Below are 115,057 nucleotides of genomic sequence, written 5' to 3'. Positions count from 1 at the left end.
GCTTAAACTGCGGATAATTCCACCCAACCTGACGGCATCATGTATTCTTTGTTTATTCGTGCCATGAGCAAGCAATGTTTTTTCATGCGAAGTAACACAGAGTTCACATCCGTTAACGGCGCTCACAACCAGGCTTGTTAACTCAAAAAACTCCTTCCCAAGTACCGGGTTAGACATAATATTCATCCTGATCCCTGCCTGCGCATTGTTATAATAATCGTCGTTCATAAAATGTTTGAACCGGTAGTAAACATTGTTAGCACTCAACAGGCTGGTGCAACTTAAGATTTCAGCCAGCTCCTCGTCTGTTGCGCCTTCACTTCGGGCACTGGCGGAAAACAATTTCTCCAAGGCAACGTTTTTTTCATTTATCGCTACTGCAAGGGCAAGAAGATATGCTTCCTTTTTTACTAGCGTCACGGCCTGCAACGCGTTGTTAACATTGATTTTCAAATCTCTCAGATACCGGCTATTCGTCTGGGACAATAGGCGGACATTGTCATTAAGATGTTCTTCTGCTAATCCTATCTCTTTCAAAAAATCCACAGCGCTGTCGGCTGATTTTGCTATTCCTAACATGATTGATCTTATAAATTATCGACTAAATGTATTAAAACATAATAATTAAAAAACACAATTATAAAAATCTATGCCATTAATGTTGTCACAACATTTGGCCCATAGCGATCCGGCATTATACTTTTAATTGCGTCTTCAGCACGCAATCTTGTCGCCTCAAAGAGCGATGGGGCCAGCTTCCAAAAGCCATCTGCACGTCCCAGTTTTGGATGATTAATACAAAGCCGGGGACGATAATGTTTATTAAAAAGAACTTGTTGAAGTGATGGAATTGTTAATTCGGACGGGCTTATGGAACCAATTCGAGCTCACTTTCATTGTTATTAATATCCAGGGTGCTTACCGCCAGTATCTTGTTTTTATTGGATGCGGAAGATAACATAACTGATGTGCTTGCACTGGTATATGAAATCTGCAGGATGTTACGTGGATCCTCAGTATCACGAACCTGGTCATCGTCATTAAAGCTGTAGATGATGTATCCTTTAATTGGTTTGCTTTTAGTATGTTTTTTTATATCAAGTACAAAGACAGTAGAGAGCGATTGTTCTTTCACTTTTACCACAATTGGTTTCATTGGCTTTATTGTATCAAGCCATGACATTGCGGGAACTACTGCCGGGTATTTGTAATAATTATTTTGAAGTGAGTCATTCCATCCGTTGGGATTTCTCTCAAATGTCTTGCTGCTGAAGTAAATGGCCCCCTGTATTTCCGGGTAACTTCTCAGCGCATTGATCATTTTCGGTAGTTGATTTTTATCCTTCCAGGCCGTGTTGCTGCCGGCACGGTAAATACCAATTCCTATATAACAATGTTTTCCATAAGTGTGCTTGCTCCACCAGTCAATTAGTACTTCATACGGAGCCGCACTGTGTCCGAACTCCCAGTATAACTGAGGTGCCACATAATCAATCCAACCTTCTCTCAGCCATAACAGTATATCGGCATACAGGTCATCATAGTTCGTGACACCTGCGGTTGTTTCGCTTCCTTCTTCATCCTTGTCACTGTTCCGCCACACACCAAAGGGGCTGATGCCGAAGCGGCAATTGGGATTTTCTTCTTTTATGGCAGCATTCAGGTGGACAATGATCGAATCAACGTTACTTCTTCTCCATTGGTCACGATCCATTCCATTACCATATTTTTTAAAGGACTCATCATCTGGAAATAGCTTTCCCGGCACCTTATAGGGATAGAAATAATCGTCAAAATGGATGGCGTCCACATCATAACGGCTCACAATATCACGAATAACCGCCACCGTGAATTGCTGTGCTTCTTTATTACCCGGATCAAAATATCTTTTACCTCCGTAGCTGAGGAACCATTCGGGATGTGTTTTAGTTACATGATCGGGCGCTATGGAAGATTTGCCTATATTGAATTCTGCACGATAGGGATTACACCATGCATGAAACTCCATTCCTCTCTTGTGTGCCTCTTCGATCATGAACTGCATTGGATCATAATACGGATAAGGAGGTTTTCCCTGTTTTCCGGTCAACCATTCGCTCCAAGGCTCATAAGGGGAGGGATAAAATGCATCGGTACAGGGTCTTACCTGCACAACCACAGCATTCATACCATTACGCTGATGCATATCAAGCAACTTGATATATTCCTGCTTCTGACTTTCGGTATTATAATTACCACGGGTGGGCCAGTCTATATTGTCGACAGTAGCTATCCAGGCTGCTCTTAGTTCATATTTCGGCTGGGCATAAGTACAAACCTGTAACAATAAAATAGCGGACAGGGTCAGACAAACTTGTTTCATAAGTAAACGAATCATGCGCTAAAATTAACGCTTGTAAGAGAAAGAGATTGTTAAACACCCTTCCTCAAACACTCATTTAATTTCGTGACGTTGAAAATGGGAAAGATTTAATCAGAGCTTCTGATCTTGTCAAGTAATTCATTCAGCTTTTCTGCTTCTTCTTTCGAGAGTTTGTTGATGACGGAATCCATTTCATCACTTGTCTGATCGAGTTTTTCGAGGAGTTCAAGGCCGGTTTCAGAAATAGAGACATCAACAAGGCGGCGGTCGCTTTTGCAAACAACTTTTTTTACGAGCCCTTTCTTGACCAGGCGATCGACTATACGGCTGGTATCACTCATTTTGTCGAGCATTCGCTGCCTGATCTGGAGGGTGGACAGCGGCTTGCCTGCTCCGCGAAGTATACGGAGAATGTTAAATTGCTGAGGAGTGATATCCTCTCTTTCGAAGAACTTCTTATTTTGTTCGCTTACCCAGTTGTACGTATAAATGAGATTTATGACCGTTTTCTGGTACTCATTTCTAAACCTGGTTTGTTGTATGTCTGACTCTAGACTCATTACAGATATTAATAAATAGTAATGACAAATTTAATGAAATATGATAAGCAAACGGGAATTAAGAGCGCGGAATCATTGAAATTATTACCCCCACACCTTCGTTCCCTCGCTGCAGTTAGAGCAGATATCAATATCCTTACGGCTTTTCAGCATTTTTTTTCTAAAATCGATGTAGGCATCATTGTGCCAGATCTCTTTGAACGGCTTCCCTTTAAGATCACCAAGGCGGTGTTGTGCATCTTTATCAAAGCAACAAGGAACCACAAGCCCGTCCCAACTGATCACCGTTGCGTGCCATAATCGCCAGCAATGATTCTGCAGGGCATTTTTCACCTGGTATTCCCCTTTCGCGTTTTTTTTATAGCGACTGAATTTCTCGGTGGTGGGTATCAGTTTGTTTGGATCGTTTTCGAAATCGTAAACCTGTGCAGTCTTAAATCTTACCTCGTCTACCCCGATTTCCATTGCGAGCCTCTTAATATCATCTACCTGGTGCTCATTTGGTTTCACAACCAGGAACTGGAAGAACACGAACGGGGTTTTGCTCTTTAGCTCCTTTTTCCATTTCACAATGTTCCTGGCTCCCTCCAGCACTTTTTCCAGCTTTCCACCGATCCGGTATTGCTGATATACGTCCTGTGTTGTGCCATCAATAGAAATAATCAACCGGTCCAGGCCACTTTCTACAGTTTTCCGGGCATTTGCATCATCGAGGTAATGCGCATTGGTTGAAGTGGCGGTATAAATTCCTTTCTTCCGGGCGTAATTCACCATGTCTAAGAAGGAACGGTTCAGATATGGTTCTCCCTGGAAATAAAATACCAGGTACATCAGTTCCTTTGATAGCTGATCTATTGTCTCCCTGAAAAAATCATTTTGAAGCATCCCGGTTGGTCTCGTAAATGCCCTCAGTCCACTTGGGCATTCCGGGCAGCGCAGGTTGCAGGAAGTTGTTGGTTCAAATGATATTGAGATGGGGTACCCCCATTGAACCGGCCGGCGCGAGATCTTACTGAGATAATAACTGGCCAGCACTTTTCCTGCGTTAACCGCACGACGAAAAGTGAGCTTAGATATCAGGTTCGCACTATCGTTCCAGTTGAATTGCGGCATACAGGTATAAAAATAGTCCACCCGGATGGAAAGGACAATATAATCTATGATTTAACGCTTAAGTGAAGGGGTTGTTCAAGACACATGAGTTTGATCTGTAGCATCTTAACGGGCGTGATTTCTCTTTACCGGCCACCGTTACATACAAAAGCTGCAGCTACTTAAATGTGCCGCAACTTATATTTGCGAATTAGTATGGCAAAAAACACGGGCGGGAACCGCGGCTGGAAAATCTTTACTGGAATTATAGTTGCGGGCATTGCCATCATGATCATTATTACCATCAGGGAATGGTGGTTAGGACGCAAAGCCCATTTTGTGATGTATGATGCTTTTGGGATCGATATGCCCGTCAATTATACCATCCACGGTATTGATGTTTCAAAATACCAGCAGGTGATCGATTGGGAGAGCGTCCGGAACATGGAGGTGAACAATATCAGGATTGGCTTCGGATTTATCAAGGCCACCGAGGGCGTAAGCAACCGCGATCCGAGGTTCAGGCAGAACTGGAGACGCACGAAAGATGCAGGAGTAACCCGCGGCGCATACCATTTTTTTATTTGTTCAAAGAGCGGCAAACTCCAGGCAGAAAATTTTATCTCAACGGTCGATCTTAGTACAGGCGATCTGCCCCCCGTGCTCGATGTTGAAAAGACTTTCGGTGTGCCCGGGATAAAAATCAGGGAAAGGGTGAAGGAATGGCTCGAGGTAATTGAGGCCTATTATGGGATACGACCCATTATTTATACCAATGTTGACTTTTACAATCAGTACCTCAAAGATGAATTTGATGAATATCCATTATGGGTGGCCCATTATCTGCAGAAGGAGCGGCCACGGATCCACCGGCCCTGGATATTCTGGCAACATAGTGAACAGGGCAGGGTTAACGGCATATTTCACAAGGTAGATTTCAATGTTTTCAGTGGTGATTCTGCCGCGTTCCAGGAGTTGCTGGTGAAGTGAGATATCAGTAAATTTGGTTATGGAAGAAGACGCAAAACAGTTCCTGTTGCGGGTGGTACGTTCATTGACTGCAGCATTGTTATGGTTGTTTATCAATATGACCCTCGGCATCTACATCGGCCTGCTTTTGTTCGACCATGCTCCATCAACAGCCAACATCATCTTCTATATATGGTTCATCCTGAGCATCGGCCTGTTGATTCGTTACCTAATGAAGGTCTGGTGGCCAAAAGACAGAACTTTAATAAAAGAGGATTAGAGAGGGTATCAGCTGCTATGATCTGAGATGATAAACCAGGTCCCATTAATTTTCCGGAAGATAAGATCATAATGCCCGCCTACATTTCCCGCTTTTCTCGTCAGATCCCATTTGCCTACAACGAAATAATACTCTGGTGAAAGCCGCTGTACTTTAAGTAATTGAAACCTCAGCTTTCCCATCTTGTCCGGCGTATCATAGTTCTTCCTGTAATTGTTAAGCGTGTTTTGAAATCCATAGGTAATGCCATTGGATCCGATAAACATGAGTGAATCGCTATTCCAGTATCCCTTCATGAATGCTTCAATATTGCCTTCATTCCATGATTCTGTTTGTTCGGTAAGAATTTTCCGGATGGCCGCTTCATCACCGGACTGGGCGGAAACACTCACTGAAATAAATACGGCAATGATTAATGACAGGAATTTCATAACAGCGGTTTAGATTAAAGGTATTTAAAAAAGATGGCCCGCCGGATTACTCCATGCAGACCATCAATAAAAATGATTCAGATTTATATCAGGAAGTTGCCCATGCCTTATCGCCTTTTTTATAAGGCATGTCTCCATCGTAACGGCCGGGTACCGGCAGATATCTTAACGCCTGTGTTGCGCCGACTTCGGAAGTGAAGTAACCGATAAGGGTTAACTCCTTCAGCATTCTGAAATAGTGATTAGGGTCTTCCTTCTTTTTTTCTTTCGTATACTTCGTTTGTTCCTTATCTATCTCGGTCAGCAGCTCCGTGCGTTGAGCGGGAGTGATGTCCATGAATCCGCTATTAAACTTTTTATCGCTTGCAGCATTTAACTTGCCCATTCCTTCCTTGAATATTTTCTGATCATTCTCATCATAGCAATCATTAACCATAACGGTCATGAAAGTACCAACCTTCGCTGCCTTTGCACCCGGGGTATTGGTTGTGGGAATGATGGTTTCAGAAATTTCATCGAGATAGGCGATATCTTCCGGTGTAAAACTTTCGGAAGTACCATATTTCTTATCGCCTGGTTTGCAACCCTCGAGAAAAACGGTTCCACCTATTATTGTGCCGCCCAACAACAGGGCAACTCTTGAAAGCGCATCACGTCTGTTCATACAGTGTTTTTTTCTTTGGTGATCAGATATTTCCTTTTTTCAATTCCTGGACTGCATAGTCAGCTGCACGTGCCGTGAGCGCCATGTATGTCAATGATGGATTCTGGCAGGCAGCAGATGTCATGCAGGCACCATCAGTTACAAATACGTTCGTGCAATCCCAAACCTGGTTGTGTTTGTTAAGAACTGAATTTTTAGGGGAGGTTCCCATACGTGCGGTACCCATTTCATGAATACCCATTCCCAATGCATATTCTCCATCAACTCCGTTTATGTCGGTTGCGCCCATTGCGGCAAGCATATCTTTGCCATCCTGGAGCATATCAATACGCATTTTCTTTTCATTGTCTTTGATTTCGGCATCAAACGCAATTACCGGTAGTCCCCATTTATCCTTCTTGGTTTTATCAAGGCTGATCTTGTTTTCATGGTATGGAAGCGTTTCGCCGAAGGCCGTCATACCAAGTACCCATGGTCCCGGTTCTGAAAGTGTTTCTTTGAGGTTGGCACCAATACCCAGTTCAGCCACGTTGCGGCTCCAGCCGGTACGGCTTGCAGCTCCCTGGTAACCAAAACCACGGATGTAATCTCTTTTCTCAGAGCCAAGATTTCTAAAGCGGGGAATATAAAAACCGGTTGGTCTCCTTCCATAATAATATTTGTCATCAAAGCCAGGCATAGTACCGGATGAATGAACGCGGAAGTGGTGGTCCATCAGGTTATGTCCGAGTTCGCCACTACTGCTTCCAAGACCGCCGGGCCATATATCTGTTGCTGAGTTAAACAGTACCCAGGTAGAATTCACGGCAGATGCACAGAGGAATACTATTTTCGATTTATACTCTATGGTTTTGTTAGTCTCAGCATCAAGCACTTCAACGCCGGTTGCCTTTTTAGCGTCTTTATCATACAATACCCTGGTAACAATCGACCATGGGCGCAAGGTGAGATTGCCGGTTGCTACAGCTGCAGGTAAGGTAGAAGACTGAGTGCTGAAATAAGCGCCGAATGGGCAACCCAGCCAGCATTTATTCCGGTACTGGCAGTTTGTTCTGCCTGGTAAAGGCTGTGTTATATTTGCAACCCGTCCTATGGTAAGCAAACGTTCACCATTGAACGCTTTTTTCAACCTTGCAGCGGCATCTTTTTCAACGACGTTAAGATCCATTGGTTTTTGAAACTCGCCATCCGGCAACTGCGACAGCCCGTCACGGTTACCACTGATACCCGCAAACTTCTCAACATAACCATACCACTTTTCAAGGTCCTTGTATCGGATTGGCCAGTCGGTCGCTATGCCATCTTTGGCATTGGCTTCAAAATCCATTTCACTGAGGCGGTAACTTTGTCTTCCCCACATCAGCGACCGGCCCCCAACATGATAACCCCGATACCAGTCAAATCTTTTTGTTTCGGTATAAGGGCAGTCCTTATCGTTGGTCCAAAAATTCAGGTTCATTTCATTCAGAGGATAATCCCTTTTGAGGACCGGGTAATCTTTTATCATTTGTTGGGTTCTGCCACCACGGTGCGGGAAGTCCCACGGATTGAGGTTTGCTGACTTATAGTCTTTGATATGCTTGATATCTTCGCCACGTTCCAGCATTAAAACCTTCAACCCTTTCTCTGCAAGTTCTTTTGCTGCCCAGCCGCCGCTGATTCCTGAACCTACAACAATCGCGTCATATGTATTGTCTGCCATAACTCTTGTTTACAATTTAATAAAGCAGTTGTTTGTTTATTTATATATAATCCGAAAAGCGCTTATGCAATTAAGTGGGAGTTATCAGACATCGCAGATATTCACTGCCTTTTGCAATGACGCCAATCGTTCTTCGTTTGTTTTTCTATCGGGGATAAACTCCTGGGCAACAAAACCTTTGAATCCTGTATCAACTATGGCTTTCATGATTGCAGGATAGTACAACTCCTGGGTTTCATCGATTTCATGCCGGCCTGGAACTCCGCCGGTATGATAGTGTGCGAAATACTGATTTCCTGTTTTTATGGTGCTTATCACATCACCTTCATCTATCTGCATGTGATAGATATCATATAACAAACTGAAATTTGGCGATCCAATCCTTTTCACAAGTTCAATTCCCCATGGCGATTTATCACACTGATAATCCTTATGATTAACCTTGCTGTTGAGAAGCTCCATGATTACGGTTACCTTATTTTTTTCAGCAACAGACATGATCTTCTTTAACCCCTCGGTGGAATTTTTAAGGCCGGTCTCGTCATCTTTTCCTCTTCTTGCACCGCTGAAACAGATCAGGTTTTTATACCCTGCTTTTGCAACAAGGGGAATCATCTCTGTATATTTCTGGATCAGCTTTTCATGAAACTGCGGATCGTTCCATCCATCATCAATACTTATTTCGGCACCATTGCACATTGACGAATAAAGATCATATTTCTGCAGCGTTGGCCAGTCCTTGGGACCAACCAGGTCAACCGCGTTGATGCCCATTTTTTTAACCGCTGCACAAAACTCTTCTAACGGAACGGTATTATAACACCATCGACAAACCGAGTGATTTATGTTGCCTTTCAATGCGGAGGAATTTTGAGTCTGAGTTTCTGAAAAAGAACTTAACATACCAGCGGTGCCTAGGGCGGCAGTCCCAGCCATCAGGTTCTTGAGCGCATTTCTGCGCGACTGGTTATTTGGCGATTGAGCAGTCATTGTACACGAATATTACAAAAATGAAGATATTAAGTTACTAAAACATGGTCGTTTTGACACGAAAAATCTGCTCGCCGGGTCGATTTATTAACAACCTGGATCCTAGTGTAAGGCGGTTGCCGGAGTCAGCTTTTCTGTCTTCTTGCGGCCGCGCATGTAAATAATCAACCCGGAAAAAGCAAGGATCAGAATTATGGGCAGTATAAGAGTTGCGTTAAGAACTTCCGGACCTGCCGCTATTTTTGCATTGTTAAATGCGACGGCCTGTTCGGAGCCGGGAGCGGCTGAAGCATAAACACCAAGATCTGCCCCGGTGGGTAGCTTATTCGCTATAAGGCGATCATAATATCCTCCCATGAAAACGGTATAAACAGAAACGGCAAACATCCCGGCCCCACCCATCAGGTTGAGTCCGACTGCCCCTGTTTTGGGCAGGTTTTCTGCAACAAAGCCAATCATTGTCGGCCAGAAATAACAAACCCCGATTCCAAAGATCAATGCAGCAAAATAGAGCGTATTGCCAGTTGTGTGGCCCAGCATATAAAGACCGACAGCCGCAAAAATTGCAGAGATCAGCAATAGGCCCTGGGGAGAGAAACGGTGGACAACCGGGCCTGCAAATCCCCTTCCTACAACCATCACTCCTGTCGTAAGCGTGAGAATAAGAATAGGGTTATCTGTTACTCCTTTCAGGAGAACGTCTATCCACTGACCGGTAAAAAGTTCTGTAATTGCTGTCATGAACATACAGATGATCATGAAGATGAACAGCGGGTTCAGGAGTGACTTGTACATCTCCCCGGTAGATACCCCGGCTGCAACCCTTTCGGTAACAGGAAACTTCAGTTTTGAGAACAGGTATCCATAAATAAGCGTTGGAATAAGCATGATCGCAACCTGCACCTGCCATGGTTCGAAGCCCGCAATCGGACCAATTCCCGCTTTGGTGTATCCAAAAACGATCAGCGTACCTATAAATATTCCACCGGGGAACCAAAGGTGGAAATGGTTCAGTTTGGTAGTTTTATTGTCGGTATACAATGAAGCCACAAGCGGATTACACGCAGCTTCTACGGTACCGTTTGCTATACCGATCAATAGTGTCGATAAGAACAAGGGCCAGTAACCTTTAGCAAATATGGTAAGAATAATTCCGGCAAGGTGAAAGACAAATGCGAAGACAAGGAGTTTCTTCATTCCAATGATATCAACTACAAACCCCCCGATGATAACTGCAAGTGGAAATCCCCAGAAAGCTGTTGCAGTGATGGTTCCAAGTTCAAGTTTTGTAAGTCCGAATTGTTCTCCGAGTGTTCCGAGAATACCAGCGCGGATGCCGAAAGAAAGTGAAGTGACCAGTAGCGCTAAACAAGAGGCGACAAAAAGTTTGTCGCGTTGTATGGTTGTTGACATGGCAAGAGTTTTTGGTTTAATACTGTAATCGTCTGATCTGATTATTTGAAAGTTTCAATCCAAGCACCTTAACTTTACCCGGTTATGATGAAGATTTTTAAATATGCCTTGTAACATACAACAGAAACCTTAAAATGAAATCATTGTCGTAAATGTAATTTTTTTATTTTTAAAACTCATTTCTTTTAAACTTTTCTAATACTTTTTTCATGAACAGAAAACTACGAATGGGAATGGTCGGTGGAGGCAAAGATGCCTTCATTGGATCTATTCACAGAATTGCTGCTAATATGGATGGTCTCATTGAACTTGCATGTGGTGCCTTAAGCATCAACCCGGAAATTGCAAGACAGTCGGGTAAGGAATTGTTTCTGCCGGAAGACAGAACCTACCTCACGTTCGATGAGATGATCAATAAGGAAAAAGCATTACCGGCCGACAAAAGAATGGATTTCGTAACGATCGTTACGCCAAACTTTGCGCACTTCGCCCCCGCGATGATGGCACTCGAAAACGGTTTCAATGTAGTAATAGAAAAGCCGATCACACTAACAATAGAAGAAGCAAAGCAGTTAAAACAGAAAGTTGATGAAACTGGTCTGATACTTTGTCTCACCCATACTTATTCCGGGTATCCAATGGTGAAACAGGCAAGGGCAATGATAAAGGATGGGGCATTAGGTAAGATACGGAAGGTGTGGGTGGAGTATCCCCAGGGTTGGCTCAGCAAATTATCTGAAAGGGAAGGGAACGCCCAGGCCGCCTGGAGAACTGACCCGAAAAAATCAGGCAAGAGCGGCGCTATGGGTGATATCGGTACGCATTCATGGCAGCTTGCAGAGTATGTTACAGGTTTGAAGATTACTCATCTTTGTGCTGACCTTAATATTATGGTAGAGGGCCGGGCCCTTGATGACGATGGCAATGTATTGTTGAAATTCGACAATGGCGCCGCAGGTGTATTAATGGCCTCACAGGTTGCTGCCGGCGAAGAAAATGCCCTGAAAATCAGGGTTTATGGGGAAAAGGGTGGCATTGAATGGGCGCAGCATGAACCCAATACCCTCCTCGTAAAATGGCTGGATGCCCCTGCACAGATACTGAGAGCAGGATCCGGTTATACAGATCGTTTATCTAAGGCTGCAACCTGGAACAGCCGGACACCAGGAGGACATCCCGAGGGATACCTTGAAGCATTTGGAAATATCTACCGCAATTTTGCTTTAACCCTTGGAGCAAAGATGGATGGAACTGAACCAACGCCGGAGATGCTGGATTTCCCACGTGTAGAGGATGGAATCCGCGGTATGGGCTTCATCAATACGGTGGTCGCCAGTACTGAGAGCACACAAAAGTGGACGAAATTCGAGGAATAACTGTGATGCTCACCCGAAAGGTGCAGCCTTAAAGGCGTAACTTATCATCGCTGATGCGTCAGAAGTATTAATTAAGCTTAATAAAGAATACATTTTATATGAAGACATTAAAAGGACCTGGGCTCTTCTTAGCACAGTTTGCAGGAGACGCGGCGCCATTTAATTCCCTCGAGTCAATTTGTAAATGGGCGGGAAGCCTCGGATTTAAAGGTGTTCAGATCCCGACCTGGGATCCGAGAATGATAGATCTGAAAAAAGCGGCTGAAAGCAAAACCTATGCTGATGAACTGAAAGGAACAGTTAATGCTGCCGGTCTGGAGATTACCGAATTGTCAACCCATTTGCAGGGGCAGCTCGTCGCTGTACATCCTGCATTTGATGCCCAGTTTGATGGATTTGCGCCGGAGTCGGTCCGTAATAATCCGAAAGCAAGGCAGGAATGGGCAGTGCAGCAATTGATGTATGCTGCAAAGGCTTCACAGAACCTGGGTTTGAATGCACACGCTACTTTTAGCGGAGCACTGTTATGGCCTACAGTTTATCCCTGGCCACAGCGTCCGGCGGGCCTCGTAGAGACAGGCTTTGGCGAACTCGGCAAACGGTGGATCCCCATTTTAAATGAATTTGATGCCAACGGGGTTGACCTTTGTTACGAAATCCATCCGGGGGAAGATATACATGACGGTATTACTTTCGAGATGTTCCTTGAACACACCAATAATCATAAAAGGGCCTGTATACTTTATGATCCCAGCCACTATGTTTTACAGTGCCTGGATTATTTGTCATTCATCGATCATTATCACGAAAAGATCCGCATGTTTCATGTGAAGGATGCCGAGTTCAATCCAACGGGTAAGCAAGGTGTTTATGGTGGATATCAAAGCTGGATCAATCGTGCAGGCCGGTTCCGGTCACTTGGTGACGGCCAGGTAAATTTCAAATCGATATTCAGCAAGCTGGCTGCATATGATTTCGCCGGCTGGGCGGTTTTGGAATGGGAATGTTGTATTAAACATCCGGAGGATGGCGCGAAAGAGGGTGCTCAGTTTATCAAAGATCATATCATCCGCGTTACGGAAAAAGCTTTTGATGATTTTGCCGGTACCGGTAGCGACGAAAAATATAACCGGGCTGTATTGGGTTTGAAGTAACTTAGTGGTTTAATTTTGGATAGTATAAAAAGAAAACTGAACGGTTGTTCAGAACCAGATAACAATCATTTTTAAATAACATTTCATGAAAAAGATTTTTGTAACGCTTGGTATTGCCCTGGTAATTTTTGCCTGTAACTCCGGTGAGGAAAAAAAGACAGAAGAAAAAGCACCTGAAACTGCGGCCACTCCTGCAGTTAACGATGAAACCAAATATGCCAAAGCAGTTGAATTGATTGGTGGTTCAGATTGCCTGACCTGTCATAAGATAAATGAAAAATTAACCGGTCCTTCTTACAAAGAAGTGGCGGCTAAATATGAACCAACCGATGCAAATATCGAGTTGCTTTCCAAAAAGATAATTGAAGGCGGCAGTGGTGTATGGGGACCCGTAGGCATGACTCCTCACCCGGGCATCTCTCCTGAAGACGCTAAAGAAATGGTTAGATATATTCTATCCCTTAAAAACAAATAAAATCACATAATGTATAAGTTATTTTATGGCGTGGCGCTCGTGGTACTCGCCTCATGCAGTTCATCAAAAAAATCTGGAAATGAAACTGCTGGCTCAGGTGCAGCTCCCAATACGCTGACAAAAGCCGAAAAATCTGCAGGCTGGAAGTTGTTATTTGATGGCAAAACAAAAACAGGCTGGCACGTTTATAACAAAAAATCTGATGGTTCTGCCTGGAAAGTTGTTGATGGAACGCTTCATTTTGATCCCTCTGTAAAAACAGGGGCCGGCGATATAGTAAGTGATGGTGAGTTTGAAAATTTTCATTTGAAACTTGACTGGAAGCTGGAAGCGGGTGGAAACAGTGGTATCATGTTCCTTGCCCAGGAAGACCCAAAATATAAATATGCTTACTACACGGGTCCGGAGATGCAAATGATCGACAACACCTCTCATCCTGATGCAAAGAATATCAAGCACCGTTCGGGTGACCTGTACGATATGATCTCTGCTAAGCCGGAAGCATCATTACCTGCCACTGAATGGAGCACCATCGAGATCATTTCAAACAATTCAAAACTTGAGTTGAAAGTAAATGGTGCCACTGTAGTCTCAACAACAATGTGGGACGAAAACTGGAGGGATATGATTAGCAGAAGCAAGTTCAAAACCTTAAATGATTTTGGGACTTTCCGAAAAGGCCGTTTTGATCTTCAGGATCATGGAAACAAAGTCTGGTTCAGAAATATCAAGATCAGGCAACTCTGATTAATAATTAACTATCTACAGGCGCCATCAGTTCAATAGTATCCTGCTAAGGGAGCTTTTGATTTTGATGGCGCTTTTTCTATTAACTTAGACACTCACTTATTACTGTTTGACTCCCTTGCCCAAAGTTTCAATTTCTAATCATAATATCATGCATATGAAATTTATTGCCTTTGCCATCGCCCTCATATTTACGGCTTGTAATTCTCCTGAATCAGAAAAAGAGTCTGCAGCATCAGCTGATAGCACAAGTACTTCTGCAGATAAAACGGAAGCCATGCCTGTTTCAGACACTGACACAACGGATAACAGTCTTACGGCAGCCGAGACCTCCGAAGGTTTCAAACTATTATTTGATGGTAAGACAAAAAACGGCTTTCATATCTATAATAATGCCGCAGATGGAAGTGCCTGGAAAATAGTAGATGGAACTATTCATCTTGATCCAAAAGAAACAAATGATGGTCAGACTACAGGTGGAGGTGATATGGTGACGACGGATGAATATGGCAACTTTCACCTTAAGCTCGATTGGAAAGTCGATACCGCTGGTAACAGCGGTATACTGCAATATGTAAAAGAGGACAAAAAATATGTAAGATCATATCATACGGGTCTTGAGATGCAGGTGCTGGATAATGAAAAGCATCCAGACGCAAAAATCATCAAACACCGCGCCGGCGATTTGTATGACCTTGTAACCAGTTCACCGGAAACCGTCAAACCTTCACTTCAATGGAATCATGTGGAGATCATTTCAAGAGATGGCAAACTTGAATATTTTCTCAATGGAACAAAAGTAATGACAACAACGCTTTGGGATGAGAACTGGAAGAAAATGGTCGCCAATAGTAAATTCAAAAAATGGAGCGACTTCGGAACCTTTAAAACAGGTCGTATTGGCCTGCAGGATCATGGCAACAAAGTATGGTATAAAAATATTAAGATAAAAACGCTGTAGACATCAGGGGCAGTTACCGCTACGAAGTACACTAAATCAAAAAAGCCGGCTTGATACCGGCTTTTTTGATGTTTAAATCCGAATATAACCTTGTTGTCAGATAGTATTAAACTTTAGGCAGCTTATAGCCATTCTGGTATTTGGCGTATAGGTAGTCTTTATTGATTTTCTCATCAGTAAATTTCCCTTTCGCACTATCCCAGGTTAATTTCTGTTGGCTCCTGAATGCAATGTTGCCGAGCTGACAGACTGTAGCGATATGTGAACCAGTTGCGATAGGGCAGTTGAGATCTTCCTGTTTTCTTGATTTGACCGCACCAATAAAATTTTTCCAGTGCTCATCCAGGCCATTGTCTGAAGGCTTAACACGTTCAACAAAAGCTTTGTTCTTACTATTCTTTTCTTCCATCACTTCCCATCCACCACGGTCAAGCTCAAGTGTTCCATTATTTCCGATAAATGCGATACCGTGATCTTTCCTGAACAGGCCATTGTCGATTCCCATCGCGTGATCCCAGATCAGGTTAAATTTTGGAAACTCATAAAGTGCTCCCATAGTGTCTGGTGTTTCCTGGTAAAGTTCAGGATAAGCGAATGGTCCACCGAGGGCTGAGACTGTTTTCGGCACCGGTGCATCCATTCCAAAGATGGCATAGTCCATCAGGTGTACGCCCCAGTCGGTCATAAGACCACCTGCATAATCCCAGAACCAGCGGAAATTGAAGTGAAAACGGCTTGAATTGAAGGGACGCTTTTTTGCTGGTCCGAGCCACATATCATAGTCAACTCCAGTAGGAGGAGCTGAGTCAGGAACAACTGGTCCCGGCTTCATCCAACCCTGGTAACACCATACTTTTACAGTACGGATATTTCCAAGTTTGCCTGTCCTGATGTAATCAACCGCATCCCTGAAATGTTTCTGGCTTCTTTGCCATTGTCCGGCCTGAACGATCTTATTGTATTTGACCTGGGCGGCTACCATCAGCCTGCATTCTTCAATGGAATTCCCAACCGGCTTCTCAACATAAACATCTTTTCCGGCTTCAACGGCATGAACCATCATGAGAGCATGCCAGTGATCCGGTGTTCCGATAATAACAGCATCAACATCCTTATTGTCCAGAAGTTCGCGGTAGTCTTTGTAAAGTTTTACTTTTGAAGTATCCTTCCCCATTGTGCCAAGCTCGGCAAATCGCTTATCCACTACGTTCTTATCAACATCACAAAGTGCAACGATGTTTACACCGGGAATTTTCAAAGCTGATTTTACGTTTGACCAGCCCATACCATTGATACCGATGGCGCCAATGTTAACCTGGTCGGCGGGCATTACACGATTTTTAAAGTAGGCAAAAGCCTCGTTATCAAAAGCTGAGATCAACGATCCACCGGCCAGTAAAGTAGCCGAATTTTGCAGGAAGTTCCGTCGGTTTGGCATTGTTATATAGCTTTAAAATGCCCCTCTTAGAGGACACTTGTTTTCAAATAATTTATACTTTTTGAAATGCTTTCCATAGGATCGCCGGGAGTTACATCCTGTTCAACGAAGAAATATTTCATTCCGCTTTTCTTGGCCGCTGCAAAGATTGGCTTCCAGTTAATGCTTCCGTTTCCTACTTCTGTGAAAAACTTCCTTTCCGTTTTGTCGATATCCTTAACGTGCCACATCGCATAGCGACCGGGGCTTGCATTGAAAAGGGTAATCGGATCAAAGCCTGCCTTAACTGCCCAATAAATATCAAGTTCAAATTGCACCAGCTTAGGATCTGTTTCTTTCAGGAGTATATCAATACCCTTTTGCCCGTCTTTTTCTGCAAACTCGAAATCGTGGTTGTGATAAGCTAATTTACTTCCACCTGCTTTTGCTATTTCTCCGGCCTTGTTTAACGCTGCCGCGATTTTTTTATAATTGTCTATGCTCCTGTATGGATCTTCGAGATAGGGCACTACGATGTATTCCTGTCCTAGTGCCTTAGAATCGGCTACTGCCGGTTTCCAGTTTTCTTCCCAGCCATCCTTGAGGAATGTACCGCCACCAAATGTATGCCCGCTTGGTGATGTCAGCCCGTTCTCTTTAAGTACTGCTTTCAATTCAGCAGGGCTTAATCCAAACCATTTTCCTTTGTTGTAGCCAAAGGTTTCTACCTGCTTGTAGCCAAGTTTCGCTACCGCTGCAAGAACACCTTTGGGATCCTTCATTATCGTGCCCCTCAAAGTATATAGCTGTAACCCAATATTCTTTTTCGATTGAAAAAAATCATCATTCGGGAGGAAAAACGCTGCAGACAGTAATGATGACTGTTTTAGAAAATCTCTTCTTGTAGACATAGCAATCAGTATTTAGAAACCCAATGTACAAAAAATACGAGTGCTGCAATCAAGGCATTCAATTATTAACGCTTACTCTTTTGCTGGTTTAAAAATGCGGGAGTGAGGCGAGCCTTCGCAGCATTATTTATGTTGCTGCAGCTGCTGCCCGGCTTTTTTGTATCTGAAAAATGAATATACCAATGAGTATCATGAGGCGATAGTCAGGCAGATTGTTATCCTTGATACTGATGAAAGCCTGCTTTTTGGTAAATGAGTAATCGGGACGAAGCTCAATTAACATTTTATCACTTTGATCATACCAGGCCCAGGTATTCTTCCACCATTTTATTTTACGGAATGTATAGGTTTTGCCGTCGGAACCTTTCCAATCGAGTTTGCCACCAAAGGTGGGTTGAATTTTTATTTTAGTGAATGGTGATTCCTGGCCCCGGAACTCGAGAGATGTTTTCCAGAATCCGGACTGGGTTATCTTCCACCGTTGATCCAGGACAGTGGCTACCGCATCCATCTTGAATCGGCTGGTGTATTCTATTTTGCCAACCAGTGTATCATTTTCAAGAAGCTGGAGGCCGCGTTTCAGCCAATGCAGTTTTACCACAACAAGATCCCTGGGTGAAGTTTCCCTCATAAAGTAAATGTTGACCGAACGCCTATTCTTCAGACATCTCGGCTACGATCTGGCGCAGTTTGCGGATATGGTTGCCATATAATTTGTCCAACAGCCATTTGTTTGCAAAATATACCAGTACAGTTAAACCCAAAGTTAATAAAAGCCAGGCTGTAATTGCCTTCCATGCAGGGTTTGAGGGTGAAGTGAAAAAAATGCTGTTAGTCGAATATTCAGGTAATTGGTTATAGAATATCCAGCCAAAAAAAGCAAGACAGGCGGGAACAAGTGCTGCACCTGCAAACAGGTAGAACCTGACAAATTTCTCCAGCGTATTAACCTGCCTTTGCAGGTGAACTTTCACCTTACCTGAAACGTGTTGCATTTCGTTCAGGAGCTTGTTTTTTTTATAGTAATAACCAAGGAACATAACTCCGATAACCAGGAGGAACCAGGCAACTGATTGCAGGTCCTTATCAAATGCAGTGAAATAATGTGTGATTACGGCCGTGTAACTGACTATCACGAGTATCAGTTCCCACTGCAGGTTCCTTTTCATTTTGGCAATAGGGCCCTGTGACCTTTTCTTCAGAAGCGCGAGGATCTGCTGTTTGCCCTGATGCTCACCGACCGGCTGATCCAGTTCCTGCCAGATATCTTTTAGTTGATCAAGATCCATATTCTACGGCTTTTGTGAGTTTTCTTAATTTGTCTTTGATACGGTTCATTTTAACCCTGAGGTTATTTTGATTGATACCCAAAATGTCTTCCATTTCATCGTAACTCCTGTCTTCCAGGTATAACATTACTATGGCCTTCTCAATCTCAGTCAGCTGACTGATTGCAGCATAGAGCTGTTTCAATTTCTCTTCTTTCTCCTGGTAGTTTTGTATATCATCAATGCCGTCCGGTAACCCTTCAGGTTCGGTGGTGATAATGTGGTGTTTCTTCTTACGCAGATCTGAAATGGCCGTGTTAAGTGCAATCCGGTACATCCATGTGCTGAACTTAGAGTCCCCCCGGAAGCCGGGATAAGCACGCCAAAGCTGGATAACGATTTCCTGGAACAGGTCCTGGCGTTCGTGCTCCTGCCTGCAATACAGGTTACAAACCTTAAATAGCATTGGCCTGTGCTGATTTACCAAAGCCACAAATTCGTCCTGGTTTACCTGTTTCTGCAGAAGATTGAAAATGATGTTCTAACTATAAGTATCACTGCAAGATAAAATATTACATAGAATCGCCGTTATTTTGCAGATTATGTATAAAATGTACCACCTGGGCAATTGCACTACCTGCCAGGCAATCATCGAAGAAACGGGGATTGGAGATACAAAGGTGACTATGCAGGACATTAAACCTGAAGGCATTAGCCCGGCCCAGCTCGACCAGATGAAAAAAATGGCCGGCAGCTACGAGGCGCTTTTCAGCCGCCGGGCGATACTGTATAAAGAGCGGGGACTAAAAGACAAAAAACTTACTGAAAACGACTATCGCGATCTCATCCTGGAGCACTATACTTTTCTCAAGCGACCCGTGACCATCCTTGGCAAGCAGATATTTATCGGGAACGAGAAGAAATCGGTTTCGGCGCTCAAAGCGGCAGTTGAGAAGCTTTAGTGGACTTGCGAATCGTTTCTTTATCAAATACTTTGCAGGATTATAGATAATTTTGCGGCTTAAACAGCCTGATTTGAGTGCGACTGTCTACCTGGTTACTCCCCCTTTCACACAATTGAATACCCCTTACCCGGCTACTGCCTACCTGAAGGGTTTTCTGAATACAAAAGACATCTCATCAAGACAGTCAGACCTGGGAATTGAGGTGACCCTGGCAATTTTTTGCCGTATGGGACTCGGGGATATTTTCAAAAAAATAAAGGCCCTGAACCAGAAATTTTCTGACAATGCTGAACGCATCATCGGGCTGCAGGCGGAATATATTCAAACCATCGATCCGGTAATACTTTTTCTCCAGGGAAAAAATCCAACCCTGGCTCACCTTATCTCAAAAAGAGATTTTCTACCTGAGGCTTCACGTTTTTCGCAACTTGATGATCTCGACTGGGCCTTTGGTTCGATGGGCATACAGGACAAGGCAAAACATCTTGCCACGATGTACCTGGAAGATCTGTCAGATCTGATCAAAGAGTGCCTGGATGATCATTTTGGTTTCAGCCGTTATGCCGAGAAGCTTGGAAGATCCGCGAATAGCTTTGACGCGCTTTATAAGTCTCTGCACAGCGCCCCAACATTTGTCGACGAGATCATGACGGGCATCTTACAGCAACATATAGCCGAAGTTATGCCCGAACTCGTTGCAATCTCGGTACCGTTCCCGGGTAATTTATATTCCGCATTACGTTGCGGGCAATGGATCAAACAGAATCACCCAAATATCCGGATCGCGATGGGTGGAGGGTTTCCTAATACCGAGCTGCGATCATTGGGTGACGCCAGGGTATTTGAATTCATCGACTTCATCACGCTTGACGATGGTGAAGCCCCGGTCGAAAACCTTATTGCTTATATACAGGGCCTTAAGCCCGTGAATGAACTGAAAAGAACATTTCTCTTAATTGATGGAAAGGTTGAATATATAAACAATCCAGCTTGCTCCGATTACAAACAATCTGAAGTTGGCACTCCCGACTACAGTGATTTTTTCCTGGATAAATATATTTCAGCGATTGAGGTGGTAAACCCCATGCATCGTTTATGGAGCGATGGCCGCTGGAATAAGCTGACGATGGCGCATGGTTGCTACTGGGGCAAATGTACTTTCTGCGATATTTCACTTGACTATATAAAGTTATACGAGCCCATCGCCGCAAAAATGCTTTGTGATCGCATGGAAACGATGATTGCACAAACCGGGGAAAACGGCTTTCATTTTGTTGATGAAGCTGCTCCGCCTGCATTGATGCGCGCCCTGGCCATTGAAATAATCCGGCGCAAGCTTATTGTAAGCTGGTGGACCAATGTACGTTTCGAAAAAAGTTTCACCCGTGATCTTTGTTTGTTGTTGAAGGCATCCGGATGTATAGCGGTTTCGGGCGGACTGGAAGTAGCTTCGGATCGTTTGCTGGAACTGATCCAGAAAGGCATCACAGTAGCGCAGGTTGCACGTGTTACCAAACATTTTACTGAGGCTGGCATAATGGTACATGCCTATCTCATGTATGGTTTTCCAACACAGTCCGCCCAGGAAACCATTGATTCGCTCGAGATGGTCAGGCAGCTGTTCAAAGCGGGGATCCTGCAATCCGCTTTCTGGCACCAATTTACAATGACTGCACACAGCCCTGTTGGAATGGAGCCTGAGAAATACAAGGTCAGCAAAGAATCTTTGGAGATTGGTAGCTTTGCCAACAATGATATCATGCATCTTGACCCGTCGGGGGCGGATCATGAACTATTCAGTTTTGGTCTGAAGAAATCGTTATTCAACTTCATGCATGGGATCCGCCTTGATGATCCCGTTCACAAATGGTTTGATTTTAAAGCGCCCAAAACCAGCGTAGCACCTGACTTTATTGTAAACGCATTATCAGATGATGATAGCACCACTTTCCGGCCGAATGCAAAGGTTCTCTGGCTGGGCAGACTCACCCGTACTGAATCTTTTATTCAATCAAAAAAAGGTAATCAGCGTGAGATGATGACGCTGTATTTTGATACTCGTAAACAAAGCCATAGCCTTCAGCTGCCAAAGGAACAGGGTGAGTGGTTAAGCGAAATCTTAGCTCAGCTCTCCATCAACAATGCCAGGATCTATACTATGCTGGAATTAAGGGAAAGCTTTGAATCGAAGGAGCTTGGGGATTTTGAATTGTTCTGGTTCAATAAACCTGTTAGCACAATGAGTAAGCTAGGGCTACTCAGGTTATAATAACCAGGCTATACATAACTCAAATGGTTTATTACCTCGTTGATAGTTTGCTTGATAACTTGCCTGAATACTTCAGGCGAAGGTCAGTTGGCACTGAGAGGATCGATGTGAAATAAAAAAGGGGCGTCTTTTCAGAAGCCCCCGTCCATATATAACCGTCCGTGTTGTTTTAAATGTTATTTACTGTATTATTTCAAGATCCATTTGGACCGATTGGCTGTAGCTTGCGCGCCATTAGGTGTTTCCAGCTCAAAGTTTCGGTTGTCGGCTTTGACCCAGAGATGATTAGTACTCCCTGATGAATAAAACCCGCCGTAAGCAAGCTTGCCGTTTTTGTAAGCAACATCAGTACAATAGCCCCTTACCCCTTGAGGTATTTCCGGCCTCAACAATTCAAGCACCTGGCCGTTTTCATTGATTTTAAATATCAGGGGGCGGTGAGTTTTAAAGTCATAGGCATTCAATAACATATTGCCATTCCCCATTGGTACAATTTCATTTAATCGATAGGCTGCCATTTCGTCTATTGGCTGCAGATCGAGTTTACCTGAACCGTTCCATAAATTCATATAAGAATCAGTCCCCCGGCCATTTAATACATTTCTTTCACCTGCTATAAAAATCTTATCCGAACTAATGGCAATACTAAAGGCGGTCGCGTATTTAAGGTTGGTTTCTGTCCGGTGCCATGTAGATTCACCATTTGCATCGATGGTCCAATAACCGACCTCGAAGTGATAACCATTGCCGTCACGATTAGCTTTGTCACCTCCGATAAACAACTTGTTATTGTGCAGGAGAATGTTCGATGCAGATCGGACGCCTTCAGTGTTATCGATAAAACGTTGGGTTATATGGCCACCTTCTGTTACGATCCAAAGTACAGGACGCAAATCAACCGCCCCGGATATGTAAATTTTTCCATCCCAGATAACAAGGTCCTTTGCTCCACATTTTTCAAAAGGCCCGAATGTAGTATAAGGAAGGTCTACCTTCCTACCGTTTTTCCAATAGGCGGGAAAAAGCCTCGATCCGTCTTCTGATTCATAAGAGCCGGCTATATAAATGTTCCGGTCTTTAGCATCTATTCCATAAGCATATGCACCTTTACCACCAGGCTCCGGTAGTTCATGGAATTTTCCGTCCAGCCAGTAACACGCATGATACACCTGCGATGTTTGATCCCAATAATAACCTGAATTGATCAATTGGAGTGCTGTATCCGAAACTTGTCTTTCAATTCGGTTATCCTTTCGGCATGCTGTATTGAATGTAGTGGCAAACAACGCAATAAATAACAACAATAAAGTCACATAATTTATCTGAACCAGTCGGCCTTGTCTATTACTTATCTTCGTGTTTATTGATTGTTTCATTGCAATACCATTCATACCTATTAACAAACCGCTGATATCGGGTTGACTTTTTTACTAGGTCTTTCGTTGCAGAAAGAAATAATAAAAGTTTCATCAACCTGTCATGATGTTGGTTAAAAGATATTGCAATCTACTACCGGGGACGTGTACCTGCAATCACATGATCATGTGGAATTTCTGATGATGAGAAGGATTTAAGAGTGCAAGGAATAACAAGTTAAGATAGGCAGAACCGTTTCTACCTTAGTCCTCTATATTGAGTTTCCACGTTTATATTGAGTTTCCACGTTCACTCCATTCATTAATGTCTGGTACACCACACAATATCGTTCAGTTAATTTCTTAAGGCTTTCAATTTGTTCTGAAGTAGCATCCGACTCAAGGTTAAAAATTAGTCTTATTGCCCTGAAGCCTACCGGTGCTTCTTTTGATACTCCCAAAGTTCCCCGGAAGTCCAGGTCACCTTCAGCTTTTATTGTGCCCCCTTTAATATCAATACCTATCGCAGTCGACACTGCACGCATTGTAACGCCGGCACAGGCTACAAGGGCTTCAAGTAACAGGTCTCCCGAACAGGCCAACATACCTGTACCTCCTGTAGCGGGATGGAGCCCGGCTTCAATGATTGCGCGGCTTGTTTGAATATTACAGGAAATACCTTCTCCAATTTTTCCCGTTGCTGTCAGCGTGATGATAGCAGATTCGGGAGCTGATCTATATTTCTCTTTTAAAGGAGCCTGTAGATTTTTGAGTTCAGTTGCATCCATGATCAGGGTTTTATATTTTCATTTCTATCATCCAGCAGTGGCCAAATGGATCCCGTAACTCGGCCTGGCGGTACCCATAGTCATAATCCTGTGCGGGTGTAATTTCCAGAGCACCAGCCTTGATCGCCTGGTTTACAACCCGGTCAACATCCGTAACGAACAAGCCAATCTTTACGGTTGTTGCATTGAGGTTTTCGGGGCTCAACATCCGGTTCCGGGCTGTTTCCTCATGCAGCTGGAAGATCGCGCCGTTTATTTCGAGTTCTGCAACATGAATAGTTCCATCATCATTGGAAAAACGCCTGAGTTCGACCGCACCAAAAGCTTCAATATAAAAGTCTATACTTTTTACTCCGCTTCGAATGTAAAGCTGGGGTGCAAAAAAGGCTTTTTCGAGTATATTCATGACTCTTGTTTTATATTGAGTAAACTCGCTTCCTTTGGATATGAATCGTGATAATAGGGAACCACCGGGGTCCTTATCATATCCACCAACTCTTCATCCAATCATGGAGTGCATGAATGATACAGCGAAAGTTTCACTCACCTCTATTTGATATAATTTGGAGACTCGCATTCCTGCCAATATTCGACAATTATCCGAATTGTACGTGTGAGCTTTTCAAAACTATCTGGCTTCACAAAAAATCCCTGCACAGATTTGGAATAAGCATCTACAACATGCTGCTGTTCGGCACTTGTACTAAAAAACAGATAAGGTATACATTTGATTCTTAAATCCTCATTGGTATGAATCTTTTCTCTTAATTCGATTCCTGTCAGTTTGGGCATGTTAATGTCCGACAATATCAGAAATGGCTCAATCTCTGTATGAATCAGAAAGTCCAGGGCCTTTTCCCCTTCGGAAAAAAAGATAACTTCGTTCTTGAATTGCAGCTTATTGAATATTTCGATGAGAATATCCTTATCGTCAATATCATCTTCGATCACTATTATGGGCCCGCTTTTATTCATTGAGGGTGTTGTCTTGGAAGACGTTTGTCCCAATCTAGGCTTTATGTTTCAATTAGTCCCAAATATATATAAGTATATATCTGCACCGTTCTAATCAAATCCCGCAATTATATCTGATCCATGTGATTTAGAATACTCTAAGACTTAGGTTCGTTGCAATTAAACATCCACTGTACACCAAACTTGTCTGTACAGCTGCCAAAATAGTCGCCCCAGAACATGTCCGCCAGCTCCATATCAACCTTTCCGCCGGCAGATAATTGATTAAACAGGCGTTTTGTCTCAACACGGGTATCAGGCTGAAGATTGATATAAACATTGTTTCCAAAATTCAGCTTAAAACCCATTGATTCCGGTGCATCAGTTCCCATCAGGCTATGGCTGTCAAGTATTCTCAGTTCCACATGCATTACGAGATTTTTATCATCCTCGGGAATGGGCGGATTCCCGGGCCCCGGTGGTATATCACCAAATCTCATAATTCCGTTGCCGCAAAACTCGCCGCCGAATACTACCTTGTAAAAATTGAATGCTTCTTCCGTGTTGCGGGAGAAGTTAAGATAACTGCTTACACTGGCCATGATTTGTATTTTTAGGGTTAAAAAATGCTGAAGATTTTTTCAACCTAAAGATAAATTGGTCCGCCATTTTTGTAGGTGTGTGAAGAAGACAATCAGGAGGGTGGATTGCGTCAAGATCATTCACGTCTACCTCAAAGCATACTGAAATGCCAATAAAAATATGGCAAAAATATCTCCATAGTCTATTCTACAAAATGCCAGCATACACCTGCCAGGTCTATAAGGTTAACTTCCTTTCCATAGGGTTGTTGCATAGGTTTTGAGATGCGGACTTGAAATTTTTCCGTCAGCTTTTTTGATATCATCGAATCATAAAACTCTTGTGCACTATTAATTCTTACAGATAACATCAGGTTTTCCGCGAAGTGTTTGTCATCAAATTTTTGTAAGATGAAGACACATCCATCCTTTTCAAAACCAACATAGTCACCTTCATCCCAGTTGATATTAAAACCGATTTCCTGGAAAAGTTCACGTGATTTTTCGAATTGGCTTCCCGAAGGGATAAAGGGTGCAAGAGATAGAAATTTCATTTTGATAGTTTAATTATTCAAACGTTTAAGACATATACTTTTTCTTCCTGCTGCTTTCCAGTTTTTCGATGGCATATCGAAGCGTTACCCTGGGCATTGTTTTTCCATGTTTATCAAGAAAAGCAAGAAGCCGGGGCTCATCTCTTTTTCCTGCTTCGCGGATCCAGCTTCCAACGGCCTTATTGATCAGGTCATGTTTGTCATTAACCAAAATCGCTGCAATCTTAAAAGTGTCATCGAGATCATTTTGCCGGATAAAAAAATAAGTACTTACCATCGCTGTTCTTCTCTCCCAGACATTTTTGGATTTTGCCATTTTGTAAAGTGGCGCGCGTGATTTGTCAAACAGGTAACCTCCAACAACATATGGAGCACTCCGGTCTACCATGTCCCAGTTGTTTATCCTGTGGTGATTGTTCATGTAAAGATTGTAGAGTGCTTTCTTCTGTTCCGTTGAAGTTTTCTTATCCCTGGCCTGGAAGTCCATGATGCTTACTGCTCCTACTCTTACTTCGTAATAGTCGTTATTGAGCAATTTCACAATTTCGTCCACTGGCATATGCATATGATGCTTTGCCAGTGTAAAAATATCAGCCATACGAACACCGAGGAATTTATTGTCCGGGACATCATCGCTGAAAAATTTAGCGTTTATTGATATGTCTTGAGAAACAAGAAATTTTAAGGCTTCAATGAATTCCGTAGCAGTACCTGTAGGTTTTGCGGTTTTAGGCGCTTTACTTTTCCTGCCTTCACCAGCGATGACTTTTGAGATAGACTTCATTAATTAAACAGGGTTAAAACTGGATGCAAACTTTTTTGGCGGTTATCCGCGACCCGGCAGTACTCCAGGCTTTAAGACATCGAATGTAAGGACAGATGATTGCCTTCGGTATCTTCAAAAACTGCGAAATAACCCAGCTCGGGTGTTATCTGTGTTTTTGCCATCACAATTCTGCCCCCGGCGGATTCTACACGATTAAGAACCGTATTCAGGTCGGTACCGCCATTAAGATAAACTTTGCAGCCTGTTTTCGAAGGTTGGTATCCTTCTCCTTTCACGATTGCTCCGCCGATCCCCTGGCTTCTCATGTCGTATAACAGGAAACCCATGCGATCCTGGCCCATCATGTACTCGGGCATTTCATAGTCGAAGATTTTGCTGAAAAAGGCCTTTGCCCTTTCGAAATCGGAAACAGGAATTTCCACCCAGTTGATGGCGTGTTTAAACATTTCCATATTAATTGTTTTAGTGGGTTACTAAAGTTAAATATTTGAAATGATTCCGCCCGTGGCTATCCTAAACCCAATACATCCATCTTTAAACTCCTCCCCGATTTCATACCTCTTAGATACTGTACAGTGTATCGCCCAGTTATGGTGACATCCGCCCCGGAGTACCCTTGAATCGGATTTGGTTAAATAAGGACTGCCGTCGTTAGGTATAAGATTTACATCGCTTTGATAATAATCCTGGCACCACTCCCAGACGTTGCCACTCATATCATGTATCCCAAGTTGATTCGGTAGTTTTTGACCTACGGGGTGTGTTTCTGTTCCTTTGTTCTTATCGCCCTGCCAGGCAACAGCGGTAATATCATTGCTTCCACTAAATAAATAATTGTCCTTCCACTGCACCCCTCCACGGGCTGCATATTCCCATTCGGTTTCCGAGGGCAAACGATAAATAGAAGTGGCGGGATTGTTTCTTTTTATGTACAAGTTCAGTCTGTCCAGAAAACCACCCTGTGCTGTTATATCAACAAACGAAACATTCTCTACGGGACGATTTTCTTCTTTGGATGATGAAGGATTAGTTCCCAAAATAAACTGCCAGAGCCTTTGAGTTACGGGGTATTTTCCGATATAGAAACCGGAGATGCTGATTGGGACCTTAACGGTTTCTCCAAACATGTAGGCAGAGTCGTGAGTCCCTTCCACAAATATCACGGGATAGTGATAGTCGATCTCCGTAAGGTATAAATCGAAATCAGCCATATTTGAAGCTATCTGTAGTTAGCCAGGAGCTATTCTATTATGCGCAGCTTTGCATAATTAAGCATGATCTTTTTTTCACCATTCAGATCAAACTTAACGGTGGCTATCGGATTATGTGCCGAGCCTTCCATCTTCATGACTTCTCCAAAACCAAATTTCTGGTGCTCTACTTTCTGACCAACCTGCAAATTGGTGGTATCACTGGCCACAAAATCCGCACTGGGCTTATGATCAACAACACGGGCAGGTGATTTAGGAACTACATAACTTGGCGTTTGTGGTTTCCTGGCAGGCGGGGGACCGTACTGTCTCTCAGCATCGCCCGCATTACCAAAGCCAGGGCGACCTGAGCCCCCACCGCTTTCACTACCTCCACCAAAGCCACCGCCCCTCATGCGATCAAATGCAGATCCGCCGCTCCAGCTACTGAATCCATTACCCTGGTTCCTCGCACCACCACCGGCAAAACTGCGGTCAAGCATTTCGTCCGGTATCTCTGCGATAAACCTGCTCGGTTCGTTCTGGACCAGGGAGCCAAACCGATACCGGCTGTTTGCGTAGGTTATCCAAAGTTTCGCCTTGGCACGGGTGACAACCACATAAAATAATCGACGCTCTTCTTCAAGTTCCTCGCGGGTATTGATAGACATAGAATTCGGGAACAACATTTCCTCCAGGCCAGCGGCAAAAACGCAACTGAATTCCAGTCCTTTCGCAGCGTGGATGGTCATCAGTTTCACCGTATCTGCATTCGGGTCTTTTTCATCTGCATCAGTGAGCAGGGTAATCTGCTGCAGGTAAGCGCCGAGGCTTTTATCGCCTACTTCGCCATCATCATTGGATGGGCTTTCGGTCCACTCTTTTATGCTGTTCAACAGCTCCTGGATATTCTCGTAACGAGCCATACCCTCGGTACTTTTATCGTTAAAAAGCTCCTTCACGATGTTGGTTTGTTTTCCGACATGCACCGCTACATCATAAGCGTTTTTAGTTTCAAGCATGCTGGCAAAACTCCTGATCATTAAAACGAAATTCTCAATGGATTCCAGGGTCCCTCCTTTATAACCTACCTCTTTCGCCTGTTCCAGTACGTTCCAGAAGGACACATTATGAGTGTTTGCATATAGAATCGCCTTATCAACGGAGGTTTTACCTATGCCCCGGGCAGGAAAATTAATTATTCGTTTCAGGGCTTCTTCATCGCGTGAGTTCACAATGATTCGCAGGTATGCTACAAAGTCTTTGATCTCTTTTCGCTGATAGAAACTCACCCCACCATAGATCATGTATGGAATATTCATCCGGCGAAGGCTTTCTTCAAAAGCACGGCTCTGGGCATTTGTGCGATAAAGAATAGCAAAGTCCCTGTTGTTATAATGATTCCGCAACTTTTGTTCCTGTATGCTGTCTGCCACAAACTTGCCTTCATCATTGTCTGTCATCGTACGCACCAGCTTTATCTTTTCACCCTCTGCGTTCTCGGTCCACAGGTCCTTTGGAATCTGGCCCTTATTCTGTTTGATGATCTCATTAGCGGCAAGAATGATCGACTGGGTACTACGGTAATTTTGTTCAAGTTTCACCAGCTTCACATCATCATAGTCCTTCTGGAACTGCAGGATATTCTGGATAGTAGCGCCGCGGAATGAATAGATACTCTGTGCATCATCTCCAACCACGCACACGTTTTCATGCATGGCCCCAAGTAACTTGATAATCTCGTACTGGGCAGGGTTTGTATCCTGGTACTCATCTATCAGGATATACCTGAACTTATGTTGATACTTGTGCAGGCTTTCGGGAAAATTCTTCAGAAGCTCATACATCTTCAGCAACAGATCGTCAAAATCCATCGCACCATTTTTGAAGCACCTTTTTGTATAGGCATCATAAATCTGTGCTATAGCAGGTCTGTTGGACCGGGTATCTTCCTGCTGAATATAATAATCAGTAGCATATTCTGCCGGGGAAACAAGCGCGTTTTTTGCGCTTGAGATCCGGTTATAGACCGTATTGGGTTTGTAGTGTTTGTCGTCCAGGTTTAGTTCGTTCACAACCGCTTTTACCACCGATTTAGCATCATCTGTATCATAAATGGTAAAACTGTTGGGATACCCTAGCCGATGCGCCTCGGACCGGAGAATCCGGGCAAATACACTATGGAATGTGCCGATATATAAATTACGTGCGTCGTTATTACCCAGTGTTTTTTCAATCCGCTCCTTCATTTCCTTTGCAGCCTTGTTGGTGAACGTCAGGGCCAGGATATTGAAAGCATCAACGCCATTCGCCATCAGGTGCGCGATGCGCGTAGTAAGTACCTTGGTTTTTCCACTGCCAGCGCCTGCAATAATCATAATTGGTCCATCCCGGTGTAACACTGCTTCCTTCTGCCGCTCATTCAATTCACTTAAGTAATCTCGCATGGCTGCAATTTACGAAGACCCCCGATTATATAAATTTTTATGATTGAGGCTTAAGCGGAAACCAGCAGTTTTTTATGCACTTTTGGTGGAGTAAAAGGTCCCGGTTGCCGGAAGACGGGTGAGTCCCCTTTTCTAACTGGGGTTGAACGAATAAATAAAAACAGATGAAACATTTCCTATTTGCTGCTTTTCTTTTGATGACTGGTGATTTAGTCGCGCAAGTGCTTATCCATTCGCATAATGATTATGAAAAGCCCGAACCTCTTTTCGCCGCGCTCAGGGAGAAAGCTTTTGCCATTGAGGCTGATGTATACCTGGTTAACGGGCAACTGGCAGTTGCGCACGACCGCAAAGACATCGACCCCAAAAGAAATTTGATTTCGTTGTATTTCAGACCCCTCGATTCCCTGATCAGGCTAAACCAGGGTTTTGTGACCAACGATAAAAAATATCAACCCGTACTGGTTGTAGATATTAAAGCGGAAGGAGAAAAAGTGCTTGCAGAATTAGTAAAACTCGCCGGTAAATTTCCCCGGGTTTTTGATAAGAAGACGAACAAAAACGCCTTGTATATACTCGTTAGTGGCGACAGGGGTCCGGTGGCCGGTTGGAAAGATTATCCCGGGTCTATTCGCTTTGATGGACGGCCCACTGAACAGTATGATGAGTCAGCCCTTGCGAAAGTGGTTACCATCAGCGAAAGTTATTCAAAATACTATAGTAACGATAAACTGAACACGGATGCCCTGAACGAAATGATAGCGCATGCACATAGCCGGAAAAAACTGGTCAGGTTATGGGGCGCACCGGATAACCCGGAAACCTGGAGGAAATTCCAGGAGTTCGGTATCGATATAATAAACACCGACCAGGTGGCGGAATGTCGCCGTTTGTTTACGGGCAACGATTAAGAGCTCAGCATGTCAATGCTTCGTACTGTCGCCTGTCTGGGTAGCGGGTAAACGTTCGTAAGTGGCTGTATCCCTGGACGTTGCCGTCCCGGTGCCTGTTCCAACCTGTGTCATCGTGTCTTTGTCGGTGGAAGTACTGTCTTTGGTTACTTCGCTGCCTTCCCCGGCTTCTGTACAAGCGTAGAATAACGAGATGCATACAATTGCTGCCAGTAATTTTTTCATATTATAAGTTTCTAATGATTAAATAGAGTGGTTTCAGGTCGACCGGGATGAGGCCGACATGCGTCACGTAGTTTTGATGGCTGGCTTTACCGGTTCGCGGGTCCAACGCGATAACTCCGACTTGTCATTTAATAATACCAGCATGCCGTTCTCAAACCGAAATCCTGTTACTTTCGGCAGGTTTTTAAGGAACGCATCTTCATTGTAACCTGCGCAGGCCATCCTGGTAGTAATTATCCGATCATCAATTTTTAGCGTACTGTCGGTGAGGGTAAAACTGCCCTGCATATTGTTACAACCGGTGTTGCCACTGAACTTATGGCTGACTTCGTCAAATTTTATAGTTGGAATTTTACCGGCTGCAGTGTCAGAAGGCAGAACGGGGACAAGAAACCAGGTTCCACCCAGCTTCCCGGTGTCAGCAGGAGCAAGTGGCGCGGCATCTGCACTTCCCGGGCGGCTATTCGCACCGGAATCAGTAGTGGGAGCCTCTGTAATGGCTGCACTGTCCGGACGCTCAGGCAGGTTATTGGAATTTGCCTCTCCACAGGCAACAATGGTAATACACGCAATCCATGTTAAAAGGATGCGCTGGAACCTATCCGGATTGGTTTTCACCATTTGAAATGAATGATCTGGTAAAGGTTTCATATCATATGTTGTTTAAATGTGTGAGTTTCAATATTTGTTGCGCGGGCATTTTTTACCAGTTGTATTATACAGGCAAGGCCGACGATTACGATGCCGGCCCAGGCAGCATGAATGATAATCTTTTCTGGCAGATCGGCACTGTTACCTGCTGACTCCAGCAGTCGCTTCTGAATAATTCCAAATAAAGACCAGATCACGACTATGCCGTAAAACACATTTTTTCTGAGGATAATCACGGCAACAGTGATGAGAACAGCGATTGAGATCATTATCACTGTCCAGTTTATCTCGCTGATGCCGGCACTCCAGTCCAGCGCCGCCAGGTAGCTGCTCACATTTGCTATAGTGGCAATGGTGAGCCAGGCAAAATAAATACTGAGTGGGAACTGGGTGAAGAGTTTTGACGCTCTTTCTCTCGATCTATCGTAAACTGGCAGGCGGGTATTAATGATCATCAGGCTGATCAGCTGTAAAAAAATTAATAAAACGCTTAGTCCCAGTTTTTCGTTGACCCAGGCAATGAGCCAGGCGGCAGTAGCAAGATTATTAATAATGAACCATGGTCCGATCTTTTCAAGATCGCGGTTTGCAGGGTCCGCACCTGTTCTTTTCCATGCAGCGAAAAGATGATAGATGCAGAAACAAAACAATGAAAGATATATTACCCCCCAGATGGCAAATGTTACGGGTGCTGGGGTGAAGAGAGAAGAATAATTGCTTGAAACCTCCCCTACATCCTTATTATTTATTAATTTGAACTGGGTGGAATAGGAGATCAAAACATGCACGAGAAAGACGATTGCATTTAAAACAGCCAACAGTCTTATCTTTTTCATTATCATGAATTTCTGGCAAGCGCAAAAAAACTATGCCATTGGGTATCAGATCCATCGAACACACTGACCTTGCAACACATCGAATTTTTTGACAAATTTCATTTCGAGAACCGGTATTTCCGGACGGCACCGCCACCCGGTCTCGCGCATTTTATCGATTTTTTCTGGCAGACCGACTTCCATGATTTACTGGCAGAGCTTCCAAATGGTTTTTCGGATGTGTTGTTTCCCAATACCGGGTATACCTACCTCATCAATCTCGGCTCGCCCTATACCATGCAGGTTGGCGAAAAGAAATTTGAAATTAAGGGTGATGGCTTTTTACCAAGGCATCAATCGATAGAGTGTTACCATCGGAAGGGAAACGATTTGTTTGGAATTAAATTCCGTGTTTCGCCTATCCTTTTTGAGAAAAAAATCAATTTCTCTGAATATCGGGGGTATATCTTCCCATTGAGTTACCTGGTAGATCCGAAAATGGTAGAAAGGGTTAAATCAGCACGGGATTTCAAACAGCGAACCTTACTCTTAAGCAGCTATTACGAGTCTATGATCAATAGCCAGTATTCCTGCAACCTAAGCGACAAAGATAACCCGGTCAGAATAGTGCTTGATATTCTCAATTATTGTCATGAAACAAACGACTTTACCACCCCGGTTTCCATTTTTGCTGAAAAATATAAGATCTCTGCCCGCACACTTCAGCGATATTTTGAAATCGCTACAGGAACCAGCCCCCGGAAAGTTCTGCAGATCATGCGGATCCGTAAAGCAACAGAAATGCTGGTCTCCTCTCCGGAAACATTTCAGTCAACAGATTTCGGTTATTATGATCATAGCCATTTCTATAAATACCTTAAACAGTTCCTGCAGAAAGATACCATCACCACGTTGAGGCCGCACCTCGAACTTTTAAGAACCATGCATAGCCGATAATTCTAGTTGCCTGCCCTTTGCCTTTCTTCCTCAGAGCCGGTTGTTCTTTTTCTTGCAGCCTGCACCTTGTTGTTTCCAAATCTATAGGTAAAGGTCAGGTTCGCAACTCTTGTTTCACGATAGGCATGCCATTTCTCGATATAGTTGTCGTAAGTAATCACCGCCCTCGGCAGGTTGGTCCAGAATATATCTGACATATTAAATCTCAATGTCGCTTTGTTTTTTAAAAATGTTTTCTGAACACCGGCCGACAATCCCCAGCGTGAATCGAAAACCATAAAACCATCCCGGCCGCTGGAATTATAGGATCCTATCAGTTCAGCGGTCCAGCCTTTACCGATAGTGAAAGTATTGTTTGACCTCAGATCAAAAGCGGGCTTGCCGGTATTTAAATCCGTGATGCCAAGTGTGCCGTTGTAGTGAATATAAAACAGGTTGCCATTGTTCAGCATGTGCCACCATTTTGTAACATTCACAGGTGCAGACACAGTTAAACCAACATAATCTGATGATGACAGGTTTATAGGAATCTGAACGGTGACATTATCATCAGACGGTATATCCGGAAAAACATCTTTGAAGCGTGCGATCGCGATATTCTGATTGTTTTTTGTTTTGCTGTACGCGAGGCTCACGTTGACTGATCTCAGGGTATAACTTAGTTCGTATGACCAGGTTATCTGCGGCAGTAGTGCGGGGTAGCCAGTCGCATAGGTGGTAACGTCGATCAGAAATAGAAACGGATTGAGTTGGGAGTACCCTGGTCTGTCTATCCTCCTGCTAACAGACACACCCAGTGTCTGATCTTTCGCCACGTTATAGTTGAAGAAGGCACTTGGAAAAAATTGCAGGTAACTGGAATCCCATCTCACATCGCCCATCGCCTGCCTGGTCTCAATGTTTGTTTGTTCAGTTCTCAGACCAACCTGCAGATTGAACTTCTTAAACTCTTTGCTCATATTAATATAAGCCGCATTGTTGTTTTCATCATAAAAAAAGTGGTTTGTTTTATTGACATCATTAACCGGCGTTCCACTGCTCATATCATAAAACTTCGCGTCATTGTCAGATGAAACAAAACTTGTTTTGAAACCGGCTTCCAACCTCGTTCCTTTTTTTATCGGATGTATGTAATCGACCCTGGCTGTCTTCAATACAAGTTCACCGGCCTGGTCGCCATCAAGTATGTAATCTGGCTGAAGCACGCTCTGATCTACGTTAAAATAGCTTGTAGTGTTCCTGGACAAGGAACCTGAGCCGTATCTCCCATAATCAATATCAGCAGTGATCTCCCGTCCGGTGCTGTCAAAACTATGTTTGAAATTGAGGTTGGCTACGGCGTTACGCTGGTGATCATCGTTGGTAGCAATCGCACTGAACCGGCTGATCTGTTGCCCTGCATCGTTTAACACTATGGAACGGTTGTCGCTTTTCCTCGCGATATTGTTGATGCTCCCGTTGATCACAAAACCAATCACTGTTTTGCTGTTAGGGAAAAAATCAACTCCGATTCGCGGAGTATGAGAATGCACGGGCGTCCTTGAATAGTTGTCTTTCAGATCACCCCCGTTGTACTTCCCGCTTTCAAAAAAATTCCTGTCGAGTAAAAGGTTGTTAAGGTTTTTGCGATATGCGAAATTATAGTTACCGAAAGCATTGAATTTTTTGTTACGGTAATTAAAAGTAAATCCCGCGTTTGCTTTCGGATATACGCCCTGGCCATAACCTGCCGTTACACTACCGTTTATGCCCATACGCTGATCTTTTTTCATCCTTATATCGATGATACCCGAGTTGCCCGCGGCATCATATTTTGCTGATGGGTTTGTGATGATATCTATTCTTTCTATAGCGCCAGAAGGGAGACCGCGGAGATAAGTTGCCAGGTCCGCTCCTGTCATCGGAGTTGGCTTACCATCTACCATTATGATTACTCCCGTGCGGCCCCGCAATCCAATGATATCGTTCTGGTCAACGGTAACCCCCGGTGCACGTTCGAGGATGTCCATGGCCGAACTTCCTGCTCCTATTATACTGCTCTCAACATTCACAACCAGCCTGTCATTGAGTTTCTGAATAAACGGTTTGCGGGCGGAGACAACAACAGCTTTCATTTCCTCCTGCTTTTGAGCTTTTAACACGATCGTGCCCGCATCAAATATTCCATCCCCGTTCACAGAAAATGATGGGGTGCTGTAGGCATGGAAGCCGATCATGCTGATCTTTATAAAGTAGTTACCCGGCCTGATGTTTTCGAAATAAGCTATACCATGTTTATCACTTATTGAGGCCTTAACCAATAACGAGTCCTTTGCATGTAAAAGTTCGGCGGTTACATTCCCGACCGGCAGACTATCTGTGCCGGACACCTTTACCTGGATACTTCCGGCGGTTTGACCATAACCACAAATCCCTGAGACTACAATGGCCATCAACAACATAACTTTAATCATCATTCATTTTTTTTTCAAAAATTGACAAAAAACGAATGTCTTCGTAGTAAGATTACATGAATACTACCGCGGAGAAGATGGAAGGATAAAAGCCGGTCGAAGTTTGTCCGATTTTTACATGGCCTGTTTAAACCCGGCCGGTGAAAGGTGTAGCATGATTACCCGGTGAAGTTCGTCAGGATTGAACGGTTTCACCATGATATCGGAGAGTCCAGCCTGGTTGACTTCATATTGCACCTCGTAAGGGAGACTTGCTGTGAGTGCTATAATAGGCACTGTTTCACCTTGTTTCCGCAGTAACCGGGTGGCCTGGTAGCCGTCAAGTACGGGCATATCCAGGTCCATCAATATCAAGTGATGACGCTGCCTGTCGAATTTGTCTATTGCTTCCTGGCCGTTGACTGCAACATCTATATAAGCCCCGCTTCTTTCCAGGAAAGTCTGTGCGACGAGCACATTCATGGGATTGTCTTCAACCAGTAAGATCTCTATTCCTTTCAGTGGTTTTTGTTCGGCTATCGTTTTTATCTCTGGTTTGTTAGCGGTGAGCGGTTCTTCACTATGAAGAAATTTTTGAGTGAAAGAGAAGGTTGACCCTTTGCCTGGTTCGCTCCCGATCACCAGGTTCGTGCCCTGGAGTTGAAGGATTTTCTGACTAATCGATAGGCCGAGGCCGGTACCGCCGTAGCGGCGTGATGTGGAAGAATCGGCCTGGGTAAATCTCTCCAGGATCAGTTCTTTTTTATCGGCAGGAATCCCGATCCCGGTATCAGTCACTGCAAAATACAGCCATGCCGTTCCGGGTTCCAGGCTTTGGAGTTTTACAGTGAGTGTTACTGAGCCTGAAGAGGTAAATTTTAGCCCGTTATGCACAAGATTGTTAAGTACCTGTGCGGTACGGGTAGGGTCACCAATTACATAGTTCTTGATGTTTGGGTCAAGATCAAGCAGCAATGCTAACCGCTTTTCATCCGCAAGCGTTTTGAGGCCCGCCAGTATATTTTTACTCAGAGCCGGAACATCCATTTTTATCTGCTCAAAATGTATTTTCCCGGCTTCAATCTTATTATAGTCGAGGATATTATTGACGATAGAAAGCAGGTTATTCGCAGAAAAAAGTAAGACCTCGAAACTTTCCTGCTGGTCCTTTCTTGGGTTGTTTCTTTGTAACAGATGGGCCATCCCGATAACCGAATTAAGTGGTGTTCTTATTTCGTGTGACATCGTGGAAAGAAACTCCGATTTCACCCGCAATCCTTCCCTGGCCTGGTCGGCAGCATTGTTTAACTGCAACGAGAAGCGGTGTGACAACACCAGCGATTGCAGGAAAAAAAACGCTACATACAGGGCAAATGTCACCCCCCTGATAGGAATGATGATATGGAAATACTGGAGATTAGTGAGTAAAAATATAAGCATCATTACACCACTGCTCATCAATGCGTAGCCTGAACCACTTCTCTTGTTATTCATCGCCCGCACATAGGTATGAAAAGCATATGCGGTGAAAAGAAACATAACGATCAGAAAATAATTCATCAGGGCGGTGAATACGACCGGCGGTGCGACTAAGATGATACCGGAATAAATGCTGCAAAGAACAAGCAAAAAATTAATGATGGTGTTATTTACATCTTCCGGATAGAGCAGCGAGGTGTATTTGCCGAAAAGAGCCACCCCGGTAACAAGTGTAAGGTATTCAAGATGCACAGTTACAGACCATGGCAGGCCTGAAAGAATTCCATGCAATACATAATCGCCTGTACCAATCATGCGGTAACTGTAAACTATGCAGAACAACGAGAAAAACAGGATCGATTTGTCTTTCGTGCCGAAGATGAACAGCCCAAGGAAAAATAATCCACCCATGAAAAGACAACCGGTAAGTAACAGGTCAAGTGCGTGTGACCTGTTCCGGTCCAGGTACATTTCACTTCGTTCACCTATGATGATATCCTGCGAAAAGCCACCCTTTGAATGCCAGAAGTTGGCTACCTGCAAAATAAGCTGAATGGTATCGCCGGAGGGGGCATTAACGGTTTTTGTTTCCCAGAAAGGTTTGGATGCCGCTTTTGTAGTTGCCGTAACTCCGTTCGAGGCAATAAGTGAATTGTTGGCAAATAAGTTTAACGAACAATAAGATTCGGGTACCTGGAAGGCAAGCTTTGGATGACCCGGGGCTAAAATAATGGTCAACGTGTAAGTGCCCGTTCCGTTTGTGGGATCTTTGGGACCCCAATCCCCACCCCATAATTTGGGAAATTCAACAATTTTACCGCCGGAAGCCGCAATCTCCCCCGGTCCAAATAACTGGTCGGGGTAAAATTTCCATTCACCCCGTAGCGAAAAAGAGCCGCTATGAAAGCTTTCTTCCGTTAGGTCCATTATACCATTCCGGGCTCGCTTTTGCGCTACCACAGACTGGGAAAAGACCCCTGCTGCGTTAAGCAAAAGGAGGATCAAGGCTATCATGCACTGTTTCATATACTGTCGGATATCGGACCCGGAGGTTTGGCCCAATTAGAAACGTGCAAATGTCAAAAAAATGTTGCCCCAACAGGATTAATTGATTGATCTGGAACCCATTAAACCTTTTACTCATAGGTAGATAAACAAAAAAAAACCGGCAATTTGCCGGCTTTGATATCTAACAATACTTCGCGGATTACTGATTCCGTGTTGTATCTGTTCTTGTGGTATCCGTTGTTGATGTTCTTGCGGTATCCATAGTTGACTGATTACTGTTAGTTGTGGAATCAGTTGGGGTAGTGGTTGCCGGTGAAGGTGTATCACAAGCTATAAAACCGAGGCAGGCAACTAAGGCCAGTAAGAATATGTTCTTCATAAAATCATTTTTAGTGTTTGTTAATTGAATGTACCCTATCCTATTCAATTACTTTGCCAACGCTGGTGTACGACCCCCCGGGATCGTATTTTTTTTTAGTTCTACCCTTTGTTGTGATTTTGTTATGATTCAAAATCGCGGCGGCCTCAGCGGTGATCCGGGCCACCAGGCCCTGTTAAGTCAATTCATTCCGAATAAAAGGCAATTCATAACTGTAGCCATTTTATCCCACCAAAAAATGATAAATATTTACATTATTAATTGAAACGAAAAAATTAAAGTCATGTTTCGTAAATGGTTATTAGTCATCTGCACTTTGCTCTTCGTGAGTAACCAGGGCAATTCCGCCCGCACCACTACCTGTGGACCGGCGGGCGACGTTTATGAAGTGAACCGGATCGTTCAGGCGGACAATCAATACGGCTGGCAGGTTTCCCGGGGCTCAGTATCGGCTTACGATGTTCCCGCAAACTAAAATGGATGCTACCATTGGTAACATCCATTTCTGATATTTTGTCTGCCTTGTATTTAAGTCTTGATTAAGCTTTTCTTTCCAGGAGCTTGAAGAATTGGTCAAGCATTGGAAGAATCACGATCCTTGTTCTCCTGTTTGTTGCCCTTGTCTCCGCAGATTCATTTACAGTTACAGGTTTATACTCGCCACGTCCCGCGGCCGCCATTTTTGCCGGATCTAATCCATACTGATTCTGTAAGATCCGGATGACCGAAGTTGCACGTTTAACACTAAGATCCCAGTTGTCTATTAATACGCCTCTTGCAAAAGGAATATTGTCTGTATGTCCTTCAACCATAAATTCGATATCAGGTTGATTCTTTAGTACAAGAGCAACCTTGCCCAGGACAGTTTTCGCCTGTTCGGTAACATCATATGATCCGCTTTTGAAAAGGAGTTTGTCTGAAATGTCAATATACACCACGCCTTTATCCACTTTTATGTTTATGTCCTGGTCATTGAGATTGCCGATGGCTCCCTTTAAATTCATAACAAGCGCCATATTCAAAGAGTCTTTTCTTGCCATGGCAGACTGCAGGTCCTGGATGTACACGTCCTTTGCTCCGATATTATCAAGAGATTTCTTTATACTTTCAGCCTGTGAGCTTGAAATAACTGAAAGATCCTGCAATTGTTTCAGGGCCTGTGTGTTGTTTTCTTTGAGAAATCCGATCTGTTTGTTCAGATTATCGATTTCACTCTGCATACTTGCTCTTTTACGCTCGTTTTCAGCGGTCAGGTCGGTACAGTTCCTGAGGTCGCCCTGCAGTTTGTTTCTTTCCGTTTCAAGTAATACATAACGATCCTTTTCTGCCTGCAATTTTTTCTTGCTAACACAGCTAAACAGGAACACAGAAGAGATCAATACTGCCAGAAGATGTTTGTACGTCATATAGGTTTATTTAAGGTTGGTATGAGTAAATCCGGCTCATATACCGTTTGTGAATTTGAGGTTGCCAAAGTTAAATTATTGAATTTATACTCTGATTGAACATCTGAACATTTATTTTAATTTAAGTCGATTTTAATAGTAACAATCTCTGTACCAATCAGCCTTAACATGTCCTGACGCAATGGGAGCAACACTTTAGGTATGGCGGGTGGATAAAATGGACACTGAAAAATACTTATCAACGGTTCAGCGTGCCTGGAGTAAATGTAAAGGATCCGGACCAGTCGTTTGCTAAGATATCCTAAGGCCATCGGGTAACGTTTATCCCTCAGCGAAAACGCATATAGCACGTGGGTAGGTGCCCGCGGTCAGATCGGGTGATGGGGTACATAGATTAATGAGATTAATGGTTATCCGACGTTCTGACACAGATAGGATAAGAATGATGGCCGGTGACCGGGTTATCCCTTCTTCTTTGTTGCTATTTAAAGGCCGCCGTCGAACCCGTATACAGCAGACACTTTTTTTACTTGTATGACTTTTGGATGAAATGGCAATGAGGAAAACCCCCAAAAATATTAGCTTTAAAAAACTAATATTTTTAGTGTTGATAAACTAATTTTAAGTAGATTTGTCATTCGGTAATTTTGAACTCTAAAACTCAACAAAACATGTCAAACGAAAAACTCAAAGCGCTGAAGCTTACGATGGATAAGATCGATAAAGACTTTGGCAAAGGTAGTGTGATGATGATGAACGAAAAGTCGATGGAACCGATCGATGTTATTTCAACCGGTTCAATCGGACTGGATTCAGCGCTTGGGATTGGCGGTTTTCCCAAAGGACGGATCATTGAGATCTACGGACCGGAGTCTTCAGGTAAAACTACTGTTGCGATACATGTTATTGCAGAGGCCCAGAAAAAAGGGGGAATGTGTGCCATTATCGATGCTGAACATGCATTTGACAGTGTATATGCCCGTAAACTGGGGGTTGATGTTGATAATCTGCTGATTTCCCAGCCTGATTATGGCGAACAGGGTCTTGAGATTGCCGATCGCCTGATACTTTCCGGGGCATTGGATGTTGTGGTAATTGACTCAGTGGCTGCCCTGGTACCTAAAGGTGAGCTTGAAGGAGAAATGGGCGACAGCAAGATGGGCTTACAGGCGAGGCTGATGAGCCAGGCGCTTAGAAAGCTCACGGCGACCATTAGCAAAACAAACACAATCTGCATATTTATTAACCAGCTCAGGGAGAAGATTGGCGTGATGTTCGGAAATCCTGAAACCACCACCGGTGGAAATGCGCTCAAGTTTTATGCTTCCATCAGGCTTGATATACGACGTATGGCTCAGATCAAAGACGGTGATGAGGCAGTCGGTAACCGTGTGAAAGTGAAAGTCGTGAAAAACAAGGTGGCGCCTCCGTTCCGTGCTGCTGAATTTGACATTGTATTTGGCGAGGGTATCTCCAAAAACGGCGAGATCATCGATATGGGTGTCGAGCTCGGTATCATTCAAAAAAGCGGTAGCTGGTTCAGCTACAATACCGATAAGCTTGGCCAGGGAAGAGAAACCGTTAAACAGCTGATGCACGATAATCCCGAACTCGCCAATGAGATCGAAGGAAAGATCAGGGAAAAATTAAAAGAGATGCAGAACGCTTAACAAGTTTGTAGTTTTAGATTTATATGGGTTAGTAAACTCACGGCTTCCTTTCAAGGAGGCCGTTTGTGTTTTGACTCGTCACTACGACACGTTAGCTATAGTTATGTTCCGTGTAAATAGTACACAGAGGGTGCTCAAAAATGTAAGTGAATGACTGATTACAGAGCCAGGAAGCAAAATAACAAAAACGATCTGTATGAATAATTCATTGCTGTTAGTGGAAGATTAGCACAGCGTGAAGAGCAGCCAGTTGTCTTAGGAGATCGCAACTATTATTAAGTTATCGGGACCGGCCTAAAAAAAAAGAAGGGGCCTGAATAAAAATTCAACCCCGTTTTTAAAATCCAATATCCTATGAAAAACCGATGTAAAAGTACAGTCCGGTTTTGATATCTGCAATACTATTTTGTGGTAATATGAGAAATACTTTGGTCGCTAAGGTTAATTCTTTATCAGACGCTCTTGCACAATCGTATTAGCAAGCCTGTTGTTCAGTCTCAGTATATAAATTCCCTTTTCCAGTGTCGACACATTTATGGTTTGAAGTCCCTGGAGGTTGCCCTGTGAGAGTCGCATTTTGCCCGTCCCGTCAATAATTTGAACGTCCAGGGGATTGTCTGACCGTATGATCAGTATATTGTCTACAGGATTAGGATAAAATTTGAAAGAGATGTCACCGGCGATCTGAACGTTTATCGGCTTAGAATAAAACTGCCGGTTGTCTTTAGCCGAACATTTGATGCGATATATATTTTTCCCTTTAGCCGGAGATTCATCTATCCATTCAAACCATTGTGAAACCTGGGCCATCTTTATAACCGCAACCACTTCAAATTCTTTACTGTTACAGCTGCGCTCAATCGAGAAAAAGTCTGTAATAGATGAATCAGCCAATCTCCAGTTTAAGATTACCCTTGTGTTTTCTTTGATGATGTGAACCAGGTCAGTAATATAATAGGAAGAGTCCGGGCTATTAACCGCCCTTTCGGGAAGTAAAGAACCAGCCTCCTGAGCAAGGCATAAGAATGCACTCAGGCTTAATATCAAAATTAAGAAGCCTCTGATCATGAACTTAATGGGTAGTAATGGGATGTAGTTATCCACAAAGTTAGTGCCTGAATGTGGAAAACGTTGTATTCTGCTGAAAATTATTTTATTAGCGTTAATATTTACCTAAACAATTTTAGCTTTCGATAATATTTAAATCAACATACAATGAAAGTGATCCGCAAACTCAAGCCCCGCAAAACGATTGCGCTTGTTGCACACGATAACAAAAAAAAGGATCTTATTGACTGGGCCATGCTTAATAAGATCATCCTGGCCAGGCACGACCTTGTTGCTACAGGAACTACCGGAACCTTGCTGGAGGATAAGCTGGACCGGCCGGTGAAAAAGGTGCTGAGCGGCCCGCTGGGCGGGGACCAGCAGATTGGAGCAATGATAGCTACCGGGGATATTGACATCATGATTTTCCTCTGGGATCCCATGGAAGCCCAGCCACATGACAGTGATGTAAAGGCTTTGTTACGTGTTGCCATCGCATGGAATTGCCTGGTTGCCTGTGATGTTTCCACTGCAGATTTCATACTGACTTCTCCCCTGATGTTACAGGATTATAACGTCGAAATACCCGATTATTCGGGTTACCTCAAAAGACGTATCGAACGTTAAGCGCATTTGGGTGGTCTGCCTTTTGCATTATCCAGTTAAAACACAAGAACACTGTTACCTCGTTAATGCTTAGCCGTGTAAACGGTTCCAGATTCTACCACAATCAACGCTTTGAAGAAGATTTTACGATACATACTAAAAGGGACCGGCATTTTAATAGGCGTCCTGCTCATATTCTGGTTAGTTGTTATTACCTACGTTTCCCTTAATAAAAAAGAGATCATTGCCAGGGTTACCGGGGAACTCAATGAAAGGATGAATGCCACAGTCATAATCGGTGATCTTGACCCATCCTTTTTCCAGACATTCCCTTTCCTGTCTCTCAAACTATCAAATATTTCACTCCGGGACTCGCTATGGGATACGCATCACCACGACTTTCTGAAGGCAGAAAAGTTCTTTCTCCGTGTGAATCCCCTGAGTTTGTTTTCCGCGACCCCTAAGATCAACAAGATAATAGTGGAAAAGGGATCCATCTACCTTTTCACGGATACGACAAATTATACCAACGTTTATATCATGAACGCGAAGAAAAAGAATACGCGTAAAGGGTTGAAGCCCCCTTTCAATGGTATAGAGTTAAAGGAGGTCAGGGTGACTTTTGTGAATCCTTACCGCGGTAAGCTATTCGACTTCGATATAAAAAAACTGGTTTGTGATGTAGATAGCGAAGACAGTTCTACCGTGCTGGGTGTAAAAACAGATATGTTTGTTCATGACCTTGCTTTTAATACCGACAGAGGAGTTTTCTTAAAGGAAAAACGGGTTGAAGGAAAGTTTTCACTGTTATTAGATCAACAATTGATAGCCGTCGACCATATACTTCTGAAAATTGACGGTCAGCCCTTTGAGATCTCGGCCACATTTGAACTGGGTAATGATCCGAAATTCACACTGGACATTGCAAGCAATAATGCGAAATACCGCGATCTTATCAGCCTCCTTACGAAACGACTGGAAAAGAAGCTTGATACATTCGGAATCAGTAATCCCCTAAACGTGACTGCAAGTTTGAAAGGTAGCCTGTTACCCAGGGCCATTCCCCTGGTCAACGTAAAATGGGTGGTAAAGGGAAGCGATCTGAAAACACCAGCCGGAGATTTTATGAATTGTTCTCTCGAAGGTGCCTTTACCAACCAGGCAGATACAACCTTGCCGATGAACGATTCGAACTCTGTCATCAGTATCACTTCTTTTAAAGGAAACTGGGAAAATATACCGTTGTCATCATCAAAGTTTCTCATAACGAATCTTGGTGAACCGAAAATGGCCTTCGATCTTCACACGGATGTAGAGCTACAATCGCTCAATGACCTTACCGGAACCGAATCTTTTGAGTTTTCAAAAGGAAAGGCCAATGTAAACATCAATTTTTATGGTCCTGTTATGGCTGCGGACACGGCACAGACCCTTATTTCGGGAGCCGTTGACATTTCGGACGGCGAATTGATTTATATCCCCAGATCCCTGACCTTATCCAATTGTGAAGGTTCGCTGATCTTTGACAAAAAGGACGTCTATATCAAGGATCTTCGGGCAAACACCAAAAGAAGCGATTTGCTGGTTGGGGGAAAAGTCGAGAACTTTTTGTCAATGCTCAATATGGTTTCTGAAAACATGCTGGTCGACCTGAATATTAGTTCTTCAAAACTTGATCTTACAGACTTTACGCAGAACCTGCAAAAACGAAGCGTTTCCTCAAAACAAAAGAGCAAGGCGCGCCTGCTTAAAATTGCAAACAGGATCGACAAGTTGATTGCGGAATCGGCAATGAAAATCGATCTTGCCGCAAAAAAGATCCAGTATAAAAAATTCGTCGGTAGCAATGTCAAAGCAGCAATGATGTTGGAAAAAGACGAATGGACTCTTCAGAATATTTCGATGAACCATGCAGATGGCTCATTCGTGATTGACGGAAAGTTAAAGACAACCGGAAATGATAATCCTTTTTCGATCAGGGGTAAAATGGACAAAATTGATATCAGCAAGGTTTTTTATTCCTTCAATAACTTCTCACTGGATGGCCTCACTGATAAAAACATCAAGGGAGTGCTGACTGCTGATTTTGAAATCGCAGCATCCATAAACAACAAGTCTGAACTTGTTCCCTATAGCACCCGTGGATTCGTTAACCTGAGTCTTAAAGATGGCGCTTTACAAAATTTTGAGCCAATGCAGAAGATCTCGGCCTCAGTTTTCAAAAACAGGGATATGTCTGATATCCGCTTTGCTGAGCTCAAAGACAATCTTCAGATCAACGGAACTGCTATAACGATAAATAGTATGGAGATTCAATCCACGGTTCTTACAATGTTTATCGAGGGTACATATGATATGAAAGCGGGACCGGATATGAGCATACTGGTACCACTGAGTAATCTGAAAAAACGGGGACCCGAGTATGAGTTGGTGAATAAGGGAACTGATAGTAAAAAAGGGCTGAGTGTTCACCTGCGCGCCAGGTATGGCGATGATGGTAAGGTGAAGATCAGCTGGGATCCATTCAAAAAGGCTCTGAAAAATAAAGACAAAAAAGTTGCAGCCGCAAACTAGTTTCCGAAACAAAAGATTTCAGGCGAAAGCCAAAATATTTCAGGCGAACATATAAAGCCTGATATATGTCAGACTACAAGGGCTGCTGCTCCGAAAACGCCGGCACTATCGCCAAGCTGCGGTTTAAGGATCTGCACATCAAGCCTGTTGTTAAAGATGAATTGCTTTAAGGAGTCAAGCCCTTCGGTATACACGGACTCTATGTTGCCGACCCCTCCCCCGATTACTATTACATCAGGATCGAGTATGTTGATAACGTTTGATATTGCCTTGCCAAAAAAATAATGAAGCCTGTGTATGGTTTCTGTTGCTGCCTTATCGAAACCCTGGAGATGTCTTTGTGTGATCTCTTTCAGCGTGATCACCTGGCCGGTGATAGAGCTATAGTATCTCTGTAATGAAGGTCCGGCTAATACTTTTTCAACACAGCCGGTTTTCCCGCAATAGCATGGGCCCCCTGACTCATCTAAAAAATTATGGCCCCACTCACCGGCAATACCATGGTGACCGTTCCAGATCTTGCCGTCAATAACAATTCCACCGCCCACACCCGTTCCCAGGATAATTCCGAAAACCATCCTGGCCTCCGGGCATTTATCTTTAACCACACCCCAGGTTGTTTCAGCCAGGGCAAAACAATTGGCATCATTCGCCAGCTCAATCTTAATCCCCAGCCTGTCTTCCAGGTCCTTCTTTAGAGGCATCCCGTTAAGGGCCGTTGAATTGGAGTTTTTCATTGTCTGCAAAACCGGGTCAAGTACTCCGGGAGTTCCTATACCAAGACTTTCAGGTTTTAATCCCGTCTTTTTTTCAAGTGATTCTACCAGCGTGACCAACTGGTTCACTATATGATCATAACCCTTTGCTCCCTCAGTATCTACCCTGTTGCGGACAATTGGTTTGGGATCTTCCAGTGAGGTAATAACTACACCCTCAATCTTGGTTCCTCCAAGATCGATTCCCCATAATGGCTTGTTCATTGATTACGTTTTATCCTTTTTAAATCCTTTGACGCTAAGAGATCGTGTTCAGTGATTTTATTGCTCGTTCCAGATCTTCCGGTGTATCTATCTCAACTCCCATGTAGTCAACCTGCACCATTTTTAGCTGTATACCATATTCAAGGTATCGCAGACATTCAATTTTTTCTGCAGCCTCCAGCGGTGTAACGGGCCAGGTGGTGAAATCCATAAGAGCCTGTTTCCGGAATGCGTAGACGCCGATATGTTTGTAATAAGTAATAGGAGGTTCTTCGCTCCGCGGATATGGGATCGGGCTCCGGCTGAAGAAAAGAGAATTGTTGTTGCGGTCAACGGTAACTTTCACGAAACTGGGATTATTGATAAATTCCTTTTCAGTAAGCACCTGCATCAGCGAAGCGACTTTTACTGAAGGGTCGGCAAATTGTTCGACGAGCCGGCGAAGCGGATCTTTTTTTACAAAGGGTGTGTCTCCCTGCACATTAACGATCACGTCGACCTCCATATGCGCTACAGCTTCGGCTATGCGGTCGCTGCCACTTTCATGTTCCTTTTTACTCATAATGGCAACGCCGCCATTGGAAACAATTTCATCATAAATTGTCGCGCTATCTGTAATTACTGCGACCTCATCAAAAAGCCCCGTTGCGACAGTGGCATCATAGGTATGCCTGATCACGGGCTTATCGCCGAGTATCTGCATCAGCTTCGCGGGAAATCGCGTTGAGGCATACCTGGCAGGAATCATCGCAATTGTTTTCATATAATAGCACTTAACGATATTATGTTCTGAGGCATGGTTAACAAGATTACCCTGTTAAGGTCTGTAAATATCCAGAAAACTTCAGGTAATACCTTAAAAATATTGCCTGCTCTCAAAGATTCGTTACCCCGTTTTGGGTCCGGATCGTTATATTTGTTTAGATCGCGATCGACTGATCGGGATGCATGAACAACGACTACTGCCATCTTATTTTACCTAAACCGATGGTCATGCAAACAAGCGAATTGTTAAACGGCTATCAACTCGATTCCCAAACATGGGATGAGATGAGTAGCCAGGATGGTGTGCGTGAACAATACCGCCAGGTGGTTGAGTTCATGAGTAAACTCAGTATTGAAGAATTGAACAAGAAAGAAGATCTTGCCAAACGGCTTTTTATGAGCCAGGGCATCACCTTTACCGTGTACAGCAGCGGAGAAGGAATAGAAAAAATCTTCCCTTTCGATATCATCCCCCGTATTATTACTGCCGTTGAATGGAGCTATATTGAAAAAGGAATCAAACAACGGCTTAAGGCACTGAACCTGTTCCTCAAGGATGTTTACAATGACCAGTTTATCATCAATGACGGAATTGTGCCGGTTGAAATGGTGTATAGCTGTCCTCATTATCTCCGGGAGATGCATCGCTTCCCGGTACCTTATGATATTTATGTTCATATAGCAGGGATCGACCTGATCCGCAATAATGATGGTACCTTTTTTATCCTGGAAGACAACCTTCGAACGCCCAGCGGGGTGAGCTATATGCTGGAAAACAGGGAGATCACAAAACGCATCTTCCCTGACCTGCTGCCTAACAATAATGTTCGCAGCGTAATGGATTATCCTAACATCCTGCATAAAAACCTGATGTCGCTTTCGCCGGGCAAATCTTCTGACCCCACCATTGTACTGTTGACCCCCGGTATCTATAATTCAGCATATTTTGAACACACAACCCTGGCCCGCCTGATGGGTGTAGAGTTGGTTGAAGGCCGCGACCTGGTGGTTGACAACCACCGCGTATTCATGAAAACAACAACCGGCCTTCAACAGGTAGATGTAATTTATCGTCGCGTTGATGAAGATTTTATCGACCCGCTGGTATTCAACCCGGCAAGCGCACTTGGTGTATCCGGTTTGCTCAGTGCTTATCGCAAAGGCAATGTTGCCATTGTAAATGCGTTGGGAAATGGAGTGGCGGACGATAAGGCAATTTATACTTATGTGCCGGACATGATACGTTATTACCTTAATGAAGAACCGATCCTCAAAAACGTGCCGACATACAAGCTCGACAACCAGGAACACAGAGACTACACTTTCGGCAATGTTTCTAATATGGTCATCAAAAAAACAAATGAAAGCGGTGGCTATGGGATGCTGATGGGCAACTCGGCGACCGACGAAGAGATCGCCACATACCTTAAAGAGGTAGTAAAGGACCCGAGGCAGTTCATAGCACAACCAATCATTTCACTTTCTTCAGCACCGTGTTATATGAATAACAAGATGCAGGCCCGGAGGGTTGACCTCAGACCCTATGCGCTCTGTGGTCCCGATGGAATAGAAATCGTTCCCGGCGGTTTAACCCGTGTTGCACTAAGGGAAGGTTCCATGGTGGTTAACTCATCCCAGGGCGGGGGAAGCAAGGATACCTGGGTACTGGCAGATTAATATTTATCAGAATATCGTTGGCTAAAAAATCATTTATCATTTATGTTGATTAATATATGCTGAGCAGAGTAGCAGACAGTTTGTACTGGATGACAAGATACATGGAACGGAGTGATGGAATACTTCGCATGCTGAAAGTGAATTACGCATCGTCACAGGATGAGGGTAAGGATTTTTCCTGGCACCCGGTTCTGCGGTTATTTACCTACCTGGATGAACCGCAAACCGTGGCAATGGAAAAAAATACGAGAGCTGCTCTCAAGTTCATGGTTATCGGTAAGGAGAATCATAACTCAATTCTCAACATCGTAACAAGGGCACGTGAGAACGCCCGCAGCGTCCAGGATCATATCACCAAAGAATTATGGCAGGCACTAAATGATTACTATCATGCTATTAAGGATCCCCATGTGGAATGGTTGCTTGAAAAAGACGACCCGATAACCGTGATAGATGACCTGATCAGGGATGGACTTCTTTATTCTGCGACCTCCGAGGTAACCATGGCCCGCGGCGAAGGCTATTCGTTTATGAACATTGGTAAATTACTTGAACGTGCCATACAATCAGCAGACATTGTCGACGTTAAAGTGAGCAACATCGATGATGGTTTTCCCAAGGTCTCAGATATCACCTACTGGAAATACCTGTTGATGTCGATCTCTGCCTATGAACTATATATCAAAACTTACCGGGGTGGCTTTGAACCAAAAAATGTGGTTGAAATGATCATCCTTAACAAGAATTGCCCCAGGTCGGTGATGTATTCACTCGATCACATCCACCGTTATTTTGAGCGCTTCAGGAACGAGAACAACCTTGACAGTTTTCAAAAGATGGATTTTATGATTGGTAAGCTGAAGAGCAAAATACTTTACTCCACACCAGACACCATCATGGAACAAAATCTGCATGAGTACCTGCTGGATATCAAGAAAGACCTGCACCAGATCGCAAATGGTCTTAATCAATATTACTTTGCTTACACCTAAACAATACAAAAAAATCTAATATTAAAGGATGCCGCGTTTTAAAATTCATCATATCACTAAGTACAGTTACCAGGTCCCGGTAAGGGATAGTGCCAATCAGATCATGTTATACCCGGTGAAAGACCTCTACCAGGACGTATCTAAACAAGAGTTACATATAACAGGCAATCCGCCAATTGACACCTACATCGATTATTACGGGAATGAAGTCGGCTCGTTTATGCATGCTCAGCCGCATGCTGAACTCAGGATCGAATCAAAGATTGAAGTTTTCACCCACAGCAGGGTGATTCCGCAGGATTCGCATTCCAAAGAGGATCAATGGGAACAGCTCAAAAGACTAAGGTCGACGGTTCCTTATATTGACTTTCTTAAACAGGAGAGATTTGAATCCCAGGGCGAACTCAAAGCTATTGCAGACAGTATCGACAGTAAGTCAATCACGCCTTTGCAGGCATGCATCAGGCTCAACGGCTACGTATATAAAAACTTCAAATATATTCAGGGCGTAACCAGCGTTGAGTCAACAGTGGAAGAGGTTTGGAAGCTGAAAGCCGGCGTTTGCCAGGATTTTGCCCAGGTTTTGTCCGTAATGCTACGGATGATTGATGTTCCCGCCCGTTATGTGAGTGGGTATGTTTGCCCCAACCGGAATGGAATGCGCGGTGAGGGCGCCACACATGCTTGGGTCGAGGCATATATTCCCTATTATGGCTGGCTCGGTCTGGACCCGACAAATAATGTTGTCACAAATGATCTGCATGTGCGTCTGGCTGTGGGCAGAAGTTTTAACGATTGTTCACCAGTGAAGGGTACCTACAAAGGAACATCCAATCACAAGCTGGAGGTCGGGGTATCGGTAAGTTATGAAGACGGACATCATCTCGAAGATAAGGCGACGGTGTTGCGCCCCCACCCGGTAAAGGCGGATAACAATAGTAATTCATACCGCCGGTACATGGAAATGATACAGCAACAACAACAGCAGCAGCAACAGCAAAAGCAGCAGTAAGTGCCGGAGGATAATCAAAAGAACAGTCATTTTCCCCAAAAGCAAAAGGGTTCCGTTTCCATAGATCAGGCCTTCGAAAAGCTGAAATATTATTGCGGCTACCAGGAAAGGTGTCACTCTGAGGTTAAGGACAAGCTTTATTCCCTGGGGCTGTGGCAAACCCAGGTGGAAGAACTCATCTCCCGGCTGATCGAGGAAAATTATCTGAATGAAGAGAGATTCGCGCAGCAATTTGCCGGGGGAAAGTTTCGGATGAAGCAATGGGGAAGGATCAAAATAACCTACGAACTGAAGAAGAAAGGAGTCAGCCCTTACAATATCAAAAAAGGTCTTAAAGAAATTGACGCCGATGATTACGATAGGGTTTTTCAAAAGTTAAGCGGGGACAAACTTGAATCACTGGCAGGGGAGAAAAACATATTTGTCAAAAAAAGGAAATTGCAGGATTATCTGCTTCAGAAAGGATACGAGAGAGATCTCATCAACGATGTTCTGCGGACTATGGGAAAAAGCTAATATCTCCCATGCGATTCAAGGATTTACACATCGCGCTTAAGTTCTTAACACCATCCCGATATATGCTAAAAATCAGTAGTTTCGCTGCAAACCAATTGTAAGATGAAGTTTATCGTTTCTTCTTCGGCCTTATTGAAACAACTCCAGCAGATCAGCGGAGTAATTAATGCGAATACTGTATTGCCGATCCTGGAAGACTTTTTGTTCGAAATTGAAAAAAACAAGCTGACTGTTGTCGCCACCGACCTCGAAACAGTCATGAAAATTGAAATGGATATCGAAGCGAGGGATAATGGCCGCGTCTGTATACCGGCGAAGATCCTCCTGGATTCATTAAAAAATATTCCTGACCAGCCGCTGACTTTTAATATCGATAAAAATTTTGGAATCGAGATTACCAGCGATAACGGTAAGTATAAGGTAATGGGTGAAAACCCCGACAATTTTCCGAAGGAACCCGTCGCCGACGAAACAACTTCATTTACCATTACTTCTTCCGGCCTGGTTACAGCTATAAACAAGACGCTTTTTGCCGTTTCGAATGACGATTTACGTCCTGCAATGACAGGTGTATTCTTTGAGATGGATAAAAAAGGGATCCAGTTTGTGGCCACAGATGCGCACAGGCTGGTGAGGTATAAAAGGACTGATGTCAGCTGCCCTAAAACAGACACACTGATCGTTCCTAAAAAACCCCTTAATCTCTTAAAAACGGCCATGCCCGACAATGAAGATGAGCTGACTATCAGTTACAACAGCAATCATCTTTTCGTGAAACATGGCACTACCCAGATGAGTTGCCGGCTGATTGATGCCCGTTTTCCGGATTACAAGGTGGTAATACCAGCAGACAACCCTTATAAACTTACTGTCAATAAAAATGATTTCCAGGGCGCACTTCGCCGGGTGAGCATTTTCAGTAACAAAAGCACGAACCAGGTTGTCCTCAATATCCAGGGGAGCGAATTACAGCTGGCTGCCCAGGACGTGGACTTCAGCTTTGAGGGTAACGAAAGGATGAAATGCCAGTATGATGGCGAAGACCTCCAGATCGCCTTTAATGCGAAGTTCCTGATTGAGTTGCTGCATGCGGCAGATACACCCGAAATAAACGTTGAGTTATCCACTTCCACAAAAGCAGGGATCATTAAACCCACCGAGCAGGAGGAAAACGAAGAATTGATGATGCTGGTGATGCCACTTATGCTCAACAACTAGAGTTGCGGTAACACTTATGCTCAACGACCAGAGTTGTGGTATAACTCATGCTTGACAACCAGTATTGAGGTAATTAACATTTTTCATCGCTCATTTGATTATAATTTTGAAAGGTCAGGTTCAAATAACAGTTTGAATCCTGGCTTTTTCTTTTGTGTTCCAAGTCAAGTAAAATGTTCACCCAAGTCAGGTCCTACGATAATTACATTCCCGCTAATATGATCCTCTCCAGGCTGGAGCAGGAAGGGATAAGGGCATACCTGCAGGATGAACATACTGTTACCATAGACCCGATTATCTCTAACGCCATTGGCGGCATCAAACTGATGGTGATAACCGACCAGCTGGATCGTGCCCTGCACCTGATTAACGGATTCGAAGAAGCATATAACAAAGCGGGGGCTTGTCCTGAATGTCAGTCGACCAAAGTCAAATTTCTGATAGAACCTGAAACAAGCCGGAATTGGTTCAAAAGCATCATCGATAAATTCACCGGTACATACGGCACCGGCTCAAAAGGCATTTATCATTGTTATGATTGCGGAAACGAGTTCAGCGAACTACAATTTCCTGCCATGGAAGAAGGCGAAAAAATAAACCCGGAAAAACCGTAAATTACTGTTACAACCCGGTGCTTGTTATGCAGGATTTCATGAATTTCTGGGAGCATATAGCCACCTGGCAAAGGATGGTGATCCTGCTTGGCGGAATGGTCTTCTTCTGGTTAATTGAAGGATACTACCCGCTGTTTACATTCTCCTGGCGGCGATACAGGCATGCGGGAACCAACCTTGTTTTTCTTGGAACAACTGTTTTGCTCAACCTGGTATTTGGTGCTGTGACCTTATGGGTTTGCGATTGGGTAACCAAAAATGACTTCGGTTTACTTAATTGGGTTGAAATGCCACTTTGGGCCCGGATAATACTTGGCCTTTTCTTTATGGACCTGTTTGGTCAGTACATCCCTCATTATATTATGCATAAAGTGAAATTCATGTGGAAATTCCACATGATCCATCACAGTGATACGAAGGTGGATGTTACAACCGGAACAAGGCATCATCCCGGTGAATGGCTTTTTCGTGAAAGCACTACGATTATCGGTGCGTTCCTGATTGGCCTGCCTGTGGGCATGTATTTTCTTTATCGCAGTACTGCAGCCATCTTCACACATTTCAACCACGCCAATATCAGGGTTCCGGTATGGCTGGATAAGCCAATCAGCTGGATACTTGTGTCACCAAACATGCACAAGGTTCATCATCATTATATGCGGCCCTATACCGACAAAAATTTCAGTAACATCTTCTCCTTGTGGGACCGCATCTTCGGAACTTTTGCGTATGATGATCCGCGTAACCTGCGTTACGGCCTGGACGTTTTAGATGATCGTGATGATGAGAATCTCCGGTACCAGATGAAGATCCCGTTCAATAAAAATATCAAAACAGATTATTGAGCTGCTGTAGTCCCGGCATAAACCCGAGACCTTGCAAATGAACTCAATCCCTCCTCCATGCGCTAAATCCCTCCTATATGGACCTGAAACCTGTTACCTGAACTTAATACCAGATACATGAACCCGATACCGCATACATAAACGGAATACCACCTATTGGACTTTTGCACTTCTTATAGCCGAACCGTCGCGTATCTCTTCATTGGCTTGTTTAACGATCAGGTCGCCCACCGCAAGTTCACCAAATATTTCTGCCTGGCCATTGAACTCACGGCCACGGCTAACCGTAACCCATTCAGCCTTGTTGTCGCGCACACGGATTACAAATACCTTTTCCTGTGAATTCACGATCGCCGTCCTGGGGACTACAAAAGTACTATCCCGTGCAGGCATTGGAATGTCAACCTCAGCGATCATCCCCGGCAATAATTTTTTACCGGTATTCGTCACATCCATCTCCACTCTTTCTGATCGTAGCCGGGTATCAAGTGCACCAGCCAGACGTGCGATTTTTGCTTTGAACTTTTCATTGGGCATGGCTCTTACGGTGAAGTTTACCTGGTCAAGGTTACGCAGGTAACCGGTATAAGCTTCGGGAACAGAGACAACCAGTCGCAACTTGTCTTGCTGCTGGATCGTGAACAAGGGAAATTCCGAGCCCTTGCCTGATGGCCCTACATACGCACCCAGGTTAATATTGCGGGCAGTGATCACACCGCTGAACGGCGCGCGAATCTCCAGGTAGGACCTGGTAATTGTTACTTCCTTCAACAGCGCACGCGCAGCTTCAAGCTGTGCGAGGTCAGAATTTTTCCTCGCATCCGCCTGCTCCAGGTCATTCGGTGAAATAGTACCGGGCGTTTTGCTGGTTTCATACAACCTGTCGTAGTTGGATTTGCTTGCCTGGTAAACCGCTTCCTGGCTCTTCACCCTTGACTCTGCGGCGGCGAGTCTTGTACTAAGTTCCGGAGCGTCCATGGTTGCAAGCAACTGGCCTGTTTTCACCTGGCTTCCTACATCAACAAAAAGTTTTTTGACAAAGCTTACCTCTTTGGCGTAAAGGTCCACCTGCTGATTTGCGATCAACTCTCCCGGGCTGCGGAAGGACGTAGATATTTTATCTTTTTTCAATACGGCCAGTTCGTGGGCAGGCACAACAGGGGTTGCAGGCTTTTTTATCTCAGCTTCTGATTCGGGGGATTCGCAGGAGGTGACCAGGCTCGCAAAGATCATGGCTGCGGCTCCTATCCTTAAAATCCCTAACGCTTTGTTCATCATTTGCAGTTATAATAATTAGCAGTTATAGTAGCTTTTTAAGCGTTGTCTCCGACATAGAAACGACTCTCCTTATCTTCCGGATCGAGTGAAACGGATACAATGCTTGTTTTTTTCTGGATCCATGAAAATATCAATGGCAGCACAATCAATGTAGCAAAGGTAGATGCAATCAGACCACCGATTACCGCCCTTGCCAGAGGCGAAGCCTGATCGCCACCCTCTCCAAAACCTGCTGCCATTGGGATCATCCCCACCACCATAGCCAGAGTAGTCATAATGATCGGCCGGATACGCAGAGCAGCTGCTTCCTTAGCCGCAGTAACAGCATTGCCTGAGATTCTTCGCAAATGCTCTGCATTGGTAATGAGCAATACGGCGTTTGCAATAGAAACCCCGACAGACATAATGATACCCATATAAGACTGCAGGTTCAAAGTTGAGCCTGTTAGCTTTAGCATTATCAATGCGCCAAGTACAACCGCAGGTATAGTGGTAAGAATTACGAATGAAACCTTGAAAGACTGGAAATTTGCGGAAAGCATCAGGAAGATCACCAGGATTGCCACGATGAGGCCGGATTGCAGGCTATCCAGGGTTTCCGTAAGTACTGTACTCAGGCCAATCGTTTCCATAGTAAGTCCACGCGGCAATTCTCCCAGGTTCCTGATGGCTTCGTTAACAGAAGCCGTGGCGGTGCCCAGATCAACTTCGTGCAGATTTGCTGTCACAGAAAGAATCGGAACCGAACCAAGGTTATCATTTTCACCATAGGTTGTATCTGGCGTAATGGTGGCCACATCACTGAGCACTGGTCTGGAAACATTTTTAAGAATTGGTATTTCACCGATGCTCTCAATACTGGTCATCTGGTTTTCCGGAACCATTACCTGTACGCTGTAAGTGAGATTTGCCTTTTCATCTATCCACTGATTTTTTTCTGTGTATCGCGATGATGAGGTTGAAGCTATCAGTGACCTTGAAATATCCGTGACATCCACACCAAGCTGTGAAGCGCGTATCCGGTCTATCGTAATGTTGAACGACGGATACTTTATAGATTGTGCAATCTGTACATCTCTCAGGTAGGAGATCTTCTTCAGTTCGTCCATCAGCTTATAGGCGTATTCTTCATTTGTTTTTTTTGTTCTGCCAGCTATCCTTATTTCAATAGGCGTTGGTGAGCCCTGGCTGAGAATCTTATCGGTCAGTTCAATCGGCTCAAATGAAAGACTGACATCGGGCATAGCATCATGAAGTCTCTTCCGGAACCTTTCTTTCAAAGCATCCATTTTTTCGTGGTAACCTTCCGCCAGACTTACCTGCAGAACAGCTTCATGGGGCCCGCTCATAAAGAGATAAATTGGACTTACTGAAAATAAGGCCGGATGAGATCCGACATATGCGGAGGTTATCCCGATATTTTCTTTCCCGATCATTCCTTCCAGTTCCCCTATCGCCCGCACCAGTTTTTCTTCGGTGCGTTCTATTCTTGTTCCATCAGGCGCGCGGAGCCGGAGTTGAAACTGGCCGGAGTTGACTTTTGGAAGTACATCCCGACCGGTGTTGGCGAATAAGTAGACGGCGGCTCCGATGGTCAGTAGCAGATATGCAGAAACGATAACTGGCTTATATGGCATCATCCTGTTGATGAACCTCAGGTAACGCGCGCGTAACCGTTCAAAAGGAGTAAGCCTGGTATTGCTTTGCGGTTTTGCAACCGTATAAATTGGTAATCCGGCATCATCTGTTGCCACGATCGTTTTCTCCACTTCTTCGGACGCGGAGTGAACGAAATTATCAGGGTTTCCTTTTTTATATTTTCCCTTTTCATGTTTGTTGCGCATGATCCAGTTAGCCATGATAGGCACGAACGTCTGGGAAAGCAGGTATGATGTGATCATAGAAAACGCAATGGCCAGTGCAAGCGGCAGGAACAGTGAACCCGGAATGCCGGTCATTGTGAAAGCCGGTGCGAACACTGCCAGGATACAAAACAGGATCAGCAATTTCGGAAAAGCTATTTCCTTACACGCATCCCAGATAGCGAGGGCCTTTGGTTTGCCCATATCAAAATGCTGGTGAATATTTTCAATGGTTACCGTCGATTCATCGACCAGGATCCCGATTGCTAGTGAAAGGCCACTGAGGGTCATGATGTTTATGGTCTGGCCAAATAGCTGCAGGAACAAAACACCCGCAATAATTGATGCCGGAATAGTCAGGATAACGATCAGCGCTCCCCGGGCATCTCCCAGGAACATGAGCACCATCAGCCCTGTCAGGATTGCCCCTATGGCGCCTTCAATCATCAGGCTTTTGACAGCATTCATTACATAAGCCGACTGGTCGAATTCATAGGACAGCTTCACGTCCTCGGGCAACAAAGCCTGGAACCGTGGCAGGCTGGCTTTGAGATTCTGAACTACCTCCCAGGTGGATGCGTCAGCCGATTTGGCTACGTTCAGATACACGGATCTCTTTCCATTAACCAGCGCATAACCGGACGTCTGGTCCGCACCGTCCTCAACAACGGCAACATCCTTTAGATAAAGATTTTGAACCCCTCCTTTAAACAGCGGGATATTTTCAAAGTCTTTAACGGTCTTAATGATTGTATTTGTTGGTGTGAAATAGTTGTAATCCCCGATCCGCACATTACCTGATGGTGTGGTTTGATTGTTTACCCGCAGTGCTTCCACAAGCTGGTCCGGGGTGAGATTGTGCGAACGTAACAATTCGGGATCGGCCTTGATGAGGATGGAGCGAACATTACCGCCAAAAGGAGGCGCGGCAACCAGGCCCGGGATAGATGTAAACGATGAGCGAACATAGACGTTCGCCATATCTGCCAGTTCATTGTTTGATCTCGTGGGGCTGCTTAGTACAAGCTGACCGACAGGGAGCGTGGAGGCATCGAAACGAATAATGAAAGGCGGGTTTGATCCCTGGGGGAATACTGCCTGCACCCGGTTACAAAAAGACGAAAGCTCCCCCGCTGCCTGGGCCATATTTGTTGACGGATAGAAAGTCAGCTTCATCAGCGTGAGGCCAAGAATATTTCTTGTCTCGATCGACTTGATCCCGTTTACGAAAAGCAGGATGTTCACGTACTGTTTACCAAACAGCGCTTCCATCTGGGTGGGAGTGTATCCGCCAAAAGGATGCGAAATGTAAATCACCGGTAAGTTCATTGCCGGGAAAATATCCACCTTGATATTGCGCACTGCATTTACTCCAAAAAACAATATGCCTGCAACCAGCACTAATATGCTTATCGGTTTGCGAAGTGCACTTTTTATTAATCCCATAAATCAGATCAGTTCGTTTTCAACCCGTTAATGAACATTTGGAAGTCCCCTCCGGCAGCGGCTTTAAGCAGGAACGCCTGCCACACATTATTATATGCAATATCCCGGTCAGTCTCAGCGCGGTTCAAAGCATATAATGATTGCGTAACGTCAACAATGGTAGTGAGTCCATTCCTGTATAAAACGGTTCTTTGCAGGTAGGCATCGGAAGCAGCTTTCACCTGCAACGGAGCTTCCTGGTAAGTGGCCAGGGCATTGGCAATTTTTATCTCAGCAAGCGCGAGCTGTGCTTTTATCTGCTGATTGGTAAGTTCAAACTCATCACGCATTGCCGACGAAATAAAATTTTGTGAAGCTACCTGCTGACTTACCCTCAGAGGGTTGGTGAGGTTCCAGGACACTCCTATGCCCACGAGATAGTTGGATCGCGAGGGCTCGATACCTTTCAGATAATTCTGGTTGAATGCAGTTTGATCCTGGGCATAGTTTGATCTGAACCCCGAACCTCTTGTCTGAATAACACTGAACATTGAAAACACGGGCAGGCTAAGCTTCCTGAGATATTTTGTCTGGGCATCGCTGACCTCGATTCTTTTTTGGTACCACCCGAGGATAGGATGTGTTGCCGGGTCCGGAGAAGGAGTTTGAAGAATCGACGGAATGCGGGTGATAAAAACGGTGTCTGCAATCAGTTCCTTATCCGGGATGCCCATCAAAACCGCAAGCCTGTTTGCCATTTCCTGCTCCGCATCCTTTGACCGTATGAGTTGCAACCTTGCGCTCGACAATTCGGCGTTAGCCAGGGAGGAATCAACGCCGGCGATGAGTCCGTTTTTTGCTCTCGCGGTAACGACCAGTTTAAATGTGTCGGCGCGTGCGAGGTTTTTCTCCCAGGAAAGGGTAAGCCTTTGAGCAGCCAGTAAATTCAAATAAGCCCCGGCAACCCGAACCTGGTGCTGAAAGAGTTCCTGCTGGTAATCCTTTTCTTCCCTTTCTACTTCCTTCGTGGCCACCTCGATGCGCTTGCGAACCCTTCCAAATGCAAAAAAGTCCCAGTTGAAGTTTGCAAGATAAAGAGCACCGAATGCTGCGTTCCAGTTTTGATTCGGGAGAGGCAGGCCGGAGGACGCCACCCCTAATCCGCCAAACCCATACAATGGACCATTTTGTCCATTTACGGTTCCATAACCCTGTTGAGCTGCGAGTGTAAAATTCGGCAGGGCCTCGCGACGGCTGTATTTTTCGTTTGCCTTTGAGGCTCCCAGGTAGTTTTGTTTTGCCTGTATAGTCCGATAATTCGCAATGGCTGTTTGCAAAGCTTCTTCCATGGTAAGCACCTGAGATTTTGCATTGTGATAACCGGCAATCATCACCAGCAAACTCAAACATTTCAATTTTATACTACTCATGTATAATCAGATAGTCCTTCAATTTTTTTGCAATTGTATATAAACTTTATCTATGGAAGCAGGGCGTTGGGAGGAGAAATAATGAGAACATCAAATTTAATAATATCAGATTCAGGAACCTATTAAAAATATTCGGGAGTTTTTAATATAGATAATGCCTTCCTCTTCGGTTCATTCAACCAGGGATTTCAGGTGGATTTAGTAACGAGGAATACCTGCTTTTTTTATTCAGCCTGACACTTCAGGTGGTTTTAGTAACGAGGAATACCGGGTTATTTTGTTAGCCTGGAACTCCAGGTAGGTTTATTTAACCAGGAACTTCATAATCGCCGTCCTGAATTTTTCATAAGCCTCAATATGTGGAAGGTGGCCAACACCATCAAGTTCGACAAGTCTTGACGAAGCGATCTGCCTGGCGGTTTGTTTGCCGAGTTTTGGATAGTTGCCCAAAGAGCTACGGACCCTGGGTGGTACATTTGCCTTCCCGAGTGCGGTCCTGTCACGCTGGCCGATGATGAGTAGCACAGGCATGGTAAGGTTTTTAAACTCATATACTACCGGCTGTGTAAATATCATATCATAGACAAGGGCAGAGTTCCAGGCAACGAGGGTATAGTTCCTGTTTTTCGTCCATCCGGCCTGGAGATTTACCCACTTATCATACTCAGGTTTCCATTTGTTGTCGTAGTAGTTTGTCTGTTGGTATTGCTTAATCGATTGATAGTTTTGTTTCAGTTCCGCCTGGTACCAGGTATCAACCGGCACATAAGGCACATCCAGTTTCCAGTCTTCAAGTCCTAGCGGGTTTTCAAGGATGAGCTTGGCTGTTATTTCGGGGTACATCAAAGCAAACCTGGTGGCAAGCATGCCGCCCATAGAGTGACCGAGCACAATAACCTTTTTTATATATAGTGAATCAAGCAATGCTCGTGTATGCTGGGCAAGCAGCTGAAAACTGTACTGGTAATGTTCCGGTTTGGAAGATTTACCAAAGCCAACCTGGTCCGGCATGATCACCCGGAATCCCAACGCCGCCAGATCTCTTGCTGTTTGTTCCCAGTACGCCGCACAAAAGTTTTTTCCGTGCAACAGGAGGATTGCCTCGCCTGTGGGTTCCTGGGCGGGAAGATCCATGTACGCCATCTGCAAAACCTGTTTCTGCGAGTTTACGGTTATGTACTTTACCGGAAAAGGATATTCAACATTCTGGAGATCTATGTCAGCGATGAAAGAAGTATCCTGCGAAAATCCGGATATGGAAGCGATAAGGAAGAAAGCGATCAGTATTCGGTGCATAACGGTAATTTGAACATGGAAGATAGGCCATCGGTCTTCAAAGAATCCGCATGAATTACAGGCTGCAAATATAAGAAGCGTTCGGGGATGAGATTGAGGCGACGGATGGCTTAACAGGGGCAATACTGTTAAAGCCGTTAAAGCAAGTTGATGACAACGAAAATAATGATGATGATGGCCGAAATCGTTACCGCCGGCAGGTATTTATCAAACGTTGCGCGCCTCTTCCTTTTTTTATTGAACTGATGTATCTCGAGAATTTTCTCGTTATCAGCTCCTGCCAGTTTTATCAGCTTGGCAGTAATGCGATCAATATATTCAACAGAAAGCCACTTGCTTGCTATAAGTACTTCGTCTATTGCGCGTCGTGAGACTTTGGTGTCACCGGAATTTCGAAGTAGTTCAATGTTGTTGAGGCTCAATGCGGCGTTCAAAGCCTTAAAAAGTTCGGCATGTTTGAGCCTGGCTTTGTTGCTGACGCTCTCCACCTGCTTCCTGATCCTGATTAGTTTTTTGAGAACAAGCTGGTGGGTCAGGGGCTCGGCTGGCCTCGGTTTTTCAACGGCTCTTTCTGCGCGACGATAAGAATCGGGTGCATTACGTGGTCTCCGGTATCCCTTTGCCAGGTCATAATCATAAATCGCTCGTCTGTGCTTATCAGAAAGTACATGATATGCGTCTACAATTTCCTTAAATCTGCTCTCCGCAAGTTTATCACCGACCGGATTTTTATCAGGATGATATTTAAGAGCGAGTTTTCTGTAAGACTTTTTTATCTCGTCTTCAGATGCGTCCCTTGAAACTTCAAGCGTCTTATAGTAATTCTCGATCATTGTGGGCCCAGGCGAAAGGGATGACAAAATAAGTAAAATATTTCATTACCAAAACCGTGTCTGTAGCGGATCACTATCCCACCGTTATATTGTAGTTTTGAAGATAGTCATCATTTTTAATTATGTCAACGCTTAGCATTACAACCATTCAGACCCACCTTGCCTGGGAAAACAAAGAAGCAAACCTCGAGATGTTTGGTAAAAAGATCCGTAGCCTTAACGGCAAAAAAGAAGTTGTGATCTTACCTGAAATGTTTAGCACCGGTTTCAGTATGAATCCTGCTCTGCTTGCTGAACCTATGGATGGATCCACGGTAAGCTGGATGCGTAAGATAAGTGCAGAGCAAAAAATAGTCCTGACCGGTAGTATTATTATCAGTGAAAATGGAAATTATTTCAACAGGCTGATCTGGATGCTTCCTAATGGCAACCTTGGATACTATGACAAGCGACATCTTTTTGCATATGCCGGCGAAGACAAATTCTATACTGCCGGCAACAAGCGGCTCATTGCTTCGGTAAAAGGCTGGAAGGTTAATCTGCAGATCTGTTATGATCTGAGGTTCCCGGTCTGGGCCAGGCAATCTGACTCTTCTTTCGAACAGGTTCCGCTACCGCCGGATCAAAGAAAAAACAAGGGTGTTGAATACGATCTGCTGGTATATGTTGCCAACTGGCCCGAAAAAAGGGTAACTGCCTGGAAGACACTGCTGCAGGCGAGGGCTATAGAAAATCAATGTTATGTTGTTGGCGTTAACCGCGTGGGAAATGATGGCAACAATGTTTATCACAGCGGCGATAGTATGGTGATAGATCCTATGGGAGAGATCCTATACACAAAATCGCATGAAGAAGATATTTCTACGGTCTTACTGGATAAAAATAAGCTTGAAGAAGTTCGGACCAAACTGCCTTTCCTGAATGATGCAGACGACTTCCTGATACAAACCTGAGCCTGACCTGACGATTAGCTAAACTGATCACTTATAAACCAAACCCGTCATTCGTCAGTTATAACCGAAAATACAGAACATGGCAACAGCTTATAGAAATGCAAAGATCTTTACGGGTGACAGCTTCGAGGAGGGAAAAGCTATCCTTGCCGATATGGGAATTATCACCGACGTGGTGGATTACGATTCGATTCCCGGTGGATACAACGTTATAGATATAGGTGGTTATAACATCGCGCCGGCTTTTATTGATCTGCAGATCTATGGCGGCAATGGCAGGATGTTTTCCGACAATCCTGATCATGAAACGCTTGATGCAACATACCAGTATTCGAAAGCAGGTGGCGCAGCACAATTTATGATCACGCTGGCCACTAATTCGATCGATACCTTTCTCAAGGGAATTGTGGCAGTGAGATCATACTGGCAGGAAGGCGGGCAGGGATTACTTGGACTGCATCTTGAAGGGCCATACATAAACGCGAAAAAGAAGGGCGCACATATTGAGCAATATATCAAAAAGCCCGTGCTGGATGAGCTGAAAATGCTGATGGATAAAGGTGGTGACGTAATTAAAATGATCACTATCGCTCCTGAAGTCTGCAGCGAGGAGGTGGTGGAATTCCTGTTGGAGAATGTAGGTATTGTATCAGCTGGTCACACAAATGCAACCTATAATGAAGCACAAACTGGCTTTGGTCATGGTATAATGGCCGCAACCCATTTGTACAATGCAATGACCGGGCTTCAGCACCGTGAGCCCGGTGTTGTGGGTGCGATATTTAACGACCCCAATGTTATGAGCAGTATCGTGTGTGATGGAATTCATGTGGATTTTGCGGCGGTAAGGATCGCAAAAAAAATGATGGCTGAAAGACTGTTTTATATCACCGATGCCGTTGCCGAATCGAAGACCGGATCCTATCAGCATATCTTCAACAATGACCGTTATACCTTACCTGATGGTACTCTTAGCGGATCCTCACTCACCATGATGAAATCTGTTAAAAACGGAATAGAGAAAGTGGGTATCCCCCCCGAAGAATCACTGAGGATGGCCGCCGAATATCCCGGAAATTTGTTACAGGGCGACATCCTTACCGGAAAGATCCAGGAACATTACCTGGCGAACCTGGTGGTGTTTGATGATGACTATAATGTTATCCGGGTCATAAACTCCTAAAGCTTTTGGTGCACCGTCGCATTTTTTGAAAGAATGATCTCTTTGATTACTTCGACTTTAGGATCTATTCCTCTCCGGATAGATTCCACTGAGGGAAGGACTTCTATATCCGGCATAACCCCGCGGCCGGCTGCAACTTTCTCCCGATCCATCACCAGCCGAAATTTCGGTAAACTAAATCGCAGGCCCGTTGCAGGAAGCGTTACATCAGGTAACATCCAGGCAGAATTTCCGTAAGCCCCGCCGCCCGTCTCTTCGCCAATAATCCTGACATTCGATTGCCCCTGCAGTTTTTTTGCGAACAAGGCAGTCGCGGAAAACGAGTTTCCCCCGGTCAGTATAAAAACATCGCCGTCAAAATGGTTTTTGCGTTTGGGTTTGAAAACATGCCTTTCCAGGTAACCAAAGTGATATTTGCCATCGCGCCCCTTGTGTGTGATAAACTGCATCATCAGCCAATAAAGGGGTTGCATTTCGATATGATTTCGATAGCGGCTTCTCCTGGTGACAGCATACAGGCTGTCTGCCAGTTTGAAGTTTTTGTCTGTGATATACCTGGTAAGCAGCGTTGAATTACTTGCGTCACCACCGCCATTCGTACGAACATCGATGACCAGGTACCGGATGTCCAGCTGCTTCATCGTCTTAAAACTTTTCCGGAAGAAGGACTTCAGTTTATGGCCCCTCGAGAAAGTATTGACAGTCATAAACGCCGACCGCAGCGTCGTATCAACCTGCACATTACGGGCGGAGTGCATGGAGATAAATTTCTCCTCCTCCCGGCTCGGCCGCCTGGTCGTTACCTGTTTCCGCCTGTCAACAGTATCAGCTGCAGGATCATATACGGATATCCGGGTTGTCTGATGCTGATTCCAGCGATCATAATAGCTGATATCAACGCTGTCAGGCAACCCATATATGTTTTTATAAAATGCTCCGAAGTTGCCACGGTTACTGATCGCCTGATATTTACCGGTAATAGCGTTACCATCGGCTGAGAGGTAATTGAAAACGGTATCAATCAGTTTGGTGACGGGAACACGGTTTATGGCAGTGATAATTGTTCCTCTGCGGATAACAGAATCGTTGCGGTTAAGGTTAGCAGTTACAACCATAGTATCTTCCCACGCTTTGATACTTAAGGGGAAGATCTTGAGCCTCGCTGTGTCAAGGTATGCGGAATAATATTTTGAATACCTTACCGCGGTATGACCGCATTTCATTTTTGAAACCACAAAACTGAGTACGGTTCTCAGTTCACGTTCTGTCATGGAATCTCTCAACCGGGCGAAGCCCTGGTCAAAATAATAGTCCATGCTATCTTTGGGAGTGAACCAGTATAAACTTGGGTGGGATTCTTCCAGTACGTTGCGAAACAGCGTATAGTCCTTCTGCAGAGCTGATTTCGGGTACTTTTTTTCTGCGACAAATGATTTTCGTGAACTGCCGCAGGACGCCACAAAAGTCAAAACCAACAAAAATACAGGTATTGAATTTTTTTTCATTCCCAGTCTTACCCCGCTATATTTTTATGGCTGAATTTCAACCCTTACCGTTTAACTGTTACTGTTTAAAGGCGTTCCATCCCTGTGCGGTGACCGGATGTTTCTTGCCGCCCTTTGTGATTATATGCGATCCTTCAGCCAGGTCGGTGATATAACCGATTACACTGATCTCTTCATTAAGAACGAGCTTATCATAGTCAGATTGCGGTATCGTGAACAATAATTCATAGTCTTCGCCGCTGCTCAGTGCACAGGCAGTAGGATCGATTTCGAACTTATATGCCGCCTGTTTCATCCTGTCCTCGATCGGCAATTTATCCTCATATATTACTGATCCGACCTGGCTTTGTTCACAAATATGTAAAATCTCGGAACTGAGGCCATCACTAATGTCCATCATGGCAGTCGGCATAATCCCGGAAGTCTCAAAAAATTCAATGATATCCTTTCTTGCCTCAGGTTTCAATAACCTGCCGATAACATAATCTTCGCCCTCCAGGTCAGGTTGAACCTGTGGATTTTCCAGGTAGATCTTCTTTTCTCTTTCAAGAAACAGCAGGCCGACATAAGCAGAACCGAGATATCCGCTGCAACAGAGAAGATCCCCTTTTTTGGCACCGCTACGCTTTACAAATTTATCAGGCGTTACTTCGCCGATGGCAGTAACCGAGATAACAAAGCCTTTCTGTGAGGAGGTTGTATCCCCCCCGATCAGGTCTACGCCGTATTTTTCGCAAGCCGCGTAAACCCCGTCATAAAACTCCTGTAACGCTTCGAGACTGAACCGGTTACTGAATGCTATGCTCATGGTGACATGTGTCGGTGTAGCGTTCATCGCATAGATATCGCTCAGGTTCACGATCACACTTTTGTAGCCAAGATGTTTAAGCGGAGTATACATGAGGTCGAAATGAATCCCTTCTACAAGCATATCCGTTGAAATAACAGTTTGCTTTCCGAAGTGATCGATAACGGCGGCATCATCCCCGACCCCCAACACGGTCGACGCATTCTGAATTTCGATATTCTGGGTGAGATACCTGATAAGACCAAACTCTCCAATTGACGCTATTTCTGTTCTGTTGTCGGACATTGTATTTTTTGTTTAGGTCAGATGCTGTGGGTACAAATAGCTTCATTTCACCGCTGGTCACTCCTGACCAGGATTGGCTAACTCACAATTTGCCCTGGATCCACAATAGCAATTCCTCATGAATTTTACCATTAGTGGCCAGAATGTTTGGCTGGTAAGGTGAGTAATAGTCTCCCTGGTAATCGGTTACCTTGCCGCCTGCTTCTTCAACGATGAGGAACCCGGCTGCACTGTCCCACGCCTGCAGCTTATGTTCGTAGAAGCCGTCAAATCTACCGGCCGCAACCCAACAAAGATCCATGGCTGCAGAACCGAGCCTGCGGACAGGCACTCCTCTCCGGATAAAGCGGTCGAAGCATTCAAGCGGGCCGTTTGGCACATCGAGATAAGTGTAGGGAAATCCCGTAACAAGGCACGAATCGATCACTGTCGAAACGGTGCTGACACCGATTGGCAAACCATTGAGCATGGCGCCTTTTCCTTTTTCTGCGAAGTAAAACTCTTTAAGGAACGGATTGTAAACTGCGCCCATGATCATCTTACCGTTCTGTTCGATCCCTATCGAGACGCAACAAATCGGGATGCCATGCGCGTAGTTTACAGTTCCGTCTATCGGATCAATGATCCACTTATATTCGGAATCCATGATGATCTCACCGGATTCCTCACTAAGAATGAAATGTCCTGGGAAAAACTCCCTGACTGTTTCAATGATTGCTTTTTCTGAAGCATGATCAGCTTCTGTGACGAGGTTGTTGATGCCTTCCTTGCTGGTGACCTTTAGATCCTTGTTATTGAAATAGTACTGCATTACTTTGGCCCCGGCCTCTGTAGCGCTGATAAGTGCTTCTTTTAACATTGCGCAAAGATAGGAACCTAAGCGCCGATTTTAGTATCACCAGGAAGAGATTCTCATACCGCGATAGCTGAATCCTGGTAAGGCTGATAGTCAATGTAACCCTTTTCGCCGCCACTGAAAAATGTAGAAGGATCAAGATTATCCGACAGCGTCCAGTTATTCCTGAAACGTGTTACGAGATCCGGGTTATTGATAAACGGACGCCCGAAAGCTATCAGATTTCCAAGCCCGGATCTGATGTCGTCAACTGCTCTTTCCCTGTCGTAGTTGCCTGCGAGGATGATGGTTTGAGTAAACCACTTACCAATAGCTTTTTTCAACGAAAGTGGAACCATTTTCTCCCCATTTTCGAGCAGGTGGATATAAGCCATACCCGTTTCGTTCAATTTTTGAGCGAGATAAATATAAGTCGCTTCGATTTCATCGTATACGGGCATGTCATTATAAGTACTGAATGGAGAAATCCGGATGCCAACACGCTCTGCTCCGATGGCGGCGCTCACTGCAACAGCGGTCTCTATCACAAACCTGCTCCGGTTTTCTACTGAACCGCCATACTCGTCGGTCCTGAGATTACTGAATGGCGAAAGGAACTGCTCGAACAAATATCCATTGGCTGCATGTAGTTCAACCCCGTCGAAGCCAGCCTCTACTGCATTTTTTGCCGCGTCAACATATTCCTTCTGCGCATGCTTAATTTCGGCAATGGTCATTGCACGCGGTTTTGAATGATCCTGCAGGCCGGTGTTGGTCCAGATTTGACCGGCAGCAGTAACCGCAGAAGGGCCAAGTACTGTGCCACCCGCGGGAAGATTGGAAACATGACCAACCCGGCCGGTATGCATCAATTGCGCAAAAATCCTTCCGCCGCTTTTGTGAACTGCTTTAGTGACCAGTTTCCAGCCGTTTACCTGTTCTTCGTTGAAAAGTCCGGGAATATTTGTGTATCCAAGGCCGTTAGGTGAAGGTGATACTCCCTCAGTGATGATCAGACCAGCCGTGGCGCGTTGCGCATAATAGCCAGCCATCAGCGCATTGGGTATGTTCCCGATAGCGCGCGACCTTGTCATGGGCGACATCACTACCCGGTTCTGCAAATGAATATTTCCGAGTTGATAAGTACTGAACAGATGATTTGACATACGAAGTGTTTTTTGGTTTGTGAAATATTTATTCATTTATATATTTACAACTTTCAATGTTTTTGGGCAAAAAAAAGCCCGTTTACTAGCGAATTCTATATGCCTGGAGTTCCGACACGCAGGACGTTGCTCCCAAAGCGTTTTTAAAGAAGTGAAACCGAAATTGAGCGGACCGACGCATGTATTAATTTTAATTTTTAAATTATGCATAAAAGACTGCTAATCACTATTTTTCTACCATCACGATTGTTATTCGGCATGTTTGAGATCGTTCGATTTAAGATCACTCACTTTCCCACTGCAATGCTTCAAATCCTGCAACATCCGAATATAGAGATCAAGCATCTGCTCATTAAGCGTATACTTGTGATTTCGGCCTTCCTTTTCGGGTTCGATAAGCCCCGACTCAACCAGTATCTTAACGTGGTGAGAGATCGATGGCTGCGCCAGGTCAACAACAGTATGGATGTCAGAGCACTGACCACATCCTCCTTTATTGGAAATAAAATGAAGAATCTTCAGCCGGTTACTATCGCCCAGCGCTTTAGAAATTTTTTCGAATTGTTTAAATGTCAGCGTCACAAAAAATAGATTGAAAGATGTAAATGTATCAATTTTTATTGGATTGATCTGATTTTCCATAGGAGCCGCGACTTTTTAACATTTTGCCTTGTGATTGAAAAAATCGTAATTCGCGGTCGATGATCCTTTCAGTGCTAATTGTAAATTATAATGTTTGCTACTTTCTGGAGCATTGCCTGTTATCGGTTATTCAGTCAATCGAATATATGAAATTGGAGGAAGGCTGGCAAGCCGAAGTGTTGGTGATTGACAACGCTTCAGATGACAACAGCGTTGACTACCTGCAACCGCTTTTTCCGTCTGTGAGGTTTGTCCGGTCGCCAGAAAATCTGGGTTTCGGGAAAGCGAATAACAAGCTCATTAAAGAAGCAAATGGCCGGTATATATTGTTTTTAAATCCCGACACCCTGGTTCCCGAAGATTGTTTTGTGAAGACGATCCGTTTTATGGAATCTGATCAGGAGGCGGGAGCCTGCGGCGTAAGAATGATTGATGGATCGGGGAGATATCTTCCGGAATCTAAACGCGGCTTTCCCGGATCCTGGAACTCATTCATGAAAATGACGGGGCTGATAAACGCGTTTCCACGCAGCCGGGTATTCGCTGGTTATTACGAGGGTCACCTCGATGAAAAGAAAACACATGAAGTCGCGATTCTCAGCGGAGCATGGATGATGGTAAGATCTGCTGTATTACACGTGACCGGTGGTTTCGACGAACGATTTTTTATGTATGCGGAAGATATTGACCTGAGTTACCGTATCAAACTGGCAGGTTTCAAAAACTTCTATTTTGCTGATACAACAATCGTTCATTTCAAAGGTGAAAGTACGAGTAAGGATAAGGTTTATACAGCCCGGTTTTATACCGCGATGATCCAGTTTGTGCAAAAGCATTTCAACGGTATATCTGTCTCTATGTATACTGCTCTTTTGAAACTAATGATCAGGGCAAAGGGAACGATCAGGGCAAAGGGAACGGTTTTAAATAACAATGAAAGAGGCACCACAGAGCCTGCAGGCGGGTTTACAAAATCATTTGCAACTGGTGACGCAGGTGCAATCAGGGTTCTGGCGGCCATTACAAAACAACACCGGAAAATAATTGACAACGCTGTTCAGTATGCTGATGCAGACGAGATCGTGTATTGCCTGGGCGATCATTTTTCAATAGCGCAGCTTGTATCGCAATTGGAGGCGCACCATAATCCTGTGAATAAGATCTTTCATCCGAGAGCGGGGGCAATAATAGGCAGCAATTCAAAAAACGAACAGGGCTCTGTTGAGTTATTACCGCGTTAGTGGTTGATCACGCGATAATGTTTTTGTCGCCGAAAACTGCGTTTATCCCGCTGTTTTATTTTGCTAAAAGTGAGCCTCAATCAAATGTGTTCATCCGCTTGATTTTACAGGGGTTACGCTGTTTTTGTGGCCTTAATTCCCTAATTTTGGCAATAGCAAAATAAACCCTTGCTACTCTTTAATGGCCTTAATTGAGTTATCGCTTCCTCGTTCGATTGCGAAAGCCTTAAGACTACCGCCCAAGTCTCCTATGCGGCAGCAGATCAAGGTTTTGAAACGGCTTCTAAAAAAGGCAAGGTTTACTGAGTTCGGTCAGGCTTACCATTTTGATAAAATTCTGCTTAGTAAATATCCTGAAAAGAAGTTCCAGGAATTGGTTCCCACCTACGATTACAATGCGATATACCAACAATGGTGGCACAAAACGCTTGAAGGAAAACCCGACATCTGCTGGCCGGGAAAAATAAAATTCTTTGCATTAAGTTCAGGTACGTCAGAATCAGCCAGCAAATATATTCCCATAACCAACGACCTGATGCGCGGGAATCGCATCATCATGATCAAGCAATTGTTGAGTCTTCGAACCTACCATGACATTCCTGTAAAAAGCATCAGTAAAGGTTGGTTGATGTTAGGCGGCAGTACTGATCTTCAGAAAGGCCCGGGTTATTATTCGGGGGACTTAAGCGGGATCACTGCTAAAAAAGTTCCTTTCTGGTTTTCTCCGTTTTATAAACCGGGCAAGAAAATCGCCCGCACCAAGGACTGGAACACGAAAATTGAGGCCATTGTTGAAGAAGCGCCTAACTGGGATATCAGTTTTGTAGTAGGGGTACCTGCATGGATACAGATGTGCATGGAAAAGATTATCGAAAGGTATAATCTCAAAACGATTCATGACATGTGGCCGAACCTCGCTTTTTTTGTTCATGGCGGGGTGTCATTTGAACCTTATAAAAAGGGATTTGAAAAGCTGATCGCAAAACCGCTCACCTATATCGAAACCTACCTTTCTTCAGAAGGGTTTATTGCATACCAGGACCGTCAGCATGCGGATGGTCTGAGGCTTGCACTCAGCGAACATATATTTTTCGAATTTGTACCATTTGATGATCAGAACTTTGATGCAGATGGAAATCTCCTGGCAAATTCAAAAAAGCTTATGATTCATGAGCTTGAAGAAAACAAGAATTATGCGATTCTCCTGAGTACCATGGCCGGAGCATGGAGATATCTTATTGGTGACACTGTTAAGCTTGTAAATAAGGAGAGATCGGAGATTATCATCACGGGCAGAACCAAACACTTTCTGAGTCTCGTGGGAGAACATCTCTCTGTTGATAACATGAATAAGGCCATTCAACTGGTCACAAATGAACTGAACATTTCCATCCCGGAATATACTGTAGCTGGCATACCTGATGGATTATTTTTTGCTCATCAATGGTATGTGGCCTGTGACGATGCTGTTGATGCAGACTTGTTAGGAAAAAAAATCGATGAGAAGCTCAGGGGTCTTAATGATGACTACGCTGTTGAGAGAGAAAGCGCCCTTAAAAATGTCCATGTACGAATTCTGCCCGAAGCGGCGTTTATGGAGTTCATGGAACTTAAGGGTAAAATCGGTGGCCAACATAAATTCCCGCGGGTTATGAAAGGCAAAATGAACGAAGAATGGACCCGATACCTCGAGACCGGTAAAATATAAATTATTAGATTTTCCAAACAGATGTGGCAGGCACTTTTAAGCGGTATTACTCTTGGATTCATTCTTGCACTTTCGGTGGGACCGGTCATTTTTACTATCATTAAACAGAGCATTAATAACGGGCACGTTGGCGGATTTAGTTTTGTAGCCGGAGTCTGGGTCAGCGATATATTACTTGTGGTGATCAGTAATGCTTTTTCTGCCCTCGTATCTGACTTGCTTGAACACAGGAATATAATCGCTTATATCGGAAGCCTGTTCCTGGTGGCCATGGGCGTATATTATTTGTTTTTCAAAAAAATCACTTTGAAAACTGATGCGGAGGGCCAATTAGTAAAATTCAGCGGCTTCGATATGGTGAAACTGTTTTCCAGTGGATTTCTTATCAATACCCTTAATCCAAGCGTCTTCATCTTCTGGCTTACTACTGCCACTACATTTGCCGTAAAATATTCTTTCAGGGAACGCATCATCATCTTTGCCGTCTGCCTCGTCTTCAATATTGTAGCAGATATACTTAAAGTGATCATGGCCGGAAAACTGCGCAAAAGGTTGACCCTGCATAATGTTTCGCTGATCAACAAAGTATCCGGAACCATCCTCATCGGTTTCGGTATCGCACTTCTTTATGGAGCCTTTTATTTTGCCGCATAAAATTCATTAGATTACTAACAATTAACAAATTCTTAGAGCGATAACCGGGGCAGCGTAAACGTGGCAAACCATTTTACAGCACCTTCGCATAACAGGTCATTTTTAAATTGCATCGTTATATGATTAGACTTCTACTATCGGTGATATGCTTTTTAATGATTGCAGAATTAAAATCGCAGGACGATTTTATCGTACTGAAAAAGAAGAACAATCGTACACTCAAGACTTATGGGCAGGGTTCCTATCTATCAGCTAAAACTAATACGGGCTTTCAGTTAAACGGTTTCATAACTGCAATCCGGAATGATTCGATCTTTATCAGGCAACAGGAAACAAGACTTGTGGCTACTGACTTTGGACAAAAGATTGATACCCTCTTTTACACATTCGGCTTCGATCATCGTAATATTACTGAGTTTTATTTTCATAATGAGTACGGTACAAACATGAGTAAGCGGGGTTTTGCACAAACTACATTACCAATACTTATGATAGCCGGAGGTACAGGATATATAGTCCTTGAACTGGTAAATACGGTGTACAGGAAAGAGTCGTTAAATGAAGGTAACAAACTGGTTTCCCTCGGCATTGCAGCGGCAGTAGCGGGCACGGGCATTTTGCTTACTACCATGAACAGGCAAAAGGACAAGGTAGGCAAGAAATACAGGGTGCATTATATCAGGAATGCAAGGGGTGTAAAACCAGAAAAATGAAGCTCTTCATTTGATTTATTTACGTTCCTTCGCGCAATTATTAATATTGCAGGGCCGTTAATTGACCTGCCTTAAGTGTTGCAACCAAGTATTTATCCGGAATGGCTATTAAAACTAAAGGACTGGGTCTTCGAGTATGGAGATTTTTAAAGAGGCTATTTATTTTTTTATTCATTTTTCACCTCTTTTATGTACTCATACTCAAATGGGTCAATCCTCCTATAACCATGACCCAGTTTGTGAGCTGGATAACCGGTGATGGATTGAAACGGGATTATGTTTCCTATTCAGAGATGTCAAACTATGCAAAGATCGCAGTGATCTCTTCCGAAGATCAGTTATTCCCTGAGCACAATGGATTCGACTGGAAAAGCATTGAGAAGGCAATGGAGCACAATGAGAAGAATCCAAAGAAAATCAGAGGTGCTTCAACTATCAGCCAGCAGGTTGCAAAAAATGTTTTTTTATGGCAAGGCAGAAGTTGGCTTCGCAAAGCCTTTGAAACCTACTTCACATTTTTGATCGAAATTGTTTGGGGTAAGAAAAGAATACTCGAAATGTATCTTAATATTTCAGAGATGGGCACGGGCATATTCGGGATTGAAGCTGCAGCCAGGTCCTATTTCAAAAAGCCGGCTTCGCGCCTCTCGAGAACAGAGAGCGCGATGATTGCAGCCGGCCTCAGAAATCCAAAAAAATACACCGTTAAACCGCTTTCTAAATTTGTTGCCTCGCGTTATCCCTGGATTCTGAGGCAAATGAACAACCTCCAGCATGATGACGGGATCCAACGATTACTTCAATAGCTGTTCTGTATGATCGGGCTCATCGCATACTATCGTCACTGAGAAAATGGAATTTGTTGAGGCTTCGACAAGTGTTTTTTCTTAAGGCTTACTTCATCTCAAAAGTAAACGTCCCGCTATTCAAAGTTGGCTGATTTGTTATTCTTGAGTCAGTGGCGAGGCGGCCAGGATAAACCCCCTTGCCGATAGGTACGGGAATCTGTAACCGGATGGTTGTTTTCAATTGCCGGATCGTATCCAGGGTAATATTAGTAGGGTAGTAATCCGGAAGCGTATCATTGTTCACAACAGCGAACTGGATCTGTGCGCGGTTGTAAGGGGAACGTTGGAATAAGGGGAGATAATGATCCGGGACGGATATTTCACAATCGAGCGAGACTGATCCGTTCGCTGCCTGGACATTCCTGATGTCCCTGAACTGAATTTTTGAAAAAGAGAAAAATGAGTCAATAATTGCGCCGCCATTAATTTGTCCTCCTTTCCCCGGAACGGAGTCCTTCAAAATACCGGGATCATACCTGCCTAACGCAAACACCGTTTTTCCCGTTAATGAATCGCTTACCGGCCAGTAATTAAAATTGTTTCTTCTGTAGTCAGGCGTATTAAGTGAATAAGACTCGATGCCTGTGTAGAACCAGTATTTTGATGCCTGTTGGTATGAGCTGATTGCTACCAGGGGCAGGCCCTTTGATTTCTCTCGCACGCCGGCCGACCAGCTTTTGTTCTGATGAAACTCATCCTTTTTCACCAGCCTGGAACCATGAATATCTATTACAAGATATACCCTGAACACCAGCACAATAGCGAGGCTGAATATAACGGTATTGAACACCCATTTTTGTAACTGTGGGCGATCAGTCATGTATTGATGGCTGAGTATGATCAGGGCAACAATAACCGGCACTGTCCAGTTTGGTTCTACCCGCCCTTTAACGGTACTTACCAGGAAAAACAAATAGAAGCCGATCATTGAAAACTTTAGTGCTTTTTCAGTAAGGGATAGAGGGCGGTGCCGGAAAGCAGTCCACAGGAAAAACCAGCCCATTAACGGTCCTGCAAGCAATAGTTGTCCCAATAAATATTCAGTTGTAAATGTAAAGCGGTAATGCGTTGCATTTCTCTCCACAAGGTGGTATTGTACAGAAGGAAAATCATGTGTGTATTGCCAATAGAGATGTGGTGCAAATAATATCAATGCGAAAACTGCCGCCAGGTACGTCTGATATTTAGAAAGCAGTTTCGGGTTGGACAGTAGCGTGAAAAAAACAATCAGTATGCCGTGATATTTACTGTATAACATGAGGGCTATATTCAACCCTAGTAAGGCTGTGTTGGCGATGCTCATATTATCAACGAACCGGCGATAGAGAAGGAAAAACAGTGCAGTAAAAAACATCAGTGGCAGATCAGGTGCAGCTATTATTCCTCCTACCTGTGCAACTGCGAGCGACATCAGTATTCCATAAAACAGCAGCGGATTTTTTTTTGCAAGCAAGGCTTGTATCACGATTAAAGTGGCCGTATTGATAAGAACGATCATAAAACGGACACCAAGTTCGCCGGGAAAAAGAAGGGAACCTCCTTTGATCAGCAATGCGATCATCGGGGGATGATCATAATAGCCCCAGTCTAAAAAATTGCTGTAAATCCAATAGTAAGCTTCATCGTCAAGTAACTCTGTTGATGCTGCCTGTATTATGTTCATAGCGAACCATGCTCCATAAAATACCAGCTTATCATATTTCTTTACAAAGGCGAGTAGATCCATACTTTGCAAAAATAGCGGAATATCGAAGCGGCCGGGCATCGAAATGAAGACCGGTAACTTCAACCGTGTCCGTGAATTATATTATGACCTGATTTTGATGTTTAGCCCGGAGCAAAACATTTGTCAACGGCGTCTATTGCGACATGTACCCGATGAGAGTATTCACCACTTATATCAATCCAGGGTACATCCTGCGAGATGAGGATCTCCTTATAAATGTTATAAAGCCGGGTCCTGCTTTCAAGGTCAGGATACTCTCTGAGCTGATCTTTCACCCAGGGAAGGTCCACGTTGCAGAGAAGATAAAGATCATATCTCCTGGTAGCCAGCTGCTCAAGAATCCAGGCATGGCATTTCTGAAAAACAAATTCACACCACACCTGCATCACATACATATTTGTATCGATAAACAGGAGTTTATCCTTGTTTTCCGGGTCCTGAAGCACGGCTTTTTCAGTTTGCATCTCCAGGGCTAACTGACCCTGCGCAATAGTCAGCAGATCATCATAGTCATAGTTCATACCGTGATCAATAAGAAAGCTTCTCGCAAACTCGGGCACCCATTGCGTGTGATAATACTCAGCAAGCTCCTTTGACAGAGTAGTTTTTCCGGTCGACTCCGGACCTAAAATCACAATTCGTTTTGTTTCCATCTCAGATTTCCTGTCTGTTTAATCTTTTTGTTCCAGGTTATATAACCCATAATCGCAAGTACAAGCAACACCATAAACTGAACGCTCGTAAACACTGCCTGTTTATAAAAATATAGTGGGATGGAAGCTATATTCGTAAGTATCCACCAAATCCAGTTTTCAAGTTTTTTCCTGGCCATCAGCCACATCCCGGTATACGCGGAGGCGGAGGCAAAAGAATCAGCAACAGGCACATCGCTGTTTGTGAATGTCTTTAATACCAGGTACAGTACGAGCCAGGAGGTACTGAAAAATAAGATCGAGCTTTTCCATTCGGCACCGTTACACCTGGTAATCTTCAGTACATGTTCTTTGCCGTTTTCCCTGGTTTTGGCCCAAAGTATCCATCCATATATACTCATCACTGTATAGTAGAAATTCAGGCTGGCCTCTGCATAGAGATCCCACCAGAACAAACAGAAATAGGTATAGAGAATAGTGTTTATGAGGCCTGTAGGGTAAACGAGAATATTTTCCATACGGGAAAAAACAACACTTGCTATCCCAAACAGAACGGCAGTAAATTCAAGCCAGGTTGTTTTTTGAAGTCCGTCGAAAAATAAACGAATGATTTCCTGCATATCATAAAAAAAAACCTTCCGGCAAGGAAGGTTTGGTATACGGGTGTGAAATTACTATTCTGCTTCTGCAACTACCTCGGACACCTCAGGGATCATTCTCTTCATCATTCCTTCAATTCCCGCCTTAAGCGTGATCATTGATGACGGACAACCACTGCAACTGCCTTGCAGCATCAGGTTTACCACGCCGTCGTTGTAGCTTTTGAACTGGATAGCACCACCGTCCATTTCAACAGCCGGTTTTACATAATTTTCCAGCAATTCTTTTATTCGTTTTACAACATCATCATCGTCTGCAGCAACTGTGTTGGAACTTTCCTGTTTCATTGTTGCAACTTCTTCCTCGTTTACAACGGGCTTATTTTCTTCCAGGTATTCTTTCAAAAACTGGCGGATAACAGGCACTACGTCGTTCCACTCGGTTTCATTGGTTTTTGTCAATGTCACAAAGTTGCTCGCAATAAACACCGCCCTGATAAAGGGGAATCCAAACAGTTCTGTTGCCAGCGGAGATGGTTTTGCACTGCTGATTTCGGCGAAATCAATGCTTTTTCCGGGATAAAGAAGTTTGTTCGCGACAAATTTCATTGTTTCCGGGTTAGGAGTCATCTCGGTATATATACTGATGACAGGGTTTCCTGTTTTGATCATACTCACTAATTTAATTACAAAAATAACACAGTTTGGGTCTTTTTGGTTGGGTTTTTTGAAAAAGCTTTGCCATCAGGGTTTCTGCCCGGGGTTTGTGCAGCTTGTTTGCATTTAACGTAGTTACGCTCCCTTCAGGTATAGCGGCCGGATACTTTTAATGATCACAGTCCTCCTTGTGCGCGTGGTCATGAATACGGCAGGCGCGGTAGTTCATCACATGCGCTCCGATGATGAGCAGTACCGCGATGGGAAGTAACCAGATCTCGAAATCGTGCCATACCTGTTTAGCCACCAGGAAAGTTATGCCAGCGAGGAAAATGATAAGCGGGTAAAATTTGTGGTGATGTTTTCTGAACCCATGCCATAGAGAATAGGTACCTATACCCGCTGCAAGAAAAATCATGAAATACTCAAAATTCATGTTTTCTATGATGTTAACACCAAAAACCGGTAAACTGGTCAGCACAAGCGGAAGCACGGCGCAATGGATCGCGCAGGCCAGAGAGGTGGCTACACCCATTGCGTCCCAGTTAAATCTAAAATTCATCGCTGCAAATATACTCGAAATATGCCCACAACTGCAACTAAGTTGCAAATGATTTGTTAGTAGATTCGTTAAATGCACTTTTTATGCTGCAGGTGCGTTGTAACTTTGCGCCAATAATCAGATATGAGCAAGAAATTCCTGGCATATGTCGCTTTTTTCGCGGTCCTCGCGGTAGGATTCTATTTTGTGATGACGAAGCTGATTCCCGGCTATGGAGACGTTAAATTGCCTGTGCAAAGCACAGTGCGGCCGTTTGCGTTTACAAACCAGGATGGCAGACAGGTGTCGGAGAAAGATGTATTTGGAAAAGTTTATCTCGCTGAATTTTTCTTTACTACCTGTAAAAGTATTTGTCCGATCATGAATACCAATATGAAGGTTGTTCATGAGAAGTTCAGAAATGAACCAAATTTTGTGATCCTGTCTCACACCTGTGATCCGGCTACCGACAATGTGTCGAGAATAAAGGAATATGCTGATTCGCTGAAGGTAGATACAAACAAATGGTGGTTTCTTACCGGTCGTAAAGACAGTCTTTATACTGCAGCAAGAATGAGCTATTTACTGGATGACCCCCAGAACAATGGAGGAAACATTGATGAGCAGTTTCTTCACACGCAGTTTATCGCCCTTGTTGACAAAAATGGAAAGGTTCGAAAGATCTATGATGGATTGAAGAAGGACGAGCTGGCTGAAATCAATGAGGACGTTCCAAAATTATTAAAGGAACCGACAACCGGTAAGCGCTTTGCCAACAACATGTTTGGTAATTGATGAATTTTGTAACTTTAGGTCAGATGGAATTTTTGATCGATAACATATTAAAGAAGAACCAGCTTAGCGTGACTGGCAGTCGTAAAAAAATTCTCGAACTTTTTTTGCAAAGCAGTGGTGCGCTTGCCCATTCGGATATTGAGAAGAAGACCGGTGAAAAGTTTGACAGGGTAACTGTTTACCGTACACTGCAGTCTTTTCTTGACAAGGGTATTATACACACTATTCCCACCAGTGATAATTCGATCCGGTATGCGTTATGCAAAGATGATTGCACAAAGGGCCATCATCACGACAATCATGTTCACTTTGTTTGTGACAAATGCAGCAATACTTTTTGTCTTGATCATGTAACTATCCCCGCGGTTAAGATGCCCGTTGGTTTTAAGGCTTCAGAGTTCCAGATGATCGTCAACGGAATCTGCAAAAGCTGCCAAAATTAAGTTTTTGTTAAGCCCTTAATTTTTCACCTGGTCGGATGTTCCGAATCGCTTTTTCCTTAGCTGATTATTGATTTTTGTCTTTTTTACATTGACCAAAAAAAGAAAGCCCCGATGTAGAAACACCGGGACTTTTGGTTAAGGCTCTGATTAGTAGCTATTTTGAAAGACTTAAAGTCTTTTGAATTGTAATGGTAACTAAAGGCATACAAAGATAACGGCTTGATTCAAATAATCTATACCACGTACAGGGTATTTTTTACCGTTAATTAACTGTTTGATTGTATTCATTTCTCACAAAGTCAGTCAGTTCCCTGATATGATCCGGAGAAAAATCGAATACAAGCCCCGCTGCTTTATAAAGTTCAGGAAGTGTTTTTGTACCTCCGAGCTTAAGAGCGCTGACATAATTATCCAGCGCTTTTTCCTTGTTGTTTTTAAACTGCATCCACAGGCCAATTGCGCCTAGCTGAGCGATCCCATATTCGATGTAATAGAAAGGTACCTCAAATAAATGCAATTGTCTTTGCCAGCTTGATGCGCGGTAATTTTCAAGGCCAGAGAAGTCCACTTCTGATGATGAAAACTCTTCAAGGATCCTTTTCCAGGCACTGGTCAGCTCTTCTGAGGTGTAAGTCGGGTTCTCATAGATCCAGTGTTGAAACTTATCGATCGTTGCTATCCACGGAAAAATCGTAAGTACCCTTTCCAGCTGTCTTTCTTTTGCTCTCCTGATGTCTGCCGGGTTGTCCAGGTAAACATCAAGATAGTCTAACGTAAAAAGTTCCATCGCCATACTGGCCACTTCCGCTATCTCCATTGGGTATTCCTTGAAGGAACTGAGTTCAAGCGGATGACTTAAAAAAGAGTGAACAGCATGACCACCTTCATGAACCATTGTGGTAACATCACTCATCTGGCCGGCAGCGTTCATAAAGATGAACGGCGCTCCGGATTCTGCCAGGGGACAGTTATACCCTCCGGGAGCTTTTCCCTTACGGCTGTCCAGATCAAGGTGTTTCATTTCATTCATCTGCCTGAGGCAATCAGCGAAAAATGGTCTTAGCCGGGCGAAGCAGGCGATTGTCTTTTCAAGTAACTCTTCACCGGTACTGAATGGCCGCAACGGTTCGATACCTTCCGGCTGCGCCTCAAGATCCCATGGCCTTAATGTCTCAAGTCCGAGTTGTTTCTTTTTGTTTTTATAAACAAGGTCAACCAGCGGAAGGATATGTTTTTTTACGGATTCGTGAAACTGGTAACAATCTTCTTTCGAATAATCGAATCTTCCGAGCTCTTTGAACTTGTAGTCGCGGTAATTGGCGAAGCCTGCATTTTTCGCAAGCTGATCACGTTTTCCAACAAGTGTTGCAAAAAGGTCACCTAACTGATGCTGATCAACGAGCCTTCTTTCATTGATTTTTCGATATACTGTTTCACGGAGTTTGCGGTCGTGGCTTTCCAGAAATTTTGCAGCCTGTTGCAGGGTATATTCTTTCCCTTCAACTTCGATTGTCATTTTACCTGAAATCACGCCGTATTGTTGTTGCAACACGCTTAGTTCAGCCTGGATAGGAATGTTTTCTTCCCTGAATAACTCTATACTTTTTTTTACGCTACGGAGATATGTAAAGTATTTACCCTGTTCCAGGTTTGACGTGAGCGGACTGTCAACCAGTTTACGGTTAAGCTTGTCAGCATAAGGCTGGATCTTCGGTTGAATTTCCAGGCAGAAAAAATTAAATGCTTCTTCCAGTTGCTTGTTCTCTGTGTCACAGGTCATTTTTATCTGCCGCCAGCATGCATCTTCACTCACCACGGCTTCCATCTCACTCATATCTTTCAACCAGTGTTCGAGATCTTCAGCAGAGTTAAGCTCCCTTTCCAGCAGATTTTTGAAATAAGGCTCCAGGGATTCCCAATTAGTTACTGCGAAGTCCCTGGGTAAGAACTTCCGTTCGATCTTCTGTATTGTTGCAGTTTTTTCCATGTTCATTCGGTTAATTCTTTCAGATGTTATTACAATTTCCGCTGGTTAATGTTTCAGGATATGCCTGAGTGACTTTCTGTTCGCGATGATACCGGTGAATACTATTCGCCGTCAGAGGCACCGCTGGCTACCATCGCGCAGTCACGAGCGCGGATGACACCATTTCGCGATCATAATTGCGGTTGACTACAATACACAGACATAATAACGGGTGACTGGCATTTCGCGATCATAATGACGTATAACCAGCATTTCGCGATCATAAGAACGTATAACCAGCATTTCGCAACCATAAGCACGGAAGACTACCCTGTCGCAATCAGAACCGCTCCTGACCCGCATTTCGGAGGTGCCTTGTAACCAGGTCCCTGGCATTAAACGACATCAGGATCGGGTCGAATGGTTCAACCCGATCTTGAATGTTGTTCAGCGATCCCTTTCGGTGATCTATGATCAATGATAATAAATTTTATGATTTCTTCTTCGGCGCCGCCTTCTTTTTAACAGGCTCTATTGCTTCCGATTCTTTTACGTCGCTATCTTTTTTAGCCTTTGGTGCGGCCTTTTTTTTGGGAGCTTCGTCTTCAGCAGCTTCGTCCTTTTTCTCCTTAGCGGGTGATTTTGCTGTGGCGCTTTTTGCTGTTGCTTCCTTATCAGCCTTGCCAGATTCTTTATCCTTGCCTGGCTCTTTATCTTTCGCAGATGCTTTATCAGCCTTCTTTGCCGATGGTTTATCAACAGCTTGCTCATCAACCGGCTCTTCATTACCACTGGTCTCATCAGCAGTTTCTTCCGCCGGGGCTTCTGTGAGCTTCAATTCAACATCATTTGCTTTGAGTACCTGGAGCCATTTAGCCATTTTTTTCAGATCGCTCGTGTACACACGCTCAAAGTCAATATCAGGATAAACAGTTTCAAAATATGATTTGAGTGCTGCTGCGTCTTTACCATCAGGTATTTTTTCGCTGCTTTTGTCCATTGCCTGGAACACTTCAACCAGGTTTACATTATCACGAACCGTATATATCTCGATGCTCTCCAGGTGTGAAAAATTATGGATCCTGCTGGATACAAATTTTGTCGATTTATCATCCAGCGAGCGGACTATAGCCCCATCGTTCTTACTGCTCAGCAATTCGTATAATCCCGGCATTCCTGTAACTGAAATTATTTTTCCGTATTCCATTTTCCGATTGTTTAAAAAGACGTGCAATATAAATGGAAATAGGCAAACCGCATTCCAAATATTATTATGTCCTTACCAGCAGCTCATTGTAGTGATTCATAATTTTTACGTAATATCGTCTACAGTCAAAAACCTCGGCTTTGAATGAATGGATTTTAATCGGGCAGCTAAAGCAGGGGGATCAAACCGCTTTTAAGAAGATAGTCGAGGCCTGGCAGGATTTGGTCTATAATACAGCTTTCGGTATCGTACAAAATGCTGAGGATGCCGAAGATGTTGCCCAGGACGTTTTCGTACAGGTGTATGAATCGATTCACAATTTCAAGGGAGAATCGAAGCTTTCAACCTGGCTTTACCGGATAACTATCAGCAAGGCGATGGATCATATCCGGCGCAAGAACAGGAAAAAACGTTTCGCTTTTGTTAAAAACCTATTCACTGATCACAACGAGGCGGTTGTCCACCCGCCTGATTTTAATCATCCGGGCGTGATCCTGGATAACCGTGAGAAATCGGCTACTTTGATGAAGGCTGTGGATAAGCTGCCTGATAATCAGCGTATTGCGTTTACGCTTCATAAAATTGAAGGGCTCAGTTACCAGGAAATCAGCGAAGTGATGGAAACAACGGTGTCATCGGTAGAGTCGTTAATGCATAGGGCAAAAAGCAACCTGAAGAAAAGCCTTGAAAAATTTTATCAGCAAGATAAATAGAACACAAGTTTTTTTTTCTATTCACGTCAAATTATAGTGTATGAAGCAAAATGATTCTATAGACTACCGGGTGGAAGAAACCATGAATAGCCTGGACGGCCTCCAAAAAGCAGGTCCCGGACCGTTTTTTTATACCCGTGTAATGGCGAGGATGGAAAATGAGCAGAAGAATCTGTGGGAGACCATCACATCTTACCTTACAAAACCCTTTGTGATAGCGGGAGTGGTTTCCTTTATACTTTTGTTGAACGTTTCTGTTATATTCAGGGAATCGGGTGCTTCGGCCGATCTGGCTGACCAACCTGATATTTCGTTGGTTGATGAGTACACTATCGCATCAACTTCCTTTTATGATTATTCAAACGCTGAACCCTGATGAATAGCAGTTCCCGTAGCAGAAGGTTGATAGTCATAATTATAATTCTGCTCCTGACAAACATTGCATTGCTGGCCTTTTTTCTGTGGCCAAAACCTGACGGATCAAAAAATACCGCAGGACCCAAACCAGGCTATGGTATGGCGGAAACGCTTAAAAGGGAGGTCGGTCTTGATTCTCAACAAGTCCGGGAACTTAATCGTCTTCGTGAAGAACACTGGAAGAAGATGAAGCCATTGTTTGAAGATCTTCAGCATACAAAAAATGAGTTTTACCAGCTCCTGAAATCCCCCGAAACGCCCGATTCAGTTATTGATAGTGCTGCTTCGCAAATCGCCCAGAAGCAGAAACTGGTCGACCTTCAGGTGTTTCAACATTTCCGCAATTCGAGGATGGTTTGTACTCCTGATCAGCGCCCGAAATACGATTCCCTGGTCCAGATAATCATTAAACGCATGTCTGGTTCATCACGCGGATCGAATAACCGCAAACGTGAGGGAGAGAATAAATAAATAGCTGTTTTACCCACGCCTACCCGCAAGCGCAGGTGAAGTTCAGACGTCTTATCCAGGTACATATTCACTAACACAAAAAAAGCTATATTAATGAAGACAAAAATCAGCCTCCTGGCTATTTTCATGTTCGCTGTTACCTGCATTACCTATGCCCAGGGCGGCGGCGGATATCAAATGCCTTCCGCAGAGGAAAGAACCAAGACAACAATGGAAAAACTTGCCGAACTAAAACTTGACAAGGATCAGGCAACGAAGACCGACTCCGTCTTTGTTACATTTTATCGTGCTCAGGCAAAAAAGTTTGAGGAAATGAGAGCCGGTGGTGGAGAGATTGATCGCGAAGCAATGCGCGCAGAAAACGAAAAAATGGTTGTTGAAAGGGATGAAAAGCTGAAGAAGATTTGGTCAGCTGAACAGTTTAAAAAGTTCAAAGATGAGATAGAACCTGCAATGCGTCAAAGGCGCAGCGGTGGCGGTGGTGGTGCAAGACCATAGTTTCATCAACAATATCTTTAAAGGCCGTCCCCTGGGACGGTTTTTTTTTGAGTATTTCCAGGATGATACCAGGTTCTTCGCTGAATAGTCGCACCTGTCTACTTAACCATTTGCAGGCCTTGCGGAATCAAGATCAGGATGATAGATGAGGACAAAGGCATATCCACTGTTGGTTTATTGGGTAAAATACTGCTCGAAGACCTGGGAACATGTTGAAGTCTTTCCCTTGCTTATGTAAAGACATGGGATTCTGCAGAGATTGCACCGGGCATGATATTAGAACTATCACTTCAAACTGGATTGATATGGAAAAACTAGAGAAACTCAAATTGATGGATAAAATTCTCCGCGAACTGGAGGATACTATTAACAGCGAAACTGCGCTGGTAAAAAAAATAGCCCAATTGGAAGCGGAAAACATCAACCTGGGAGATAGTAGTCTTGAGAAAAAGCTGCCTGAGATATTCGAGCAGATAGACAGTGCGCTTGCTTCAACTACAGAATTACAGAATGAGTATATCGCTATCCGTGATAAGTTCTCGAAGGATAACAACCTCGAGGGAACACCGGAAGCATAATAACTTTTGACGTACTGATCACACTTCGTACGGTGATGGCAAAACACACTTTGTGCGCCAATTATAAAATACCTTTCGTAAAGTGCATGTAAAACACCTTAACAAGAAAGCCGCGGGATTAATACCAGCGGCTTTCTTATTAGTTGTCCGACATTTCCGTCTTAATTACTTGTATGATACGGCTATCAATTGTTTCGAAGTCTGTATATCCCCTGGCAACTAAATGAAACTTTGATTCAGAAACCTGGAAAAGTACTGCGGGGAAGCCAGTGACCTTTAACTGCTTTACAAGTGCAAATTCATAATTGGCTTTTTCCACATATTCAGCAGAAGTTAAATTGCGGTAAAATTCATCGTGCCCAATGTGATATTTATCAAGCAGGTGTCGGTATGCTTCGTTATCGCAGAGATCCCGACCTTCAGCAAACAAGGACTCCTGAAGATCTGCCGCGAATGAAGCCTGTAATGCGGGATACATATCTTTAAAAATTGACATCGCAATCGCGGGCTTCCGGGAATCGGGAAACCAATCGCTTTTATCAGGGTTCATAATATGCCACAGGTAATCAGAACCGAACTTAACGCCGGTAAGGTTTTCGACCTGGCTGACTGATTCGCTGGAATATACTGCCGTTATACTGATATGTTTTGGTGGATCAGCTATTATCATCCCCCCAGACAGCACTTCAACAGGCATGCTTGTTCTATATTTCTGCGCTATTTGACGCATCACCGGGCTGAAGGCGTAACACCATACGCAGTAGGCATCATAACAATAAATCAGTTGTTTCATCTGGTAAGTTTATCCTCTCTCCGGACGGCGCCCGCCGGATGAGCCATTGGATCTTTCCGATGACCTTGCCGGTGAATTATTCTCCCTTTGTCTTGCTGATGGCGTATTGTTTTCAAATCTTCTTTGAACCTCCCGCACTTGCGGTTGCGCTTGCCTGTCCGGCCTTGACTGAATCTGTCTTTCTTGTCTCCGCTGCTCAAACTGCGGTTGTTGTCTTGGTTCATACTGCCTTTGCGGCGACGCCGATAAAGGTCTTGAATTCAAGTTCTCAGGACGGTTATTGTTTAGTCTTTCCGCTCTTTGAGGACGGCTGATCCTGCCCGGCATTTCTGTCCCGGTATCATTCCTGGCTCCCGGGTTAATATTTGGATTTCTGCCGTTGTTCCTGTTTGGCTCACGGTTTTCGTTATTGTCCCTGTTTCCATCCCGGTTAATATTGTTGTTGCGGCCATATGGATCTGTCCTTGCTGAAGGATTGTAAGCCCTTACCGGTCTGTCGGATCTGTCTGGTTGCCCGTTACCAACATTCCCGTTATTGTTGTTCAGGTTGTTGCCGCGAATATTGCGTTCATTATTCTGATTATTGAAGCGGTTGTTGTTGTTCCTGTTGTTGTAAACATTCCCGTTGCCTCTGTTATCAGAATTGTTCCGGTTATTATAGTTCGCCGGACGGTTTGATCGGACGTTATTGGACCAATCACCGTTCCGCGCGGATCTGTTACGATTATAATAAGCTGTTCTTTGATAATCGCGGCTTACCAATCCGGTGCGATTACGATAAATATTACCTGAGTAGTACCTGTTTCCGTAGTTATAACTGCGGGTCCTGTTGTAGTAGTATGCATTGTTTCCATAGTAGCCACGGCCATAATAGGAAGGTGACATGCAGTAGGAGGGGCGATAATAACGCGGACCCCACCATCCGCCTCCCCAATATCCCCATGGCTGACGACCCGTACCAATACTTATATTGAACCAGCCAGCACTGTAGTGATAACCCAGTCCCCATCCGATCCATGGATCGTACCTTACATTGAATCCCCAGGTGTACGGCCTGGCATAATAGTGTGTTCCAAACCATGGCCTGTAATAATAACCTGTGCCATAAACTACCGTTGGGCCATAAATGAAGTTGTTAAGATATCCAGGTGTGTACCCCATATAGACATATTCGGGAGTAACATCATAAATATGAACATACTTCATATGATAAACGGGGTAACTTGGAGGAATAAGTGCAACAGCATTGGGCCTTCTTACACTTACCACCCACGGGCCCGTTGCGCGGCCTGATTCAAACCAAACTCCGTTATCAACGCTGTAATAGCGACCGTTCCATCTTATAACTGAAGCGGGTGTATTGACCGCGTAATCAATATCGGTTCCATCGATGTCTTCAAACCGAGGGTCGCCGTCATAAGCAACTTCTGCCTGCGCACTGTTACGATCAACCTTTGCCGTCTGTGGCACCGCTGCTTCCTGCACCGCATCATTTGCAGCTTCAGTGCCGGCAACACTGGCGAGTACATGATCTTTCGGCGATCCTTCCGGGATCTTTGCAAAATCTGCAGGCAACCTGTCTGCCGGTGCGTATTCCCAGTTGCCACTCAGCGTTTTTGAATGATACCATCTACCTGAGATCAGTACATAATAGTTTTGCGAATCGACATCCATAAAAATGTCATCGCCCGAATTAGAAACAAATAACAACCCGGAGTTGTCTAGTGATGAGAATTTTGCTTCGCCATTGCTTTGGATAAGTTCTGCGGGCTGGGTGCTGACAATTATCTTGTAAATAGTATTCTCGTCTTTTTCGGCCGCTTCATTGCCGGAAGTGCTTTGCGACCTTAATTGTTCCGCGATCTTTTGAAGCTGCGGTGAAACCGTTGTTGTCAGATTGAACGGCCCTTTTACTGATGGGGCAACATACCAATGCTTACCACCATGCAGGTAAAAATTTCCATCGCTTCTCACGAGGGTGAATGGTGTGTTCACAACAGCATCAACGCCCCATTGTGAATTATACTGGATCTTTGGCTCACCGTCGATCACAACGAGAATTGATGGACTCGTGCTGTATATAACTTTCGGCGCCTTGTTGCTTATTTGTCCTGACAGTTCTTTCTGTTGATTATTTAAGGCAAGAGAAGACTGTAGTTCATTAAGAGGCATCCCGATGTTAAGTGAATTACTCTTGTTCTCGAGATCACTCTCAAGGGTTTCAAGGCTTTCATCACTTACATCACCGGGTAATTTAATTGAAGACACGTTCAGCGACTTAATCTCCACCTGGCCACCCCGGGTAGAAGTGAGTGCTTCCATCCATGCTACACCAAACACGGGATCGGTGGATCCTTCTTTGGTAACGGAGATGGCGGCGCTTGCTTTAAGTAAATTGTCGTTGAAACTTTCAGGTTGAAATTCGTATAACCTGATCGTTGAACCGTCAGATCCTTTGATCACCTTCGGCCATGATTCCTGGGCCATGGTATCAAAGCTTATAAAAACCATGCTTAAGAGAGAAAAGAGGATTGTTGATTTTGTTTTCATACCGGTTGTATAAGGTGACTGCAAAGAGAAAATGTCAATTTGAAGATACTCTTTCAAGATGTTTGCCAGTGTTATAGGGTTGCAAATACCGGGCGTTCTGACCATTCTTTGCAATCATTTAGCAACAGAATTAAAGCCGGGTTAAAACAAACCAATAAGTGTCATTTGTGTACTTAAGAATTTTGTCAGTGCGCTTCGAGCCAGTTTAATCCGGCGCCAATTTCTGCTTCAACAGGCACATCATTTGGAAGAGGCAAGGCATTGCGCATACATTCAAGAATTATTGGTTGAATGATATCCGCTTCTTCTTTGACCGCATCAAAAACCAACTCATCATGCACCTGTAAAATCATTTTTGAGCGGAACTTCTTTTCTTTAAATACCTGGTGAATTTTGACCATGGCAAGTTTGATCATATCCGCTGCGGTGCCCTGTATAGGGGAGTTGATGGCATTGCGTTCAGCGAATCCGCGGACGGTAAAGTTTGATGAGTTGATATCTCTCAACCATCGCTTCCGGCCAACCAGCGTTTGAACATAACCGTGTTCTCTTGCAAAATTCACCGTATCATCCATGTATCGTTGTATACCGGAAAATTGTTTTTTATAATTATCAATGATCTCCTTCGCTTCTGTTCTTGATATACCAAGATTATCTGCAAGTCCAAACGCACCCTGGCCATAGATGATCCCAAAGTTGACACTCTTAGCCTTATACCGCATTTCCTTGACCACATCTTTTTCCTCAACGTTATATACTTTAGCGGCGGTAGCGGTATGTATATCTTTTCCTTGTTTGAATGCTTCGCACATAGCTGGATCGCCACTTATTGCGGCCACTATCCTTAGTTCGATCTGCGAATAATCTGCCGATAATAATATGTGATTTTCGTCCCGTGGAATGAACGCCTTCCGGATTTCGCGGCCCCGCTCAGTTCTGACGGGAATGTTCTGCAGATTCGGGTTATTGCTTGAAAGTCTGCCGGTAACTGCAACGGCCTGGGCATACGAAGTATGAACCCGTCCGGTTTTTCGGTTTCTCAGCAGCGGAAGTGAATCAACATATGTTGATTTCAGTTTGGTAAGCTCCCTGAAAGCGAGGATATCTTCGACGATTTTATTCTGATGTGCAAGTTTTGATAAAACATCTTCACCGGTGGCGTATTGACCCGTTTTTGTTTTTTTTGCCTTTGGATCAAGTTGAAGCTTTTCGAACAGCACTTCTCCAAGTTGTTTTGGTGATGCAAGATTGAACCGAAGCCCCGCCTGCGCATAAACGCTTTCTTCACTTCGCTTCGCATCTTTATCCAGCTCCAGTGAGTATTCATTCAGAAAGTCTACATCCACCTTTATGCCTTCATACTCCATGTCGGTGAGAACTGCAAGCAAAGGGTTTTCAACTTCGTAAAAAACCTTTTCAACAACTTTAGTTGTGAGCAATGGTTGTAACGCGTGTTTAAGCTGAAGCGTTATGTCTGCATCTTCAGCGGCATAGTCTTTTATCTTCTCAGTCTCCACATCGCGCATGTTGCCCTGGCTTTTTCCTTTTTTGCCGATCAGATCCTCGATCGGCACAGGATCATAACCCAGGAACTGGGCGCTTAACATGTCCATACTTCTTTTGCCATCGGGTTCAATCACATAATGCGCCAGCATCGTATCAAACCAGGAGCCCTTAAGTTCATAGCCATACCATTTTAAAACAAGCATGTCGTATTTAAGATTCTGGCCGACCCATCTTATGGAAGGATTTTCAAAGAGTACTTTGAACTGTGACAAAATGTTTTTCGTTTCGGCCTGGTCCGCAGGAGTCGGAACATAGTATGCCTCACCTGGTATAAAGGAAAAGCTCATACCGACCAGCTCCGCATCATTTGCATCGAGGTTATTGGTTTCAGTATCAAAACAGATCTCGGTCTGACCCATCAATGTTTTTACAAACGCTGGTATTGCCTCTCCCTGTATAAGATGATAGCTGTGTTTTGTATTCTTTATGTTTCGTGTTGCAGGTAAACTTGGAGGGGCTTCTCCCTCGGTAATAATTTCCTCTATGGCATCCTGGGTGGGAGCAAAGCTTTTCGCAGGAGCTTTGCCTGTTCCTTTAGCGGCAGGGACAGCGTTGCCAAAAAGATCAGTCTGTACGCCTTCGGGCGCAGCGCCAGCAATCAGGTCCTCACCAAGCAACCGTTTGGCCACAGATTTAAATTCAAGTTCAGTAAACACTTCACGAAGCTCTTCCTTGTTCCATTCCTTAAGCCGGAAATTTTCAGCATGGAATTCAACAGGTACATTACATATGATCGTCGCCAGTTTTTTGGACATGATCGCAGATTCCGTGCCCTTACGAATTTTTTCTCCTAAAGCGCCTTTGATCTTGTCCGCATTCGCGATGACGTTTTCGAGTGTTTCGTATTCTGCCAGAAGTTTGGCTGCTGTTTTCTCGCCCACACCGGGTATTCCGGGGATATTGTCAACAGCGTCTCCCATCAATCCAAGTATATCTATCACCTGCGATACATCACGGATACCCCATTTTTCGCAAACCTCTTTAACCCCAAGTATCTCTGCATCCCCGCCCTGGTATCCAGGCTTATAAATTTTTACTCTTTCGTCAACCAGCTGCCCATAATCTTTATCTGGTGTCACCATCAAAACTTCGAACCCTGCTTTTGCTGCCTGCTTACTCAATGTCCCAATCACATCGTCAGCTTCAAAACCATCCATTTCTACAACAGGAATATTGAAAGCCTTGATGATTCGTTTGATGTCTGGTATAGCTGCCATTATATCCTCAGGGGCTTCCTGGCGGTTAGCTTTGTATTCAGTAAAATCGGTATGCCGCTCGGTCGGGGCATGTGTGTCGAAGCAGACAGCCATGTGGCTGGGTTTCTGGTTGTTTATTAATTCAACCAACGTATTTATAAATCCAAATTGTGCATTGGTATTACGTCCCTTTGATGTTAGTCTCGGGTTGCGGATCAGCGCATAATAAGCCCTGAAGATCAGGGCAAGAGCATCAAGTAAAAAAAGCTTTTTATCCATTCGACGAAGGTAATAAGTTCTGTGTGCGTTTTTTGATTGCTTATTTTTTCATTGCTTCAAGCTTTTTCTGCAGCAGGAACATCTCATCTCTCAACCTTGCTGCTTCCATAAAGTCAAGGTCACGCGCCGCTTTTTCCATTTCCTTTCTGATCTTTCCAATACCTTTTTCAACCTGTGGGATAGTTTGATAGGTCTCCTGTTCTTCCGCCGCCACGGTTACAAGCTCTTCATCGGGCGCAACGGAGTAAGGGTTAGCCGGGTCATAACCTTTGATATCAAGTACAGACGTTTGTGCAAATACCTGCTCCTTGCTTTTAGTGACGGTTCTCGGTGTAATGTTATGTTCAATATTGTAGGCAATCTGTTTTTCACGCCGCCTGGTTGTCTCATCAATCGTTCTTTGCATGCTTTCGGTCATCATATCGGCATAAAAAATCACACGGCCGTCAACATTCCTTGCTGCCCTCCCTGCGGTTTGTGTGAGCGACTTTTCGTTCCGGAGAAATCCTTCTTTATCTGCATCAAGAATGGCGACCAAAGACACTTCCGGCAGATCGAGACCCTCTCGGAGAAGGTTCACCCCAACCAGTACATCGATAACGCCTAAACGCAGCTCGCGCAGGATTTCGATTCGTTCCAGGGTATCAACTTCGCTGTGAATGTATTTTGATTTGATATTTATCCGGTGAAGGTACTTATCCATCTCTTCGGCCATTCTTTTGGTAAGCGTTGTAACCAACACCCTGTCACCCTTCTTAACTGTTTTATCTATTTCATCCAACAAATCGTCAATCTGGTTAACACTTGGTCTTATCTCTATCGGGGGATCGAGGAGCCCGGTGGGGCGGACCACCTGTTCCACAACAATACCGCCCGTTTTTTCAAGTTCATAGTCGCCCGGAGTTGCTGATACGTAAATGGTTTGACTCAGCATCGATTCAAATTCGTGAAAATTTAAAGGGCGGTTATCCAGGGCGGAAGGAAGCCGGAAGCCATAATCCACCAGGATCAGTTTGCGGCTGCGGTCGCCACCATACATTCCACTCACCTGGGGAACTGTCTGGTGACTTTCGTCGATCACGCATAAAAAGTCTTTAGGAAAATAATCGAGCAGGCAGAAAGGTCTTGAGCCCGGTTTACGTCGATCGAAAAACCGGGAATAGTTCTCTACGCCATTACAGAAGCCTAGCTCGCGGATCATCTCGATGTCATAATTTACCCGCTCGCTCAATCGTTGCGCTTCGATAAACTTGCCTGTACTTTTAAAGTATTCCACCTGAAGTTGCATTTCGTCCTGTATCTCGTACAAAACCTGTTGCAACATATCTTTAGGCGCCAGGTATAAATTGGCGGGGAATATGGCTGCGTCTTCCATCTTCATCATCCGCTTATTCGTTTTCACATCAAAGGTTTCGAGCTCTTCAATGTCATCACCAAAAAATGTGATCCTGTATCCGTAATCTACATAGGGCAGATTGATGTCAACCGTATCGCCCTTAACCCTGAAGGTTCCGCGTTTGAATTCGTCATGGGTTCTTGAGTATAATGAATTAACCAGCGAATGCAGAAAGCCCTGTCGCGATAAGGTCTGCCCCTTTCTTATGCGTATGATCCCGTTTTCGAACTCCGCCGGATTTCCAATACCGTAAATACAACTTACAGAGGCAACTACAATGATGTCTCTTCTGCCACTTAATAACTGTGTTGTGGCCTGCAGTCTCAGTTTATCCAGCTCTTCATTTATAGAGAGGTCTTTTTCAATATAGGTATCGCTTACAGGCATATAAGCCTCTGGCTGATAATAGTCGTAATAGGACACAAAATAGCCCACGGCGTTATCCGGAAAAAATTGTTTGAACTCTCCGTACAACTGGGCAACCAGTGTCTTGTTATGTGTGAGCACCAGGGTAGGCTTCTGTACCGCCTGTATTACATTAGCTATAGTGAAGGTCTTTCCTGATCCTGTAACACCCAGTAATGTCTGGTGCTGCTCCCCATTGTTGATTCCTTCAATGAGTTGCCTGATAGCCTGCGGCTGGTCTCCTGCCGGCTGATATGGCGTATGAAGTTTGAACGGCATAATATTGACTGTTAAAGAAGGATGAGTGGGCTTGCGAACCACCATTTACCCTTACTGATTTGCGCATGTAATAATACGCTTTTCTCTTGTGTGTTTGCTGTGAAAAGAACCATAACAATTGTGAACTCCCACTTGTTAGCTACTTTTGAGAAGAACGGAAATTTTAAGAAAAAATAACAAATATGATCAGTTTAAAAATCATTATTGCCAGTACGAGGCCGGGAAGAAAAGGTGTGATACTTGCGGAATGGATATTAGCTAAAGCAAAGGAGCATAAGGAATTTGATGTTGAAATGATTGACCTGGCAGCTGTCAATCTGCCTTTTTTGGATGAACCTCATCACCCACGTTTCCAACAATATACCCAGCAGCATACCAAAGACTGGAGTGCAAAAATCGCCGCCGCCGAAGCCTTTATCCTGGTTACTCCTGAGTACAATCATGGGTACCCCGCTACGATCAAAAATGCGATTGACTTTTTGTATCATGAATGGCATCACAAGCCGATTGGTTTTGTGAGTTATGGTGGAATTGCCGGCGGCATAAGATCAATTCAACTGCTGAAGCCCGTACTAACCGCATTGGATATGGTGCCATTAACCGCAGCCGTTAATGTTCCTTTTTTTACAAAATTTATTAAAGATGATAAGTTTGTTGCCGGGGATGATCACAACAAAATGGCCGATGGCCTTTTTGAAGAGTTGAAAAAGTGGTCTGAATCATTAACCTCCATGCGTAACCGGAATACTGTAAAAAGTTAGTTTTCGGTTAGACCAGCACATTAACAATGAAATGTGACCGATCATCCCGAATTCTTCCATGAGATTTTTTTTTGAATAAATCTTTCCCTTATATTGAATAAAAATTCTATTTATGAAAGTTTGTTTATTGATTGCGGGGTTTATGATATCGATGACGGGTTTTGCGCAGGAAAAATTCTTGCCACCGGTTAAAGGTGGAACTAAAATGCAGTATATGGCTAATGTAGATGGCCAGGAAATTCCTGTTGGATTTAAGATTGATTCGCTGTCAGGTGACTATTTAAAAATTGGATGGAGCGTCGAAGGTTACGGAGAAGGAGCATGGATAATGAATCAGAAGTCCCTGCAGAGTGGTACAGGTTCACTTGGAGATAATCCTCAACCGGGTGTGGACCAGGTAGTGCCGGACGACAAAACGCAATTGGTCCTGTCCAAAGATCAGTGGGCAGCAATAACCAGGGACAAAAAGTTGAAGCACAATAATGTTGAATTCAGTGTTGCTGCTCCCGCAGCAGGAAGTGAGTTCAAGGTTGGTGATAAGGCTGTCGATGTAATCTATCTTGAGTCTGCCGATAAATCCAGTAAGTTATGGGTTCTTAACAATCCTGCTTTTCCGTTAATCGCAAAAGTTGTAGGAAATACCGGTGGTCCGGATCTCACCATGCTAAGTATCAACTAGACTAGTCGCATATATTTTTCAGTCAAAAACGGGGTCTGTGCCCCGTTTTTCTTTTTTATCTTTATCCGTATGGAGCCTACAAAGTATTTAAAGTATCTCGCCTTACCTGCCTTGTTTGGTACTGCGCGTACAAAGGAAATTTTACATGTTAATCCTACCATTGTACCGCTCAGGGAGGAGGCGTTGGACGTTCAAACCTTTATATACGATTATGACGCAACAACGTTAATAGAAAAAAAGGCTGAACATGTTGAGAGCTGTTTTCAATTTAAGTCCAGCGAACGGATCACCTGGATCAATATCGATGGCCTACGCAAATCTGAAGTTGAGGCGGTCTGTAACCATTTCGGCATTCACCAGCTACTCATAGAAGATATACTTAGTACAGGACAGCGACCAAAAATGGACGAGGTGGAAGGTGTTATGTTCTGCCTGTTAAACATGCTATATTTTAATTCGGAAAAAAAGACTGTTGAAACTGAACAAATAAGTATTGTACTGGGAAAGGGTTTCGTCATTTCATTCCAGGAAGATGCGAGCCGTGATGTTTTTGATCCCGTTCGTAACCGCCTTTCCATAGCCAACAGTAAGCTGAGACAACGGGGAGCAGACTATCTTAATTATACCATGCTTGACCTGATCGTTGATAATTATTATAACGTGATGGAAAAGCTCGGGGATGAAATTGAAACGCTGGAGGGCGAACTTATCTATCGAAGCAACCCACAATCGCTGGCGAGAATTAACCAGGTTAGAAAAGAATTGATTGTTTTAAAAAGGAACCTGGCGCCGGTAAGGGACCTGGTGAATGGAATAATCAGAAGTGAAAGCGATTTGTTGGAGGACCGGACTACAAAGTACTTCAAGGATGTATATGATCACATCGTGCAGGCCTATGATCTGAGTGAGAACTACCGCGATATCATGGTGTCAATGCAGGACCTGTATATAAATAATGTGAATCTGCGGATGAATGAAGTGATGAAGGTAATGGCGATAGTGACCTGTTTACTGGCTCCAGCTACGGTGATCGGTGGTATTTTCGGAATGAACTTCGAAACGATACCTTATATCCATAACAAGTACGGATTTTTGATCGCGTTGTCTGCCATGTTGTTCATCCCGATATGGATGTTGTTTGTATTCAGGAGACGTGGTTGGTTTTAGCCTATTAGCCCGGCCATCTGTTCGGCAAGGTTACTATAGTACTGCAACTACTTCTTTTTGAAAATTGGCACCGTACTGCATGGTTCGCCGTACATGATACTTTTCACCACTGGTCTCAGCTTTTTTGTGATGGTGAGATAGGCGGAAGGTCCTATTTCCAGATCACCGCAACCCTTTATAACTACACGCTTGTCAATGAATTCAGCCGGATCTATTGCGTCAAGATTTTTCTGAAAGAGTTGCCGGGCAGCCTCTTCGGCTGTCCCAAAATAAACATCGCTTGCAACCGGTTGCAGGTAAGAAGCAACGAGCATATATGCCCACATAGGTATTATTGCATCAGCGGAACAGGTAACGGTAACCGGTTTATCCTGGTAAATAGTCCAGTCAGTATTTTGAAGTGAAGCCCTGAAGTCTTTCTCTTTAATGATCATTTCCATAAAAAGGAGTGGCTTCAGGTCAAACGTAACAACCTTTTCTGCCGGGTAATAACTTTCAAGGTCTATCGTAGTCAACGCGCTTTGCGCCACCTTATTTATTATTTCTTCATTCATGATTAGTGCAAATTTACTGAATTCCGGATGGAACACAACCCCCGGAAAGTTAGCGAAATCAAAAAGCGAATGGATCACTGTAAAGAAGTGGCATTAGTCTGAAGATCGTGGATTATGCCAGGCGGACGGATCCGCCTGGCAGGTGGATCAACCTAAGCCGACGTATCAGTCTGGCAGGTGGATCAGTCTAAGCCGACGTACAAATCTGGCTGGTGAATCTCTTAAAACCAAAAAACCCGGCGCATATGCAGCCGGGCTTTTTGGTAATGTATATTTTGAGTGATGTTTTTCCTAGAAGAATTTATATCGTTTGTCTTCTATATCTGCGTTCTTTTTGATTATTTCGGGAATCGTCCTTGCTGCAAAGGATTTCTGTTGTTGCTGAAGCATTTTCTGCTGCTGAGCAGCGTCGAATCCGGCTGTCGGAACGGTTGTTACATTATCGGATCTCAGAACAAATACACCAAGCTCACCAACAACGGGAGGTGATACCTTACCCTGCGCACCTTTTGAAAATGCAAGTCCGGCGACCTTAAGTTCAGGGCCAACGTTTGGAATATTTGGTTGCGAAAAACGAATACTATCCACCTTGCTCACGCTTTGACCGGTAGCCTGGGCAACTGCTTCCAGCGTATTGGCATTTCCAATTTTTTTGATGATCAGTTCCGCTTTTTTATTATTCCTGATCTTGGCTTCAACCAATGGTCTGGCTTTGTCAACAGGCATTGTTCCTTCTTCGTATACTGAAATTACAGCCGGAACTACATATTTATCTCCAACCATATATGGTTGTTCTGCCACCTGGCCTGCTTTGGCATCAAACACCCACTTCACAAGTTCCCTGCTGTCTCCAAGTCCGAAGATGGTGTAATCGAGCGGCTTAATGTCTGCTGCAACAAATTTATTTATGTTTTTCTTTTTTGCGTTGGCATCGAACTGTTTGCGGTCACGACTCTCTGCAGCGAATTGTGAAGCCAACCCCATTGCGGTGTTACGTGTAAGATCGCTGGCCAGTATAGGCTTGGAGAAATATGCAATCTTGTATCCTGTTTCAAAATTTTGCTGTGACAACACTTCTATATAGTGAAAACCTGAATACTTCGAGTTCTCAACTTTAACTGTTTTTTTATCTCCCGCATTACCGTAGAATGCTGTCTCTGCAAATTCTTTGCTAAGATCTCCAAACTGATTTGACGAAAAAGTATACACACCGCCAGTCGTTTTAGATCCTTCGTCTTCACTCAATTTTACAACCATGGAGTCAAAAGAAGAACCGCTGTTGATGGCAGTAACAATACTATCGATAAGTTTTTTTGCTGCACTGTCGGTCCTGATGGCGCCGGTTTGTGGTTCAGCTATTTTAATTAATATGTGGCGGACCTTAACACTGTCGGGGATATTTCTTTTGCCGATCATTTTTGCGATAACATAGTTGCCACCATCGAGGTAGGGGCCGTATATCTCGCCGTCTGCAAGCTTCTGTAAAGTATCTGAATTTACCACCTGCATCTTTGATTTCTGAATATAGCCATCGTAAAATTCCGTTTCGCTGGCATTGCCCATCAAAAATGCCGGGAGATCTGTTGCAGTTGCAAACTCATTTTTCAAAGCAGCAACCTGGTTAAAAATCGTCGCAGAATCTTCTTTATTAGGAGCAGCATCAAATGTGACGTATTCTATATTGCGGCTTTTTTCCTGCTTAAATGATTCTTTGCGTTCATTCACATACTGCGAAATCTCCTGATCTGTTACCTTGATGGTCGAATCGGCAACGGTTGAGTAAGGTACAGCAACAAATGATATAGAAGCCATTTGTGATGCATCCGCATTCATCTTTTCCACCAGCCATTTTGGTACATAAGAACTGTTACCTAAAATAGAAAGGTATTTCTCTTTTATTCTTTGCTTTTCAAGAGAAGGTATAAACTCTCCCCAGAAGCTGGCATGTTGGGGAGTACCTTTCTTCAAGGCCTTGATTGCCTGGTATGCTGCATCGGCGTTATACACACCGGTATTGGGATCAGTGAATTGTTGTTGAAGTTGCTGTGGAGGGTTAGGACCGTACAATATATCCGTAAGTTCTTTATCTGAAACAGTGAGTCCGAGCTTATCATATTCCTTTGCAAGGATTATATCTTCCACTGTTTCATTCCAGATGCCATCACGGATCTGTTGACGCATCATATCATTTATAGGGTAGTTGGCATTACGGTATTGTTCCTCCATCATCTTAACCCTTTCTTCGAAAGGCTGAGCTTCTATTTTTTTACCATTAACCTCACCTAAAGTTGTAGAGTTGCCGCTGAAAATTCCGCGGCCACCACCCTGGAATGCATCCTGGGCAATAAAGGCAATAAGAGCTAAAGCAATCGCACCACTTACAATCCACGCGGCTTTGTCACGGATGTTTTGAATAATAGACATAACGGTTTAATCGTCTGATTTAATAAATAATTAGGTTTGGCAAACGGACGGCAAAAATAGGGGAAAATTGGTTATGAACAAAGTGTGGAAAACGCAGCGAAATAGCGATTAATTGCGGGTTACAGCTCAAAATATTCCCTGGGTCGGACACAATATTTTCTGGATTCCGGCGATACAGTATGGGCTGTGAAACAACCATGTGAAAACATGATTAACAGTTCCGGTTGATAAAGAAATATATCAGTGGAAAACCCGCATTATTCCTCCGCGGTTTTGGTGGACAGTTGGCTTGTAAAATGAAGTGATCTGGTTGTCAACATTCCAGAAGTCAATAAACTGCCATTTATTAGTTTTCATTCCACAGGCTTTTTTGAGAAAATATCATGGTTATTATACAAGCCCTCCGTTTTCAACAGGGGTGGACAACCTCAGATTTTGCACAACCATACAGGCATTTGCCTTGTTAACAGCTTGTGGAAAATTGTTGATAAACAGGTAATTTTAGATTTTCCAAAACAGGGTAGGGGAAATTTATCCCCTAATTCACACCCGTAATAGTAATAGGTTTCTTTTATAAAATTATATAGTTAATATTAAATACTATGGGAGATATGCACATTGCTGCAGCGAAACAAAGTGTTGAGAAAGTAGGATATTTGGATCTCGAAATTGACGCCAGGCTGGATTTGTTTCACGAAATCGAAAGATTAAAAAAAGAAAAAAATGCAATCATTCTCGCACACTACTACCAGGAACCTGATATTCAGGATGTTGCAGATTATATCGGGGATAGTCTCGGGCTTGCTCAGAAGGCTCAGAATACCAGTGCGGACCTCATCGTTTTCGCCGGTGTGCATTTCATGGCTGAGACAGCTAAAATCCTCAATCCAACCAAGAAAGTCGTTCTTCCCGATCTCAAGGCTGGATGTTCACTTGCCGATTCGGCACCGCCCGAGTTGTTCAGAAAATTCAAAGAGCAACACCCGGATCATATCGTCATTTCCTACATAAATTGCTCGGCAGGCATCAAGGCGCTCAGCGATATCATCTGTACTTCCAGTAACGCCGAAAAGATAGTAGAAAGTCTCCCGGCAAGTCAAAAAATTATTTTTGCCCCTGATAAAAACCTTGGCGCCTACCTGGTCAAGAAAACCGGAAGGGATATGGTTCTCTGGAACGGAGCTTGTATGGTTCACGAAATATTCAGCCTCGAAAAAATAACCCGACTTAAGATCAGGCATCCAAAGGCCAAATTGATTGCACATCCTGAATGCGAGGATCACATCCTGAAAATTGCAGACCATATAGGGTCGACTACGGGCTTATTGAAGTACACCATGGAAGACAGCGCTACGGAATACATTGTGGCAACAGAGACTGGCATCTTACACCAGATGCAGAAAGGATCCCCAACAAAGACCTTTATTCCTGCACCTCCGGATAATAGCTGCGCCTGCAACGACTGCCCGCACATGAAGCTGAATACCCTGGAAAAGCTTTACCTGTGTATGGAGTACGAAACTCCAGAAATTCATATGGATGAGGAGATCAGGCTTGCGGCAAGAAAGCCGATTGACAGAATGCTGGAGATCAGTGCCAAATACGGACTGTAACACATGCAACAACTGATAATAATAGCCTGGGACAGGTGGTGATAATCCCTTGTTCCAATGTTTTTAAGTTGAACGCACAGATAAAGGCAACATGTTTTATATTTGCACTCCTTTTTGACTCCCTAGCTCAGTTGGTTAGAGCTACTGACTCTTAATCAGTAGGTCCTGGGTTCGAGCCCCAGGGGGGTCACCAGCTTATAGTCGTCTGCGCTGCAGGCGACTTTTTTATTGGCAACACTAGTATTATTCTCCCCGCTAAAACTGAAATTTTGACTTTTTTTCTGTCAGATTTTTCCTGAATCCCGCCAGATTTTCAATCTCCAAGCCAGCTACTAAAAAAGGCACGCAGCTTGATCAGGCAATTTGGAATCAATTTGTTAACTATTAAAAACAAGGTAATTATGAAACCCGCAATCAGAAATGGAAGCATGTTTAATAGCTTGCCTATGCTTTTTGATGACTTTTTTAATCGCGATCTCTTTTCTTTGTCAAACACAAGCTTTTCCGACACAAACACCACTGTTCCAGCGGTGAATATTAAAGAAACGCCTGATAGGTACGAGGTTGAGGTGGCTGCGCCTGGAATGAATAAAGAGGACTTTAAGGTAGAACTGGATGGAAATATGCTTACCATCAGTTCGGAAAAAACAAATCAATACCAGGATAGGGAAGATGAGCGGTTTAATCGGAGGGAGTTCAGTTATCAGTCTTTTCAGAGGACATTCAACCTTAAGAAAGAAGTTGTTGACAGTGAAAAGATTGAGGCGAAATATGACAAAGGCGTCTTACAGTTGATTATTCCAAAAAAAGAGGAAGCAAAACAAAAACCAGCAAGGCTGATCCAGATCTCCTGACGCTGGCAGACTTTTAGTATTAAAAATAGCCGTGATGCTCACGGCTATTTTTTTGCCCTAAGCAGTACAGAATTAATCATTTTTAAAACCCCGAATAACAATGGAAAAGCGAATCTTAGGTATTATACTATCAATACTGGGTATTGTCGGTCTTATCTACGCTGGAGTTACTTTTATGAATGGTGGTGGTTCTAATAAGAACATCAAAGCAATAATTTTCGCAGGTGTTCTAGGTGCCATTTTTTTCTCTGCCGGAATAAGCCTGATCAAAAACACGAAAGACAGAGCTACTTAGTCAAACCACCTTCCACGTCATTGGTTAAGCTTTCATGGTCATTAACTTCACTGGCTTTGCCGTGACAGTTTCTGGAACTTTTTTTCAGATTCGGGCATTAAAAAAAGGTTGTTCCAATCAGAACAACCTTAATTACTTTATTATTATCATCATTTATTCAACGGAAAGATATTGGGCGTAAGCATATCCTTCTTCACCGCCCGAAGTTTTTACCAGCCACCATTGATCATTGGTTTTACTGACCAGGGTAACGTAGTCATGGTGCTTAGCCTTTCCCACTATCGGTTGATCTGTTCCGGGTCCTTTGCGGATGTTGAGGTTAGACGATTCAGTTACAACCTTTGCCCTGGCACCAGATGCCATGTTTGAAACATTAACGTCAAGAATTAAATCGCCTCCACGGAAGTCCGGGTCAATCTGGTTGTAGATATTCCAAAGTGCGTCTTTGGTTTTTCCATCAGGAGCTTCTCCATTTATATAGAGAACGTTATCCTGTTCCCGAACCTGGAGATTTGTAACACCTGATGCCTGGGCTGAATTGATCAGCTGTTTGTATTTATCTTGCAGTGCCATAATTTGGTCCTCCTATGTTTTAAAAAATTCGATTGCTAAATAGTGACTGAAAACGCATCGACACTTTTACTTTAGTGTGAGCTTCTGTTCTACTTTTTTCGGCTTCAGAGAATTTATAGATTTCATGAGTGTAGGAAGCTTTGACCTTTCCAGTTCACCCGTGAGCGTTACAACTCCGTCGTTTACAGTTGCTGTAACGGTCGGGAAATCCTTGGTGGCGTCAGCCAGTCCCTTAGCAATCGGATCATCAGCAGCAACCTCAACAGGAGCGGTCGCTTGAGCTGGTGGCGCCACAACAATATTATTGACAACACTTTTCACACCTTCAACCCCTTTAACATCATTTTCAAAGGCCTGCTTTGTGGCTTCATCGGAAGCGGTGCCAGAAAGGGTTGCAACACCATCTTTTACAGTTGCCGATAAGCCGGGATAAGAACTCGATTTGGTCACGATTGCCGCCTCGATGTCTGCATCTTTTGGCTTTGATTTACAGGATTCAAGGCTTGTAAACGAAGCCCCTGCTAACAAAATGATTGCTGAAAATTGTAAGATTGACTTTTTCATATTGATTATTTTTTGATCTGCATTAAGCAGGATATCAATCAAAAGCCAAGCCAGATCGGATGGTTTGCTGAGAGCAAACTCATGATGAGTAGCACATTAGCTCTATATTTCTAATGATCAACGCTGCACAGTATAAAACTGTGTTGCACAAATTTATAATTATTGTAAATCAATATCTTTCTTAATCCTGTTTGTTCTTTTGGCCCTGTATTTACCGGTCCGTATTTCAACATATGGGAGGGAACCTCCTGGGTTCGGAGTAATTCAGCCGCCAGCCATAAAGCGATAGAAGAGGCAGTCGCAAATTCACCGGAAATATGCTTAAACCGGGCGACCGGAACATTTGTAAGCTGTTTCTCACAAGCCTCATAAAATGGCATCATCCGGTTATCTCCATTTTCGCCGGACATGAACAGTCCGGGTGCAACGGCATTCAGATCATTCAAATCCAGGAAGTCACGGAAGCGCTGGGCAACGATCTGTGGGCTATCTGATGTGATGGTTTGCAGGGCTTCAACCTTTACCGATCCAGCCCTCTTTTTGTTATCAACAATGAACATAGCTGACCCCTCGCCGGGGTAGCTGCCGGGCAGTTCATTTTGATATATACCTGCAAGGGTTACAACGGAAGTCTTGTACCAGCCGGCCAGTAAATCAATGTTGTAGTTGTAAGCTGAAATTTCATCGACCGCACCAAGTAAAAAGCGCGAGTCGGGATTTTGGCGTAAATGCATTGCTGCATCGAGCATGGCATTTTCAAATGAATGTCCGCGATGAACATGCGTAATGTTGTAGCCATTGTTTTTTAATAACATACCCACCTGGCCAGCAACAGCATTTGCCGTGCTCTGAACAAAATTGGTCGGGGTTAACATCCCCTCCTTGTACTCAATAATCTGATTCAGGAATTTGATGCAATCTTCCATTCCTCCATTAGCTGTACCAATAATAATTCCATCAGGATTTCCTGAATCCTGGATCAACGGCATGGCTGCACCCACGCCTAACCTAACGGCCTTGCCCATGCGCCGAAGTATCTTCTCAGGGATCTCGTCATACGAAGGCTCTATAACTGAAATCTTATTGCCAGTGGGAACCTGGTAGTTTGCAAGATCGGTCCGGCGGAAAGTTAGTTGTGATGATATGCATGTTGATTCCTGGATATAGAACATAATATCATTCGTTTGAAAAAATCAATGAAGAACAGTTGCCGCCAAAACCAAAAGAATTTGACATGACATGTTTGAGATGAAGCTGCTTATATTCCTGCACCGGCGCAAGCGCTGTTTCGGGTGCCGGTTCATTGAAGTTAAGCGAGGGGTATATTTCCTGGTGCTTTAAATTCAGAATGCTATATACTGCTTCAATGGCACCGGCTGCGCCAAGCGTATGTCCTATGTTGCTTTTTGTTGAACTGAATGAAGGAACCGATTCAAAGATCCGGAGCATTGCCTTGCCTTCTACTTCATCGTTGTTTTCGGTTCCGGTCCCGTGTGTATTTATATAATCAATTTCCTGGGGTAAAAGTCCTGCAATATCCAGGGCTGATTTCATCGCAAGATATGGACCATCGCCTGTAGGTGAAAGCGAAGACGGGTGATATGCATCGTTTGTATTTGAAAAGCCACTAAGCCGGGCATGAATATTTTTATCCGTGGTATCCTCTTTTTTTTCCAGTATCAAAAATGCCGCGCCTTCACCCAGGTTGAGGCCTTGCCTGTTTTTATCAAAAGGTTTGCAGATCTCAGGAGACAGGATATGAAGCGCGTTAAATCCGTTCAACGTAAATTTTGCCAGGCTATCAACACCGCCTACAATAGCGCGTTTTACGTATCCGTTTTGTATAAGTCTTGCTCCGAACATGATAGCGTTTGCAGACGAGGAACATGCTGTATTGATCGTATCGGCATGCCCCTGCATCTTATAGAGCGATTGAATATAGAGTGTTACCGAAGAGCAGTCGTAAGACCCGAGATATTCAGAACCTTGTTCCTGGTTATTTGCGTCATGATATAATTCATCTGTAAGACACATGCCACCTACAGTATTGCCATTGATAAAAGCTGTTTCAGGACTTTGAATTTCTTCACTTGTTAGTCCTGCATCTTCAATGGCCTGGCGGAACGCATACAGGCATAGAAGGTCTGTACGAGTTACACCTGGTTGTTTTGCCCCAAGTGTTTCTTTAAGTGCTGTTGTACTGATTTTAATTTCGCCGCAGGGAAGAATGCCGGAAAATCGTGAGGGAAAGTTTTCTAATGTCGAGATTCCGCAGAACCCGTTTATTAATGCATCCCGGTTTTCATTTACTGAATTGCCAATTGCGCTGATTATACCAAGGCCGGTTACCACAATATCACTCACTGGCGTTGCTTTATTTGGTACGGTGTTTTTCAATATAGTCAACCATGGTATTCACATCTACGAGGATTTTACGACCTTCCTTTGGATCTTGTATAGTGATCCCGTATTCACGTGAAAGCAACACTATTAACTCAATCGAATCTATTGAATCCAGGCCCAGGCCTTCACCAAATAGCGGCTCATCATCTTTGATATCTTCTGGTTTCACCGTCATCAGATTCAAAAATTGAACTATTTGCTTCTTAACCTGCAGTTTTAAATCTTCTGTTTCCATTATCATAAACTCAAATTAGATTTTTTCTCTTCAACGCAACCAGAGTGATGGCCTGTATTGCAAGCGTTATAATCAATAAAGGTAAAATATTAATCAAAATATCCTTCAGTTTTCCGCCTTCCAGGAATAAGCCATAGTAAGCCTCCAGGCACCAGTGTAAAGGAGATAATTGCATAATAATCCGGAACGATGATGGCATTGCAAACGATGGTACAAGTATTCCACCAATAGCAGCCAGCAAAACGATTGACACAGCTCCAAGTCCGTTAGCCTGCTCCTGGGTTTTAGTAATGACGCCAACGAAAATCGCGTAAGTTGCGGCACACCATCCGGACATTAGCGTTACTATGATTAAACCACCAATATCAGCAGGTAAATTAAGTTTCGGCAATCCTAGCATTGGAAATAACAATATGCCTATGGAAAAGATTACCAGGGCCTGGAAAAAGGTAACAACTATATAGGTGAGTTGTTTGGAAACAAGAGCAATAAGGTAGTTTGTAGGAAGGGTTTTCAACCTGAGAAAACTTCCGCTAAGTTTTTCCCTCACAACACTTCCACCCAGGGAAATCACAACAAAAAACATCGCAAACACAGTCCAGGCTGGAATATTATGTTGAGAAGCATTTGGGATTGAACGGCTTCCATCTCTCGAAACGGGTATCTCAGTAATCGGTACCTGGTTAGTGATAATCTGATTTTCCAGGGTATCAGGGATCTGGTCGTCATTGAGGTTCTGGTAAAGGTTTCTTACTATCTGGCGGCTTTCCACTATCTGTAAGGTACTCTTCAGGGCTCCCTGGATTGATTGCCTGAAGGAAGCCTGCAGAACCGGGTGATAATAGAGTGTTATGGGCCCGATGTCTCCATTAGTTACGGGTGGAGTATAAGTCGTGTCTGTGTTAACGTCCTTCAGGGCACGTGCTGCTACCTCTTCTGTTCTTGCGGCCAGTTCTGCTGTGAAGGTTGGCGGTATAACGATGGCCACTAACGCATCTTTCGAGCCCATCCTCTCCGAAATCTGTTTTTCATTTTCAGTGGACGGAACCCGTATAACGTTAAACATGCCGACTTTTTCAATGGCCAGGTCCAGTTGTTTTGCGGCATCACCAGTATCCTTGTTACAAAGAATCATGGCTATTTTGTTATTGTTAACCATCTCGAAAGTACTGTTCTGAACTATCGTGATAACAATGGCCAGTACAACCGGCATCAGGAACATAAGTGTGAGCCCGACCTTATCGCGCAGCAGGACACGAAGATCCTTCAATATGGTTGCATACAATTTATACATCGATCAATCGCGGTATGATTTGCCGGTGAGGCTGAGGAATAGTCCTTCAAGACCTTCTTGCTTATGTTTACTCAGCAGGTTTTCAAGTGAGTCGTGTACAATGATCTTCCCTTCATCGATCATAGCGATTTTGCGGCACAGGGATTCGGCTTCGTATAGTTGATGAGATGTGTAGATAAGAGTCATTCCGCCTGCATTCAGCTTTTTCAGATAATCTATTATCGCAAATCGTGTTTGTACATCTACGCCCACAGTCGGCTCATCAAGAAATAATATTTCGGGATGATGAATAACCGAAATGGCAAGGTTCACTCTTCGTTTCATGCCACCCGAAAACTTTTCAACCTGTTTATTTCTTACATCGTTTAAGCCAAGTACATCAAGTAGTTCATTTGTCCTTTGCTGTATTGATTTGGGATCAAGTCCTGCCCAGGCACCAAAGAACTCGAGGTTTTCGCGGGGACTAAGTTCCTGGTAAAAGGAAAAGTCCTGGGGAACAAAACCAAATATCTTATTAAATGCTTTCTTCTTTGTTTTAACCTCTTCACCCGCCAGTTTTACTGATCCCCCCGAGTAAGAAATAAGACCTGTCATAATGCTCATCAAGGTTGTTTTTCCTGCCCCGTTGGGTCCGAATATGCCGAAGCTTTCGCCTTTATCTATTTGCAGGTTAAGATTGGAGAAGAGTGGAACCGGCTGATCACGATAGGAAAACTGAAGATTCTCAATATTAACGGCAGGTATACTCATCAGGTCCATTTCATTTTGGAAAGGTCCCCGAAGGCATCTTTTTCTATCTCTGCTATTTCAAATAAAATATCTCCCATTACATTAAAGTCTTCCTGCTTACTGAGGCGTCCTTTATAAATGCCTGCTGCCTGCACGGCAGCATTTCGCCAGAGATCACCTGCTTTGGTAAACTTTTTTGACACCTCGAGAAGGGTATCGTTAGGATGATAGGCGTGGGATTGTTGCAGGAAGGCGGCGTAAATATAACGGAACCCGCCCCCACCGGTTCCGATCTCTTCCTGCATGCGCACGAGCTGGGCGAGGTAAAGCCCCGCTTTTTTTAATCCAAGATTATCCCGCCATTTCTTTATCCGCTTTCCTGTATAACGAATACCACTTACCCCGGCGATTGGGCCCGGAATATGAAGCATGTCCCGGACGTTTCTTTTCACCCCTTGTTTTATTGCATCACGGATCTGGTCCGGTGTTATTATTTTCTTTTCGAGTGGATAGTATAGTTGACCCCGCGGAGCCATTGCACCCTTGGCAAACCTGACCCGCTCGAGTTCATAGGAACTTAGCCTGGTGACTCCTTCCATGATCGGATCACTGATCAGGTAATCATCCCCTTCTTTGCCATATACAATCAGGTTGTGCGCATTAAAATGAAAACGATATTCCTTGGGGAAATAAGACAGAAAATAAACTCCAACCTGGCATCCCACGGGCTGCCCGGCCTCAATACATTGTTCAAGGAACTTTTGGGCCTGCTCCCGGGAACTAAACTTTTTTCTGACAACAGGAATGCCTAGTGCTTTACATGTTCGCTTGAAGATGAGTCCGGGCATTGTGCGGTAAGCAAATGCCGGCCCCTTATTGACCTTCATAAACGGTATGTAAATAAAAAAAAGTCCCGACCCGATGCCGAAAACCAGTGGTTCAGTCAGGGATGTTGCGCCAGCACCACTCAGCAGGTTTGTGGTTACCCCGTTTTCACAATGCGCGGCCTGCGTATGTACAAAATCAATCTTCATCAACGTTCATTGTTTTCAATTCGGTCAGGCTTACATTAAAGGCGTCTGCGTAGCGTTGTAATTTTTTCTCTGATAACTTTTCAAACACGGCTGGTTTCATATGTCTTTTGACCTGCCATTTCCAGAATCCCGTATAACCGGCGATTATTCCCACATCCATCAACCGTAGCTCCATAAAAAATAACACAGGACTTGCCTCTTTACGGTCAACCTTCGCTTTTGCCTCGGCTATCCGGTGCTTGATGTCGTCCCAGGCGATATCGAGTGCTTCCGCTTTTATTTCCCACCCATTACTAAGGGCAGTAACATAATTGCCGGATTCGTCAGTTGCATAACTCAGCTCTTTGGTGAGTTTAGCCAATGCGCTTCTATCCTGGGGAATGTTCTCCTTTTTCATACTACCGGGATTTAATTCCCAAAAATCCTAAAAAAGATCAACAAACTGTCAATAACCCATACATATAAGAAAATCTTGAGCTCTCCGGGACCAGCAAAAGGATCTTTTCACCCTTTTTAAGTGTGTTACTATGGAAAAGCTCATCGATCATCAGGTAAATGGATCCTGCCCCAACATTGCCTTTTGTTGCAAGATTTACTCTCCATTTTTCGTATGGTATCCCTATTCCCAGTTCGATCAGGCGGTCATGAATTTTCGCTTTAAAAAATTCACTTGACATATGTGGCAGAAAATGATCTATTTCATCTGCTTTCAATCCCTTTTTGTCAAAAAGTTCTTTCAGCTTTTTACCTCCCAGTGGAACGATGTTATCACCCAATAATCTAACGTCCTGTTTTATACTTAGCACAGAATGTTCCTTCAACTCGTCCGGGGTATAATCCAGGTAACTCGTAAGCGTCCCATCGGGTCGTTTTTCAGAACCCATATACATGCAGGCATCCATCTCATTGGCATATGAAATTCCTTCCAGCCATTCAACCCTCAGACTTAATCCATTTTCATTCGTCTTGTTCGAGAGAAGCAGCGCCCCGGCACCATCTGAAAGCATCCAACGAAGAAAGTCTTTTTCAAAAGCGATATAAGGATTGTTTTCCAGTTCCTTCAGTTTTACCACTTCATCTTTGAACTGGTCTGCCCGGATGGAAGCGGAAAACCTTTCGGATCCGGTACTCACCGCGATTTCGGCATCGCCGGTTTTCACAGCCATATAGGCGTATTTAAAGGCGTGCATACCGGCACAACATACCCCTGACGGCGAAACAACTTCAATACCGCTCATTTCGGGCAGATGTCCATGCACCATCACGGCGTGAGAAGGCATCATCTGATCAGGGGAAGACGTACCACAACTCAGGAGTTCAATAGTTTTCAGGGCATCTTTATCGTTGTTGAATAATTTTCTGACGGCTTCGGCTGTCATTCCCGAGTTGCTGTGCGTTGGCTTCCCCTCTTTGTTCAAGGCATAAAACCTGTTTTTTATACCATTATTTCTCAGAACGATGCGTCTTGACTTAGAAGGTTTGTCGTCTATAAAACCGAGATAAGACTCCATCTCATCATTGGAAACGGGTTCATTCGGGAAGTAAGTGGAAGTATTTATTATATAAACCTGGTTGAGAGACATCGTCAAATAAAATTAATTCAATGCTAGATAATATTGTTTCTTTCTCTTTATGCTCCGGGACAAAAAGGGCCTGAACAAGATTGAGTAAACAGTAAATATAATGGGAGCCGCTATAAACAGGGCGATCAAAAGATAATATTTAAAATAAACAAGCCATCGCGTTCTATTCTTTTTCCTGGTGATTAGCCGCGCCCAAAGTTTGAACAACTTGCTGCCCCGCTCTTCAATAAATATCAGCCCATAATGAACCTCGATGGCTTTCCCCGCAACAAACGCCTCCTGCAAGGTATCCAGTTTATTTTCCCGGAAGTGCCTCGCTGCAATTTCCCCGAACTGAGTTGCATTCCGGATGTCTTCGTCAGAGATGCCTGGTTTTGGAAAGATGTTTAGATACCTGTCTTTACGGCCGGTCAACATCCAGTGAAATATCGTTACTACGCTCACATGATTTTGGTGCCTGTCCATCAGAACGCTATTACCGACCAGTTTCGCGCCTGAATCCCTTAGAAAACTTTTCACTTTTTCCTGGGCACTTGCCCACATGTTTCGCGCACCTATCAGGGTGATTACCGGAGTATCTTTAAGAATTGCTTTGAAAGAAGGGTGTTGAAGAATTGAGTTTGCCGGAATGCTGGGTGAAAGAAACCATGGTTGATAAGCAAATATTATCAGGTCGTACTTTTTTTCTGAACATTGGAAAGGGACGATTTCAGTTGGAATGGTTAATACACTTTCGGGCATTGCATCAAAAAATGAAGGAGTTGTCCAGGGGAATGGATAATCTTTCTTTGGTTGGATGCTTACAGTTTCCACGGTTATTCCTGCCTGGGTAAACGGAGCAGTGAAATTGTCGAGTATTTGTTTTAGCTGGCCAGATTGAGTATAATAAACTGCTAATACTTTTTTATTCATTCTGAAATCTTAATTAAAATCCTTTTCACTCAGAACCTTTGAATTTTTAGCGTAATGAATGATAGCTTTTTGTACAGTTCCCGGCAGGCTTTTAAACGATTTGCGAATATACTCCTTGTCGGTTTCTATTTCCCCTTTGTACCCAAGAATTCCCGGGGCATTCTCCTGGATCATCAGCCGCATAAAACGATATTCTGCATTCCCTGTATCCTGTTGTATAGAAGCCTCCAGATCCTTATGTCCCGCTTTAAAAGTTTTTAATTTTTTTGCAACTCCGGGGGCGTACCCGGCTTTCTTCATAGTGAGCGCTCCGATCATAGCCTTTTTATCCAGGCCCGTTGCATGTTCGGCTTCTTTCAGTTCTTCATCCAGTTCCTTAACATCGGTACTTGACATTGCATCATAAAAACCCTGTTTGTTGTAAGCTTTTTGCGCCACCGAGTCAAAAGCAAACAGAAAAATAAAAACAGCACTCAACACTACAAAAAGCCTTATCCCACTCATAGCCACAATTTTAGGTCGACAAAGATAATAAGAAATATTGTTAACAGTCTTACAAGAGGCGTGGTTCGGAGAAGCCTGGTGACCCTCACCAAACCCGGTTCGTTGCCCGTGTTTCCCTTTTCCGTTAAACCCGCAGAATCAATAAAAATTTGATGGGCTGGGTATATTTTATTTTTTTTGTGCCCTCGTGTTTCTTTAATGAACATCTCTCTATGATACAAGTTGGTGGCGGCGTTCTCTCTCTTCACGACTTTTCGGAAATCATCTTCAAACAAAAGGCCATCCAATTGAACGAAGCTGCTTTACTGAATGTTTCTGAGAACCATTCTTTTTTGCGTCGTTTTTCGGACCACAAGCTGATCTACGGTATCAATACAGGATTTGGCCCAATGGCGCAGTTTAAGGTGAGCCCGGAAAACGTGCTGCAGCTGCAGTATAACCTGATCCGCAGCCATAGTTCGGGAGGTGGTAAAGTATTCAGCGCGATGTTGGGCAAGGCGGTGATGGTGGCAAGGCTCAATAGCCTGATGCAGGCTTATTCTGGTATCCACCCGGAGCTGGTGGAACTGCTGGTAACGCTGATCAATAAAGACATTGTTCCCTGTATTTATGAACACGGGGGAGTGGGAGCCAGCGGTGACCTGGTTCAGCTGGCCCATCTCGGGCTGGTGCTGATTGGTGAGGGAGAGGTGATTTTTGAGGGTAAAAAGCAATCAACGGCAGTGGTTTTTGAGCGCCAGGGCATCAAGCCCCTGGCTATTCATATCCGGGAGGGACTGGCCATTATCAACGGCACCTCTGCCATGACGGGGGTGGGACTGGTAAACCTGGTGCTGGCCAAAAAGCTGTTGCAGTGGAGCGTGATGTTATCGGCCATGACCAATGAACTGGTGGCCGCCTATGATGATCATTATTCTTACGAGCTCAATATTGTAAAAAAGCACCGGGGTCAGAACCGGGTGGCGGCCATGATGCGGTCGATACTGAGCGACAGCGGGATGATCCGCAGCCGTTCGGAGCATTTGTATGTTCCTGAAAACATCAA

112 protein-coding genes and 1 tRNA gene (1 of these 113 cut by a window edge) are annotated in these 115,057 nt (G+C 44.0%); 44 read left to right on the top strand and 69 right to left on the bottom strand.

Going from position 1 to position 115,057, the window contains the following annotated elements:
* From ACX0G7_RS02845 to ACX0G7_RS02830, 4 genes are all read right to left on the bottom strand, one after another.
* Nucleotides 1–579 carry the 5' portion of a carboxymuconolactone decarboxylase family protein gene (locus ACX0G7_RS02845; RefSeq protein ID WP_458921904.1) on the bottom strand. Its footprint begins 12 nt before the window's first position, so the window shows 579 of its 591 coding nt (coding positions 1–579); it begins with the start codon at nt 577–579; its stop codon lies off the left edge, out of view.
* Nucleotides 580–868: 289 nt separating this feature from the next.
* Complete coding sequence (locus ACX0G7_RS02840; protein WP_458921903.1) at nt 869–2,377, bottom strand: glycoside hydrolase family 10 protein; 1,509 nt, start codon at nt 2,375–2,377, stop codon at nt 869–871.
* Between the two features lie 92 nt (nt 2,378–2,469).
* A complete protein-coding gene (locus tag ACX0G7_RS02835; protein ID WP_458921902.1) occupies nt 2,470–2,922 on the bottom strand; it encodes a MarR family winged helix-turn-helix transcriptional regulator in 453 nt (150 codons plus the stop codon).
* Between the two features lie 84 nt (nt 2,923–3,006).
* Nucleotides 3,007–4,035 carry an SPASM domain-containing protein gene (locus ACX0G7_RS02830; RefSeq protein ID WP_458921901.1) on the bottom strand — a complete coding sequence of 343 codons (1,029 nt, stop codon included), beginning with the start codon at nt 4,033–4,035 and terminating at the stop codon, nt 3,007–3,009.
* Nucleotides 4,036–4,230: 195 nt separating this feature from the next.
* Between ACX0G7_RS02830 and ACX0G7_RS02825 the strand changes: the two genes are divergently transcribed.
* Together ACX0G7_RS02825 and ACX0G7_RS02820 are read left to right on the top strand one after the other, a co-directional pair.
* A complete protein-coding gene (locus ACX0G7_RS02825) occupies nt 4,231–5,004 on the top strand; it encodes a glycoside hydrolase family 25 protein (RefSeq protein ID WP_458921900.1) in 774 nt (257 codons plus the stop codon).
* A 19-nt stretch (nt 5,005–5,023) separates the two neighbouring features.
* Entirely contained in the window at nt 5,024–5,263 is a 240-nt protein-coding gene (locus ACX0G7_RS02820; RefSeq protein WP_458921899.1) for a hypothetical protein, read from the top strand.
* An 8-nt stretch (nt 5,264–5,271) separates the two neighbouring features.
* On the opposite strand, the gene ACX0G7_RS02815 is transcribed toward ACX0G7_RS02820, so the two are convergent.
* From ACX0G7_RS02815 to ACX0G7_RS02795, 5 genes are all read right to left on the bottom strand, one after another.
* On the bottom strand, nt 5,272–5,694 hold the full coding sequence (locus ACX0G7_RS02815) for a YybH family protein (RefSeq protein ID WP_458921898.1): 423 nt from the start codon (nt 5,692–5,694) through the stop codon (nt 5,272–5,274).
* 88 nt (nt 5,695–5,782) lie between these two features.
* The gene (locus tag ACX0G7_RS02810; protein WP_458921897.1) at nt 5,783–6,358 is read right to left on the bottom strand and encodes a gluconate 2-dehydrogenase subunit 3 family protein; all 576 of its coding nucleotides are present in this window, start codon (nt 6,356–6,358) and stop codon (nt 5,783–5,785) included.
* A gap of 22 nt (nt 6,359–6,380) precedes the next feature.
* The gene (locus ACX0G7_RS02805) at nt 6,381–8,060 is read right to left on the bottom strand and encodes a GMC oxidoreductase (RefSeq protein ID WP_458921896.1); all 1,680 of its coding nucleotides are present in this window, start codon (nt 8,058–8,060) and stop codon (nt 6,381–6,383) included.
* 84 nt (nt 8,061–8,144) lie between these two features.
* Nucleotides 8,145–9,050 (bottom strand): hydroxypyruvate isomerase family protein, encoded by a 906-nt coding sequence (locus ACX0G7_RS02800; RefSeq protein WP_458921895.1) that lies wholly within the window; start codon nt 9,048–9,050, stop codon nt 8,145–8,147.
* 102 nt (nt 9,051–9,152) lie between these two features.
* The gene (locus ACX0G7_RS02795) at nt 9,153–10,463 is read right to left on the bottom strand and encodes an MFS transporter (RefSeq protein ID WP_458921894.1); all 1,311 of its coding nucleotides are present in this window, start codon (nt 10,461–10,463) and stop codon (nt 9,153–9,155) included.
* 209 nt (nt 10,464–10,672) lie between these two features.
* Here ACX0G7_RS02795 and ACX0G7_RS02790 point away from each other — a divergent pair, with 209 nt between their 5' ends.
* The 5 genes from ACX0G7_RS02790 (at nt 10,673) to ACX0G7_RS02770 (ending at nt 15,176) form a co-directional block, all read left to right on the top strand.
* Nucleotides 10,673–11,839, top strand: a complete 1,167-nt coding sequence (locus tag ACX0G7_RS02790) for a Gfo/Idh/MocA family protein (RefSeq protein ID WP_458921893.1) — start codon at nt 10,673–10,675, stop codon at nt 11,837–11,839.
* A gap of 98 nt (nt 11,840–11,937) precedes the next feature.
* Nucleotides 11,938–12,993 carry a sugar phosphate isomerase/epimerase family protein gene (locus ACX0G7_RS02785; RefSeq protein WP_458921892.1) on the top strand — a complete coding sequence of 352 codons (1,056 nt, stop codon included), beginning with the start codon at nt 11,938–11,940 and terminating at the stop codon, nt 12,991–12,993.
* Between the two features lie 85 nt (nt 12,994–13,078).
* A complete protein-coding gene (locus ACX0G7_RS02780; protein WP_458921891.1) occupies nt 13,079–13,468 on the top strand; it encodes a c-type cytochrome in 390 nt (129 codons plus the stop codon).
* Nucleotides 13,469–13,477: 9 nt separating this feature from the next.
* On the top strand, nt 13,478–14,215 hold the full coding sequence (locus ACX0G7_RS02775) for a 3-keto-disaccharide hydrolase (RefSeq protein WP_458921890.1): 738 nt from the start codon (nt 13,478–13,480) through the stop codon (nt 14,213–14,215).
* Nucleotides 14,216–14,372: 157 nt separating this feature from the next.
* Complete coding sequence (locus tag ACX0G7_RS02770) at nt 14,373–15,176, top strand: 3-keto-disaccharide hydrolase (protein ID WP_458921889.1); 804 nt, start codon at nt 14,373–14,375, stop codon at nt 15,174–15,176.
* 106 nt (nt 15,177–15,282) lie between these two features.
* On the opposite strand, the gene ACX0G7_RS02765 is transcribed toward ACX0G7_RS02770, so the two are convergent.
* The 5 genes from ACX0G7_RS02765 to ACX0G7_RS02745 all read right to left on the bottom strand — a co-directional run bounded on the left by ACX0G7_RS02765 (nt 15,283) and on the right by ACX0G7_RS02745 (nt 19,265).
* On the bottom strand, nt 15,283–16,614 hold the full coding sequence (locus ACX0G7_RS02765) for a Gfo/Idh/MocA family protein (RefSeq protein WP_458921888.1): 1,332 nt from the start codon (nt 16,612–16,614) through the stop codon (nt 15,283–15,285).
* A gap of 26 nt (nt 16,615–16,640) precedes the next feature.
* Entirely contained in the window at nt 16,641–17,504 is an 864-nt protein-coding gene (locus ACX0G7_RS02760) for a sugar phosphate isomerase/epimerase family protein (protein WP_458921887.1), read from the bottom strand.
* A gap of 127 nt (nt 17,505–17,631) precedes the next feature.
* Complete coding sequence (locus ACX0G7_RS02755) at nt 17,632–18,135, bottom strand: hypothetical protein (protein WP_458921886.1); 504 nt, start codon at nt 18,133–18,135, stop codon at nt 17,632–17,634.
* A 22-nt stretch (nt 18,136–18,157) separates the two neighbouring features.
* A complete protein-coding gene (locus ACX0G7_RS02750) occupies nt 18,158–18,793 on the bottom strand; it encodes a hypothetical protein (RefSeq protein WP_458921885.1) in 636 nt (211 codons plus the stop codon).
* Nucleotides 18,783–19,265 carry an RNA polymerase sigma factor gene (locus ACX0G7_RS02745; RefSeq protein ID WP_458921884.1) on the bottom strand — a complete coding sequence of 161 codons (483 nt, stop codon included), beginning with the start codon at nt 19,263–19,265 and terminating at the stop codon, nt 18,783–18,785. The genes ACX0G7_RS02750 and ACX0G7_RS02745 overlap by 11 nt, the downstream gene beginning before the upstream one ends.
* A gap of 109 nt (nt 19,266–19,374) precedes the next feature.
* Between ACX0G7_RS02745 and ACX0G7_RS02740 the strand changes: the two genes are divergently transcribed.
* Nucleotides 19,375–19,734, top strand: a complete 360-nt coding sequence (locus ACX0G7_RS02740) for an arsenate reductase family protein (protein WP_458921883.1) — start codon at nt 19,375–19,377, stop codon at nt 19,732–19,734.
* Between the two features lie 73 nt (nt 19,735–19,807).
* The gene (locus ACX0G7_RS02735; RefSeq protein ID WP_458921882.1) at nt 19,808–22,006 is read left to right on the top strand and encodes a B12-binding domain-containing radical SAM protein; all 2,199 of its coding nucleotides are present in this window, start codon (nt 19,808–19,810) and stop codon (nt 22,004–22,006) included.
* Between the two features lie 188 nt (nt 22,007–22,194).
* Here the strand turns inward: ACX0G7_RS02735 and ACX0G7_RS02730 are convergent, their stop codons facing one another.
* The 10 genes from ACX0G7_RS02730 to ACX0G7_RS02685 form a co-directional block, all read right to left on the bottom strand.
* Nucleotides 22,195–23,382: a hypothetical protein gene (locus ACX0G7_RS02730; protein ID WP_458921881.1), complete on the bottom strand. Its 1,188-nt coding sequence runs from the start codon at nt 23,380–23,382 to the stop codon at nt 22,195–22,197.
* A gap of 251 nt (nt 23,383–23,633) precedes the next feature.
* The gene (locus ACX0G7_RS02725; RefSeq protein ID WP_458921880.1) at nt 23,634–24,149 is read right to left on the bottom strand and encodes an OsmC family protein; all 516 of its coding nucleotides are present in this window, start codon (nt 24,147–24,149) and stop codon (nt 23,634–23,636) included.
* Between the two features lie 10 nt (nt 24,150–24,159).
* Nucleotides 24,160–24,555 carry a VOC family protein gene (locus tag ACX0G7_RS02720; protein WP_458921879.1) on the bottom strand — a complete coding sequence of 132 codons (396 nt, stop codon included), beginning with the start codon at nt 24,553–24,555 and terminating at the stop codon, nt 24,160–24,162.
* 143 nt (nt 24,556–24,698) lie between these two features.
* Nucleotides 24,699–25,124: a response regulator gene (locus tag ACX0G7_RS02715; protein WP_458921878.1), complete on the bottom strand. Its 426-nt coding sequence runs from the start codon at nt 25,122–25,124 to the stop codon at nt 24,699–24,701.
* Nucleotides 25,125–25,261: 137 nt separating this feature from the next.
* Nucleotides 25,262–25,705: a VOC family protein gene (locus ACX0G7_RS02710; RefSeq protein ID WP_458921877.1), complete on the bottom strand. Its 444-nt coding sequence runs from the start codon at nt 25,703–25,705 to the stop codon at nt 25,262–25,264.
* Between the two features lie 182 nt (nt 25,706–25,887).
* On the bottom strand, nt 25,888–26,238 hold the full coding sequence (locus tag ACX0G7_RS02705) for a VOC family protein (protein WP_458921876.1): 351 nt from the start codon (nt 26,236–26,238) through the stop codon (nt 25,888–25,890).
* Between the two features lie 25 nt (nt 26,239–26,263).
* Nucleotides 26,264–27,022 (bottom strand): DNA alkylation repair protein, encoded by a 759-nt coding sequence (locus ACX0G7_RS02700; RefSeq protein ID WP_458921875.1) that lies wholly within the window; start codon nt 27,020–27,022, stop codon nt 26,264–26,266.
* A 71-nt stretch (nt 27,023–27,093) separates the two neighbouring features.
* The gene (locus tag ACX0G7_RS02695) at nt 27,094–27,477 is read right to left on the bottom strand and encodes a VOC family protein (RefSeq protein ID WP_458921874.1); all 384 of its coding nucleotides are present in this window, start codon (nt 27,475–27,477) and stop codon (nt 27,094–27,096) included.
* Nucleotides 27,478–27,504: 27 nt separating this feature from the next.
* Nucleotides 27,505–28,236, bottom strand: a complete 732-nt coding sequence (locus tag ACX0G7_RS02690; protein WP_458921873.1) for a formylglycine-generating enzyme family protein — start codon at nt 28,234–28,236, stop codon at nt 27,505–27,507.
* 29 nt (nt 28,237–28,265) lie between these two features.
* Nucleotides 28,266–30,662, bottom strand: coding sequence for an ATP-dependent helicase (locus tag ACX0G7_RS02685; RefSeq protein WP_458921872.1), 2,397 nt, complete (start codon nt 30,660–30,662; stop codon nt 28,266–28,268).
* A 164-nt stretch (nt 30,663–30,826) separates the two neighbouring features.
* On the opposite strand from ACX0G7_RS02685, the gene ACX0G7_RS02680 reads away from it, so the two are divergent.
* Nucleotides 30,827–31,573 (top strand): PI-PLC domain-containing protein, encoded by a 747-nt coding sequence (locus tag ACX0G7_RS02680; RefSeq protein ID WP_458921871.1) that lies wholly within the window; start codon nt 30,827–30,829, stop codon nt 31,571–31,573.
* Between the two features lie 12 nt (nt 31,574–31,585).
* Here ACX0G7_RS02680 and ACX0G7_RS02675 read toward each other — a convergent pair whose 3' ends face one another.
* The 3 genes from ACX0G7_RS02675 to ACX0G7_RS02665 all read right to left on the bottom strand — a co-directional run bounded on the left by ACX0G7_RS02675 (nt 31,586) and on the right by ACX0G7_RS02665 (nt 33,285).
* Nucleotides 31,586–31,798 carry a hypothetical protein gene (locus ACX0G7_RS02675; RefSeq protein WP_458921870.1) on the bottom strand — a complete coding sequence of 71 codons (213 nt, stop codon included), beginning with the start codon at nt 31,796–31,798 and terminating at the stop codon, nt 31,586–31,588.
* A gap of 63 nt (nt 31,799–31,861) precedes the next feature.
* Nucleotides 31,862–32,449, bottom strand: a complete 588-nt coding sequence (locus ACX0G7_RS02670; protein WP_458921869.1) for an META domain-containing protein — start codon at nt 32,447–32,449, stop codon at nt 31,862–31,864.
* Nucleotides 32,446–33,285 (bottom strand): hypothetical protein, encoded by an 840-nt coding sequence (locus ACX0G7_RS02665; protein ID WP_458921868.1) that lies wholly within the window; start codon nt 33,283–33,285, stop codon nt 32,446–32,448. Before ACX0G7_RS02665 ends, ACX0G7_RS02670 begins: the two co-directional genes overlap by 4 nt.
* A gap of 69 nt (nt 33,286–33,354) precedes the next feature.
* Here ACX0G7_RS02665 and ACX0G7_RS02660 point away from each other — a divergent pair, with 69 nt between their 5' ends.
* Complete coding sequence (locus tag ACX0G7_RS02660) at nt 33,355–34,221, top strand: helix-turn-helix domain-containing protein (protein WP_458921867.1); 867 nt, start codon at nt 33,355–33,357, stop codon at nt 34,219–34,221.
* 2 nt (nt 34,222–34,223) lie between these two features.
* Here ACX0G7_RS02660 and ACX0G7_RS02655 read toward each other — a convergent pair whose 3' ends face one another.
* The 3 genes from ACX0G7_RS02655 to ACX0G7_RS02645 all read right to left on the bottom strand — a co-directional run bounded on the left by ACX0G7_RS02655 (nt 34,224) and on the right by ACX0G7_RS02645 (nt 39,519).
* Nucleotides 34,224–36,677, bottom strand: a complete 2,454-nt coding sequence (locus tag ACX0G7_RS02655; protein ID WP_458921866.1) for an outer membrane beta-barrel protein — start codon at nt 36,675–36,677, stop codon at nt 34,224–34,226.
* A 111-nt stretch (nt 36,678–36,788) separates the two neighbouring features.
* Entirely contained in the window at nt 36,789–39,158 is a 2,370-nt protein-coding gene (locus ACX0G7_RS02650) for an ATP-binding protein (RefSeq protein ID WP_458921865.1), read from the bottom strand.
* Between the two features lie 181 nt (nt 39,159–39,339).
* Nucleotides 39,340–39,519, bottom strand: a complete 180-nt coding sequence (locus tag ACX0G7_RS02645; protein WP_458921864.1) for a hypothetical protein — start codon at nt 39,517–39,519, stop codon at nt 39,340–39,342.
* A gap of 283 nt (nt 39,520–39,802) precedes the next feature.
* Here ACX0G7_RS02645 and ACX0G7_RS02640 point away from each other — a divergent pair, with 283 nt between their 5' ends.
* Entirely contained in the window at nt 39,803–39,994 is a 192-nt protein-coding gene (locus ACX0G7_RS02640) for a hypothetical protein (protein ID WP_458921863.1), read from the top strand.
* 64 nt (nt 39,995–40,058) lie between these two features.
* Here the strand turns inward: ACX0G7_RS02640 and ACX0G7_RS02635 are convergent, their stop codons facing one another.
* Nucleotides 40,059–40,925, bottom strand: coding sequence for an OmpA/MotB family protein (locus tag ACX0G7_RS02635; RefSeq protein WP_458921862.1), 867 nt, complete (start codon nt 40,923–40,925; stop codon nt 40,059–40,061).
* 671 nt (nt 40,926–41,596) lie between these two features.
* On the opposite strand from ACX0G7_RS02635, the gene recA reads away from it, so the two are divergent.
* Nucleotides 41,597–42,595, top strand: a complete 999-nt coding sequence (gene recA / locus ACX0G7_RS02630) for a recombinase RecA (protein ID WP_458921861.1) — start codon at nt 41,597–41,599, stop codon at nt 42,593–42,595.
* 441 nt (nt 42,596–43,036) lie between these two features.
* Here the strand turns inward: recA and ACX0G7_RS02625 are convergent, their stop codons facing one another.
* Complete coding sequence (locus ACX0G7_RS02625; RefSeq protein WP_458921860.1) at nt 43,037–43,663, bottom strand: T9SS type A sorting domain-containing protein; 627 nt, start codon at nt 43,661–43,663, stop codon at nt 43,037–43,039.
* Nucleotides 43,664–43,810: 147 nt separating this feature from the next.
* On the opposite strand from ACX0G7_RS02625, the gene ACX0G7_RS02620 reads away from it, so the two are divergent.
* Together ACX0G7_RS02620 and ACX0G7_RS02615 are read left to right on the top strand one after the other, a co-directional pair.
* Entirely contained in the window at nt 43,811–44,269 is a 459-nt protein-coding gene (locus ACX0G7_RS02620; protein WP_458921859.1) for a methylglyoxal synthase, read from the top strand.
* A gap of 111 nt (nt 44,270–44,380) precedes the next feature.
* Entirely contained in the window at nt 44,381–46,822 is a 2,442-nt protein-coding gene (locus ACX0G7_RS02615; RefSeq protein ID WP_458921858.1) for an AsmA family protein, read from the top strand.
* Between the two features lie 68 nt (nt 46,823–46,890).
* Here the strand turns inward: ACX0G7_RS02615 and ACX0G7_RS02610 are convergent, their stop codons facing one another.
* Both ACX0G7_RS02610 and kdsB read right to left on the bottom strand, forming a co-directional pair.
* A complete protein-coding gene (locus ACX0G7_RS02610) occupies nt 46,891–47,802 on the bottom strand; it encodes an ROK family protein (protein WP_458921857.1) in 912 nt (303 codons plus the stop codon).
* A gap of 34 nt (nt 47,803–47,836) precedes the next feature.
* Entirely contained in the window at nt 47,837–48,565 is a 729-nt protein-coding gene (gene kdsB / locus ACX0G7_RS02605) for a 3-deoxy-manno-octulosonate cytidylyltransferase (RefSeq protein ID WP_458921856.1), read from the bottom strand.
* A gap of 230 nt (nt 48,566–48,795) precedes the next feature.
* Here kdsB and ACX0G7_RS02600 point away from each other — a divergent pair, with 230 nt between their 5' ends.
* The 7 genes from ACX0G7_RS02600 to ACX0G7_RS02570 all read left to right on the top strand — a co-directional run bounded on the left by ACX0G7_RS02600 (nt 48,796) and on the right by ACX0G7_RS02570 (nt 55,441).
* Nucleotides 48,796–50,244: a circularly permuted type 2 ATP-grasp protein gene (locus ACX0G7_RS02600; RefSeq protein WP_458921855.1), complete on the top strand. Its 1,449-nt coding sequence runs from the start codon at nt 48,796–48,798 to the stop codon at nt 50,242–50,244.
* Nucleotides 50,245–50,300: 56 nt separating this feature from the next.
* A complete protein-coding gene (locus tag ACX0G7_RS02595) occupies nt 50,301–51,236 on the top strand; it encodes an alpha-E domain-containing protein (RefSeq protein WP_458921854.1) in 936 nt (311 codons plus the stop codon).
* Between the two features lie 28 nt (nt 51,237–51,264).
* Nucleotides 51,265–52,248: a transglutaminase family protein gene (locus ACX0G7_RS02590; RefSeq protein ID WP_458921853.1), complete on the top strand. Its 984-nt coding sequence runs from the start codon at nt 51,265–51,267 to the stop codon at nt 52,246–52,248.
* Nucleotides 52,249–52,764: a regulatory protein RecX gene (locus ACX0G7_RS02585; RefSeq protein WP_458921852.1), complete on the top strand. Its 516-nt coding sequence runs from the start codon at nt 52,249–52,251 to the stop codon at nt 52,762–52,764.
* A gap of 102 nt (nt 52,765–52,866) precedes the next feature.
* Nucleotides 52,867–53,982 carry a DNA polymerase III subunit beta gene (gene dnaN, locus ACX0G7_RS02580; RefSeq protein WP_458921851.1) on the top strand — a complete coding sequence of 372 codons (1,116 nt, stop codon included), beginning with the start codon at nt 52,867–52,869 and terminating at the stop codon, nt 53,980–53,982.
* A 173-nt stretch (nt 53,983–54,155) separates the two neighbouring features.
* Nucleotides 54,156–54,596: a putative signal transducing protein gene (locus ACX0G7_RS02575; protein WP_458921850.1), complete on the top strand. Its 441-nt coding sequence runs from the start codon at nt 54,156–54,158 to the stop codon at nt 54,594–54,596.
* A 26-nt stretch (nt 54,597–54,622) separates the two neighbouring features.
* Entirely contained in the window at nt 54,623–55,441 is an 819-nt protein-coding gene (locus ACX0G7_RS02570) for a sterol desaturase family protein (protein WP_458921849.1), read from the top strand.
* Between the two features lie 153 nt (nt 55,442–55,594).
* Here ACX0G7_RS02570 and ACX0G7_RS02565 read toward each other — a convergent pair whose 3' ends face one another.
* The 5 genes from ACX0G7_RS02565 to ACX0G7_RS02545 all read right to left on the bottom strand — a co-directional run bounded on the left by ACX0G7_RS02565 (nt 55,595) and on the right by ACX0G7_RS02545 (nt 63,565).
* Nucleotides 55,595–56,716: an efflux RND transporter periplasmic adaptor subunit gene (locus tag ACX0G7_RS02565; RefSeq protein ID WP_458921848.1), complete on the bottom strand. Its 1,122-nt coding sequence runs from the start codon at nt 56,714–56,716 to the stop codon at nt 55,595–55,597.
* Nucleotides 56,717–56,754: 38 nt separating this feature from the next.
* On the bottom strand, nt 56,755–60,027 hold the full coding sequence (locus tag ACX0G7_RS02560) for an efflux RND transporter permease subunit (RefSeq protein WP_458921847.1): 3,273 nt from the start codon (nt 60,025–60,027) through the stop codon (nt 56,755–56,757).
* Between the two features lie 8 nt (nt 60,028–60,035).
* On the bottom strand, nt 60,036–61,412 hold the full coding sequence (locus tag ACX0G7_RS02555; RefSeq protein ID WP_458921846.1) for a TolC family protein: 1,377 nt from the start codon (nt 61,410–61,412) through the stop codon (nt 60,036–60,038).
* Nucleotides 61,413–61,739: 327 nt separating this feature from the next.
* A complete protein-coding gene (locus tag ACX0G7_RS02550; protein ID WP_458921845.1) occupies nt 61,740–62,732 on the bottom strand; it encodes an alpha/beta fold hydrolase in 993 nt (330 codons plus the stop codon).
* Nucleotides 62,733–62,869: 137 nt separating this feature from the next.
* Nucleotides 62,870–63,565 (bottom strand): J domain-containing protein, encoded by a 696-nt coding sequence (locus ACX0G7_RS02545; protein WP_458921844.1) that lies wholly within the window; start codon nt 63,563–63,565, stop codon nt 62,870–62,872.
* Nucleotides 63,566–63,687: 122 nt separating this feature from the next.
* On the opposite strand from ACX0G7_RS02545, the gene ACX0G7_RS02540 reads away from it, so the two are divergent.
* Both ACX0G7_RS02540 and nagA read left to right on the top strand, forming a co-directional pair.
* Nucleotides 63,688–64,518, top strand: a complete 831-nt coding sequence (locus ACX0G7_RS02540) for a nitrilase family protein (protein ID WP_458921843.1) — start codon at nt 63,688–63,690, stop codon at nt 64,516–64,518.
* Between the two features lie 79 nt (nt 64,519–64,597).
* Nucleotides 64,598–65,701, top strand: a complete 1,104-nt coding sequence (gene nagA, locus ACX0G7_RS02535) for an N-acetylglucosamine-6-phosphate deacetylase (RefSeq protein ID WP_458921842.1) — start codon at nt 64,598–64,600, stop codon at nt 65,699–65,701.
* On the opposite strand, the gene ACX0G7_RS02530 is transcribed toward nagA, so the two are convergent.
* From ACX0G7_RS02530 to ACX0G7_RS02510, 5 genes are all read right to left on the bottom strand, one after another.
* Nucleotides 65,698–67,206 carry a S41 family peptidase gene (locus tag ACX0G7_RS02530; protein WP_458921841.1) on the bottom strand — a complete coding sequence of 503 codons (1,509 nt, stop codon included), beginning with the start codon at nt 67,204–67,206 and terminating at the stop codon, nt 65,698–65,700. The two genes, nagA and ACX0G7_RS02530, sit on opposite strands and share 4 nt — an antisense overlap.
* Before the next feature lie 58 nt (nt 67,207–67,264).
* A complete protein-coding gene (thiL, locus tag ACX0G7_RS02525) occupies nt 67,265–68,299 on the bottom strand; it encodes a thiamine-phosphate kinase (protein WP_458921840.1) in 1,035 nt (344 codons plus the stop codon).
* Between the two features lie 82 nt (nt 68,300–68,381).
* On the bottom strand, nt 68,382–69,158 hold the full coding sequence (locus tag ACX0G7_RS02520; protein ID WP_458921839.1) for an inositol monophosphatase family protein: 777 nt from the start codon (nt 69,156–69,158) through the stop codon (nt 68,382–68,384).
* Nucleotides 69,159–69,211: 53 nt separating this feature from the next.
* Entirely contained in the window at nt 69,212–70,300 is a 1,089-nt protein-coding gene (locus ACX0G7_RS02515; RefSeq protein ID WP_458921838.1) for an alkene reductase, read from the bottom strand.
* A gap of 249 nt (nt 70,301–70,549) precedes the next feature.
* The gene (locus ACX0G7_RS02510; RefSeq protein WP_458921837.1) at nt 70,550–70,942 is read right to left on the bottom strand and encodes an ArsR/SmtB family transcription factor; all 393 of its coding nucleotides are present in this window, start codon (nt 70,940–70,942) and stop codon (nt 70,550–70,552) included.
* A 59-nt stretch (nt 70,943–71,001) separates the two neighbouring features.
* Here ACX0G7_RS02510 and ACX0G7_RS02505 point away from each other — a divergent pair, with 59 nt between their 5' ends.
* The 5 genes from ACX0G7_RS02505 (at nt 71,002) to mtgA (ending at nt 76,064) form a co-directional block, all read left to right on the top strand.
* Entirely contained in the window at nt 71,002–72,183 is a 1,182-nt protein-coding gene (locus ACX0G7_RS02505) for a glycosyltransferase family 2 protein (protein WP_458921836.1), read from the top strand.
* A 181-nt stretch (nt 72,184–72,364) separates the two neighbouring features.
* Nucleotides 72,365–73,891, top strand: a complete 1,527-nt coding sequence (locus ACX0G7_RS02500) for a GH3 family acyl-acid amido synthetase (protein WP_458921835.1) — start codon at nt 72,365–72,367, stop codon at nt 73,889–73,891.
* Nucleotides 73,892–73,912: 21 nt separating this feature from the next.
* On the top strand, nt 73,913–74,545 hold the full coding sequence (locus ACX0G7_RS02495) for a LysE family translocator (RefSeq protein WP_458921834.1): 633 nt from the start codon (nt 73,913–73,915) through the stop codon (nt 74,543–74,545).
* A gap of 119 nt (nt 74,546–74,664) precedes the next feature.
* Nucleotides 74,665–75,258 (top strand): hypothetical protein, encoded by a 594-nt coding sequence (locus tag ACX0G7_RS02490; RefSeq protein WP_458921833.1) that lies wholly within the window; start codon nt 74,665–74,667, stop codon nt 75,256–75,258.
* Nucleotides 75,259–75,359: 101 nt separating this feature from the next.
* The gene (gene mtgA / locus ACX0G7_RS02485; RefSeq protein ID WP_458921832.1) at nt 75,360–76,064 is read left to right on the top strand and encodes a monofunctional biosynthetic peptidoglycan transglycosylase; all 705 of its coding nucleotides are present in this window, start codon (nt 75,360–75,362) and stop codon (nt 76,062–76,064) included.
* An 88-nt stretch (nt 76,065–76,152) separates the two neighbouring features.
* On the opposite strand, the gene ACX0G7_RS02480 is transcribed toward mtgA, so the two are convergent.
* From ACX0G7_RS02480 to ACX0G7_RS02460, 5 genes are all read right to left on the bottom strand, one after another.
* On the bottom strand, nt 76,153–77,832 hold the full coding sequence (locus ACX0G7_RS02480; protein ID WP_458921831.1) for an ArnT family glycosyltransferase: 1,680 nt from the start codon (nt 77,830–77,832) through the stop codon (nt 76,153–76,155).
* A gap of 101 nt (nt 77,833–77,933) precedes the next feature.
* The gene (locus ACX0G7_RS02475) at nt 77,934–78,485 is read right to left on the bottom strand and encodes an AAA family ATPase (RefSeq protein WP_458921830.1); all 552 of its coding nucleotides are present in this window, start codon (nt 78,483–78,485) and stop codon (nt 77,934–77,936) included.
* The gene (gene pnuC, locus ACX0G7_RS02470) at nt 78,464–79,105 is read right to left on the bottom strand and encodes a nicotinamide riboside transporter PnuC (protein WP_458921829.1); all 642 of its coding nucleotides are present in this window, start codon (nt 79,103–79,105) and stop codon (nt 78,464–78,466) included. Before pnuC ends, ACX0G7_RS02475 begins: the two co-directional genes overlap by 22 nt.
* Nucleotides 79,106–79,159: 54 nt before the next feature.
* Entirely contained in the window at nt 79,160–79,756 is a 597-nt protein-coding gene (locus tag ACX0G7_RS02465) for a NifU family protein (protein WP_458921828.1), read from the bottom strand.
* Nucleotides 79,757–79,910: 154 nt separating this feature from the next.
* Nucleotides 79,911–80,303, bottom strand: coding sequence for a MerC domain-containing protein (locus ACX0G7_RS02460; RefSeq protein WP_458921827.1), 393 nt, complete (start codon nt 80,301–80,303; stop codon nt 79,911–79,913).
* Between the two features lie 123 nt (nt 80,304–80,426).
* Here ACX0G7_RS02460 and ACX0G7_RS02455 point away from each other — a divergent pair, with 123 nt between their 5' ends.
* Complete coding sequence (locus tag ACX0G7_RS02455) at nt 80,427–81,077, top strand: SCO family protein (protein ID WP_458921826.1); 651 nt, start codon at nt 80,427–80,429, stop codon at nt 81,075–81,077.
* 23 nt (nt 81,078–81,100) lie between these two features.
* Nucleotides 81,101–81,520, top strand: a complete 420-nt coding sequence (locus tag ACX0G7_RS02450; protein WP_458921825.1) for a Fur family transcriptional regulator — start codon at nt 81,101–81,103, stop codon at nt 81,518–81,520.
* Nucleotides 81,521–81,782: 262 nt separating this feature from the next.
* On the opposite strand, the gene ACX0G7_RS02445 is transcribed toward ACX0G7_RS02450, so the two are convergent.
* Together ACX0G7_RS02445 and ACX0G7_RS02440 are read right to left on the bottom strand one after the other, a co-directional pair.
* Nucleotides 81,783–83,507, bottom strand: a complete 1,725-nt coding sequence (locus ACX0G7_RS02445) for a M3 family oligoendopeptidase (protein WP_458921824.1) — start codon at nt 83,505–83,507, stop codon at nt 81,783–81,785.
* A gap of 469 nt (nt 83,508–83,976) precedes the next feature.
* Nucleotides 83,977–84,693 (bottom strand): DUF5606 family protein, encoded by a 717-nt coding sequence (locus ACX0G7_RS02440; protein ID WP_458921823.1) that lies wholly within the window; start codon nt 84,691–84,693, stop codon nt 83,977–83,979.
* 140 nt (nt 84,694–84,833) lie between these two features.
* Between ACX0G7_RS02440 and ACX0G7_RS02435 the strand changes: the two genes are divergently transcribed.
* The 5 genes from ACX0G7_RS02435 (at nt 84,834) to ACX0G7_RS02415 (ending at nt 87,370) form a co-directional block, all read left to right on the top strand.
* Nucleotides 84,834–85,406, top strand: a complete 573-nt coding sequence (locus tag ACX0G7_RS02435) for an RNA polymerase sigma factor (protein WP_458921822.1) — start codon at nt 84,834–84,836, stop codon at nt 85,404–85,406.
* 40 nt (nt 85,407–85,446) lie between these two features.
* On the top strand, nt 85,447–85,782 hold the full coding sequence (locus ACX0G7_RS02430) for a hypothetical protein (protein WP_458921821.1): 336 nt from the start codon (nt 85,447–85,449) through the stop codon (nt 85,780–85,782).
* Nucleotides 85,782–86,294, top strand: coding sequence for a Spy/CpxP family protein refolding chaperone (locus ACX0G7_RS02425; RefSeq protein ID WP_458921820.1), 513 nt, complete (start codon nt 85,782–85,784; stop codon nt 86,292–86,294). Before ACX0G7_RS02430 ends, ACX0G7_RS02425 begins: the two co-directional genes overlap by 1 nt.
* Nucleotides 86,295–86,387: 93 nt before the next feature.
* Nucleotides 86,388–86,792, top strand: coding sequence for a hypothetical protein (locus ACX0G7_RS02420; protein ID WP_458921819.1), 405 nt, complete (start codon nt 86,388–86,390; stop codon nt 86,790–86,792).
* A gap of 305 nt (nt 86,793–87,097) precedes the next feature.
* The gene (locus ACX0G7_RS02415) at nt 87,098–87,370 is read left to right on the top strand and encodes a hypothetical protein (RefSeq protein WP_458921818.1); all 273 of its coding nucleotides are present in this window, start codon (nt 87,098–87,100) and stop codon (nt 87,368–87,370) included.
* A 139-nt stretch (nt 87,371–87,509) separates the two neighbouring features.
* On the opposite strand, the gene ACX0G7_RS02410 is transcribed toward ACX0G7_RS02415, so the two are convergent.
* The 4 genes from ACX0G7_RS02410 to uvrB all read right to left on the bottom strand — a co-directional run bounded on the left by ACX0G7_RS02410 (nt 87,510) and on the right by uvrB (nt 95,834).
* Nucleotides 87,510–88,163, bottom strand: coding sequence for a DsbA family protein (locus tag ACX0G7_RS02410; RefSeq protein ID WP_458921817.1), 654 nt, complete (start codon nt 88,161–88,163; stop codon nt 87,510–87,512).
* A 9-nt stretch (nt 88,164–88,172) separates the two neighbouring features.
* Entirely contained in the window at nt 88,173–90,713 is a 2,541-nt protein-coding gene (locus ACX0G7_RS02405) for a hypothetical protein (protein ID WP_458921816.1), read from the bottom strand.
* 185 nt (nt 90,714–90,898) lie between these two features.
* Nucleotides 90,899–93,754 carry a DNA polymerase I gene (gene polA / locus ACX0G7_RS02400; protein ID WP_458921815.1) on the bottom strand — a complete coding sequence of 952 codons (2,856 nt, stop codon included), beginning with the start codon at nt 93,752–93,754 and terminating at the stop codon, nt 90,899–90,901.
* Nucleotides 93,755–93,794: 40 nt separating this feature from the next.
* Nucleotides 93,795–95,834: an excinuclease ABC subunit UvrB gene (gene uvrB / locus ACX0G7_RS02395; protein WP_458921814.1), complete on the bottom strand. Its 2,040-nt coding sequence runs from the start codon at nt 95,832–95,834 to the stop codon at nt 93,795–93,797.
* A gap of 182 nt (nt 95,835–96,016) precedes the next feature.
* On the opposite strand from uvrB, the gene ACX0G7_RS02390 reads away from it, so the two are divergent.
* The 3 genes from ACX0G7_RS02390 to corA all read left to right on the top strand — a co-directional run bounded on the left by ACX0G7_RS02390 (nt 96,017) and on the right by corA (nt 98,441).
* Complete coding sequence (locus ACX0G7_RS02390) at nt 96,017–96,595, top strand: NADPH-dependent FMN reductase (protein WP_458921813.1); 579 nt, start codon at nt 96,017–96,019, stop codon at nt 96,593–96,595.
* A 112-nt stretch (nt 96,596–96,707) separates the two neighbouring features.
* Complete coding sequence (locus ACX0G7_RS02385) at nt 96,708–97,274, top strand: hypothetical protein (protein ID WP_458921812.1); 567 nt, start codon at nt 96,708–96,710, stop codon at nt 97,272–97,274.
* A 69-nt stretch (nt 97,275–97,343) separates the two neighbouring features.
* Nucleotides 97,344–98,441 carry a magnesium/cobalt transporter CorA gene (corA, locus tag ACX0G7_RS02380; protein WP_458921811.1) on the top strand — a complete coding sequence of 366 codons (1,098 nt, stop codon included), beginning with the start codon at nt 97,344–97,346 and terminating at the stop codon, nt 98,439–98,441.
* 47 nt (nt 98,442–98,488) lie between these two features.
* Here corA and ACX0G7_RS02375 read toward each other — a convergent pair whose 3' ends face one another.
* Together ACX0G7_RS02375 and ACX0G7_RS02370 are read right to left on the bottom strand one after the other, a co-directional pair.
* Nucleotides 98,489–98,995 carry a DUF2480 family protein gene (locus tag ACX0G7_RS02375; protein WP_458921810.1) on the bottom strand — a complete coding sequence of 169 codons (507 nt, stop codon included), beginning with the start codon at nt 98,993–98,995 and terminating at the stop codon, nt 98,489–98,491.
* Between the two features lie 291 nt (nt 98,996–99,286).
* A complete protein-coding gene (locus ACX0G7_RS02370; protein ID WP_458921809.1) occupies nt 99,287–101,419 on the bottom strand; it encodes a peptidylprolyl isomerase in 2,133 nt (710 codons plus the stop codon).
* A gap of 602 nt (nt 101,420–102,021) precedes the next feature.
* On the opposite strand from ACX0G7_RS02370, the gene nadA reads away from it, so the two are divergent.
* The 4 genes from nadA to ACX0G7_RS02350 all read left to right on the top strand — a co-directional run bounded on the left by nadA (nt 102,022) and on the right by ACX0G7_RS02350 (nt 104,181).
* Entirely contained in the window at nt 102,022–103,032 is a 1,011-nt protein-coding gene (gene nadA, locus ACX0G7_RS02365) for a quinolinate synthase NadA (RefSeq protein ID WP_458921808.1), read from the top strand.
* A gap of 116 nt (nt 103,033–103,148) precedes the next feature.
* Nucleotides 103,149–103,225 (top strand) — tRNA-Lys (locus ACX0G7_RS02360).
* A 208-nt stretch (nt 103,226–103,433) separates the two neighbouring features.
* Nucleotides 103,434–103,886 (top strand): Hsp20/alpha crystallin family protein, encoded by a 453-nt coding sequence (locus tag ACX0G7_RS02355; RefSeq protein ID WP_458921807.1) that lies wholly within the window; start codon nt 103,434–103,436, stop codon nt 103,884–103,886.
* A 100-nt stretch (nt 103,887–103,986) separates the two neighbouring features.
* Entirely contained in the window at nt 103,987–104,181 is a 195-nt protein-coding gene (locus tag ACX0G7_RS02350; RefSeq protein ID WP_458921806.1) for a hypothetical protein, read from the top strand.
* A 153-nt stretch (nt 104,182–104,334) separates the two neighbouring features.
* Here the strand turns inward: ACX0G7_RS02350 and ACX0G7_RS02345 are convergent, their stop codons facing one another.
* The 12 genes from ACX0G7_RS02345 to ACX0G7_RS02290 all read right to left on the bottom strand — a co-directional run bounded on the left by ACX0G7_RS02345 (nt 104,335) and on the right by ACX0G7_RS02290 (nt 114,012).
* The gene (locus tag ACX0G7_RS02345) at nt 104,335–104,754 is read right to left on the bottom strand and encodes an SH3 domain-containing protein (RefSeq protein WP_458921805.1); all 420 of its coding nucleotides are present in this window, start codon (nt 104,752–104,754) and stop codon (nt 104,335–104,337) included.
* 66 nt (nt 104,755–104,820) lie between these two features.
* Nucleotides 104,821–105,318: a BON domain-containing protein gene (locus tag ACX0G7_RS02340; protein WP_458921804.1), complete on the bottom strand. Its 498-nt coding sequence runs from the start codon at nt 105,316–105,318 to the stop codon at nt 104,821–104,823.
* A 110-nt stretch (nt 105,319–105,428) separates the two neighbouring features.
* Complete coding sequence (locus tag ACX0G7_RS02335; protein WP_458921803.1) at nt 105,429–106,490, bottom strand: beta-ketoacyl synthase chain length factor; 1,062 nt, start codon at nt 106,488–106,490, stop codon at nt 105,429–105,431.
* 4 nt (nt 106,491–106,494) lie between these two features.
* Nucleotides 106,495–107,682: a beta-ketoacyl-[acyl-carrier-protein] synthase family protein gene (locus ACX0G7_RS02330; RefSeq protein WP_458921802.1), complete on the bottom strand. Its 1,188-nt coding sequence runs from the start codon at nt 107,680–107,682 to the stop codon at nt 106,495–106,497.
* A gap of 10 nt (nt 107,683–107,692) precedes the next feature.
* Entirely contained in the window at nt 107,693–107,956 is a 264-nt protein-coding gene (locus tag ACX0G7_RS02325) for a phosphopantetheine-binding protein (RefSeq protein WP_458921801.1), read from the bottom strand.
* Nucleotides 107,957–107,966: 10 nt separating this feature from the next.
* Complete coding sequence (locus ACX0G7_RS02320) at nt 107,967–109,250, bottom strand: ABC transporter permease (RefSeq protein ID WP_458921800.1); 1,284 nt, start codon at nt 109,248–109,250, stop codon at nt 107,967–107,969.
* A 3-nt stretch (nt 109,251–109,253) separates the two neighbouring features.
* Nucleotides 109,254–110,000, bottom strand: coding sequence for an ABC transporter ATP-binding protein (locus tag ACX0G7_RS02315; RefSeq protein WP_458921799.1), 747 nt, complete (start codon nt 109,998–110,000; stop codon nt 109,254–109,256).
* The gene (locus ACX0G7_RS02310; RefSeq protein WP_458921798.1) at nt 110,000–111,013 is read right to left on the bottom strand and encodes a BtrH N-terminal domain-containing protein; all 1,014 of its coding nucleotides are present in this window, start codon (nt 111,011–111,013) and stop codon (nt 110,000–110,002) included. Before ACX0G7_RS02310 ends, ACX0G7_RS02315 begins: the two co-directional genes overlap by 1 nt.
* Nucleotides 111,003–111,410: a hypothetical protein gene (locus ACX0G7_RS02305; RefSeq protein WP_458921797.1), complete on the bottom strand. Its 408-nt coding sequence runs from the start codon at nt 111,408–111,410 to the stop codon at nt 111,003–111,005. The genes ACX0G7_RS02310 and ACX0G7_RS02305 overlap by 11 nt, the downstream gene beginning before the upstream one ends.
* Nucleotides 111,411–111,447: 37 nt before the next feature.
* Nucleotides 111,448–112,596 (bottom strand): beta-ketoacyl-ACP synthase III, encoded by a 1,149-nt coding sequence (locus ACX0G7_RS02300; RefSeq protein ID WP_458921796.1) that lies wholly within the window; start codon nt 112,594–112,596, stop codon nt 111,448–111,450.
* Nucleotides 112,597–112,608: 12 nt separating this feature from the next.
* A complete protein-coding gene (locus tag ACX0G7_RS02295; RefSeq protein ID WP_458921795.1) occupies nt 112,609–113,508 on the bottom strand; it encodes a hypothetical protein in 900 nt (299 codons plus the stop codon).
* Nucleotides 113,509–113,517: 9 nt separating this feature from the next.
* Nucleotides 113,518–114,012: a hypothetical protein gene (locus tag ACX0G7_RS02290; protein ID WP_458921794.1), complete on the bottom strand. Its 495-nt coding sequence runs from the start codon at nt 114,010–114,012 to the stop codon at nt 113,518–113,520.
* 212 nt (nt 114,013–114,224) lie between these two features.
* Here ACX0G7_RS02290 and ACX0G7_RS02285 point away from each other — a divergent pair.
* Nucleotides 114,225–115,057, top strand: an 833-nt coding sequence (locus ACX0G7_RS02285; RefSeq protein ID WP_458921793.1) for an aromatic amino acid lyase, incomplete at its 3' end; no start/stop codon positions are given.

The organism is Flavitalea antarctica (assembly GCF_054461535.1).
Note: the sequence above shows the minus strand (reverse complement) of the source record. Positions and strands in the feature narration are given on the sequence as shown.

What these genes read in the sequence shown, in the direction of transcription:
- ACX0G7_RS02325 (WP_458921801.1), bottom strand. Translation starts at nt 107,956, where the DNA reads ATGGAAACAGAAGATTTAAAACTGCAGGTTAAGAAGCAAATAGTTCAA.
- ACX0G7_RS02570 (WP_458921849.1), top strand. Translation starts at nt 54,623, where the DNA reads ATGCAGGATTTCATGAATTTCTGGGAGCATATAGCCACCTGGCAAAGG.
- ACX0G7_RS02665 (WP_458921868.1), bottom strand. Translation starts at nt 33,285, where the DNA reads ATGAAAAAGATAAGACTGTTGGCTGTTTTAAATGCAATCGTCTTTCTC.
- ACX0G7_RS02835 (WP_458921902.1), bottom strand. Translation starts at nt 2,922, where the DNA reads ATGAGTCTAGAGTCAGACATACAACAAACCAGGTTTAGAAATGAGTAC.
- ACX0G7_RS02805 (WP_458921896.1), bottom strand. Translation starts at nt 8,060, where the DNA reads ATGGCAGACAATACATATGACGCGATTGTTGTAGGTTCAGGAATCAGC.
- ACX0G7_RS02765 (WP_458921888.1), bottom strand. Translation starts at nt 16,614, where the DNA reads ATGCCAAACCGACGGAACTTCCTGCAAAATTCGGCTACTTTACTGGCC.
- ACX0G7_RS02680 (WP_458921871.1), top strand. Translation starts at nt 30,827, where the DNA reads ATGAAACATTTCCTATTTGCTGCTTTTCTTTTGATGACTGGTGATTTA.
- ACX0G7_RS02740 (WP_458921883.1), top strand. Translation starts at nt 19,375, where the DNA reads ATGTATAAAATGTACCACCTGGGCAATTGCACTACCTGCCAGGCAATC.
- ACX0G7_RS02315 (WP_458921799.1), bottom strand. Translation starts at nt 110,000, where the DNA reads ATGAGTATACCTGCCGTTAATATTGAGAATCTTCAGTTTTCCTATCGT.
- ACX0G7_RS02685 (WP_458921872.1), bottom strand. Translation starts at nt 30,662, where the DNA reads ATGCGAGATTACTTAAGTGAATTGAATGAGCGGCAGAAGGAAGCAGTG.
- ACX0G7_RS02345 (WP_458921805.1), bottom strand. Translation starts at nt 104,754, where the DNA reads ATGGCACTGCAAGATAAATACAAACAGCTGATCAATTCAGCCCAGGCA.
- ACX0G7_RS02800 (WP_458921895.1), bottom strand. Translation starts at nt 9,050, where the DNA reads ATGACTGCTCAATCGCCAAATAACCAGTCGCGCAGAAATGCGCTCAAG.
- ACX0G7_RS02515 (WP_458921838.1), bottom strand. Translation starts at nt 70,300, where the DNA reads ATGTCAAATCATCTGTTCAGTACTTATCAACTCGGAAATATTCATTTG.
- ACX0G7_RS02785 (WP_458921892.1), top strand. Translation starts at nt 11,938, where the DNA reads ATGAAGACATTAAAAGGACCTGGGCTCTTCTTAGCACAGTTTGCAGGA.
- ACX0G7_RS02295 (WP_458921795.1), bottom strand. Translation starts at nt 113,508, where the DNA reads ATGAATAAAAAAGTATTAGCAGTTTATTATACTCAATCTGGCCAGCTA.
- ACX0G7_RS02385 (WP_458921812.1), top strand. Translation starts at nt 96,708, where the DNA reads ATGAAAGTTTGTTTATTGATTGCGGGGTTTATGATATCGATGACGGGT.
- ACX0G7_RS02830 (WP_458921901.1), bottom strand. Translation starts at nt 4,035, where the DNA reads ATGCCGCAATTCAACTGGAACGATAGTGCGAACCTGATATCTAAGCTC.
- ACX0G7_RS02675 (WP_458921870.1), bottom strand. Translation starts at nt 31,798, where the DNA reads ATGAAAAAATTACTGGCAGCAATTGTATGCATCTCGTTATTCTACGCT.
- ACX0G7_RS02480 (WP_458921831.1), bottom strand. Translation starts at nt 77,832, where the DNA reads ATGGATCTACTCGCCTTTGTAAAGAAATATGATAAGCTGGTATTTTAT.
- ACX0G7_RS02705 (WP_458921876.1), bottom strand. Translation starts at nt 26,238, where the DNA reads ATGAAATTTCTATCTCTTGCACCCTTTATCCCTTCGGGAAGCCAATTC.
- ACX0G7_RS02560 (WP_458921847.1), bottom strand. Translation starts at nt 60,027, where the DNA reads ATGGGATTAATAAAAAGTGCACTTCGCAAACCGATAAGCATATTAGTG.
- ACX0G7_RS02590 (WP_458921853.1), top strand. Translation starts at nt 51,265, where the DNA reads ATGCCGCGTTTTAAAATTCATCATATCACTAAGTACAGTTACCAGGTC.
- ACX0G7_RS02545 (WP_458921844.1), bottom strand. Translation starts at nt 63,565, where the DNA reads ATGATCGAGAATTACTATAAGACGCTTGAAGTTTCAAGGGACGCATCT.
- ACX0G7_RS02595 (WP_458921854.1), top strand. Translation starts at nt 50,301, where the DNA reads ATGCTGAGCAGAGTAGCAGACAGTTTGTACTGGATGACAAGATACATG.
- thiL (WP_458921840.1), bottom strand. Translation starts at nt 68,299, where the DNA reads ATGTCCGACAACAGAACAGAAATAGCGTCAATTGGAGAGTTTGGTCTT.
- ACX0G7_RS02825 (WP_458921900.1), top strand. Translation starts at nt 4,231, where the DNA reads ATGGCAAAAAACACGGGCGGGAACCGCGGCTGGAAAATCTTTACTGGA.
- ACX0G7_RS02775 (WP_458921890.1), top strand. Translation starts at nt 13,478, where the DNA reads ATGTATAAGTTATTTTATGGCGTGGCGCTCGTGGTACTCGCCTCATGC.
- ACX0G7_RS02635 (WP_458921862.1), bottom strand. Translation starts at nt 40,925, where the DNA reads ATGACGTACAAACATCTTCTGGCAGTATTGATCTCTTCTGTGTTCCTG.
- ACX0G7_RS02780 (WP_458921891.1), top strand. Translation starts at nt 13,079, where the DNA reads ATGAAAAAGATTTTTGTAACGCTTGGTATTGCCCTGGTAATTTTTGCC.
- ACX0G7_RS02820 (WP_458921899.1), top strand. Translation starts at nt 5,024, where the DNA reads ATGGAAGAAGACGCAAAACAGTTCCTGTTGCGGGTGGTACGTTCATTG.
- ACX0G7_RS02600 (WP_458921855.1), top strand. Translation starts at nt 48,796, where the DNA reads ATGCAAACAAGCGAATTGTTAAACGGCTATCAACTCGATTCCCAAACA.
- ACX0G7_RS02455 (WP_458921826.1), top strand. Translation starts at nt 80,427, where the DNA reads ATGAGCAAGAAATTCCTGGCATATGTCGCTTTTTTCGCGGTCCTCGCG.
- mtgA (WP_458921832.1), top strand. Translation starts at nt 75,360, where the DNA reads ATGGCTATTAAAACTAAAGGACTGGGTCTTCGAGTATGGAGATTTTTA.
- ACX0G7_RS02750 (WP_458921885.1), bottom strand. Translation starts at nt 18,793, where the DNA reads ATGGATCTTGATCAACTAAAAGATATCTGGCAGGAACTGGATCAGCCG.
- ACX0G7_RS02755 (WP_458921886.1), bottom strand. Translation starts at nt 18,135, where the DNA reads ATGAGGGAAACTTCACCCAGGGATCTTGTTGTGGTAAAACTGCATTGG.
- ACX0G7_RS02510 (WP_458921837.1), bottom strand. Translation starts at nt 70,942, where the DNA reads ATGGAAAATCAGATCAATCCAATAAAAATTGATACATTTACATCTTTC.
- ACX0G7_RS02320 (WP_458921800.1), bottom strand. Translation starts at nt 109,250, where the DNA reads ATGTATAAATTGTATGCAACCATATTGAAGGATCTTCGTGTCCTGCTG.
- ACX0G7_RS02640 (WP_458921863.1), top strand. Translation starts at nt 39,803, where the DNA reads ATGTTTCGTAAATGGTTATTAGTCATCTGCACTTTGCTCTTCGTGAGT.
- ACX0G7_RS02730 (WP_458921881.1), bottom strand. Translation starts at nt 23,382, where the DNA reads ATGAAACAATCAATAAACACGAAGATAAGTAATAGACAAGGCCGACTG.
- ACX0G7_RS02290 (WP_458921794.1), bottom strand. Translation starts at nt 114,012, where the DNA reads ATGAGTGGGATAAGGCTTTTTGTAGTGTTGAGTGCTGTTTTTATTTTT.
- dnaN (WP_458921851.1), top strand. Translation starts at nt 52,867, where the DNA reads ATGAAGTTTATCGTTTCTTCTTCGGCCTTATTGAAACAACTCCAGCAG.
- ACX0G7_RS02500 (WP_458921835.1), top strand. Translation starts at nt 72,365, where the DNA reads ATGGCCTTAATTGAGTTATCGCTTCCTCGTTCGATTGCGAAAGCCTTA.
- ACX0G7_RS02670 (WP_458921869.1), bottom strand. Translation starts at nt 32,449, where the DNA reads ATGAAACCTTTACCAGATCATTCATTTCAAATGGTGAAAACCAATCCG.
- ACX0G7_RS02340 (WP_458921804.1), bottom strand. Translation starts at nt 105,318, where the DNA reads ATGAAAAAGTCAATCTTACAATTTTCAGCAATCATTTTGTTAGCAGGG.
- ACX0G7_RS02305 (WP_458921797.1), bottom strand. Translation starts at nt 111,410, where the DNA reads ATGAAAAAGGAGAACATTCCCCAGGATAGAAGCGCATTGGCTAAACTC.
- ACX0G7_RS02495 (WP_458921834.1), top strand. Translation starts at nt 73,913, where the DNA reads ATGTGGCAGGCACTTTTAAGCGGTATTACTCTTGGATTCATTCTTGCA.
- ACX0G7_RS02460 (WP_458921827.1), bottom strand. Translation starts at nt 80,303, where the DNA reads ATGAATTTTAGATTTAACTGGGACGCAATGGGTGTAGCCACCTCTCTG.
- ACX0G7_RS02415 (WP_458921818.1), top strand. Translation starts at nt 87,098, where the DNA reads ATGGAAAAACTAGAGAAACTCAAATTGATGGATAAAATTCTCCGCGAA.
- ACX0G7_RS02540 (WP_458921843.1), top strand. Translation starts at nt 63,688, where the DNA reads ATGTCAACGCTTAGCATTACAACCATTCAGACCCACCTTGCCTGGGAA.
- ACX0G7_RS02810 (WP_458921897.1), bottom strand. Translation starts at nt 6,358, where the DNA reads ATGAACAGACGTGATGCGCTTTCAAGAGTTGCCCTGTTGTTGGGCGGC.
- ACX0G7_RS02505 (WP_458921836.1), top strand. Translation starts at nt 71,002, where the DNA reads ATGATCCTTTCAGTGCTAATTGTAAATTATAATGTTTGCTACTTTCTG.
- ACX0G7_RS02725 (WP_458921880.1), bottom strand. Translation starts at nt 24,149, where the DNA reads ATGGATGCAACTGAACTCAAAAATCTACAGGCTCCTTTAAAAGAGAAA.
- ACX0G7_RS02335 (WP_458921803.1), bottom strand. Translation starts at nt 106,490, where the DNA reads ATGTTCTATATCCAGGAATCAACATGCATATCATCACAACTAACTTTC.
- ACX0G7_RS02450 (WP_458921825.1), top strand. Translation starts at nt 81,101, where the DNA reads ATGGAATTTTTGATCGATAACATATTAAAGAAGAACCAGCTTAGCGTG.
- ACX0G7_RS02790 (WP_458921893.1), top strand. Translation starts at nt 10,673, where the DNA reads ATGAACAGAAAACTACGAATGGGAATGGTCGGTGGAGGCAAAGATGCC.
- ACX0G7_RS02815 (WP_458921898.1), bottom strand. Translation starts at nt 5,694, where the DNA reads ATGAAATTCCTGTCATTAATCATTGCCGTATTTATTTCAGTGAGTGTT.
- ACX0G7_RS02550 (WP_458921845.1), bottom strand. Translation starts at nt 62,732, where the DNA reads ATGCACCGAATACTGATCGCTTTCTTCCTTATCGCTTCCATATCCGGA.
- ACX0G7_RS02840 (WP_458921903.1), bottom strand. Translation starts at nt 2,377, where the DNA reads ATGATTCGTTTACTTATGAAACAAGTTTGTCTGACCCTGTCCGCTATT.
- ACX0G7_RS02475 (WP_458921830.1), bottom strand. Translation starts at nt 78,485, where the DNA reads ATGGAAACAAAACGAATTGTGATTTTAGGTCCGGAGTCGACCGGAAAA.
- pnuC (WP_458921829.1), bottom strand. Translation starts at nt 79,105, where the DNA reads ATGCAGGAAATCATTCGTTTATTTTTCGACGGACTTCAAAAAACAACC.
- ACX0G7_RS02490 (WP_458921833.1), top strand. Translation starts at nt 74,665, where the DNA reads ATGATTAGACTTCTACTATCGGTGATATGCTTTTTAATGATTGCAGAA.
- ACX0G7_RS02625 (WP_458921860.1), bottom strand. Translation starts at nt 43,663, where the DNA reads ATGATCAGAGGCTTCTTAATTTTGATATTAAGCCTGAGTGCATTCTTA.
- ACX0G7_RS02610 (WP_458921857.1), bottom strand. Translation starts at nt 47,802, where the DNA reads ATGAACAAGCCATTATGGGGAATCGATCTTGGAGGAACCAAGATTGAG.
- ACX0G7_RS02700 (WP_458921875.1), bottom strand. Translation starts at nt 27,022, where the DNA reads ATGAAGTCTATCTCAAAAGTCATCGCTGGTGAAGGCAGGAAAAGTAAA.
- ACX0G7_RS02770 (WP_458921889.1), top strand. Translation starts at nt 14,373, where the DNA reads ATGAAATTTATTGCCTTTGCCATCGCCCTCATATTTACGGCTTGTAAT.
- ACX0G7_RS02410 (WP_458921817.1), bottom strand. Translation starts at nt 88,163, where the DNA reads ATGAAACAACTGATTTATTGTTATGATGCCTACTGCGTATGGTGTTAC.
- nagA (WP_458921842.1), top strand. Translation starts at nt 64,598, where the DNA reads ATGGCAACAGCTTATAGAAATGCAAAGATCTTTACGGGTGACAGCTTC.
- ACX0G7_RS02430 (WP_458921821.1), top strand. Translation starts at nt 85,447, where the DNA reads ATGAAGCAAAATGATTCTATAGACTACCGGGTGGAAGAAACCATGAAT.
- ACX0G7_RS02370 (WP_458921809.1), bottom strand. Translation starts at nt 101,419, where the DNA reads ATGTCTATTATTCAAAACATCCGTGACAAAGCCGCGTGGATTGTAAGT.
- ACX0G7_RS02375 (WP_458921810.1), bottom strand. Translation starts at nt 98,995, where the DNA reads ATGAATGAAGAAATAATAAATAAGGTGGCGCAAAGCGCGTTGACTACG.
- ACX0G7_RS02445 (WP_458921824.1), bottom strand. Translation starts at nt 83,507, where the DNA reads ATGGAAAAAACTGCAACAATACAGAAGATCGAACGGAAGTTCTTACCC.
- ACX0G7_RS02405 (WP_458921816.1), bottom strand. Translation starts at nt 90,713, where the DNA reads ATGAAAACAAAATCAACAATCCTCTTTTCTCTCTTAAGCATGGTTTTT.
- ACX0G7_RS02420 (WP_458921819.1), top strand. Translation starts at nt 86,388, where the DNA reads ATGAAGACAAAAATCAGCCTCCTGGCTATTTTCATGTTCGCTGTTACC.
- ACX0G7_RS02440 (WP_458921823.1), bottom strand. Translation starts at nt 84,693, where the DNA reads ATGGAATACGGAAAAATAATTTCAGTTACAGGAATGCCGGGATTATAC.
- ACX0G7_RS02425 (WP_458921820.1), top strand. Translation starts at nt 85,782, where the DNA reads ATGAATAGCAGTTCCCGTAGCAGAAGGTTGATAGTCATAATTATAATT.
- ACX0G7_RS02565 (WP_458921848.1), bottom strand. Translation starts at nt 56,716, where the DNA reads ATGAACAAAGCGTTAGGGATTTTAAGGATAGGAGCCGCAGCCATGATC.
- ACX0G7_RS02310 (WP_458921798.1), bottom strand. Translation starts at nt 111,013, where the DNA reads ATGAAGATTGATTTTGTACATACGCAGGCCGCGCATTGTGAAAACGGG.
- ACX0G7_RS02465 (WP_458921828.1), bottom strand. Translation starts at nt 79,756, where the DNA reads ATGATCAAAACAGGAAACCCTGTCATCAGTATATATACCGAGATGACT.
- ACX0G7_RS02520 (WP_458921839.1), bottom strand. Translation starts at nt 69,158, where the DNA reads ATGTTAAAAGAAGCACTTATCAGCGCTACAGAGGCCGGGGCCAAAGTA.
- ACX0G7_RS02720 (WP_458921879.1), bottom strand. Translation starts at nt 24,555, where the DNA reads ATGAATATACTCGAAAAAGCCTTTTTTGCACCCCAGCTTTACATTCGA.
- ACX0G7_RS02300 (WP_458921796.1), bottom strand. Translation starts at nt 112,596, where the DNA reads ATGTCTCTCAACCAGGTTTATATAATAAATACTTCCACTTACTTCCCG.
- ACX0G7_RS02710 (WP_458921877.1), bottom strand. Translation starts at nt 25,705, where the DNA reads ATGGCCAGTGTAAGCAGTTATCTTAACTTCTCCCGCAACACGGAAGAA.
- ACX0G7_RS02695 (WP_458921874.1), bottom strand. Translation starts at nt 27,477, where the DNA reads ATGGAAATGTTTAAACACGCCATCAACTGGGTGGAAATTCCTGTTTCC.
- ACX0G7_RS02355 (WP_458921807.1), top strand. Translation starts at nt 103,434, where the DNA reads ATGAAACCCGCAATCAGAAATGGAAGCATGTTTAATAGCTTGCCTATG.
- corA (WP_458921811.1), top strand. Translation starts at nt 97,344, where the DNA reads ATGGAGCCTACAAAGTATTTAAAGTATCTCGCCTTACCTGCCTTGTTT.
- ACX0G7_RS02650 (WP_458921865.1), bottom strand. Translation starts at nt 39,158, where the DNA reads ATGAAACAGTGCATGATAGCCTTGATCCTCCTTTTGCTTAACGCAGCA.
- ACX0G7_RS02390 (WP_458921813.1), top strand. Translation starts at nt 96,017, where the DNA reads ATGATCAGTTTAAAAATCATTATTGCCAGTACGAGGCCGGGAAGAAAA.
- kdsB (WP_458921856.1), bottom strand. Translation starts at nt 48,565, where the DNA reads ATGAAAACAATTGCGATGATTCCTGCCAGGTATGCCTCAACGCGATTT.
- uvrB (WP_458921814.1), bottom strand. Translation starts at nt 95,834, where the DNA reads ATGCCGTTCAAACTTCATACGCCATATCAGCCGGCAGGAGACCAGCCG.
- ACX0G7_RS02645 (WP_458921864.1), bottom strand. Translation starts at nt 39,519, where the DNA reads ATGAAGAACATATTCTTACTGGCCTTAGTTGCCTGCCTCGGTTTTATA.
- nadA (WP_458921808.1), top strand. Translation starts at nt 102,022, where the DNA reads ATGGGAGATATGCACATTGCTGCAGCGAAACAAAGTGTTGAGAAAGTA.
- ACX0G7_RS02620 (WP_458921859.1), top strand. Translation starts at nt 43,811, where the DNA reads ATGAAAGTGATCCGCAAACTCAAGCCCCGCAAAACGATTGCGCTTGTT.
- ACX0G7_RS02715 (WP_458921878.1), bottom strand. Translation starts at nt 25,124, where the DNA reads ATGAATAAAAGCGGGCCCATAATAGTGATCGAAGATGATATTGACGAT.
- ACX0G7_RS02350 (WP_458921806.1), top strand. Translation starts at nt 103,987, where the DNA reads ATGGAAAAGCGAATCTTAGGTATTATACTATCAATACTGGGTATTGTC.
- ACX0G7_RS02795 (WP_458921894.1), bottom strand. Translation starts at nt 10,463, where the DNA reads ATGTCAACAACCATACAACGCGACAAACTTTTTGTCGCCTCTTGTTTA.
- ACX0G7_RS02575 (WP_458921850.1), top strand. Translation starts at nt 54,156, where the DNA reads ATGTTCACCCAAGTCAGGTCCTACGATAATTACATTCCCGCTAATATG.
- ACX0G7_RS02655 (WP_458921866.1), bottom strand. Translation starts at nt 36,677, where the DNA reads ATGATGATTAAAGTTATGTTGTTGATGGCCATTGTAGTCTCAGGGATT.
- ACX0G7_RS02760 (WP_458921887.1), bottom strand. Translation starts at nt 17,504, where the DNA reads ATGTCTACAAGAAGAGATTTTCTAAAACAGTCATCATTACTGTCTGCA.
- recA (WP_458921861.1), top strand. Translation starts at nt 41,597, where the DNA reads ATGTCAAACGAAAAACTCAAAGCGCTGAAGCTTACGATGGATAAGATC.
- ACX0G7_RS02690 (WP_458921873.1), bottom strand. Translation starts at nt 28,236, where the DNA reads ATGGCTGATTTCGATTTATACCTTACGGAGATCGACTATCACTATCCC.
- ACX0G7_RS02530 (WP_458921841.1), bottom strand. Translation starts at nt 67,206, where the DNA reads ATGAAAAAAAATTCAATACCTGTATTTTTGTTGGTTTTGACTTTTGTG.
- polA (WP_458921815.1), bottom strand. Translation starts at nt 93,754, where the DNA reads ATGGATAAAAAGCTTTTTTTACTTGATGCTCTTGCCCTGATCTTCAGG.